The organism is uncultured Sphingomonas sp., from assembly GCF_913777625.1.
GTDB lineage: Bacteria > Pseudomonadota > Alphaproteobacteria > Sphingomonadales > Sphingomonadaceae > Sphingomonas.
Map to the genome: position 1 here is coordinate 1 of NZ_CAJYTI010000019.1, position 98,483 is coordinate 98,483.

Below are 98,483 nucleotides of genomic sequence, written 5' to 3' on the forward strand. Positions count from 1 at the left end.
GGAGCCCCCCGCCGTCGGCATGCGATGGCGCCGCGCCTTCGTGCGCACCCTCGTCCGCCGACACGACGGCGTCGTCGTCCTCCCCGACCTCCACGCCATCTTCGCCGATCAGATCGGCAGGGACGCCAAGGGAGGCACGGCATGACTCGACGACCCGGTCTGCAGCGTCACCGCCAGGCACATGCGCCGCCCGAAGCACTGCGCCCACCCAACCAGGCTTCACGAAAACACGGGATTCGCGCCGAAACAGGATGAAGCTTCGCAACCCGCATCTGACGCACACTTCACGATTACCTGGTCGGAGGACCTTTTATGAGCATCAATATTTTCGATTGTGCATCCAGCTCGGCGCTGATCGAGGAAATTTCGCGTCTCGAAGGCGCGTTCGGTCGCGGGGAGTTTGCCCAGCGCGCAGATCTTTCGCTCGCGAAGGGGCGGACACGCGCCGTCCTGTCGGCGATCAACGGCCTTCTCGACGCCGCCACCCGCCCCGCAGCCGCGTTGAACGATCGCATTGCGGAGATGCAGGAGGCGCACGACAAGGGGGACATCGACGCCGTGCTGCCGGTCACGGCGTCCGAGGGGCACTTCGCCACCATGAGCCGCCGCGTGAATGAACTGGTGGCCAGTCACATTCGGGTGAAGAAGCAGGCAATGGCCTGCATCGCCGCGTTCGCCGACGGCAATTTCGATGCGCCGCTCGAGCAGCTTCCCGGCAAGAAGGCGTTCATCAACGATACGATCGAGCGGCTGCGGACCAACTTCCAGGGCGTGCTGGTCGAGATGCGCCAGATGTATTCCGAGCACGAAAAGGGCGACATCGACGTGTTCCTCACGGTCGACAAGTTCCCCGGCGATTTCTCGATCATGGCTCGCGGGGTGAACGACATGGTCGGCGCCCATATCGCCGTGAAGAAGAAGGCGATGGCCTGCATCAAGCAATTCGGCGAGGGCAATTTCGACGCCCCGCTCGAACAATTCCCCGGCAAGAAGGCGTTCATCAACGATACGGTCGAAACGCTCCGGAAAAACCTTCGCGACATCATCGCGGAAGTGCAGCGCTTGATCACCGCATCGACGTCGGGGCAGCTCGGCGAACGCGGCGACGAGAAGCGCTTCGTCGGCGATTTCGCCGCGCTCGTCGCCGGAATCAACGGCATGCTCGATGCGATCCTGATACCGATTGCGGAAGGCAATCGCATCCTCGGCCTGGTCAGCTCGGGCGATCTGCGCGAACGGGTCGAGATAGCGTGCGAAGGCGATCACCGTCGCATGCGGGACGCGATCAACCTGCTCGTCGAGAACCTTCGCAGCACCGCCGACCTCGCCAACAAGATTGCCGACGGCAACCTCGCGCTCACGCACAAGCCGTTGTGCGAGAGCGACGTGCTGGGCACGGCGCTGGTGCGCATGATCGATCGCCTCCGCGTCATCATCGCCGATACCCGGACGTCTGCGGAACAGGTCGCCTCCGGCAGCCAGGAACTCTCGGCCAGCGCGGAGCAGCTGTCGCAGGGCGCGACCGAGCAGGCCGCCGCGACCGAGGAGGTGTCCGCCTCGATGGAAGAGATGGCGGCCAATATCCGTCAGAACACCGACAATGCCCTGCAGACCGAGAAGATGGCGCGCCAGTCGGCGCTCGCCGCCGAAAGCAGCGGCGAAGCGGTGGAACGCGCGGTAGGCGCGATGCGGACGATCGCCGAGAAGATCGGCATCGTCCAGGAAATCGCCCGCCAGACCGACCTGCTCGCCCTCAATGCGGCGGTGGAAGCCGCCCGCGCCGGCGAGCATGGCCGCGGTTTCGCCGTGGTCGCATCGGAAGTCCGCAAGCTTGCCGAGCGCAGCCAGGGCGCGGCGACCGAAATCAGCTCGGTCTCGTCCGAGACCGTCAAGGCCGCCGTCGAGGCGGGGGAAATGCTGCGCAAGCTGGTACCGGAGATCCGTCGTACCGCCGAACTGGTCAGCGAGATCAGCGCCGCCTGTCGCGAACAGGATATCGGCGCCGTCCAGATCAACAAGGCAATCCAGCAGCTCGATCAGGTGACGCAGCAGAACGCCAGTGCCTCCGAGGAGGTGTCCTCGACCTCCGAGGAACTTGCCGGCCAGGCGGAGGAACTGCAGGCCGGCATCGCCTATTTCCAGCTGCCGAACAGCCCGCGGGAGGCGGCCAAGCCCGTCCGCGGCCGCAACGCGCAGGCTCCGCGCGGGCGCATCGCTGCGAAAGCGGGCCGGGTGAGCCCGCGCGGCGCGACGGTTGCCGAGCAACAGGCGCGAGTCCATGGCTTCGCGCTCGACCTCAACAATGGTGGCCCGGACGAAGACGATGCCGCTTTCGGGGCGCAGGTGGCATGAGCGGCGCGGCCGAGCTGCAGATCGTCACCTTCGGCCTCGGCGCGGAAGTGTTCGCGGTGCCGGTCTCGCTCGTCCGCGAGATCCTCGACTATCGCGAGACCTTCCGCATTCCCAACGGCCCCGACTATCTGCTGGGCCTTACCGACATGCGGGGGCAGGGGGTGACGACGGTCGACTTGCGCGTCCGCCTCGGCCTGCCCGCGGCGGAACCCACCCCCACGACACGGATCCTCGTCGTCGACGTACCCGTTGCGGGGCGCGTGCTGATACTGGGGCTCGTGGTCGATCGCGTGCTCGACGTGTGCAGTATCACCGCCGATCAGCTCGAGGGGCCGCCCGATATCGGCGTGCGCTGGCCGTCCGACTATATCGGCGGCGTGTTCCGGCGCGCGGACGGCTTTGTCGTTCTGGTCGAGATGGGCAGGATCTTCTCGACCGGAGACGCCGGACTGCTCGACCCTCCCGCCGCAGCGGCCTGACCCCGCCGACGCCCCCGCCGCGATCAGCGCGGCCGAATGAGGATGCCGGCGACCACGGCCTCGCCGTCGACCGGCCTGAAGTCGAGGATCAGGTGTCCGCCGCTGCTTTGCACCGGGAAGCTTCGGAGCGCTGCCCGGTGCACGCCGTCTGCGGACTGCGCCGGCGCGAACCGCGCGATCGCGGGCTGGCCATTCGCGAGCACCGCGAAGCTGCGGTTGGCGCCCTGCGCTGCATCGGGTTCCAGGCTGGCGATCGTCACCGTCCAGTTCCCGTCGGGCAGCGGCACGTCATAGGTGAAAGCGCCCTCACGATAGCTGCCGAACAATGCCGGCATGTCCGTGCCCTCCACCTTGGGCGGCGGCGCCATCGGGTTGCGGCCGGACAGGACCTTGGCGGTGCCGCCGTGGAAGAAATTGTCCGAGCCGTAGCGGTCGCCGCCCATCGTGCTCCCGGCAATGGCGCCGACATCGATGAACACGCCCTTGCGGGGATCGGGCGCGTTCCAGTCGAGTGCGTCGCGGATCTGCTTGCCGCCGATCGTCGCGGTGGCGACGACATGGTTGGGACCCGGCGTCAGTGCCACGCCCGGCCAGGCGCAGATGCGATCGGGGCAGGCGACCTCGCCTACCGGCTTGCCGTTCACCGTCAGCGAAACCCGATCGGCATTGGAATAGGCGCGCACATCGGCCACCGCATAGGCGCGATCGACGTAGCGCCGGCCGTTCAGATGGAGCGTCGGCGTGTCCGTCCAGCTGGCCTTGAGGAAGTAGAAGGCGTCCTTGCGCGTCTTGCGGTCGTACGACACCAGTCCCTTGGTGTTGATGTCGGTCGCATCGCCTTCGTTGCGCATCGTCGTCGCGAAATCGAACAGGTTCCACAGCCAGCTCGCCGCCAGATAGGGCCGGGCACGGATCTGCTTCCAGTTCTCCTCGAGGACGAGGCTCTGATATTCCTCGGGCTGCGGGCGACCATACGCGGCGACCGGCCCGCCGAGCGGGTTGTCGCTGTGCTGGGTCAACGCGCCGCCGGCGCCATATTCGCTGAGCGCGACCGGCAGCCCCGGATGCTTGGCATGGAGCGCGTCGAGCGCCGGGCCGACCCCGTCCAGCGCGCCATAATACCAGCCGAAATAGCGGTTCACGCCCATCACCTGGGTGATGCCGTTGAGGCTGGGCGCGCCCTGCAGCGACAGGATCGAGGACGTGTCCTCGCAGCAATCCGCATAGACGGTAGGACGGCTCGGATCCTCGCTGCGGGCGAGCGTGTCGAGTTGCTTCAGCATCGCGCCGGACTGGGCCGGCCCGCCGCCGCCCTTGCGCGCGGCGTCGATCGCCGCGCCGATATCGACCTCGTTGCCGACCGACCAGAGCAGGATCGAGGGATGATTGTAGTTCTGCCGGATCAGTTCGCGCAGCTGCTCCTCGGCATTGGTGATCGTGGCGGCGGCCGGGGCCTCGCTCGGTGCGACATTGGCTTCGTGGACGAAGGGCAGCTCGGCCCACACCACCATGCCGGCCTTGTCGGCCGCGTCGGACCATTCCTGGGCATGCTGGTAATGGGCATGGCGGATGGTGTTCGCGCCGATCTCCAGCGCGAAGGCCATGTCGCGGGCATGTTCTTCGGGCGTCAGCGCCCAGCCCTTGCCCTGGACGTCCTGGTGCCGCGACACGCCGTGCAGCGGCGTGACCTTGCCGTTGAGCACGAGCCCGCGATTGGGATCAAAGGCGAAGCTGCGGATGCCGAGCGGCTGGACCTGCCGGTCGATCACGCGCGTGCCTTCGCGCAATTCGCTGACGACGCGGTAGAGATAGGGATCGGCGCGCCCCTGCCACAGATGCGGCTTGGGTACGGTGAGGCTGCGCTCCACCGCCGATGCCTGGCCGGCGACGAGCGAGACGGGTGCGCGATCGATGGCCACCGCCTTGCCGCCGGCGTCCTCGATCGTGGTGACCAAAGTCAGCGTGCGGCGCCGGGAGCCGAGGTTGCGCAGGAGGGTCTTCGCGGCGACCTCGGCGCTGTCTGCTGAAATGCGCGGCGTCTGCAGATACACGCCCGGCCCGCCATGATCGCCGAGGTCGATATGTGCCGAGTCGACCGCCAGGAGCCGCACGCCGCGATAGATGCCCCCCTGCACGAAGAAATCCCCGCCGAGCGGGATCACCTGTTCGGTACTGCTGCCGGGGGCGGAGGCGCTGTTGTCCGCGCGCACGGCGAGGCTGTTGGCCCCCGGTTTGACGAACGCGGTCACGTCAAAGCGGAACCGGCCGAACGCCCCGGCATGGCTGCCGACATGGCGGCCGTTCACCCAGATGTCGGCGATCTTGGAGACACCGTCGAACTCCAGGAACAGGCGGCGGCCATTGAGCGCAGGCGGCACGGCGAAGCTGCGGCGATACCAGCCCTTGCCCTGGCGCATGTCGGCATCGGCGGCGCGTGCGAGGGCGTAGGTGCCGACCTTGTTCCAGGTGTGCGGAACCGCCACCGGCTGCCATGCCGCATCGTCGAAGCCGGGGGCTGCGGGCGCGTCATCGGCGTCGCCGAAATGGAAGCGCCAGCCTTGGGAGAGATCGAGCACGGCGCGCGGGTCGCTGCTCGTGGCGATGCTTGCCGCAGTCGCACGGGCTTGCGCCCACGCCTGTGGCGCGAGCAGCGCCATTGCGGAACACAGCAGGGCAGATGCCAGAGCGGAACGCTTGACCATTTCGAACTCTCTCCCAATCCGGCCTGTCCCGGCCGTCATTCGTTTCTACTTGCGGGACGCACTGTCCCGCAGATGACGGCAGACCGCCACATGTCTTTTCCGGTTTCTTGGGGAACGGGTCACGCTCCCAGGGGGTGTGACGTCACCGGACCCTGCATCCCGAAAGCAGCCATCCCGACCCTGCGTCTCGCCTGCGCGTCCGGTCGCATGTCGCCCGGATCTCAGCCTGTCGCTGGCGCACCGATGCGCCCGGCCTCGCCCTGATGTGTGGCGATGATATTGACTCGCAATACCGATAACCGATAGCTGCACCCGCGTAACAAAGGGGGATCGCAATGCTACAGTATCGGCTTTTGCTCACATCGGCCTTGGCCTCGACGTGCTGGCTCTCCGCGGTGCATGCGCAAGAGGCGACGGCGCCGGGAACCGAGGAGATCATTGTCACCGGCGAGAAGAGCGACCGCACGCTCCAGCAGACGACCAGCTCGGTCGGGGTGACGACGGCGAAGCGGATCGCCCAGGAGAATCTGCAATCGATCCAGGAGGTCTACCAGCGGACCGCCAATCTTTCCGAGACCTATGGCGCCTCCGGCTTCTCGATCCGCGGGATCGATCAGCGCGGTGTCTCGGGCGGCTCGGGTGCCGCCACCGCGACGGTGTTCGTCGACGGCGCACCGGTGCCGCAGGACCTCCTTTCCAACGGCCCCACGGACCTGTGGGACGTGGCGCAGGTCGAGATCTTCCGCGGGCCGCAATCGACGCTGCAGGGCTTGAATGCACTGGCAGGTGCGGTGCACATCCGGACCGAGGAACCGAGTTTCGACTGGCGCCTCAAGGGGCAGGCGACGGTTGCGTCGTTCAACACCACCCAGTTCGCCGTCGCGGGCGGCGGGCCGCTGATCGCCGATCAACTGGCCTTCCGCGTCTCCGCCGAGAAGCGCGATTCCGACGGCTTCATCTACAACGTCACCCGCCGGGCGTCGGAAAATCCGGTCAATTCGCTGTCGCTGCGCGGCAAGCTGCTCTGGACGCCCTCGGCGCTGCCCGGCCTCGAGGCCCGGCTGAACTACCACCACTTCCACACCAAGGGCGGCTACCGCTTCACCTATGTCGATCGCAATCGCCCCGATTACCTCGACAACCCGACCAACAGCTCGAATTTCCCGAACGACAGCGACGTCGACTCCGACCAGGGGACGCTCGACCTCCGCTATCGGCTGGGAAAGGGCTTTTCGCTGACGGCGCTAAGCACCTACACGAACACCGGATTCATGCGCCATTACGATGGCGACGCCAGCGCCGCGGACCGCGCCTCCAGCGAGCTTACCGGCACGTCCAAGACCTTCACCCAGGAACTTCGCCTCAATTACGAGAGCGCACGGCTGAGCGGCCTGGTCGGCCTGTTCTATTACAATCGCGACGAGACGGCCAATTCGCAGCAGACCACGCTGGTGCCCACCCCGGCCGCGACCATCGCCAATCTGCTCAAGGGCTCGCTCGGCGCGACGGCGGCGGCGCAGGTGGCATCGACCTACACGCAGGCGCTGCCCTATATCACCGTCGCCTACACCTCGGACCTGCCGCAACGGGTGCAGACCTATGCGCTGTTCGCCGACGGGCGCTACCGCGTCACCGAGCGGCTGTCGCTGCTGGGCGGCTTCCGCGTCGATCGCGAGCGCAACGGCAAGTCGGGGATCACCCGCGCCACCTTTGCCGGCACGCTGCCGACGCCCGCCAGCTATGGAACGCTCGCGCCGGTGATCACCGCGATCAACCGGGCGGTGCTGGGGCTGGTGAGCGACGCCAACGGCACGGCCCCCTTCGGCGCGCGCACCTTCAACGCGTTCCTGCCCAAGGGCGGCATCGAAATGGCGTGGACGCCCGACCTGTCGACGGCGTTCGTCGCGCAGCGCGGCTATCGTTCCGGCGGCAGCAGCTTCAACACCGCACGCTCGACGCTGTTCGCCTATGATCCCGAACATACCTGGAACTACGAGCTTTCGCTCCGTTCCGCCTGGTTTGGCGGGAAGCTGACCGCGAACGCGAACATCTACTATATCGACTGGAAGAACCAGCAGACGACCGCCAATTTCGGCAACGGCAATTACGACACCAACACGGTCAATGCCGGCAAATCGCACCTTTATGGCTTCGAGGTCGAGCTGAGCCACCGCGTATCGCGCGCCTTCGACTGGTATGCGAGCGTCGGCCATACCCGCACGAAGTTCGATGCCTTCGTCACCAGCATCGGATCGATCACCGACCTTTCCGGCAACCAATTCACCTATGCGCCGCGCTGGACGCTGGCGGGCGGCGCCAATCTGCGCGTGGCGGGCGGGTTCGAGGCCAACCTCAACGTCAATTACCGCAGCAGCGTGTTCACCGACGTGTCGCGGCCGCAAAGCGCCTATCGGGTCGGCCCGCGAACGCTGGTGAACGGCCGGATCGGCTACCGGGTCGAGCGATGGGGCGCCTCGCTGTTCGTCAACAACCTGTTCGACAAGAAGTACGACCAGTATGTCAACCCGCTGACCAACCAGGCGATCGTCGGCACGCCGCGCACCGTGGGCGCGATGCTGGGCTTCGCGTTGTGAGCGACGCGCAGCTGCTGATGTGGGGCAGCGCCGCGATCCTGATCGCCGCCGCTGCCGCCGCCTGGCTGCTCCGAAAGGCGTGGCGATCGAAAAGCCTCAAGACGCCTTGGCGCGCTGCCGGGCTGGGACTGGCGGCGCTGGTCCTCCTCGTGCCCGCCGGGCTGCTGGGCCCGGCACGCGGGCCGTTCTCGGCGCTTGCCTTGTTCCCGGCCGCGGCGCTGGCGGTCGTCGCCTCGGGGCGAACGCGCCGAGTTGCCAGGGCAGGGCGGTCCGGTGGTGACCATGGCCCCGCGCCGGAGCCGGCAGAACGCGCATCGGCACCCTGGCGGGGGCTGCTGCGCTGGCTGCTCGCCGGGCCGATCGGCATGGTCGCGGCGATGGCGGTCGGCGTGTGCTACACCGTCTGGGGGGCAGGCGCGGTACAGACCCGGCTGGTCGTCGGGGGGCTGCTGGTGCCGATCGTCTGGGGCGGGGCGATGGCGTGGACGCTCGCCGACGACAAGCTGCTCCGCGCCGCCGCGGTGCTGATCGGGACGGCGCTGCTCGGCTTCGGCCTGGCGCGGCTGGGAGGGGTGGCATGAGCTGGGGGCGAGGGCGCGGCTCTGCCCTGGCGCCGGGCGTGGTGCGCGCGATACTGAAAGGGCATAGCAGCCTGGGACTGGCCTTTGCCGCGGTGCTCTACCTGGTGTGCCTGACCGGCGCGCTCGCGGTGTTCGTCGCCGAGTTCACCCGCTGGGAAAATCCCGCTGCGCCGCGCGTCGCGACGCTGTCGCCCGGCGCGGTGCCCCGGGCCTATGCCGAGGCGCTGGCGCGTGCCGGCGGGCCGGTGGACAGGATCCTGATCGTGCTGCCAGCGTCCGAGAACCCGCTGCTGCGCGTGCGCACCGAGGCGCACGGTGCGGGCGAGCGCGAATGGCTCGCCGACGCCGAGGGGCATCTCGCTGCGCCGCTGCGCGAAGGCTGGTCGGACCTGCTGGTTCGCCTGCATGTCAGCCTGCATCTGCCGCGGGCCTGGGGCGGGTTCCTCGTCGGGCTGGCGGGGGTGGCGCTGCTGTCCTCGCTGATCTCCGGTATCCTTGCGCATCCGCGCATCTTCCGCGACGCTTTCCATCTTCGCCTCGGCGGATCGCGGCGGCTGCAGGAAGCGGACCTGCACAACCGCATCGGGGTGTGGGCGCTGCCCTTCCACCTCATCGTCTCGCTGACCGGTGCCCTGCTGGGGCTGTCGACGGTGATCATCGCCGTGCTCGGCATGGTCGCCTTCCAGGGCAACACCGCCAAGGTCTATGCACTGTTCCGCACCCCGCGGCTGGCGGTGGACGCGCGGCCGGCGCCGCCGCTCGACCTGCGCCCGATGCTCGCGGACGCGGCACGGCGCGTGCCGGCAGGCCGGATCGACTATCTGCGGATCGAACATCCCATGCGCCGCGACTGCAGCGTCGAGCTGCAAGTGGAGGACGGGTCGCACCATATCGCGGGCACCGACGCCTATGGCTATGACCGGGACGGCCGGTTGTACCACGCCAAGCGCGCGGCGGAGAACAATCTGGGCGGGCAGATCCTCGGCGCGCTGGGGCCGCTGCATTTCGGCTGGTTCGCCGGGCCGATCGTCAAGGTGGCCTATGGGTTGCTGGGACTGGGGCTCGCGTATCTGGCGTCGGGCGGCGTGTTGCTCTGGATCGCCCGGCGGCGCGAGCGCGGCCGGGCGGTGCCCGGCTGGGAGCGCCTCTGGATCGCCTTTGCCTGGGGGCAGCCCCTTGCCCTTGCCGCCGCCGCCCTCGCCGCGGTCGCGGCCCCGGGGGCGGCATCAGCGCCGCTCCTCGCCTGGGCGGGCGCGAGCCTCGCGATGGGCGCGGGCGCGGCGTTGCTGGCTGCCCGGCCGCTGGCGCGGATCGGGCGCTGCGGCACGGGGGTGCTGCTGGTGCTGATCCCGCTGGTGCAGGGCGGATGGGGCGCAGCCGACGCGATGGTACCGGCCGTCAATCTCGTGCTGATCGGGATCGGGGTGGCGCTCTTGGTGCCTAGCCGGCGCGCGGCCGCTTGACGGCGGGACCGCGGTGGCATCGGAAACGCGCGATCCTCGTGTACGCGCGTAGCGATCCGGCCGGTGTAGCGGATCTGGAGCGCGGCGCGATCGGAGCGGGCATGGCCCAGCCCTGCGCCTTGCGTCACCGTGTCGCCCACCGTCGGCAGCCTCTCTACGCGGAACGGCGTTCCGCCCGCCGGCAGGGGCAGGGGGGCGGGCGTCGCAGCGATGCGCTAGGCCTCGTCTACCGTCGCCAACCGTACGGTCGCGCCGGCAAAGTCCTCGGCCAGCACTTGCGCGATCTGGCGTGCGATGCCGCGTGTGAGCGGTGGCGGTACGTCGACCGCGAAACCCCGCGCGACAAGGCCGTCGATCGCCCAGCGGACACAATAGTCGGCCGCAACGCCGATCACCGTAACCTGCGCGACCCCGGCGCTCGCCAGCCCGGCAAAGAACGCGTCGCGCGAGATTGCTGTGCCGCTTGCGATCGCCTCGATCACCACGTCCGGCTCGGCCCACATGTCGAACACGCCCTTCTCCAACCGGTAGGTCGGGATGCCCGCCGGGACGGCGTGCGCGTCGAGCACATTCTGCCACCCCGGCGTCCCGCGGATGCAGTGGATCGGGAACTGCTCGGCCTCCGCCGATCCGATGTAGTGATCGGCGACATGGGTGTCGAAGGTGAACAGCACGCCCGCCGTTTCCGCCGGGTTCAGCGCCGCGAGCCACGCCCGCATCGGCGCGATCAGCGCTTCGGCGCCGTTCACCGCGAGCGCACCATCGGCGTGCATGAAGTCGGCCTGGGTATCCACCACCACGATGAGGCGCTGCATCTTCGCTTTTCTTTCCCGTTCGAGGTTCGCCGCGCGCGCGACAGGCTCAGGCGTCGGCGCGCCGCATCAGCGCGGCAATCTGCCCCAGGCTCCGCTTGCCGCTGCCGGCAAGCTGGCTGGCGCGGAACACGCGACCCAGCAGCCAGACTTCGAGGGCGATGAATGCCGCCAGCGTGACGCCCGAGCCCAGCATCTCCCAGGTCGGGATCCCGCCGCCGAGTCATGCCAGCACCGCGTCTTGCCCGCCCCGTTGCCGCCGAGAAACCCGAAGACCTCCCCGGGCGCGACCGAAAAACTCAGATCCTCCACCGCGGTGAAGTCACCGAAGCGTTTGACCACGTTCTGCAGACGCAACGCATCCATTGCGGACCCTCTCGACCCCCGGGGAGATCTAGCGGGTGTGTCGATCGACTACAACAGCTGAAGGGTTGCGCGCACGACGTTTGCGGCCGCGACTGCGCAGGAAGCGCACGGCGGCGGGCGCAGGTAGCAGACCGACCTGTGGGACCGGATGCCGATGCGACGTCAGATCGCGACTTCGATGATGCGGCAGACGCGTTCGACATCCGTATCCGTCATGTCGACGAAATAGGGGAGGCCCAAGGTCTCCTGCGCCAGCATTTCGGTCACCGGCAACGGCAGGCGCGGCAGCCCGGCGAACGCCGTCTGGGCATGGACCCCGGTGCCCCACCAGGCACGGCTGCTGATCCCCACCGTCTCGAGCCGCGACATGATCCGCTTCTGGTCCGCTCCGAAGAACCGGGCGACGCAGACGCTTCCGCACCATTCGCTCCCGAAACCGGCCTGGAACCCCACGCGCTGCTGGCGGCCCAGGCGATCGCGATACGCCGCTGCGACCGCCCGGAAGCCGGCGATGTCGCGCGCATAGGCGTCCATCGACGCCAGGCCCACGGCGGCGTGATATTCGCTCATCTTGGCGTTGGCCCCAACCGTCTGGGCGTCGCGCGAACCGTAGAAGCCGAAGTTGCTGCGCTGCTTGATGCGGACGATGACTTCCGGCCGCCGGGAGACGACATAGCCGCCTTCGCCTGCACCGAGGATCTTGGTCGCGTGCAGGCTGACGACGGCCAGGGAGGTGCCGGCGCACACCGTATCGTGGCCGGCGGCGGCATCGATGACGACGGGCACGCCGGTCTGCTCGGTGAATCGGTCCCAGGCGTCGGTGTCCATCGGCGCGCCGAACGGCGCAACCGGCATCACTGCGGCAACCGGACCATCGATGCGGGTGAGGGCGTCGCGAGCGATGTCGGGCGTAAGCGCCCAGGATCCCTCGTCGACATCGACCAGGAACGGCGTGAGGCCGGCGGCGGTGACCGCATGCGCCGTGGCGACGAAGGTCCAGGACGGGATGAGGCAATAGCCCGTGGGCACCTCAACGACGGACTGCAAGGCAAGCGTCAGTCCGGCGGTGCCGTTGGCGACCGTCACCACACAGTCCGGATCGACGCCCAGCCGATGCGCCAGCCGCGCCTCCAGTTCGGTGACGAGCGGACCGAAGTTCGAATAGGCCCGGCGGTCGTCGATGCGCTGCAGATAGGGCAGCAGGGCATCGGTGCGCGGCATTCGGGGACGGGAGACCGGAATCGCGTCGCTGGTGACCGAGGCGAGAAAGGGGCCGCCGCCGATCGGGCTGCGTTGTACCGCTGCATTCGTCTGGATTGGCATCGGGCTGCCTTTCGATGGGGTAGGCATCTAGACTTTATAGGTCGTTGACCCTGTCCCGAAAAATGCACCGCAGGATAACGACCGATATCGGACACGATCGGATGGGTCGATCGGTGCGGGCGCACGACGGATCCGAAGGTTCGGGGATCGGCACGCGGCCTCGGAGCGCTCCGCAGGTCCCACACTAGTGTCCAGAACGAGTCAGAGCCGGCGTCCGAAGGGCATCTTTTGCACCGGCCCGCCGGTGAAGAATCCCTCGCGCGCCAGCAGCTTCAGCCCGCTCCAATAGCCGTGCTCGATATGGCGATGCCCACCCTGGCGCCGGAAGATCGCGTGGACTTCCCGCAGGTTGTAATGCGGGATCGCCGGGAATTGATGGTGCTCCAGATGGTATTGCATGTCCGCGTAGAAGAAGCCGGTGATCGGATCCAGAACCACGGTGCGGGTCGAGGCGTCGAAGCTTCCACGCCCCGCGTCCGGCGACAGGTTGAAGTGCTGGAGGGCGGCCAGCGTCCGGTTCGGAAAGGTCAGGCAGAACGGCGCCAGGCAGAGGGCGAGCGCGAGATAGGGCGAACCCCATGCGAGGCATGTCGCAAGGATCAGCGCCTGACCCGCAAGCACCGCGCGCGCACCGTTGCGCAGCTGGATCGCCTCGCGCGACCCTGGTGCGAACACGCGCGCGAAACGGCCGGCGGGGATCGTTCCTGCAGCGTTCAACGCGAGGACGCGAAGCCGCCGCCAGATTGCGGGGATGTCGATGGTCAGCAGCGCCAGCGTGCCCAGCCAGGTGAGGCGCTCCTGCGGCGAGGCCTCGAGGTCCTTTTCCCCGAGCGGGGTTCGGTGATGCTGCGGGTGCGTTACCTCGAAATAGCCATAGTTGCTCCAGGTCAGGATCGAGAACAGCCGGAACAGCAGCACGTTGGGCCAGCGCCGGGTGAAGACGGTGCGGTGGAAAAGTTCGTGGCCGATGCCTGCCCAGCCGAGGAACGACCAGGTCAGGAAATGCGGGATCAGCACCAGCAACGAAGCCAGGAGATGGCCCCGCGTGAACAGCAGCGTGCCCACCGCGAGCAACGACCCGTGGAACGCGATGCGGATCGCGATCAACAGCGCGGCGAGGCTATCCCGCTTGGTGGTCAAGCGGCGATACTCCTCTCTATCTAGAAGCCTGAGCCCGAGGTTCGCGCCATCGATGGTCGTCATCAGGCAGCTTCTCCGGCGCTGCTTTCGACGCCGATGCGCAGAAATTCGCGGCCGATGTCGCCGACGAGCAGCATCGCCATCATCGTGTGCTGGATGTGGAGAACCGGCTCGGCCGCGGCGAGCGCGTTGACGAAGGTCGTCACGTCGCCGTGGATCGCCGAGTTGAAGTCGTGCCAGACGATCACCCCGCTGTCGCCGAGCATCGTGCGGGCATTGGCGGTGTCGATCGCGACGGTGCCGATGTCATGCCCGCCATCGACGAACACGAGGTCGACGGTGCCGACCAGCCCGTGCGCTGCGGGGTCGAACTGGCGGCTGTCCTGCTTCAGCAGGGTCAGCCGCGCCGCGTCGGCATCGGCAAGGCCGCCGAGGTAGCGCGGGGTGCCTGCGCGCTGCACGTCACGCAGATAGGCGTCGTTGATCGTGGCGTCGCGCCGCAGGTCGGCATCGGCATAGGAATCGAGCGCCTTCCCGCCGGCATGGCTTTCCCCCAGGTCGAGCGAGTAGATGGCGCATGCAGCGTCTGAGTTTTCGACGAGCAGCGCGGTGGAATAGCCGAGAAAGGTGCCGAACTCGAAGATCCTGGCGGGCTGGATCAGCTTGACGATCGAGACGAGCGCCGTCGCCTCCAGCAGCGTCACGCTGCCGATCCCGCTGGAGGGCACGTTGATCTTCATCGGCACGGGGCCGGCATTGCCCGCCTCGATCTTCTGGAAAAGCACCTTCGGCTTGATCGTGATGATGCCGGCCGCCTGGTTCTCGTAATATTGGCGCAGCGCGACGGGATCGCTGATCGGCAGAAGGTCGGCGGCAGCTTGCTGAACGGTCATGGGCGAAATCCGATGTTGCGTCGACATGCGATGTGTTGATGGGCGCGGGGCGGGGCTAGACGAAGAACATCACCGTCTCGGACCAGCCCTGGGTGTAGTGTCGGAGGAAAATCCGGTAGTCCGGATGCAGCGCGCGCACCTGTCGCCAGACGTCGCGAAAGTCGCTCGCGCGGTGATACACGGCGATCGCCAGCTTGGGCCGGTCTCGGCGGATATGCTGCGCGCTTCCGGCCAGCGCCTTCAGCTCCCAGCCTTCGAGATCCATCTTGATGACGCTGACCGGGCCGGGGATCGCACGATCGAGCGTGGTCATCGCGACCACATCGCCGCCGCCGCTGGTGACGGCGGACGAGGATCCCGCGTCCGCGTCGAAGCGGATCTGCCCCACCCCATCGGACAGCGCCTGGGAATGGAACAGGATGTCGCGGTGCCCCGCCAGCCGAGCTTCGGCGGCGCGGAGGTTGCGGGCCGAGGGTTCGAACAGGTGGACCTGGCGATAATCGGGGCAGCGGCGGCAGAATTCCTCGGTTGTGTCGCCATCGAAGCCGCCGGCGTCGACGAACACTTCCGATCGCAGATCGAGAAAGGGCTCGAAATATTGCTCGTCGGTGCGCACGGTATACGCGCGCATGAACGCCGTGTTCGCGGTCAGTCGGTAGCGCAGGACATCGAGCAGCGTCTGACGCGAGCTGTCGTCCGCCAGCGTGTCGAACAGCTCGGCCCATTCGGGCGCGAAGCGCTGCCAGTCCTCACGCTGCTCGCGCACCATCGCGGCGTGCGGGATCGCGCCCTCCGAAGCTGCTGCCAGGTCCGCGATCGAGAGGACCGAACGGATGCCGGTCTCGGCAAGGCGCTGCTCGACGGCGACCGGACTGATCGACGTACTGCAGTTGATGACCACGGCATCGGCGGGCAGCTGCGCCATGCCGACCGCCGCAAGCCCGTGCCACGAGGTGCCGGGCGGGGCAAAATCGTCGACGATCCCGTCCAGACGTACCCGTCCGATCAGGCTCAACGTGTCGGTATTCCGCCCGACCGCGTAGCAGGGACGGTTCGATGCACCGGTCACAATCTCCCGTGCCAGCGGCTGGTTGGCCGCGGGGGCAGCGATCGCGGCATCCAGCGCCGAGGTGAAATCCTGCTTGCTCATGATCTCGCCCATCGATGCTAGCCCAGTACCGAATATAGATCGCCGGCCAGGGTTGTGCGCATCAACGCCTGGAGATCCTCGGTATCCCGTGCCCGTGCGAACAGGATGCCGATGCGCCCGAACGGGCTTTCCGCGATGGTATCGCCGGCAAGTGCGAGCGAGACGAACCGCTCGATCTCGACGGGCTGATGGAATTGCAGCCCCTCGAACACTTGCGGCGCGCGCAGCGCGACCGTGTGCCGCAGGATCGGACGATAGCTTTGGGGGTGCCCCTCGAACGCTTCGCCTAGGAACGGGCGGGCATAGTTTTCGGCATAATTGAAGCCGGTCGAGCTCGCGATCAGCTGGCTGTACAGGTCGCCGGGGCAGCGGCGGGTGATCTCGATGATCCAGAACCGGTCGCCATCGGCGATGAACTGGGTATGGATCAGGCCGGTGGTCAGCTGCAGGTCCTGCGCGATCTGCGCGATCGAGGCGCGTAGCTTGTCCCCCAGCACAGGATCGAAGTGCTGAACGACATAGCTCGTGTCGACTGCGAACGGGTTGATCGAGCCGTGCTCCTCGACGAAGAAATCGACGAGGATGCCGTTCGCGCCGAGAAAGGCGGAGTGGCTGTATAGCTGCCCCTCGACGAATTCCTCGACGAGGCAGGCGCCGCTGCGCGAGAATGCCTTTGCCCGCTCGATCGCCGCAGCGAGATCCTCTGCCGACGGTGCTTTCAGGGTCGTCATGCCACGCCCGCTAAAGGCGTCCGCGGGCTTGACGATCACCGCACCGGCCGACCCCGCATCCGCCTCGGCGATCCGGCGAGGCGCGGGGATCCCGGCGGCTTCCGCGTATCGGCGGAAATCCTGCTTGTTGCCGAGGGTGCGGACCGTGTCGACCGGGTCGATGCCGGGGAAGGGGCGTGTGGCCGCGATCGCGGCACAAGTCTCGTAGGAGAGGTCGTTGCACCCGGGCAGCAGGAAGTCCGCACCCAGCCGCTCGACCAGCGCCGTCACTGCCGCGACGTCCGAATAATCGAGCTGGACATAGTTGGCGGCGGACTTGGCGAGCGCATTGTCCGGCTTGTCTCCGACAACGTGCACGTCATGGCCGGCATCGACGAGATACCGGTAGATCGGCGCAGACGCGGCATTGGTGTCGAGGAGGACGGCAACGCCCATCAGACGGTCAGCCTTTCACGGATTGGTGCGGGGAGCATCAGGCGTCCAGCCCCACCAGCGACCCTGTCTGGGACGAGCGGTGGATCGCCTCTGCCACCCGTACATTCTGGGCGCCGTCGAACGCGGGCACGATCGGATCCGCGACGCCCCGGATCACCTCCAGGAAATTCTCAAGCTGGCGTGCGAGCGGATCCTCGCGGGTGACCGGCACGACCTCTTCCACCATCGGCACGTGCCAGGAGGCGGATTGCGGCGTCGGGTGCGCCCGCAGCCGCATGGTGGGAAACTCGAGCGAGCCCAGCGTGCCGGTGACGCTGTAGCAGTCCGCATCGGGATAGCTGGGATAGACCGGATTCTCGCGCGACGTCTGCTCCCAGCTATGCGCCGACGCGCCGGTGTCCGAGAGGAGGAAGGTGCCCAGCGCGCCGCTGCGGAACTGCAGGTTGATCGCCACGGTATCCTCGACCGCGAACCCGCGGACCCGGTTGGACGCGATCGCCTGCACCGCGGCGATTTCCCCGCACAGCGTGCGCATGATGCCGATCTCGTGGATCAGGTTGATCAGGATCGGGCCGCCGCCGGGCTGGGTGCGCCAGGGACCCGCTTCGAAATAGTCCGCCGGCTTGTAGAAGATCGCGCTGCCCTGAATCGCGACCAGCCGACCGAGCCGGCCGCTGTCGATCACCGCCTTTGCGGTGGTGAGCAGCGGCGAATGGACGCGGTGGTGGCCGACCAGGACCTTCGCCCCGTGCCGCTCGGCGAGTTCCACCAGATGCGCGGCTTCGTCATGCTGCGGGGTGATCGGCTTTTCGATCAGCACCGGGATTTGGCGTTCAATGCACAGTTTCGCCTGTTCATAATGGAATTCGTTGGGCGAGGAGATGATCACGCCATCGGGCGCGCCCGCGGCGAGACACGCCGCCAGGTCGTCGAAAATCGGCGTATCCGGATGGCGCTCGCCGATGTCGCGGCTGGTGGCGCACCTGGGCGTGACGATCCCGGCCAGCGCGCAGTGCGGATGGTCCTGGATCATCTGGATGTGCTTCCGGCCCATCAGGCCCGGGCCGATCACGACGATGGCCGACTTCGTCATCGCGACGTCTCGCTCCTGTGACTCATCTCGTACATGCTCGCCGCGCACACCGACCCCGCGGGGACGCGCGCGCTGCACCTCAGCAACCATTATAGGAGATGCGCCAGAACGGGACACAAATCCGCTGCAGCGGGATGTGGCGGTCTCATGGCGAAACCGTCGGTAGATCGATCGCGGCAACGCGCGGTCCGGCGCCACCCGACGCCCAACGGGAGGCAAGGGCGCTATAATGGGAGAGCCGCAGCGGCGGCGTTAAGGATGAAGTTGATGTCCGTTACCCTGGTCTTTCCCGTCTCCACCCCCGATGGCCGGGCCTATCTCAAGCAGGCGCTGGAGCGGGGCGAAGCGGTGGTGACGGCGTCGTGCGATGCCGGCGATCCGACTTGCGGGCGCGCGCCCTGGGTCAAGCTGCCGCTGGTCAGCGAGCCGGGCTTTGCCGAGGCATTTCTCGATCTGGTGCGTGCACACGGCATCACCCGCATCCATGCCTCGGCGCATGTCGTCCATGCCGCGTTGCGCGACCTGCTGCGCGAACGGGACCTGGGGGACGTGCGGATCATCAACCGCTCGGCGCTGGAAGTGGAATTCGAGCGGTGGGACGACATTTTCGCGCGCGCCGAGCAATGGGCGCGCTTCATTGCTGCCCTGATGCCGGAACAGCCGCAGCCGACCCTGCCCTTCCTCGCCGGGGTCATTCGGCTTGCCTTCGATCTGTTCGGCGAATCCTATGACGCGAAGCTGGCGGCGCTGCTGGCCTGCCTGCTCGATGCGCCGGACGGCGACATTGTCGAGATCGGGTCGCTGTTCGGCCGCTCCGCGAGCGTGCTGCTTGCCGGCCGTGCACTCGGCGCGGCCGAACGCCGGCTTTTCGTGTTCGATCCTTGGTGCTCGGATGCCGGTGCGCAGCAGGATCTGCCGGTCGCCCTGCAGAACTATACCCGTGCTGCCGGGCTGGAACGCGTCGCCCTTGCCTTCGAGGCGACGTTCGCGGCGCTGGCGCCGGCTGGCGCGATGACGGTGTACCGCACGCCGTCTGTCTCCGGCCATGCAATCTATCGGGGCGCGGCAGACGGCGAGCCGGTCCGCCTGCTGAAGCCGGCAAAGGCGCTGCAGCCGGCCGGCGGGATCGCGTTGCTGCACATCGACGGCAATCATGACCGGGCGGCGGCCGAAGAGGATGTGACGCTCTGGTCGTCGCTGGTCGTGCCGGGCGGATGGGTGGTGATCGACGACTATAACTGGCGATATGGGGACGGACCCAAGGAGGCGGGGAACGCACTGCTCGCGCGCTGGGGCGACAAGGTCGCGCGCGCCTTCGTCGCCGGGGATTGCCTGTTCCTGCAGCGCGCATGAGAGGGGGCGCGCAGGACGGGATGCCACCCCGTCCGTAACCGGTCCTTAAGCAGTTTCCTTTACCCTTCGGGCCATGATTGCCAGCAACGCTACGCGCATGTCGGAACGGCCGCTTCGCTTCGCATGGCTGCCGCAGGGGCTTCCTGGCGGCCCCTGGCCCGAGGAACTGCGCGCTGCGGTCTGCGCGGTGATGCAGCAGGTCGGGTGGCCCGCCGTGCAGCAGGGCGAGCGGACGATGCTCGAGGCGCTGTATCGCGATTTCACGATGCTCTTTCCACGCTTCCTCATCGATCGGAGCGACGTCGATCGGGCGGCGGACCTCTACACGCTCGTCCACATCCTGTTGTGGCGCGGCACCCAGAACCTGACCGAGCTGAAGCGGTTCAACACCGATGTGGTCGTGCCGTTCGCGCACTATCTGGCGCAACATTTCCCGAAGCAGCCGCCGCGTCCCGCCACCGAGGGTGTTCCGCGCATCGCCGTTCTGTCCGAGACAAGCGACCTGTTCAGCACGAATGCGGTGGCCAAGACGACCGTCTCGCTGATGCTCGGCCAGCACGAGATCCGTGATCCGGGCGACTGGCCATTCCTCTACTGCATCAAGCAGCCCGTCCAGAATCTGTGGGACTTCGCCGCGGAAACCGGCCTCCGGGTGCGAGACTTGAGCCGCCCGACACCGTCGCAGATGACCGAGGCGATCGTCGCCCAGCTCGAAGCGGACGCAATCGACATCCTGATCGCCGACAGCAATTGTGCGGTCGCGACGATGGTGCTCCAGCAACGCCCGTGCCGGGTCCAGGCGTTTCACGAGAACGGCTTCGCGCCCTGGGCGATTCCGGAGCTCGACCTGGCCTTTCTCGGCATCACCAAGCCGTCCGAGGGCCTGTTCGACGCGCGGGTGGCGATGCACGAGACGCCGCGCAACACCGCCGCCGTCTTCCACCGCGCGGCGCGGCCGCAGGAACAGGTCGATGCGCTGCGGGCGGTGCTGTGCGCCGGTTCCGGGGTCCCGCAGCCGAGCGTGATCTACGGCTTCTACGGCCGCATGGCCAAGATCACGCCCGACTATATGGCGATCGTCGAGGCGATCCTGGCGCGCGATCCGCAGGCGATCTTCTTCGCCGGCGGGACCGGCTCGATCGCGATGATCGTGGAGCGCAGATCGGCATCGCCGGTCGGCGATCGTATCATCCTCTACGACGAGTTCATCGACGGCCATCTCGTCAGCGAGGCGATCGACGTCTTCCTCGATACCTTCCCCTTCCCGGGCGGCAATGCCTGCCTGGAGGCGCAGGCGCACGGCGTGCCGGTGGTGTGGATGACGCCCGCGCCGGACAGCGAGATGCAGCTGGTGCTCACGCTGCGCGACGAACAGCTGAAAGCGCGCGACGCCGCGCAGTTCGTCGACCTGTCGCTGCAGCTGGTCGAGGCCGAGCGCCGCCGTGATCGGGGCCAGTTCGCCCAGGCACTCGCCGCCCGCTATGGCGACATGACGGCACAAGCCACCTTGGTGGAACAGCATCTGCGCGCGGCCTGGGCCGAAGCCCTCGACCAATAGCGGGCGAGGGGGCGGGGCGCTCCCTACGGCCCTAGGGGGCCTTCATGTCCATCCACTGATCGAAGAGCACGCCCCGCACCGCAACGATCGTCGGCGGGGTGTTCCAGCGGATCGCCAGCGGGGTGTGGCGGGCGCCCGGACCCGTGGAGCCGCTTTCCGCGAAGCGCGAGTCTTCCGGGCGGAACAGCGCGGTCTTGGTGCCGTCGCGGGCGGTGCCGGCCATGCTCGTCCAGTGGGCGGGATGGATATGCGCGTCCATCGTGCAGTCGAGGAAGACCGCCTGACCGACGGCGTTCGGATCCGCATAACGGCCGTCCGCGAAGCGTGTCGTCGGATGCCAGGGGCGGCCCAGCGCCACCGATCCGTCCGCCACGCCTGCCTCGCGGGTGAGGTGCGACCGGTAGAGCACGATGCCGAGCGGCTGCGTAATCGGCGTGGAGGGGGCGGTGACGAACGAGGCGAAGCCGTCCGGCGGCGTGGCGCCCGCGCGCCGGCGCGACCGGATCTCGCTCTCCTCGATCAGCAGCATTCCATCGCCGAAGATGAAATCGATGTTCCCCGCGATCAGCCCATCGCGGAACCAGGCCCGGCGCCCGCGGGTGAACAGCGTGTCCTGATAGCCGAGCACCGAGACGCGATCGAACCGCACGCGGTCGCTCTCGGTGTCGAGCAGCAGCGCGACCGCCTGCGGGGCACCCAGCTTGCGGGGATCGCCCTCGGGCAGCGCATCATTGGCGAGATAGTCGAAGTCATTCTCCACCGTCAGGTCGGAGACGTCGACGTCGCGCGCGCGGATCGTCAGCGTCGCGGATCCGGGCGTGCCCCAATTGGCGGGGTCATAGTGCCCGGCGGTCTGGGCGACGGCATTGAACACCACGCGGGTCTTGTCCGCGCCCGCACCGACGAGCCGCAGGCGATCGCGGCGGATCACGGGCTTCTCGCGATAGCTGCCGGGGCCGATGGCGATGATGATCCAGTCGCGCGAGCGATCTTCGGCGGCGGCATCGAGCGCGGCCTGCACGCTGGCGAAGCAGCGGGGTTTGCCGCCGCAATCCTGCGCCACGCGATAGAGCTGCTCCGCCTGCGCGGCGGTAGCGCCGCCGGCCAGCGCAAGCAGTGCGGCGGCCGCCAAAAGCCTGGTCGCCATTCTCGCCATCCTCCCCTGTTTCCGCCAGCCTAGCCGGGGTTGCGCGGAAGGGCCAGCGGGGCGGGGTCAGGCGGGGACGGGCTCGTCCGGCACCGGCTCTTCTGCCGGCAAGAGGCGGGCGCGCAACAGGCGGCGCACCTGGCGCTGCTCGATCCAGCGGCCCGCGAGATAAAGCGCCGCGAAGATGCCGGCGAAGCTATAGCCCTGGATCCGCATCGCCTGGACCGCGAAGGCCAGCGCGGCGAAGGGAATGGGGGCAAGGAAGCACCAGAGCAGCGGGTGGCTGGTCAGGTCGTAGCGCAGCACCGGGCCGTCGTCGCTGGGCTCGATCGACAGCGTGCCGTGCTCGAACGCGGCGAGCTTGTCCTGCGCATCGGGATTGTCCTTGTGGAACACCAGCTGGCCGGGCGCGCGCTCCAGCGTGGTGCCGCGCTGCTCGAACACCGGCGCCAGCGCCGCGAACGGGTCGTGCGCGAAGGGCGAGTCCGCCAACGGCAGCGATCCGCGGACATGCCAGATGCCGTCGATCCCGCGCAGCGGCGACCAGCCTCGCCTGCTCATTCGGCGGGCACCGCGTCGGCGAGGCGCGGCGCGCGCAGCCGCTTCGCCCAGCCGATCACCGGACGGAACGGATAGACCATCTGTTCGCGGATCCCCAGCCGGCGGCAGTCGTCGAGGCCGACCTGCTTCGATTCCGAATCGACGCAGGTGCCGAAGATCCGGTCGATGAAGATGAAGGTGTTGGCGTAATTGGTCCGGCTGCTGTCGTAATCGGGCGAGTGGTGCAGGCTGTGATGCTCGACCGTGTTGAACAGGAAGGACCACCAGCGCGGCGTGTTGAAGCGGATATTGGCATGGGTATAGGCGCCGACCGCCATGCCGATGGCGCCGGCGAGCAGGGCGGCGCGCGGCAGGAAGTCGAAAAAGCCGTCGAGGCTGAGGCCGATCAGGAACAGCTCGATCGGGTTGCCCACCGACCCCTTCAGTGCGTTGAGCTGGGTGATGTGGTGGTGCGGCGCATGGGTGAGCCACAGCGGCGTCCAGTTGTGCATGCCGCGATGCATCCAATATTGGCAGAAATCGAAGATCAGCAGGATCGCCAGCGCCTGCACCAGCAGCGGCAGATGGCCCGCCCAAGCGGTCTTGATGTGGAAATAATGCTTGATCGCATCGATGATCGGCTCGTCGCCGAAATGCTTTCCCGCATATTTGATCAGCGTGTAACCGAGCGCCACGTAGAACAGATCGCTGACCAGTTCCTTCCAGGTCAGCCGCCAATGCGCGTGGCGCTCGCTGATCCGCTCCATGCCGAGCAGGGTGAGCTTGAAGACGATGCCGATGCCGACCGCGACCGAGGCCTTGGCGATCGAATCCGGCGCCAGCGTCCAGAACAGCACCATCGCGAGCAGCACCGCGGGCTGGAACCAGGTGAAAACGAAGCGCTTGATCGGGCCGCCTTCCACGCCGGCCCCCTCGTTCGCGTACGCAGTGGCTGCATCCATGATCGCGCCCGGTCCTCGCAGTGATTCCGATGCTGGAAGGATGACCGAAAGGCTGGCGGTGCGCCGTAAGTCGTTTGACGTAGCGGGCGATTTGGCCGCTTGGCAGGGGCGGATCGGCAGGCCAGCATGGGCCCATGATCGGATTTCGACAGGCCTGCTCGCTCGCGCTCGGCGCCACCCTGCTGCTCGGCGCGGCGGACCCCAAACCGCTCGTGTTCGCGCCCTGGATCAACGGCACGGCGGCGCAGGAGCCGGAGACGCAGGTGCAGGCGATCGACGGCGATACCTATGTGATCCGCCAATCGGTGAAGACCAATTTCGAGGCGCCCTTCCTCTATCTGATCTTCGGCCGCGAGCGGGCGCTGCTGCTCGATACCGGCGCGGGCGGGCTGCAGGTTCGGCCCACGGTCGACCGGCTGATCGCGGACTGGCGGGCGAAGCATGGCGGCCGGCCGATCCGGCTGGTCGTCGCCCATTCGCACGGCCATGGCGACCATCATGCCGGCGACGACGAGTTCCGGGCGCGGCCGGAAACGGACGTGGTCGGCCTCAAGCCCGCCGAGGTGGCGGCGTTCTTCCATTTCGCCGATTGGCCGCGCGACGTGGCGCGCTTCGATCTGGGCGGGCGGATGCTCGACGTGCTGGCGACGCCGGGCCACCAGCCGGCCCACATCATGGTCTACGACGCGCGCACCCGGCTGCTCTTTTCGGGGGACATGCTCTATCCGGGGCGGCTCTATGTGCCGCTGAACCATTTCGACGATTTTCGCGCCAGTGCCGCGCGGCTGGCGGTGTTCGCGAAGACACATCCGATCCGGGCGCTGCTCGGCGCGCATATCGAGATGACGACGACGCCGGGGAAGGATTACGGGATGGAAGCACCCGCCCATCCGGACGAGCATCCGCTGCCGCTCGCGCCGTCCGCCATCGAGCAACTGCGTGCCGCCGTGGCGAAGGCGGGGCCGGTGCCGGTGGTCGACCGGCACGCGGATTTCATCGTCTATCCGGTACCGGCGCGGCCGAACGACTGACTCGTTCCCGTCACTCCAGCGAAAGCCGGGGTCTCCCGCCGCGAGCGAACGGCATTTGGGGAGAGATGCCGGCTTTCGCTGGCAGGACGGTCAAAGCTCACCCCCGCGCGATATACGCCCGCCAGCCGCCCAGCGCGGTGATGTCCTCGGCGCCGGTCATCGCGCGCGGCTCGGCGACGAAGCCCTTGACCATGCTGCCGTCCGCCAGCGTCACCGTGCCGATCGCGAGCGGCGGCGGCACTTCGGCCACGAAGCTGCCGAATGCGGCCATGTCGAGCTCGTACACTTCCAGCGCGATCGCGGCACCGTCCTCGCTGTGGACCAGCGCGGGCTTGGGCGGTACGCTCTCCGCCATGGCGTAGAGCTTGTAGGTCGGCGCGCTGGTCGTCGCCTCGACGAACGTCGCCTCGCGCGAGGTCAGCTGCCAATGGAGCGGCATGCCTTCGAGATGGGCGCCTACGACCGCGAGCTTCACCGTTTCCATCCGTCCCTCCAGGTCCAGCGGCGGCGGAGATGCCGGCGCGGGGAAAAGTGCATTGGCCGCCGCGAGCAGCGCACGATCGGTGCCCGCCGGGCCCATCAGCGTCACGCCGAAGCCGACGCCGCTGGCGTAGGTGCCGGTGGGTACGGCGATCGCCGCCATGTCGAGCAGGTTCACGAAATTGGTGTAGGCGCCGAGGCTCGCATTCAGCCTAATTGGCTCGGCGAGCATCTCCGCGACGCGGTAGCTGGTCGGCGCGGTGGGCAGGACGAGCAGGTCGACCTGGTCCCACATAGCCTCGGTCGTGCGGGCGAGTTCGGCGAGGCGATAGGCGCCGTTGAACGCGTCGACGGCGCTATAGCCGAAGCCGCCCTCGACGATCTCGCGCACCACGGGGTGGATCGCATCGGGGTTGTCGAGCAGAAGGCTCTGCAACGCCGCGGTGCGCTCGGCGACCCAGGGGCCGTCGTAGAGCAGGCGGGCGGCTTCATCGAGCGGGGCGAGGTCGATCTCGACCAGTTCGGCATCGAGCCCGTCCAGCGCCTGGCGGTAGAGAAATTCGGACTCGATGTCGCCGAACCAGCGGCATTGCTCGGAGCGGGGCACGCCGATGCGGCGACGGGCGCGGGGCACGTCCGCGAGCGCGCGGGAGAGCGAGTCCGTCGCGTCGAAGCCCGCCGCGATATCGTCCACCAGCGCCGCGTCCTCGGTGTTGCCCGCGAAGACGGTGATGCAGTCCAGCGTGCGGCAGGCGGGGACGAGGCCGGTGCTGCTCCAGCGGCCCTTGCTGGGCTTGAGGCCGACGAGATGGTTGAACGCGGCGGGTACGCGGCCAGAGCCGGCGGTATCGGTGCCGAGCGCGAAGGCCACCAGCCCGGCGGCGACCGCTACGGCCGAGCCGGAGCTCGAACCGCCGCTCACCCAGGCGCGGTTATAGGCATTGCGCGGGATGCCATAGGGGCTGCGCGTGCCGTTGAGGCCGGTGGCGAACTGGTCGAGATTGGCCTTGCCCAAGGGGATCGCGCCGGCAGCCACCAGCTTCGCCACCACCGTTGCCGATCGCTCCGGCTGATAGGCGAAGGCCGGGCAGGCGGCGGTGGTGGCGAGGCCCGCCAGGTCGATATTGTCCTTCACCGCGAACGGCACGCCCGCCAGCGGCAGCGTCTCGCCGGCAGCGACCCGCGCATCCACCGCAGCGGCGGCCGCACGGAGCGCGTCGGGCTCGAACCGCGATATCCACACCGCCGGCTGGATCGCATCATAGGCATCGAGCCGCGCCAGCACGTCCTCGATCACCGCGACCGCGCTGCGCCGCCCCGCCTGCACTTCGGCAGCGATGCGCGCCACGGAGAGCCGGTCGAGCGCCGTCATGCGCGCACCAGCGCCAGCACCGGCGAGCCCGGCGTGACCGTCTGCCGCTCGGCGACATAGAGTGCCGCGACCGTGCCCGCTGCCGGGCTGGTCACCGGAAACTCCATCTTCATCGCCTCCAGCACGGCGATGGTCTCGCCCGCGTCGATCGGGTCGCCGACCTCCTTGAGCAGCTTCCACACGCTGCCGCCGAACGGCGCCTCGACTAGCTCGGCACCCTCGGGCACCGTCACCGCTTCGTCGGCGCTGTCATCGGCGGTTTCGGTGAGGCTGGCGACGCGGTCGAACTCGCCCTTTCGTTCCCAATCGGCACGCTCCGCGGCGAAGGCGGCATTGCGCTGCTTCTCGAACGCGGCGATCGAGCGGGCGTTCTCCGCCAGGAACGCGCGATAGTCGGACAGCCGGAACTCGGTTTCCTCGATCTGGATCTCGCGCCGGCCCAGCGGGAAGTCGCGCCGCCATTCCGTCAGCTCTTCATGGCTGACCGGGAAGAAGCGGATCTGGTCGAAGAAGCGGAGCAGCCAGGGCTTGCCCTCGGCAAAGGCGCCGGTCTGGCGATAGGTGTTCCACACCTGGATGGTGCGGCCGAACAGCTGATAGCCGCCCGGACCCTCCATGCCATAGATGCACATATAGGCCCCGCCGATGCCGACGACGTTGGGCGGCGTCCAGGTGCGGGCCGGGTTGTACTTGGTGGTGACCAGCCGGTGGCGCGGGTCGATCGGGGTGGCGACCGGCGCGCCGAGATACACGTCACCCAGGCCATAGACGAGGTAGCTGGCGTCGAAGATGATCCGGTGGACCTCCTCGGCGCTGGCGAGCCCGTTGGCGCGGCGGATGAACTCGATATTGTCCGGGCACCAGGGCGCATCGTCGCGGACCACGCGCATGTAGCGCTGGATGGTCTCGTGGATCGCGGGGTCGTTCCAGCTGAGCGGCAAGTGGACGATGCGCGAGGGGATCACGAAATCCTCGAGGTCGCCGAGTGCGTCCTCGATCTGCACCAGCCGCTCGATCAGCGCCGCCTCCTTCAGGCGGATGCCGTCGATATGCACCTGGAAGGAGCGGATGCCGGGCACGATGTCGAGGATGCCCGGCAGCGCGAGTTCGGCGAGCGCGGTGGTCGCGGCATGGACGCGCAGACGCAGTTCGAGGTCGAGCGTGATCGGGCCATATTCGACCAGCAGGTTGCGGTCGCCCTGGCGGCGGAACAGCACGCGCGGGCGGCGGCCCTTGGCGGGCAGGTCGACCAGGATCGCGTCGCGCCCGCCGCCCTTGGCGGGATGGGTGGCGGTGGCGGCGCGGCCTTCGATCCAGGCCTCTTCGGCTTGGGCGGCGGCATCGGCCTCGTCGAGGCTGACCTGCTCGAACTGGATGCGGTCGCCGGGGGCGAGCTGACCGACTTTCCACAGGTCCGCCGCGATCACCACGAACGGGCAGACGAAGCCGCCAAGCGAGGGACCGTCGGGGCCGAGGATGATCGGCATGTCACCGGTGAAATCCAGCGCGCCGATGGCATAGGGATTGTCGTGGATGTTGGACGGGTGGAGCCCCGCCTCGCCGCCGTCCTTGCGTGCCCAGTGCGGCTTGGGGCCGACCAGCCGCACGCCGGTCCGGTTGCTGTTGTAATGGACCTTCCACTCGGCGGAGAGGATCGTGTCGACGTCCTCGGGTGCGAAGAAGTCGGGCGCGCCGTGCGGGCCGTAGAGGACGCGGATCGTCCAGTCGGGACCGAGTTGCTCCTGCGGAATCGCACGCGGGCCGGGAATGACCGCTGGCGCATGATCGGTGAGGTGCAGCGTGTCGCCGACGCGGAGCACACGCCCGCCATGGCCGCCGAACGCGCCGAGATCGAAGGTGCTGGCGCTGCCGAGATAGCTCGGCACGTCGAGCCCGCCGGCGAACAGGATATAGCCGCGCATGCCGCCGCCGGTGACGCGGCCCAGCGCCAGAATCTGGCCCTCGGCGATGGCGATCGGCTTGTTGCGCTCGATCGGCTTGCCGTCGAGTGTCGCGGCGAAGTCGGCACCGGTGAGGACGATGCGGGTCGCGGTGTTGAACTGGAGCGTCGGGCCGGTGGCGGTCACCTCCAGCCCGGGCGCGGTGCTGTCGTTGCCGAGCAGCATGTTGCCGAGGCGGAAGGCGCGGGCGTCCATCGGGCCCGAGGGCGGCACGCCGATGTCCCACAGGCCGACGCGGCCGGGATAATCCTGCACGCTGGTCGCGGTGCCGGCCGAGCGGACGACGATGCTCTGCGGGCGATGGACCACCGTCTCCAGCGAGCGCGTCGAGACGTCGCCGGTGACGAAATCCTTGGCTCGCGCCACGTCGCGCAGCCAGCGGACATTGGTCTCGATGCCGGCGAAGCGGGTGCGGTCGAGCGCCGCCTGCATCGCGGCGACGGCGGACTCGCGGTCCTCGCCGTGCACGATCAGCTTGGCGAGCATCGGGTCGTAGAAGGAAGAAACCGCGCTGCCCGATTCCACCCAGCTCTCGACGCGGACACCTTCGGGGAAGGCGACCTCGGTCAGCGTGCCCGAGGCGGGGCGGAAATCGACCGCGGGATCTTCGGCATAGAGCCGCGCCTGGATCGACCAGCCCTTGGGAGCGGGGACGGGGGTGTCGAGGAAGCTGTAGTCGCCGCCGGCGCCGCGGACCATCCATTCCACCAGGTCGACGCCGGTCACTTCCTCGGTGACGCCGTGCTCGACCTGGAGCCGCGTGTTCACTTCGAGGAAGAACCAGTCCTCGCGCGCCGGATCGTAGAGGAACTCGACCGTACCGGCGGAGCGGTAGTTGGCCGCCTGGCCCAGTCGCACCGCCGCCTCGATCAATGCCGCGCGGACGCGCTCGGGGAGGTGCGGAGCGGGGGCTTCTTCGACGACCTTCTGGTTGCGGCGCTGGAGCGAGCAGTCGCGTTCGCCGAGCGCCACGACGCGGCCCTGGCCGTCGCCGAAGATCTGCACTTCGACGTGGCGGGCGCGCGGCACGAAGCGTTCGAGGAACAGCCCGGCATCGCCGAAATTGCCCGCGCCCAGCCGCGCCACCGCGGCATAGCCGTCGCGCACCGCCTGGGCGTCGGCGCACACCCGCATGCCGATGCCGCCGCCGCCGGCGGTCGCCTTGAGCATCACCGGATAGCCGATGCGCGCGGCGGCTTCGAGTGCGGCCTCGACGCTGTCGAGCAGGCCGGTGCCGGGGGCGAGGGGGACGTTTTCCGCCTCGGCGAGCGCGCGGGCGCTGTGCTTGAGGCCGAAGGCGCGGATGCTGTCCGGGGTCGGTCCGATGAACGCGATGCCGGCGGCCTCGCAGGCCTCGGCAAAGCCAGCGTTCTCGGAGAGGAAGCCATAGCCGGGGTGGATCGCATCGGCGCCGGTCTCTTTGGCCGCCGCGAGGATGCGGGCGACGTCGAGATAGCTTTCCGCCGCCGGTCCCGGCCCGATGCGCACCGCGATATCGGCGAGCGCGACATGGCGCGAGGCCTCGTCGGCATCGGAGAAGACGGCGACCGAGCGGATGCCCATCTTCCTAAGCGTGCGGATGATCCGGCAGGCGATCGCCCCGCGATTGGCGATCAGGACGGTGCGCACGCCGCTCATGCGGTGACGATCATGCGGACGGGGGTGGGGTTGAAGCCGTTGCAGGGATTGTTGATTTGCGGGCAATTCGAAACGACCACGGTCACATCCATTTCTGCGCGCAAGTCCACGGTCAGGCCTGGCGCCGAAATGCCGTCGACGATGCCCAGCGCACCATCCGCCTCGACCGGCACGTTCATGAAGAAATTGACGTTCGACACGATGTCGCGCTTGCCGCGGCCGTCGCGGAGATTGGCTTCGAGGAAATTGTCGACACAGGCGTGCTGCGCCTTGGTGAAATGGCCGTAGCGCAGCGTGTTGGACTCGCAGGAGCAGGCGCCGCCGATCGTGTCGTGATACTCGACCGCGGTGGCGGTGATCGTCATCATCGGCCGGCCCTCGTTGGAGCGCAGCACGCTGCCGGTGCGCAGGAAGATGTTGGCCTGCGCCGCGATCGTGTCCTGCGCGCTGTAGCGCTCGGCATCGTCGTGGGTGGCGTAGAGGAGGAAATCGACCGCCTGGTTGCCTTCGAGGTCGACGACGCGGAGCGTTTCGCCCGCCTTCACCCGGTGCAGCCAGGGGGCGCGGGCGGGGACGATCTCGTCATGGATCACCCGGCCGGTGAGGCCGGCGAGCGCTACGTCCTGTTCCATCAGCGGCGGACCCAGTCTTCGGTGTTGAGGAAGGCGCGTTGCCGCTCGGGCGTCGCGTTGCGGATCGGATCGTCCTCCGCCGTCACCGGCCCGCGCCAGGCGGTGGCGCGCAAGGGGGTGACGGTCCAGGGACGCGGATCGAGAACGTGCGGGCAATTGGCCAGCACGACGATGAGGTCCATCTCGGCGCGCAGCACCAGCGTGCGGCCGGGTGCGAACGGCCCGAGCTGCGGCTCGGTGGTGCCGTCGGCGGCGATGCGGACGCCCTTGAAGAGGTTGACGCACGGGTGGACGTCGCGGCGGGTGAGGCCGTGCTTGGCGGCGCCGAGCAGCAGCCGGTCGCGGGCGTTTGGAGTCGGCCCGGAGTTGCTGCCGTCGCCATAGTGCCGTTCGTTCGACGCCGCGTTGGACGCGCCGCAGAACGCGTCGTGGGTGCCCGCGCCATCGTGCTCGATGCTGGCGAGCACGCGGCCCATGTCCGAGAGGAACAGGCTGCCCGTGCCGAGATAGGCGTTCCACTGCACCTTCACCGTATCGGCGACGTTGAGCCGTTCGGTCGGCATCGCGGCGTTGAACAGCTGGAGCGACGCACACGCATCGCCCTGCAGGTCGATCAGCCGCAGCCGGGTGCCGCGCGCCAGCACGCGGCTGGCATAGCCGCCGGCGGCGATCGTCTCTTCCCAGACCAGATCGTCGGCGCCGACGCCCGCAGGCAGGTCGTCCGCACGCGGCGGCAGGATCGGCATCGCCTCGACGACGGTGCCGGCCATCGCCCGCGCATGGTCGCGCGCGGCATTGGGGTCGGCGAGAATGCTCATGCCGCCTTGCTCCCGGTTGGGGCCGCCGCCTCGTCCTGCTCGTGGAGCGGGGGCAGCAGCGCGGTGGTGGTGAAGAGGCGCAATTGCTGCACGCCGCGCACCTTGCGCAGCGCGTCGCACAGGTCGCGCAGCCGGCGCGCCGGCCCCTGGACCAGCAGCACCTCGAGCGACTGGTCGTCCTCCAGGAACACGTGCTGCGAGGAGATGACCTCCTTCAGATACTCGCTCTGCGTCTGTGCCAGCTGGTGGCGCACCCGACCGAGATCGGCGCGGTAAACGAGCGTGATCGTGCCCGCGAGCATCTCCTCGGGCCGCGAGGCGGCGCTCTGCTCGGCGAGCTCGTCGCGGATCAGCTCGGCGATCAGCTGCGAGCGCGAGGGGAGCCCGCGGTCCTCCACCATTTCATCGAGCTGGCGGAAGAGTTCGGCGGGCAGGCTCATGCTGAGCCGGGCGAGGGAGGAGGACGGTTCCTTCACAATGATTCCCCTTTCCCGGTTATTACTGATTTTGTCAATCGTAATACTTCCTGCTGCGCCTCGACGATCGCCTCGCGCCGCTTGCGGGTGAGGTGGAGGTCGTAGACGGCGGTCGCGCCAAAACGGTGCGGGGCGTGCGGATCGACGCGGCGCTTGTCGAACGTCAGCACGCGGGTGCCGAGGTTGAACGCCTCGGAAATGTCGTGGGTGACCATCAGCACGGTGAGCGCATGCTCTTCCCACAGCTTGAGGATCAGCCGGTGCATGTCCTGGCGGATGCCGGGGTCGAGCGCGCCGAACGGCTCGTCGAGCAGCAGCACGCGGGGGCGGGCGATCAGCGCCTGGGCGATGGCGAGCCGTTGCTGCATGCCGCCGGAGAGCTGGGCGGGGTAGAGGTCGAGCGCGTCGCCCAGGCCCACTTCGGCGAGCATCGCGGCGGCTTCGTCGCGGGCGCGGCGGCGGGCGGCACCGAACAGCCGGGCGGTGAGCGGGGCGCCAACGCATTCGCGCTCGAACATCACGTTGCGCAGTGCGGTCAGGTGCGGGAACACCGAATAGCGCTGGAACACCACGCCGCGATCGGGCCCGCATTCGCCGGGGAGCGGCGTGCCGTCGAGCAGGATCTTGCCCCGGGTCGGGCGTTCCTGGCCGAGCGCCAGCCGCAGGAAGCTGCTCTTGCCCGCCCCAGAAGGGCCGACGATCGAGACGAAGCTGCGCTCGGCAATGTCGAGCTCGACGCGCTCCAGCACGACCTTGTCGCCATATTCGAGCCAGACATTCTGGAAGGAGAGAAGCGCGCTCATCTGCCGGCTCCGTGCGCCCAGGCGAAGGCGCGCTTGCTCAGCTGGGCGAGCGCCACGTCCATCAGGATGGCGAGGATCGAGATCCAGGCGACGTACGGGAGGATGATGTCCATCGAGAGATAGCGCCGCACCAGGAATATCCGGTAGCCGAGGCCGATGTCCGACGCGATCGCCTCGGCCGAGATCAGATACACCCAGGCGGGACCTAGCGAGAGGCGGATGCCGGCGATCAGCCGGGGCAGCGCCTGGGGGAGCGCGACGCGCAGCGCGAGCTGCCAGCTGCTCGCGCCGAGCGTCTGCGCCTTGATCAGCTGTTCCTGCGGAATCGCGGTGATGTGGTCGGCAAGGTCGCGGATCAGGAAGGGGGTGACGCCGATCACGATCAGCGCGACCTTGGCGGTGTCGCCCAGCCCGAAGACGATGAACAGGATCGGCAGCAGCGCGATCGGCGGGATCACCGCGATCGTGGTGACCAGCGCGCCGAAGGTGGCGCGGGCGGCGGGTAGCACGCCCAGCACCATGCCGACGAGCAGCGCGGAGAGCGCGCAGATGCCGAGCGCGAGCCCCAGCCGTTCCAGGCTGGCCAGCGTGTCCGCCCAGAAGAGCAGGCGGCCGCTCAGCGGATCGGCCTGGGCGAGCAGACCGTGCATCGCCTCGACCATCGCGCCGGGCGTCGGCAGCAGCTTGTCCGAGGGGTTCTCGGCATGCCGCGCCGCCGAGGCGAAGAGGTAGACGATCGCCGCGAGCAGCAGCGGCAGGCTCCCCAGCAGCCAGCCGGTACGGCGGCGGGGTCGGATGTTCACCCAGCGCATATGGGGTCCGGCCTCAGAGCTTGCCGGCCGCGGCCAGCTCCATATAGGTCGGGTCGAAGCGCAGCTTGACGTTGTTCGCGTCGCCGATCGTCTTGCCCGGCACCGAAATGCCGATCGCGTCGGCGGACTTGGCGCCCTGGCCGAACAGCCCCTTGGAGAAGCTGAAGTCGCGCACCTTCACCATGGTCGCGCCGATCGCCGGGGATTTCACCGCGGCGACCGCATCCTGCGGGGTGCCATAGAGGTGGGTGGTGACGAGCTGCGCGTCGAACGCCTGCGGGGTCGCGCCGGCCAGCTTGGCCATCGCCGCGCGGGCGGCGGCGCCGGCGGCGTCCTTCTTCTGCATCAGCTGGATCGTCTCGTACCAGATGCCCGCTAGGGCCTTGCCGAGGTTGGGGTTCGCCTTGAGCGTCGCGGTGTCGACGGCGAGCAGGTCGAGGATCTCGGCGGGCACCTGGCTCGAATCGAATACCTTGGTGGCGCCGGGCAGCTTGGCGACTTCGGTCAGCTGCGGGTTCCAGGTGACGACAGCAGTGGCGGCCGGGTTGGCGAAGGCGCCGACAATGTCTGCGTCCGAGGTGTTGACCGTCTTCACGTCCGACAGCTGGAGGCCGACGGTGGAGAGCCCGCGCGCGAGGAGGTAGTGCGAGACCGACAGCTCGACGAGATAGACGGTGCGGCCCTTGATGTCCGCCAGGTTCTTGGCGTTCTTGAGGACGATGCCATCGTTGCCGTTGGAATAGTCGCCGAGGATGATCGCGCTGGTATCCTTGCCGCCCGCGGCCGGAATGGTGAGCGCGTCCATGTTGGTGACGGTGACGCCGTCGAGCTTGCCGGCGTTGAACTGGTTCACCGACTCGACGTAATCGTTGACCTGGGTGAAGTGGATCTTGAGCCCGTATTTGTCGGCCCATTTCTTCACGATGCCGGCCTGTTCGGCATAGGGCCAGGGCATCCAGCCGGCATAGATCGACCAGCCGATGTTGAACTCGGTCCGCGCCTTTGGTGCACTGCCGCTACCGCCGCACGACGCCGTCGCCAGCATCGTTGCCGCCGCCACTGCGATCCGCGCCTTCGATACCCATTTTGCCATGATCGACCCCCATCTTCGCAGCGCGAGAAAGCGCGAATTTCAGCCGTCGGACGGTCGCAACCGATATTACGTTTGCTCAATCCAGTAATACGACTTATAGGCATGTCCCATGGCATGTGTCACCTCAAATCGTGATGCTGCAATGCGTCATTCAGGCACTGGCGGGCCCCGGTTCGAGGGCTGGTCGGGGTGCCTTTCTCTCTCGCTCCCCTTCCGCTTGGGGGAGGGGCTGGGGGAGGGAATGACGTGGAAGAAGCGGCGTGCCGATCCAGCCCCTCCCCCGACCCCTCCCGCAAGCGGAAGCGGAGCGCAGATGGACGCCGCCGCCTTTTCACGGCGAGGCGGCTGATCCATGACCATGGCGCGCATCCTCGGAACGATCTGCCTGGGGCTCGCGCTCGCCGTTGCCGCGACCTTTGGCCGGCTGTTCCTGAAGGCGCGTGAGGGGCGCCGCGCCGCCGATGCCGCGAATCGCGCACAGACCGAGCGGCTCTGCGCCGAGATCGCCGCGCACCGCGAAACCGAGGCGGCGCTGGAGCGCGCAAGGGATGCCGCCGAAGCGGCCAACGCCGCCAAGACGCGCTATCTCGTCGCGGTCAGCCACGAGATCCGCTCGCCGCTCAACGCCATCTATGGCTATGCGCAGCTGCTGGAGCGCGGGGACTCGATCCCGCCTGCCGAGGCCGGCGGGGTGATCCGCCGCTCGGCCGAGCATCTCACCAACCTCGTCGAGGGCCTGCTCGATATCTCGCGCGTCGAAAGCGGCGTGCTGCAGGTTCGCCAGGAGCTGGTCCGGCTGCCCGCGCTGCTGGAGCAGGTGGTGGAGATGTTCCGCGTCCAGGCCGCGGCCAAGGGACTGTCGCTCGACTATGTCGTCGACGGCCGGCTCCCCGCCTATGTCCGCACCGACGAGAAGCGGCTGCGCCAGATCCTGATCAACCTGCTGTCCAACGCGATCAAATATACCGATGCCGGCGGCGCGACGCTCACCGTGCGCTACCGCAGCCAGAGCGCCGCGATCGAGGTGCGCGATACCGGCCGCGGCATCCCGCCCGAGGATCTGGAGCGCATCTTCGAACCGTTCGAGCGGGGCCGCGCGCCCGATACGGTGATGCAGCCGGGCATCGGGCTGGGGCTCGCCATCACCCGCGTGCTGGCCCGTATTCTGGGCGGCGACATCACCGTGACCAGCGAGGTGGGCAAGGGCAGCGCCTTCCTGCTGCGGCTGATGTTGCCGGAGCCGATCGAGGCCCCGGCGGGTGCTGCCGCCTATCGCCGCGTCATCGGCTATGAGGGGCCGCGCAAGACGATTCTCGTCATTGACGACAGCCCGGCACAGACCACGGTAGTCAACCACCTGCTCCGGCCGCTGGGCTTCGCGGTGTTCGAGGCGGGCGGCGGCGCGGCGGGGCTGGCGCTCGCCGATCACTGTGCGCCCGATCTGGTGCTGCTCGACATCCAGATGCCCGGATGCAGCGGCTGGGACATTGCCGACGCGCTGCGTGCGCGCTTCGGCGCGGGGCTGCGGATCGTGATGGTCTCGGCCAACGCGCATGAATTCCACGCCGGGCGCGACGGCCGCCGGACGCACGACGCGTTCCTCACCAAGCCGGTGGACCTGGACGCATTGCTCGACATGATCGCCCGGCAGCTGCGGCTCGACTGGATCGTGGAAGCGGCGGAAGCGGCCCCGGCCGCCGCGCCGCTGCCGGTCGCCCTGCCCGAAGGCGCGAAGCCCTATCTCGACGAGCTTCGCCGCTTTATGAAGCTCGGGCATGTTCGTGGAATCGAAACCACCCTGGTGACCCTGGAGAGGAACGTACCCGAAAGCGCCGAGCTCGTCGCGCGGCTGCGGCCGCAGCTGGCGGCGTTCGACCTGCGCGGGCTGGCAAGGACGCTCGACGATGTCGGCTGACCCGGGCGCCACGATCCTGGTGGTGGACGACACCCCCGAATCGCTCCGCTTCCTCACCGCTACGCTGGAGCAGGCGGGGATGACCGTGCTGATCGCGGTCGACGGGCTCGCCGCCCTCGAGCTGCTGGAGCATGGCACGCCGGACCTGATCCTGATGGACGCGGTGATGCCGGGGCTCGACGGGTTCAGCACCACGCGGCGGATCAAGGGAGACGGCCGTTTCCGCCATGTGCCGGTGATCTTCATGACCGGGCTTACCGAAAGCGAGCATGTCGTGCGCGGGCTCGATGCCGGCGCGGTCGATTATGTCCACAAGCCGATCGTCGTCGACGAATTGCTCGCGCGCGTTTCGGTGCATCTCGCCAATGCGCGAATCGCGCAGAGCAGCCAGATCGCGCTCGACACCGCCGGGCGCCCCTCCTTCGCGGTGGACGAGGGCGGGCGCACGCGCTGGCTGACCCCGCTCGCCGCCGACGTGATCGAGCGGCTGTTCCCGGCCTGGTCGCCCCGCGCGCTGGACCTGCCCGAGGAACTGGCCGCGATCGTGCGGCGGCTGCAGGATCCGGCGGTGCCGCCGGGCGCGCACGCCGGCCTGCAGATCGGCGACAGCGCGCTCCAGTGCAGCTTCCTGCGCCAGACCAGCGCGAACGAATGGCTGTTCCGGCTGACCGAGAAGCGCGAGGGCGACGCCGAGCGCATCCTTGCCGAGCGCCACGGCCTCACCTCGCGCGAGGCCGAGGTGCTGGTGTGGCTCAGCCGCGGCAAGCAGAATCGCGAGATCAGCGAGATCCTCGAGATCAGCCCGCGCACCGTAAACAAGCATCTCGAACAGATTTTCCAGAAGATGGGCGTCGAGAACCGCGCCTCGGCCACCGCGATCGCCGTGGCGACGCTGGCGGGATGAGCGCGGCGGCGGCGCGGGCGGCGCTGGAGCGGGGCGATCTCGATACGGCGGCGCGGTTCGCATCGGCTGTGCTTCCGTCGGCCGAGGGCGCTTTCCTGTTGGGCGTGATCGCGGCGGAGCAGGGGCGTATCGGCGAGGCGCTTCGGCAGATCGAGGCAGCGGTGGCGGAAGACCCGCGCGGCGAATATCGTGCGCAGCTCGCGCGGCTCTACACGCTGGTGCGGCGCGACGCGGACGCGGTGGCGCAGCTGGCCGCCGCCGAAGCCGACTTGCCCGCCGATGCGCTGTCGCGCGACACGATCGGCTGCGTCTATGCCCGGCTCGGCGACCATCAGGCGGCGCTCCCGCACTTTGATGCGGCGGTGGCGCTGGCACCGGACAACGATGCCTTTCTCTACAATCAGGCGGCGACGCTGAGCTTTCTGGGCCAGACGGACGCAGCCGAGGCGGCGCTGGAGACGCTGCTCGCGCGCAGCCCCGACGATGCCCGGGCGCACCATCTGCTGGCGGGATTGCGCAAGCAGAGCGCGGGCGACAACCATGTCGAGCGGCTCCGCGCGGCCAAGGCGCGGGCGCGGGGGCCCGATCGGCTGCTCACCGGCTATGCGTTGGCGAAGGAGCTGGAAGATATCGGCGAGGGCGACGCGGCGCTGGCCTGCCTGATCGAGGTCAATGCCGCGCACCGCGCGACGCTCGGCTATGACCCGGCGCGCGATGTGGCGATCGTCGATGCGATGGGGGCAAGCTGGCCCGCCTTCGCCGCCGCGCCGGTGACGGATGCGCCCGTTGCGGCACCGATCCTGATCCTCGGCATGCCGCGCACCGGCACGACGCTGGTCGATCGCATCCTTGCCGCGCATCCGGCGGTGGAGAGCGTCGGCGAGCTGCAGGCGCTGCCGCTGGCGGTGAAGGCCGCCTCGGGTACGCGCAGCCGCACGGTGCTCGATCCCGAGACGCTGCACGCCGCCGCGCGTGCTGATCTGGGAGCGATCGGCCGCGACTATCTGGCGCGCGCGGCCCCGCACCGGCGGATGCCGGAGCGGCGCTTCGTCGACAAATTCCCCGGCAATTTCCATTATGCCGGCATCGCCGCGCGCGCGCTGCCCAATGCCGCGATCGTCTGCCTGCGGCGCAACCCGATGGACACGGTGCTCGCCAATTTCCGCAACCTGTTCGCGATCAGCTCGCGCTATTACGACTATAGCTACGACCTGCTCGACATCGCCGCCTATGTCGCGGGCTTCGAACGGCTGATGGCGCTGTGGCGTACCGCGCTGCCCGGCCGCATCCTCGAGCTGCGCTACGAGGATATCGTCGCCGATCAGGAAGGCGCGACGCGGCGGCTGCTCGGCCATTGCGGGCTGGACTGGTCGGACCGCTGCCTGGAATTCCACGCGCAGGGCGGGGCCGTCTCCACCCCCAGCGCCGCGCAGGTCCGCCGCCCGATCTACCGCGACTCGGTGGCGCGCTGGCGGCGTCACGAAGCGGTGCTGGCGCCGGTCGCCGTCTATTTCGCCGAGCGCGGCATCGCCATCGACCAATAGATTCCTACGTCAAACGGCGCATGGCGTGGTGCGGTGCACCCCGGCAGCATCGCCGTTATGCTGCGCCTTTCCTGCCTTGCCCTGCTTGCTGCGCTGATGGCGGCCCCCGCCGCACAGGCCGGCACGCTGCCCACCGCCAAGCTCGTCCGCTGCGGCGAGGGCGACTGCCTGCTGCTCCGCGGTGGGCGCAGCTCCGCAGGGGCGATCGTCACGGTCAATGGCAGGGCGGTGGCGGTGGAGGGCGGGCGCGGCTGGAAGCTGCGGGTGCCGGTGGCGACGGTGCGCGACTGGGCCTCCCCCTACGCCCGGTCGCTTGCGGTCGCCGTGGTCGATGCGGACGGGCAGGTGGAGCAGCGCGAAACCGTGCGCCTGCCGGTCGGGCTCCTGGGCCACAACACCGAGCTCGCCGCGCTGGTAGTACGCGCACGCTGATTCGTAATAAGGGTGGAGTCGATCTACTGGGTGTGAAGAAACGTTCAACAAGTAATAAAGTCTGCTGCGCTGCAAAACTTGGCGGGAAGTGGTTCCTGACAAGTTGATCGGTGTCGGTGCTGCTTTTATACTTGCTGTTGCGTTCTCCCGCGACTAGAGGCGCCGCAACCGCTCGGTTGAGGCGGCACTTGGTTGCAGGAGATTCCCATGAAGATGCTCGTCGCGGCCGCTGCCGCGCTCTCGATCAGCACCGCCGCCTTCGCCGGCACCACCGATACCGGCTTCGGCAAGCCCTCGGCGACGCTGTCGCTCGCCGGCCTCGACCTGGCGACGGCGGACGGCCAGCAGCGCCTGGCGACCCGCGTCGATCAGGCGGCCCGCGCGGTGTGCGGCGAAAGCCTCGCCACCATCCATCCGGACCTCGAAGCCCGCGCCCGCGCCTGCCGCGCCGACGTGGCCGAGCAGGTTCGCGCGCAGATCGAAGCCCGCGTCGCCCAGATGAACCGCGGCAAGGGCGTGCAGGTCGCGTCGCTGCGCTGATCCTCGCCCTCGGGCGGTACTCGCGGCCGTGCGGACCCCGATCGGGTGTGCGCCGCCGTGTCGTTTTGGCGCGCTACGTCATTCGGACACCTGCGCGGACGAGGGCGGGCGCATAGGCTTTCGGGCAAGCCAGGGTGGTGCCGCAGGGGCGCCACGAACGCAACGCTCGGGACCAAGCGCGCATGACCAAGGGCCTCGTCAACCTGATACCGCCGGCCTGCGTGGCCGCGATCGTCTGCTTCTGGGCGTTCGCGCCCAGGGCGGTGCTCGATTATGGCTGGACGCTGGTGATCACCTCGTCGCTGATCACCCTGTTCGTCCAGGGGCTGGAGTTCCTGTTCGAGCGCCATAGCGGCTGGCGGATGAACTGGCGCGAATTCTGGACCGACCTGTTCTATGTCGTGCTCGGTGCCACCGCGATCTCCTGGGTCTCGGAGGCGCTGGCCGAGGCGCCGCTGCTCGCGCTGAAGCACAAGCTGGGCATCGCGACGCCCTGGGCGATGCACTGGCCGTTCCTGGCGCAGGTGGCGCTGGTCATCTTCCTGATCGAGTTCGGCCAATATTGGATGCACCGGCTGATGCACAATGTGACGCCGTTCTGGCTCACCCATGCGCCGCACCACCACATCACCCAGCTGAATGCCGCCAAGGGCTATGTCGGCAACCCGATCGAGCTGTTCCTGATCAGCCTCAGCGTCGTCGCGCTGTTCGACTTGCCGCTGCCGGCGATCTTCTGCGCGGTGAACGTGCTGGGCGTCGTCTCCACCTTCGCCCACGCCAATGTTCGCTCCGATCCGCCGATCTGGTACAGCTTCGTGTTCACCACGATCCGCCACCACAGCCTGCACCATTCGGTGCCCTATGAGGATACGCGCTGCAATTACGGCAACTCGCTGATCCTGCTCGATCGCATCTTCGGCACCTACAAGGAGGGCGAGGCATCGGTGGTCGGCCAGGACGAGCGCCGCCGCCTGTCGATCCGCGAGCAATGGCTGTTCCCGTTCCAGCCGATCCTCGCCCGGCTGAAGCAGCGCCCGGCCCCCACCGCCGACGTCGCGGCGGGCTGAGCGCGATGGTCTGGATGCCGATGCTGGCCGCATTTCTCGCCGCCGCGCCCATGCCCGCCGACGCGCAGCCGCGCGAGGAGCAGGTGCTCACCGTCCCCGGCTTCGCCGACTTTCTTGCGGTTGACGGCGACAGCGTATGGGCGACCAACAAGGGCAGGGTCGAGCGCTGGTCGCGCGCCGGCAAGCTCGCCGAAGTGGCGATGGGGCATCCCTGCGGCGCGATGGCGATCGCGGAGGGCGCCTTGTGGGTCGCCGATTGCAAGGAGGGCACGCTCAACCGCATCGACCTGAAGACGGCCAGGCTGGTGGCGTCGATCCCCACCGGCATCGCCAATCCGCTCGGCGAGCTCAACGTCGTCGCCGGCGCCGGATCGATCTGGGTGGCGAGCGACAATGCCGGCAGGATCGCCCGCGTCGACCCCGCCGACAACCGCGTCGTCGCCACGGTCGCGGTCGATCCGGGGACGCATTACCTTGCCTTCGGGCTCGGCGCCTTGTGGGCGGTGAGCAGCGGCAAGCAATCGCTCCAGCGGATCGATCCCACCACCAATGCGGTGACGGGCCGCACCACGCTCGGCAAGCAGCCCGGCTTCCTTGCCGCCGGCGAAGGCGCGGTGTGGGTGCAGGAGCAGGGCGACGGCACGCTGGCGCGGATCGATCCGGCCAGCGTGCAGGTCACCGGCCGGGTGAAGGTGGGCACCGACCTGCTCTACGGCGACATCGATACCGGCGGCGGCTTGGTGTGGCTGCGCACCACCGCCGACCAGAATTTCGTGATGGTCGATCCGACGTCGCTCGCCATTACGGGGCGGCTGGGCAAGGCCAGCGGCAGCGGCGCGCTGCGCTATGCCGGCGGCGGCCTATGGACCAGCGCGCACGACGTCCACACCCTGTCCTGGTGGAGCCTCGCGCCCGCATCGCCGGTCAGCGTAACAAATTGACGCTTCCTGTCCTCCCCCGCCAAGGCAGGGCAATCGCATTTGGCCAAAATACGTCGTCATCCCCGCGAAGGCGGGGATTCATTGGCGCTGACGCCGAGATTCTTTCCCCCGGCGCTCAGGGCAATGGATTCCCGCCTTCGCGGGAATGACGATCGCTTTTCGAAACCCGCCGGCCCCTGGCTTCATATGCGATCCCCCTGCCCAGGCGGGGGAGGATTTCTCGTACTGCCGATCGATTTCCGTTCGCGTCCCGGCGCGGGATTGCTGCGATGCGGTACGTCAAACGCCCCATGGCGGGCCGCCCGATTTCCCCAAACTCTACAGGCACAAACACGCCCCGACAGCAGGGCGACCGGGGTTTCAACAACGAAAAGGGGGCAAGGGTGGCACGATCCATTTCACGCGCAGCGCTGCTCGGCGCGACGGTTCTGGCGAGCTTCGCTGCGACCCGTGCGGCGGCGCAGACCGAAGGTGCCGGCGTCGCCGCGGCGCAGACGGCCGACCAGACCGGCGGCAGTGCCAACGAGATCGTCGTTACCGGCAGCCGCCGCAGCGTCACGCTGCAGGACGCGCCGATCAACATCAGCGCGGTCTCGGCCGAGACGCTCACCCGCATGCGCGTCGACGATGTGCGCGGGCTGGCCGCCTTCACCCCCGGCGTGACCATCGTCGATACCGGCCCCGCCAGCACCGGCAACATCATCCTGCGCGGCATCGAGTCGGGCGATACCAGCGTCAACGGCGCCAACGGCAACGATGCCGTGGGCGTCTATCTGGGCGAAGTGCCGCTCTATCTCGACTTCAAGCTGATCGACATCGCCCGCGTCGAAACGCTGCTCGGTCCGCAGGGCACGCTGTATGGCCTCGGCACGCTGGCCGGCGCGGTGCGCTACATTCCCAACCGGCCGACCACCGATCGCGTATCGGTGGATATCCACGGGCGCGGCTATGCCCAGTCGCACAGCGGCGATTTCGGCCGGATCGGCGACGTGACGGTCAACGTGCCGATCATCGCCGACCATGTCGCGCTGCGCTCGGTGGTCGGCTATTACGACAATCCGGGCTTCATCGATTACAATTACCTGCTGCAGAAGCCGGGCATCTCCGATCCCCAGCCGGTGCGCGGCACCAGTGCGGCACAGGGCTCGCTCGGCACGCTCAAGGACTATGCGGCCAACTACAAGCGCGCGGCCGACGTCAATTTCGAGCACACCTTCACCACCCGCAACACGCTGCTGCTCGAATATAACCCGAACGTGAAGGCGTTCCTCACCTACGCGCACCAGGATACCAAGACCAACGGCCGCCAGGCGAACGGCGCGGGCGTGCTCGGCACCGGCGATTATGTGGGGCCGTGGCGCTATCTCGAGCCGTTCCACCGCTCGGCCGACCTGTTCTCCGCCGAGTTCAACATCAACCTGTTCAACGTCGTGCAGCTGGTCAGCACCACCGCCTATACCGAGGAGCGGATCAACAACACCGAAGACAATACCGATCTGCTGCTCGATCTGAACTATGGCTATGAGGCGTTCCCGGCCTTCTCGTCCTACGCCAACAACCACCGCAAGACGAAGCAGCTGAACCAGGAGGTCCGCCTCGTCTCCTCGCATGGCGGGCCGGTCAACTGGGTGATCGGCGGCTTCTACAACCGCACGAAATACGGCGCCGACCGCCAGGAATATACACCGGGCTTCGCCGCCTTTGCCGGCATCAACCGGCCGGACGATCTCGAATATATCTCCTTCGTGAAGACCAGGACGGTCGAGAAGGCGGCCTATGGCGAGGCGACGCTGCACGTCACCTCGGCGTGGCAGGTGACCGGCGGCCTGCGCTATTTCAAATATGACGCGACCGCCACCGGCGGCACCGACACCCCGCTGTTCGGCGGCGGCCTCACCCGTACGCCCTATCCGCTGATCCAGTTCGCGCCCAGCCGGGTGCGCTCGGGCGGCACCGGCGACGACGGGTTCGTGTGGAAGGCCAACACCTCGTACAAGTTCAGCCCGGACCTGCTTGCCTATGCGACCTACAGCACCGGCTATCGCATCGGCGGCGTGAACCGGGTTGCGCCGTGCGTGCTGCCGCTGCCGGCGGGGCAGAATGTCTGCGCGCTGCCCAACGAGCTTTCCTATGGGCCGGACAAGACCCGCAACATGGAAGTCGGCATCCGCGCCTCGCTGTTCGACAAGCGGCTGCAGTTCACCCTCGATGCCTTCCGGGTGAAGTGGAACGACGTGCAGGTGCCCAGCCAGACGGTGAACGGTGCCGTCGGCATCACCACCAATGCCGGTGCGGCGGTGTCGAAGGGCATCGAATTCTCCGGCTCGTTCAAGGTGCTGCCGCACCTCACCGTACAGGGCACCTATTCCTATATCGACGCGCATCTGAGCGAGGATTTCCCGAACCTCGTCGTCAGCCAGGGCGTGCGCTACGATGCCAAGGCCGGCGACCGGCTGCCGGGATCGGCCAAGCATTCGGGGAGCGCGCAGCTGATCTACACCCAGCCGCTGCCGCATGGCGGCGAGATCGAGGCGACCTGGGCGGCGACCTACACCGGCGACATCTATTCGCGCGTCGGCCTGCGCGGCTTCGGCGAGGCGATCCCCGATTACATGACGCATCGCGCCTCGATCACCTATCGCGACAAGACCTATGAGGTGGGGCTGTTCGCCGACAACATCTTCGACAAATACGCCTATACCTCGATCAGCAACGACATCAGCTCGTACAACCAGGCGCGTACCGGTGTGGTCGAGCGTTATTATGCGCGCTCGGTGCTGACCCCGCGGCGCGTCGGCATCGACTTCCGCATCCATTATTGATCCGGGCGCGCACCGCGTCCCTTCCCTTGGCGGGAGGTGCCGCGGCGCCTCCCGCTTCTCTGCAAGGTACCCCTATGCTGAAGCTTTTGGTGACCCCGCCGGCCGGTGCGCCGACCGCTGTCGACGCCCGCACGGGCATGAGCGTGATGGAACTGATCCGCGACGCCGGGTTCGAATCGCTGCCCGCTTTCTGCGGCGGCTGCTGTTCCTGCGCGACCTGCCATGTCTATGTCGATCCGGCCTTTGCCGATCGCCTGCCGCCGATCGGCGAGGACGAGGATGCGCTGCTGGACGGCGCGGACAACCGCCGGCCGGGCTCGCGCCTGTCCTGCCAGATCCCGTTCACCGCGGATCTCGACGGACTGGCCGTCGAGATCGCGCCCGATTTGGGCTAGCCGCGCGTCAGATAGAGGTCGCGCAGCCGGGTGAGGTCGGCCCTGGTCAGGCCGAGCTTGTCCTGCAGATAGCCCTCGGCGCCGCCCGCATGGCCATCGATCACCGCAAAGGCGGCCTCGATATAGCTGCGGTCGGCGGCGAGCAGCGGCTGCACCACCGCCGGCGGCAGCGCCGAAAGCGGGCTGGGGCTGGCGCCGCTGCCGAGCAGCTTGGCCGGGTCCAGATAGGTGTTGGTCAGCAGATAATCGTCGATCACCGTCTGGCGCGGCACGCCGAGCGCAGTGAGCAGCAGCGCGGCGGCGATGCCGGTGCGGTCCTTGCCCGCCGAGCAGTTGAACGCGAGCGGCGCATGGCCTGCGAGCAGCTCGGCGAACATGCGGCGATACTGGCCGTTGAACTGTTCGAGCATGCGCGGATAGGAGGCCGCCATGGCGGCGCGGACCTTCTCGGCGGTCCAGTCCTTGGGCGATCCCGCGGGCAGGAAGCCGAGGTCGAGAGTATAGTCGTCGCTGAGCACGCGGGGCATCTCCGCATCGGGCCAGCGCACCGGTTCGGCGGCGCGTTCGCGGCGGTCGCGCAGGTCGCAGACGACCTGGATGCCGAGCGTGTGGAGCGTCCGGAAATCGGCATCGGTCAGCCCGTGCATCGATCCCGAGCGATAGAGCATCCCCCATTTCACGGTCCGGCCGTCGGCGGTACGATAGCCGCCGAGATCGCGGAAGTTGCGGCCGCCTTCCAGCGGCACGAGCCGCTGGCGGTCGGCGGATGCGGCGACGGCGCGTTGCTGCGCGGTCGCCGCCGGGCCATGCGCCGCGCCCAGGGCGAGCAGCGCGCTGGTGGCGAGCACCGTTAGGGTCGGGCGACGCATGGCGTTTCTCCTCTTGGCCAGGATCAGAAGCGGACGTTGACTTCGCCGCCCCAGGTGCGCGGCTCGTTGAAGAAACCCTGCAGGCCGGAGGTCACGCTCAGCGACTTGTAGAAAAGATGCTGTTCGTTGAACAGGTTGCGTGCCCAGAGCGAGACGCCGACCTTGGCATGGTCGGATACCTCGATGTCGGCGATGCCGATGCGGCCGTTGAAGATCAGGGCCTTGTCGCCCTTGGGCTGGGCGACCGTGACGGTGCCGCTCTTCGCGTCGAACAGCGGGTCGTTATAGTTGACGTAGAAGCCGTTGTCGTAATTGCCGTCGAGATGCGCGACGATCTTGTAGCCGTTCATCGGCTTCTCGTAATCGATCGCGCCGCTGGCCGACTGGGTGGGTGTGTAGACCGGGTAGATCGGGATCGGGAAGGCGATGATCGTGCCGTCGCTCTGGCGGAACGGGTTCCTGGTCGCCGGGATCTTCACGCTGTTATAGGCGTAGCTGGCGTTCAGCGTCAGGCCGGTTACCGGGGTGACGGTGAAGTCGGCCTCCACGCCCTTCACGCGGCCAGTGCCCGGCGCGTTATAGGTCTCGGTGGTGGTGCGCAGCGTGGTGAGCAGGTTCCCCTTGGCGTCGAACTGCTGGTACTGCGCGCTGAAGTCGAGCTGGATGTTCTTGTAGGCGGCGGTGTAGGCGGCGACGTTCAGGCGGGCGCGGTGGTCCCAGAACTCGGTCTTGGCGCCGACTTCGAACATCGACAGCGTTTCCGGGTTGAACGGCGCGTAGAAGAGCGAGCGCGAATTGGCGCCGCCCGACTTGTAGCCGGTGCTCCACTTGCCATAGACATGCACGTCCTTGGTGACGTCGACTGCCAGGTTGACCAGCGGATCGACGCGCGACCAGGAGGAGTTGAGGTCCAGCGGCGCGGTCACCCCGTTCACCACCGGCACGGCGCCGTTGATGGTGAAGAGCTGGCCCTTCTTCTTGTCCTTGGTCCAGCGTGCGCCCAGCGTGAGGTGCAGGATGTCGTTGGCGACCGGTGGGGTATAGGTCGCCTGGCCGAACACGCCGACGCTGGTGGTCTTCACCCGGCTGGCGCGGTCGATGCGCTGCGCGGCATAATCGAGCGACAGGATCGTGTAGGCGCTGCCGGCGGCGTTGGTGAACTGGTTGGTGGCGAACGCCTGGGCGTTGTCGGTCACATTTTCCTGATAATAGAGCGCGCCGGCGACATATTGCACGCGCGGCAGCTCGCCGATCGCCTGGAATTCCTGGCTGAACTGGTCCTGGTCGAACATCGCCAGGCTGTAGCGGCTGAAGTTGAAGCCGGTGAAATTGCCGGTGGCGTTGATCATCGTCGTCGAGGCCGAGCCATTGTCGTACTGGCTCTGGTTGAGCTGGCGGTACGCGGTGATCGACTTGAGTTCGAGATGATCGAGCGCCTGATAGTCGAGCGTCAGGCGGTGGCCATGCGTCTTGCCGACGCTCGGCTGCTCCGGTACGCCGACATTGGCGAGGGTGGCGCGGCTGGTCTGGAGCGTGGCGGCAGCGGCGGTCTTCAGCGAGCCCGGCGCGAGCAGCTGCAGGTACAGCGGAGTCGAGGCGTCGTACGAGATGTCGAACGAATAGTCGGCGCTGAACCCGACGAACGGCTTCCACAGCGCCTCGGCGTGCAGGCCGCGCTTGTCGAAATAGTTGAAGCCATAGGCGCCGGCGAGCGGGTTCTTCACGATTGGCTGGCGATAGGTGATCAGGCCGTCCAGCTTCACCGCGACATTGGCGATCGCCGGCAGGTCGAGATGCACCTCGCCCTTGTAGGCGCCGTAATTGCCCACGCCGGCGGTGGCGTTCAGATGATATTCGCCGCTCGGCTTCTTGGTGACGATGTTGACCGCGCCGCCTTCGGTGTTGCGGCCGAACAACGTGCCCTGCGGGCCCTTGAGCACTTCGATGCTCTGCACGTCGTAGAGCGCCGTGCCGAGGCCCTGGGCACGGCCCAGATAGACGCCGTCGACATAGACGCCCACGCCCTGGTCGCGTGCCGGCTGGTTGCTGTCCGACAGCACGCCCACGCCGCGGATGTTCACGATCAGCGCCGAGTTGCGCGAATAGAAGGGGGCGACCTTCAGCGACGGGATGGCGCCGTCGCCCAGATCGTTGAGCGACTGGACGTGGCGATTGACGATCGCGTCCGAGGTCAGCACCGAAATCGCGATCGGCGTCTTCTGCAGGTTCTCGGGGCGCTTCTGCGCGGTGACGACGATCTCGGCGAGCTGCTGGTTGTCGTCCGCGCTGGCGGTCTTGTCGGTGTCGGATGCGGCAGCGGCATGGGCCGGCAGCGCCAGCGACATCGACAGCGCGGTCGCCGCAAGCAGCAGACGCGGCGACGGACGGTGCGAATCGTTCATGTTGGTTTCCCCCGAGCTAAGGATTTCGGGGCGCGATGGCGGTGCGATGTGAAACTGCGGTGGCAGTTCGGCAACGATTTGGAAACAGTCGGGACGGGGGGCGCGGAGGCGACACCACTACAAATTCATGTACGCGCCATGTTCGCCAAGTCCGGTGTGGCATTGCAACACGTTACGGAACGGCGACCGTCGCTCCACCATGACAGTCCATACCGAGGGCGAGAGGGCCGCGTTGACGCCGCACCTCAATGCCCGCGATGCAGGGCGTGTTCCATATCCTCCAGCTGTACGCCCTTGGTCTCGGGGAAGAAGCGCCACACCACGATCAGCTGCACCAGCGTCGCACCGGCGAAGAACCAGAAGGGCAGGCTGCGATCGAAATTCTCCGCGACGATCGGGAAGCCGAAGCTGAGCAGCGCCGCCCAGATCCAGTGCGTCGCGCTGCCCAGTGCCTGGCCGCGGGCGCGCACCCGGGTGGGGAAGATCTCCGAGAGATACACCCAGATCACCGCGCCCTGCGACACGGCGAAGAAGGCGATGAACAGCACCAGCAGCGGCAGCAGCAGCGCCTGGTGCCCGTGGCTGGAATAGACGCCGGCGACGCCCGCCAGCATCACGGTCGCGCCCACGGCGCCGACCAGCAGCAGCGTGCGGCGGCCGATGCGGTCGATCAGCGTCATCGCCAGGAGCGTCGCCAGCAGGTTGGCGCCGCCGATCGAGACTGCCTGCACGTCCGCCGAGACCGCGCTGAACCCTGCAGCGGCGAAGATGTCGTTGAGATAATAGAGGATCGCGTTGATGCCGGTCAGCTGGTTGAAGCTGGCGACGGCGATGGCGAGCAGGATCGGCTTGCGGTGGCGTTTCCAGGAGAGCCGCTCGCTGTCGTCGCCATGCGGCGCCCGCAGCGTCCAGTCGGTCAGCCCGATCCGGGCGGCGACGTCCAGTGCCTCGCTCTCGCGGCCGCGCGCCGCCAGCCAGCGCGGGCTCTGCGGGATGGTGAACATCGCGGCGAGGAAGATCAGGCCCGGCACGATCATCACGCCCAGCTTCCAGCGCCAGCCATCGTCGCCCAGCGGCAGCGCGGCGACCACGGCGTTGCTGCAATAGGCGGCGAGGATGCCGCTGACGATCGACAGCTGGAACAGCCCGACCAGCGCGCCGCGCCGGGCGCTGGGACTGATCTCGGCGATGAAGACCGGGGCCAGCACCGACGCGCCGCCGATCGCGAGTCCGCCGATGAAGCGGAACAGCACGAAGCTGGTCAGGCCGCCCGAAAAGGCGCAGCCGAGCGCGGAGAGGATGAAGGCAATGCCCACCCAGCGCAGGACGGCGCGGGCGCCATAGCGGTCGCCGGGAATGCCGGCTGCCAGTGCTGCGATCAGCGTCCCGACCAGAGCAGCGGAAACCGCGATTCCGGTGCCGGTGGGGCTCAGCCCAAAGGCATGGGTGATCGGCGTGGTGACGCCTGACACGACGGCGGTATCGAAGCCGAACAACAGGCCCGCCAGCGCGGCGGTAACGGCGATCCTGCTCTGCGTGGCTGCGGCCATGGTGTCGATCCTCTCCTGTTCCTGTTCGTCCCTGCCGGTCGGCAGGCGACGATAGTGGCGTCGCGGCGGCGCGCAACGCGCAGCCTCGCCTTGGTGGCGGGTAGCCGCCGAAACGTACGGGCATCGGGCCCAAGGAGCCAGTTGAATTCGAACATTTGGTGAATAAAATCCCCGGACGTGCCAGGGTGCGGGTTTCAGAAGAAGCAGAGCCGCAATCTTTGCGCGGCACGGAGGAGAGGACGCGATGCGCATGTTCGTTCGAGCGCTGGGCCTGAGCAGTGTCGCGCTGTTGCTGGTCGCCGCCGCCCCAGCACCGCGCGTCCGCGTGACCGGCGGCACGCTGGAAGGCCGGGTCGCCGAGGACGGCGCGCGCGTCTTCCGTGGCATTCCCTATGCCGCGGCGCCGCTCGGGGCGCTGCGTTGGCGCGCGCCGCGCCCGGTGCGCCCTTGGCACGGTATCCGGCCCGCGGCGGATGCGGCGCCGGCGTGCCTGCAGAACGACTATGGCTGGAACGCGGGCGATGCTGCTCACGCCAGCGAGGATTGCCTGACGCTCGACGTGCGCACCTCCAGCCTGCGCGGCAAGCGGCCGGTGATGGTGTGGATCCATGGCGGTTCCAACCGGGCGGGGTCGGCGCGCGGCACGGTCGACTCGCGGATCACGGCGCAGGGCGTGGTGCTGGTCGCCATCCAGTATCGCCTGGGGATCTTCGGCTTCCTCGCGCATCGCGGCGCCGCGGCAGAGGCGGGTGGCCATGCCGGCAATTACGGGATGATGGACCAGATCGCCGCGCTGCGCTGGGTACGGGCCAATATCGCCGCGTTCGGCGGAGATCCGGCCAAGGTCACCATCTTCGGCGAGAGCGCGGGATCGCAGGACGTATCGCTGCTGCTGGCCGCCCCCGCCGCGCGTGGGCTGTTCGGCAAGGCGGTCCTTCAAAGTGGCACGCCCGGCTTCGGCATGCCCTTCCGAACGCTTGGCGATGCACTGGTGCTGGGCGACCAGGCCCAGCGGCTGCTCGGCACGCGCGGCATCGCGGGGCTGCGCCACGCCCCCGCCGCCGCGCTGCTCGTCGCCGATCGCAAGCTGCACGATCCGGCGATCGCCGCGCCGGGATCGGTATGGAACGACGACATGGTCTGGCTGCGGACCCAGATCGACGGCGCGGTGTTGCCGCGCTCGCCCGCAGCGCTACTGCGGCAGGCACCCCCGCGCCCGGTGATTCTCGGCACGAGCGTCGCCGAGTTCGGCCCCGCCGAAGGCTCGATCGACCTCGCCGCGGCGCTCCGCTTCGGCTTCGGGGCGCGTGCCGACGCGGTGGCCGACGCCTATCGCGCGCCGGACTCGCGGCGTGGCGGTCCGCTGCTTGCCTTGTCGACCGACCTGATCTTCACCTGCCCCGTGGACAGGCTGGCGAACCAGCTGGCCGGGCAGGGCTGGCCGGTATGGCGCTATCGCTTCGATCTGGCGCGGGACGGCGGCCGCAGCAGCCATGGCTCCGAACTGCCCTATCTGTTCGACGGCCTCGCGATCGGGAACCAACCCGCCTTGCTGCAGCGGCTATGGGCCCGCTTTGCGACGGCCGGCGTGCCAGGGTCGGACTGGCCGCGTTTCACCCCGGCCGCGCCGCGCGGCGTGGAATTCGATGCCGGGGGTATGCACCCAATCCCCATGCCCACACCCGATCGCTGTCGGTACCGCAACGAAATATAATGTTGCAGTTGCGAATGCTTACGGACGTGCGGGATCAAAAAGAAAAGTTGAAATATTTAAGTTGACCGCGCTCCGGCTTTGATCTTTACATCCCGCTCGACGGCAAAAGCCGCAGATCTGGGAGAGGAAGGGGGCGCGCCCGCAGGTGCGCGCCACGGCATCTCCCACCGACTTGGGAGTTTAGACATGGCCACTTCGTTCCACCGGAGCCGCAGCACGCTGCTGTGCGCCGCTTCGCTGCTTTGCCTCGCCACCGGCGGGGTCGCCTTCGCGCAGGACAGCGCGCCCGCCGCCGACAGCGCTGCCGGACAGGATGGTGCGGTCGACATCGTCGTCACCGGCATCCGCGCCTCGCAGGCCCGCGCGATCGAAGTGAAGCGCGATGCCGCCTCGGTGGTCGACGCGATCTCGGCCGAAGACATCGGCAAGCTGCCGGACGTGACCATCTCGGACTCGCTCCAGCGCATCACCGGCGTGCAGATCCGCCGCGATGCGGGCGAGGGTGCCGCGATCAACATCCGCGGCCTGCCGCAGGTGACCACGCTGCTCAACGGCGAGGCCTATCTCGGCGCCAACTCGATCACCACGATCCAGCCGAACTTCAACGACATCCCGTCGCAGCTCTTCTCGGGCGCGGACGTGATCAAGTCGACCACGGCGGACCTGCTCAACGCCGGCATCACCGGCACGGTCAACCTGCGCACCCGCCGCCCGTTCGACCTGAAGCGCGGCCTGACCCTCGCCGCGACCGCCGAGGGTTCGTACGGCGACAAGACCAAGAGCTGGGACCCCAACGTCAACGGCCTGATCGGCTGGCAGAACGAGCGCGTCGGCTTCATCGTCTCGGCCGCCTATTCGGATCTCAACCTCTCCAACTCGCACAACGGCATCCAGGAAGGCTATGGCGCCGCGCTCCATAACGAGGGGCTTGCCGACGCCACCAGCTGCGGCGGTTTCTCGCCCCAGGCGCCGGGCTGCACCAGCGTCACCCGTCCGCGCGGTACGCCGGTGGCCGGCGGCATCGACGTCAATGGCGACGGCGATGCCAAGGATGCGTTCATCGTGCCGCAGGGCTTCACTGCGTGGAACCGCATCACCCAGCGCCAGCGCCTCGGCGTGAACGGCTCGTTCCAGGCCAAGCTCAACGACGCGCTGACCTTCACCGCCGACGGCTTCTACACCAAGCAGACCCAGTATAATCGCACCGCCGGCATCCAGATGCAGGACGTGAACTGGCAGGCGGCCGAATTCGTACCGACCAAGACGCGCGACACCGGCGCCACCTCGGGCGGCTTCAACGTCAACACGGTCCAGGCCTATCAGTACGATCTCGGCAATTTCGACTCCTATTCGGAGACCTATCGCTGGAAGTCCGAATCGCAGAACTACAATGCCGAACTGCACTTCGATAACGGCGGCAAGTTCCGCGCGACGGTGCGCGGCATCTACGGCAAGGCCAAGCAGGACCAGGACCAGAGCTACCTCCAGTTCAGCCTGAGCAACGGCACCCAGTGGCAGCCGGGCGGCATCGGCCATTATCCTGCATCGCTGGGCGGCGACCGCGCGTTCAACCCCGCTGGCTACACCGTCAACACGCTCGCCGGCCTGAACTCGCTCCGGGCGACGGTCGACTATTCGGGCGACCAGCCGACGTTCAGCCTGCCGACCCAGTTCACCTCGCTGCTCGGCAACGCCGCCAACTATGCGCTCAAGACCATGTCCTCGGAGGACAATTACCGTCGTACTGCCGATTTGAAGGTCGCGCGCTTCGACGCCGAATATGATGTGAGCGACCGGTTCAACATCACCGCCGGCGCCCGCTACAGCGACCGCTCGGTCGACAACTATCAGTTCGAACGCGTTGCCCCGGTCTACGCCGGCCAAGGTGCCAGCAACGCGGCGGGCTGCCTCGTCAAGTGGAAGGCGTTCGACGTCTCCGTCAACGACAAGACCTGCTCGGCGGGCAATGCCGCCGGCTTCTATACCGCCGGTCTCACCCGCAAGGCGACCGACGCGGCGTTCAACGGCCAGGTGAAGCAGTACAACCTGCCCGGCAGCGGCCTGCCCGCCATCTACGTGCTCGATCCGCACGCGATGGACAATGCGCTGGCCTTCCAGAACCAGTTCTATCCGGGCGAGCAGGAGCATATGAACCCGGGTGCGTCCTATGACGTCGGGATCAAGCAGTGGTCCGGCTATTTCCAGCTCAACTTCAAGGAGCTGGAGCTCGGCGGCATCACCGTGCGCGGCAATGGCGGCGTGCGGGTGATCAACACCAAGCTGGACATCCGCCAGAACGTGGTCGGCGGCCCGCTGCCCTATGGGCTGTCGAACCAGGATGGCGGCGATCTGCGCACCCAGCGCAACTTCACCGACATCCTGCCGGCCTTCAACCTGGCGTTCGACTTCACGCCCAAGCTGCGCCTGCGCCTCGCCTATGCGCGGACGATGACGCTGCTCAACCTCGACCAATGGGGTGGCGGCCTGACGCCGAACTACGCGATCCAGACCGATCCGACGACCGGCCAGCCGATCTTCCGCGTCACCGGCGGCAGCCAGGCGGGCAATCCGCAGCTGGATCCGTGGCGCGCGGACAACCTCGATGCCTCGCTCGAATTCTATATCGGCAAGGCCTCGATGGTCAGCCTCGCCGCCTTCTACATCGACGTGCAGAGCTTCATCCAGAACGGCATCATCTACCGCAGCGATCTGCCGGACAATGACGGCGTGGTGCGCAACCGCACCGTGCCGATCAACACGCTGGTCCAGGGCGCCGGCGGTACGCTGAAGGGCGTCGAGGCGTCGTGGAAACAATCGTTCGGCGATATCGGCTTCCTGCCGGGCTTCGTCCGCGACTTCGGCTACGACCTGAACTTCACCTATTCGCCGTCGACCACCGGCGACAAGGATCTGGCGGGCAAGGACATCCCGTTCCAGGATAATTCGAAGTACCAGGCCAACGCTGCGCTCTATTACCAGGCGCACGGGCTGCAGGCGCGCGTCGCGTGGAACTATCGCTCGAAGCGTGCGGTGCAGTCGAACTTCGTCAATGGCCTTACGGGCTCGGAACTGTACCAGGCGCCGACCAACTATGTCGACGCATCGATCAGCTACGACATCACGCCGAACGTGACGATCTATGGCCAGGGGCAAAACCTGACCGGCGAATATGAGAAATACTACATCGTCTATCCGGACGAGCGTGCCTATAACAACATCTACGAGCGCCGCTTCATGTTCGGGGCCCGCGTCAAGTTCTAACCGTTCACCCCCTCCTGCGCCCGGGTTCCCGATGAGCCTGGGCGCACCTTTTTGCGGGGTACTTCTTCCCTCCACCGGTTGGGCGTAGGACCAGCACCATGCGTGCAGCAGGACAACCGATCCGTTCCATCCTGATCGTCGGCGGCGGTACCGCCGGGTGGATGGCCGCCGCCTTACTCGAGCGGCTGCTCGATCGCCAGCCCGTCACCATCACGCTGCTCGAAAGCCCCGATATCCGCACCGTCGGCGTCGGCGAGGCGACGGTGCCGGCGATCCGCGACTATTTCCGGGCGATCGGCGTTACCGAAGCGGACGTGCTGCGGGAGGCCAAGGGCACCGCCAAGCTGGGCATCGAATTCTGCGACTGGGCGCGGCCCGGGCACCGTTTCTTCCACCCCTTCGGCCTGTACGGCATCGCCTCGCGCGGGGTGGGCTTCCATCATTACTGGCTGAAGCGGCGCATGGCCGGCGACACCACGCCGCTCGCCGATTTCTGCCTCGCCACCCAGATGGCGATGCGCGACCTGATGATGCCGCTGGCGGAGAATCCGCCCAACGATCTCGGCGTGTTCGACTGGGCGGTGCAGTTCGATGCGGGGCTGTTCGCGCGCTTCCTGGCGCGCGTCGCCACGGCGCGCGGCGTGCGCCATGTCGAGGGCACCGTCGCCAGCGTCCAGCAGGAGGGCGAGAGCGGCTTCCTCACCGGCGTGACGCTGGCCGACGGCAGCCGCATCGAGGCCGACCTGTTCCTCGACTGCACCGGCTTTCGCAGCCTGCTCCTCGGCCAGACGCTGGGCGTGCCCACTGTCGACTGGACCCATTTGCTGCCCTGCGACCGCGCGGTGGCGATGCCGTGCACGCATGGCGACGCCTTCACCCCCTATACCCGCAGCACCGCGCTCGCCGCCGGATGGCAGTGGCGGATCCCGCTGCAGCACCGCGTCGGCAACGGCTATGTCTATGCCAGCGCCCATATTTCCGACGACGAGGCGCAGGCGGTGCTGCGCGGGCGGCTGGAGGGCGAGGCGCTGGCCGAGCCCAATTTCCTGCGCTTCACCACCGGCCACCGCGCGCGGCTGTGGGAGAAGAACGTCGTCGCGATCGGCCTGTCGGCGGGGTTCCTCGAACCGCTCGAATCGACCAGCCTCACGCTGATCCAGTCCGGCGTCGAACGGCTGGGTACCCTGATGCCGGATCGCGGTTTCGCGCCCGAGCTGGCGGAGGAATTCAACCGGATCACGGCGCTCGAATATGCGCGGATCCGCGATTTCCTGCTGCTTCATTACTGGGCCAATGACCGGGTGGGCGAGCCGATGTGGGATGCGGCCCGCGCGCTGACCTTGCCGGAGGAACTGGCCCACAAGGTCTCGCTGTTCCGCAGCCGCGGCGTGTTCGCGCGCTACGAGTGGGAGTCGTTCCGCGATCCCAGCTGGCTGTCGATGTATGCCGGCTTCGACCTGCTGCCGGCGCGCCACGATCCGCTCGCCGACCATTTCACCGACGCCGAGCTCGAAGGCGCCTTCGCCCGGATGCGTGAGGCGATCGGCCGCGCGATGGCGCTTGCCAGGCCGCACCAGGAGTATCTTCAGGCGATCGGCGGATGGGCAGGCTGAGGTTCGACAAAGCCGCGAGCCGGCGCTAACCGGTTCCGTGTGACTGCCCTGCGCCGCCTTCTGTTCGAGCATCGCCTGCTGTGCGGCTGGGTGATCGCGGCTGCGCTGCTGATGAAGGCGCTGGTGCCGGCGGGGTTCATGCCGGTCGCCTCCGGCAACACGCTCGTGCTCGGCTTCTGCTCGGGCTACGGCCCCCAGACGATGGTCGTGACGATCCCCGGCAAGGCGGATCGCTCCGGCTCCGAAGAGCAGGCCCAGAAGCATGCGATGCCCTGCGTCTTCTCCGGCCTGTCGATGCCCGGCCTGTCCGGCGTCGATCCCGTGCTGCTGGTGCTGGCGGTCGCCTTTGTGGCGGCGCTGGCGATCCGAACCGCGACGGCGATCCCGGTGGTGGCGCGCGTCTATCTGCGACCGCCGTTGCGAGGCCCTCCGCTTCCCGCCTGACTCCGTCGTTCAATGTTCGTGCGCGCGGGCGTCCGTTGCCGCGCGCACCCGGATCAGGAAGCATGCATGTCCAAATACCTGTTTTCGGCGGCCGTTTCGGCCGTCCTCGTCGCATCTGCAGCGCACGCCCAGACCGCCACCGACGATCGCCGCGCCGCGCTGCTGCGCCAGCGCGCCGCGATCGACGCCGAATTGGCGAAGCTCGATGCCCCCCCCACCGCGCGGCAGACCGCGCCCGCTGCGCCTGCGGTGACCGACGAGATCTTCGTCACCAGCAAGGCGCTGTCGCTGACCACCCGGGTCAGCGGCCAGACGGTGACCACCGTCGACGCCGCTGCGTTCCGCAACACGCCCGCGACGACTATCGCCGATATCGTCCGCCTGTCGCCCGGCATCGCCGTCACCCAGGGCAACGGCCCGCGCGACGTGAGCGTCTCGGTACGCGGCTCCAACGCCCGCAATTCCTTCGGCGCGCGCAACCTGCAGGTGTTCGAGGACGATTTCCCCGTCACCCAGCCCGACGGACTCGCCCGCTTCGACCTGACCGACCCGCATGCGTACGGTGCGGTGGACGTGGTGCGCGGGCCTTCCTCGGCGCGCTATGGCAACTATGCGCTGGGCGGCGCGGTCAATTTCCGCACCCGTGCAGGGCGCGACATCAACGGCATCGAGGCCGGGTTCGACGTCGGCGGGGACGGCTTCGCCAATCTCTATGCGACGATCGGCGACGGCAACGCCGCGCACGACATCGCGGCGTTCGGCAGCTATGTTCGCGGCGACGGCGCGACGGGCCATACCGGCTACGAGACGGGCACGCTCAACGCGCTCGCCCGGTTCGAGCTGGGCGACCAGGACCGGGTGGCGGTGAAACTGATCTACAACGAGGGCGATTTCCGCCTCTCGACCCGGCTGTCGTACAACCAGTATCTCGCCAACCCCTATCAGCAGGGCTGCAAGGCTGCGGCCACCGCGGCGCCGGGCTGCGGCACCATCTCGGTGCTGGTCAACGGCGTCAACGGTGCCCGTATCGCGCAGACCGCCGACGAGGGCGACCTTGCCCGCAACGATCGCAGGACGATCGTCGGCACCCGCTACGAGCATGATCTGGGCCCGAATACGACGTGGCGGACTCAGGCGACCTTCGACAGCCGGGTGGTCAACCAGCCGACCAGCGCGACGCCGTTCAAGGGCACGCTGGACAGCTACAATCTCACGTCGGACATAACCAACCACGGCACCATCGCGGGCATGGCGGCGACCAGCTTTGTGGGCGTGTTCTACAATTACCTCGACAACCAGAGCTACAGCTTCAACAAGACGCCCGCCGGCCGCAACGGCTTCGGCGCGCTGACCCAGACCGTGTTCGGCGACGTCCGCAACCTGGGGGTGCGCGCCCGAGAGGAACTGCAGCTGACGCGCACGCTGCAGCTGATCGCCGGCATCGGCGCCGAGCGCTCGATCCTCGACGTCCGCCAGACCGCGTACAGCTATCCGGTCGCCGCGAGCCCGGTCCTCCTCTACATTCCCTCGAACCGGCATTTCACCAATGTCGCGCCCGAAGCGGCGTTGTTCTGGCAGGCGGCCGAGGCGGTGCGGCTGCACGCGCGCGTCGGCACCGGCTATGGCATTCCGCAGGCCGGCAACCTGTTCGTCACCAGCGCAGGGGTGGCGGGCAACAACACCAGCCTCAAGGCGCAGCGCAACACCGGTATCGACCTGGGCGCCGAGGTCGCGCTGGGCAGCAACTTCAGGGCCGAGCTGACCGGCTATTACGAGTGGTTCAGCAACGAACTGGTCAGCCAGTCGGCGGGGGTGAACCTGCTCGCCTATACCTCGAACGTGCCGCGCTCGGTGCATCGCGGGGTCGAACTTGGCTTCAGCTGGCGGCCGCTGCCGGCGGTGCTGCCGGGCGCGAAGCTCGATGCGAGCTACAGCTACAACGACCAATATTATACCGATTTCCGCGAACGACTGACCGCGGGCAGCGTTTCCACGGTGCTCAACCGCAACGGCAAGGCGATCCCCGGCGTGGTGCCGAACTTCCTCAACGTGCGTGGCGGCTATGACCAGCCTGCCGGGCCGTTGCGCGGGCTGGGCGGGTTCGCCGAACTCACCTGGCGGGACCGGTTCTTCGCCGACAACAGCAACCTGCTGGCGATGCCCGGCGCGACGCTGGTCAACGTCAACCTCCATTATGATCCGCCGCGCGGTGCCGGGCGGCTTAGCTTCTACGCCTCGGTGCAGAATCTGTTCGACGTGACGTACGTCGGCTCGGCCTCGATCATCGCCAACAGCCTGAATGCGGCCACCGGCGCGGAGAACCCGGCATCGGTGCTCGCCAATACCACCGGGTCGGTCTACGCGGGCCAGCCCCGCACGGTCTATGCCGGCGTCAAGGCGCGGTTCTGATGGGGGAGAAGATCATGGAGCACACGCGCCGCCGCTGGCCGAGCTATGCCGCCGTCTGGCGCTGGCATTTCTATGCCGGGCTGTTCTGCGTGCCGTTCGTGCTGTGGCTGGCGGTCACCGGCTCGATCTACCTGTTCCGCCCGCAGGTGGAGGCGCTGATCGACGCGCCCTACGCGCATCTTGCGATCCCCGGACCGCGCGCCTCTGCGGCGGACCAGGCGGCGGCGGCGGTGCGGGCGGTGCCGGGATCGGTGCTCCACCGCTACCAGCTGCCGGAAACCGATACCGAGGCGGTGCAGGTCATCGTCGGCAAGGGGCAGGCGGAGACCCGCGTCTATGTCCACCCGCAAACGCTGGCGATCCTCAAGACGGTGGACGAGGATTCGCGGCTGATGCGGGTGATCTTCCGGCTGCACGGCGAGCTGCTCGCGGGCACCCCCGGCTCCTATCTGGTCGAGCTGGCCGCTTCCTGGACGATCGTGATGCTGCTTTCCGGCCTGTTCCTCTGGTGGCCGCGCGGCGGTGGATTGGCGGGCGTGCTCTACCCCCGGCTGACCGGCGGGGGGCGCCGCTTCTGGCGCGACCTGCACGGGGTCACCGGCTTCTGGGTCTCGGCCTTCGCGCTGTTCCTGCTCGTCTCGGGACTGCCCTGGGCGAAGAGCTGGGGCGGGTATCTCAAGACGGTGCGGCAGGTGGTGGAGGGCCATCCGGTCAAGCAGGACTGGACCACCGGCTCGGCGGAGGAACTCCGCCGCCGCGCCGCGATGGACGCGGGCACCCGCGCGATGATGGGCGAACATGCCGAGCATCGCGGGATGGCGATGGCGCATCCGGCCGTCTCGCTGGTGCCGCTCGACCGGCTGATCGCGACGCTCGGGCCGCTGCGGCTGGCGACACCGGTGCTGGTGTCGCCGCCCACCGGCCCCGGCCAGCCCTGGACCGCCAAGTCCGATGCCGCCAATCGTCCGCTGCGCACCGACCTGACGCTGGACGGTGAAACCGGCAAAATTCTCACCCGCAAGGATTTCGCCCAGCGGCGGCTGGTCGATCGGCTCGTCGGCTGGGGCGTGGCGATCCATGAGGGGCAGGCGTTCGGCTGGCTCAACCAGCTGCTCAACCTGCTGACCGCGCTCGGCCTGATCCTGCTTGCGGTCAGCAGCGTGGTGCTGTGGTGGCGGCGGCGGCCCGAGGGCGTGCTCGGCGCCCCGCGCGCAGGCGCACCGGCGCCGGCGGCGATCGCCTTCTTCGCGCTGGTCGTGCTGCTCGGGCTGTTCCTGCCGCTGATGGGGGTGAGCCTGGTGGCGGTGCTGCTCGTCGAGCGACTGGTGCTGGCGCATTTGCCCGGCACGCGGCGCTGGCTGGGGCTCGCCTGAGCCTCAGCGCCGCCAGTCGATCGCCAGGCCGATCAGCCGCCCGGTGGAGACGGTCTGCGGCACCGTGTCGCTGTGGCGGCCGATGGTGCTGCGATAGGCGGCATCGGCCAGCAGGTTGCGGGCGAACAGCCGCAGGTTCGCGTGGCCGCCGATCGCATGGGCAAGGCTCGCGTCGACCTGTCGGGCGGGGCGCACCCATGGATCGAGCGCACTGCTCGCCAGCACCGAATAGCCGGAAGACGAGGTGCCGAGCAGGCCATATTGCTGCACATAGGCGCCGGTCCAGCGGCCGAGCAGCGTCGCCTCCCACCCCCTGCGACGGTAGCGAAGCTCGGCCGAGACATTATAATCCGGCGCATATTGCAGATGCTCGATCGGCGCGAGGTCCGGATGGTGCAGCCGCACCCGGCCGCGCAGCAGCGTCGCCTGCGCGGCGAGCGTGAGGCCCGGCGCCAGCGGCAGCACGCCGCTCGCTTCCAGTCCTAGTATGTGCGCGGCGCCGCCGTTGCGGGGCTGGATCATGGTGATGCCGGCATCGCCGACGATGCCTTGCGCGTTCGCATAATCGCCGCCCGCGTCGTAGAGATAGTGGGTCAGCCGCTTGGCGAAGGCGGTCAGGCTGAGCGTCGCTCCGCCCCGCCCAAACCATTCCCGCCCGACGTCGAGATTGATCGCTTGCACCGCGCGCAGATCGGGGTTGCCGCGGGTGATGCGCAGCGCCCCGGTATCGGTGGTCTCGACGGTCGCGCTGCCGGCAAGCTGGGCGGGCGAGGGGCGGGCGTAGCTGGTCCACAGCGTGGCATGGAGCCCGCTGCGCCAGCGCAGATCGAGGCTGGGCAGCAGTGCCATGAAGCGGCTGCGGCTGCGATTCCAGCCATAGCCGATACCGTTCGCGGGCACGCCGTTGTTGCCAGAGAGCCAATAGTCGGTCTGCAGGAGCGTGTGTTCGCCGCGCAGCCCCGCGGTGATCGTCACCGGGCCGGCAACCGCTACGAGCCGGGCATAGCCGGTGGCGATCGTCTCGGTCGTGTCGAGGCTCGCGCCGTTCAGGACGTCGGGCGTCATCGGCGGCGGGGTCGCCGCGCGGATGCGGGCGCGCAGGCGGCTGCCGTCGATCAGCGGCAGGCGATAGTCATAGACCCCCGGCAGGATCGCCGCGATGTCGCCTTGCACCAGACCGCTGGCCGCCAGCGTCTCGCCGTCCTTGCCCAGGCCGTAGTCGACGTCCACCTGCCGGTTGGAGCGGCGGGACCGATCGATGCTGAGGCCCAGGTCGAGCCGTTCGAGCGGCGTTGCGCCGAAACGATGGGTCAGCGCGAGCGCCGCGCCGAGCCGGCGATCGTCGCTGCGCTGGTCGCGTTTCTGGCCGAAGCGATGCACCGGATAGTCCAGCACCTGGGCGGCGCGCGCGGCGTCGGTGGGGCTCAGCTGCGGCACGGGATAGCCGCCGCGGTCCGCCAGCTGCACACCGCCGGTCAGCGCGGTGCCGACCGGATCCCAGAAAGAGGTCTCGATATGATCGGGGCGGCTGACCACGCCCATCCCCCAATGCGCGCGTGCTCGCACCTCCGAGGTGCCGATCTGGGCGACGGTACCGACTTGGGCGAGCGCGAAACGGGTGCGTTCCGGGTTGGTCTGGTACCAGTAATGCAGTGCGCCGCGGGCGCTGGCGAGGCGATAGGTACCGTCGCCAAGGGCCGTGCGCGTGACATCCGCCGAGCTGCCGCCGCCCTGAAAGCCGAGTTGGTAGATGTCCTGATCGGTCGCACTCTCGGCGGCGCTCAGCCGGGCGTAGAGGTGCAGCGCCGGGCCCGGCTTGAAGTCCAGCGCCGCCATGCCACTGGCGCTGCGGCTTTCGCCGCGGGTGAACTGGGCGTTGACACTGGTGAGCAGCAGGTTGGCGGCAGGATCCAGCCCCGGGGGGGTGCGGCCGGTGGCGGTCACTTGGCGAAATTCGATCGAACCCTGCTGATAGGTTTGCTGACTGTTGGCGAAGGCGCGGCGGCCGGCCTGCACCCCGATCGCCATGCCCCAGCGATCGTCATCGAAGCGCTGCGCGACGCGCAGCCCGATCTGCCCATAGCCGGCACGCTGGTGATAGCCGAGCGCGCTGCCATCGAGCCCGCTGATCGCCACCAGCTTCAGTGCCGGCGCGCCCGGATCGAAGGCAGAGGGAGTCTGGACGTCGATCACTGCGCCGGTGGCGTCGCCCGCGCGTTCAGGGCCGGGCGTCTTGATCAGCCGCACCCCGCCAAAGCCGAAGGCGGGCAGCAGGCCCATCTGCGCGTCGCGGCCATAGGGCAGCGCCTGCGGCATCGCGACGCCGTCGATGGTGACCAGGCTGTAGGCGCCCGAAAGCCCCCGGATCGCGGTGAACTGGCCGTCCGCCCGCGCCGCGCGGTCGATCCCACCCAGGTCGCCCTGCAGGTTGGTGGTGCGGGTCAGCACGCCGGGCATCCGCGCCAGCGCCTCCGCCAGGTTGCGATCGACCGGCAGGGGGCGGTCGCCGGTCAGCACGTCCGCATCCGGCACGGTGGCGCGCGGCAGGCCGGGCTCGGGCGCCTGGAGCGGGCGCGCGCCCGTCACATAGATCGTCGCCTCTGCGGGGGCGGTGACGGCGGGCGGCGCCGCAGCCCGTCGTCGGGGGCGAGGACGGAAGACCGGGCGCCGCATCGTGCGCGCGATCGACACGCCGGCGGTCTGGCGCACCACCCGCACCGACAGGCCGGCGAGCATCTGGGCGAGAGCAGTGTCGAAATCCGGCGCGTCCACCGGTCGTGCGACCATGCCGGTCACGCTCTCCGGCGCGAACAGGATGTTGCGTCCCGACTGGCGGGCGAGCGCCAGCAGCGCGCGGTCCAGCGGCTGCGCCGCGACGACGATCCGGCGCTGGGCCCATGCCGGGGCGGGCGCGAGCAGCGTCGCGGCGGTGAGCAGCGCGGCGGGCAGAGACGGGGAGCGGAAGGCGCGGTGCATGGCCCGCCGCACGGCTCAGCGTCGTTCGATCGCGTAGCCGCCCGCGACGCGCGTCCAGCGCACCGGGTGGATGCTCGCCAGCGCGCTCAGGAAGGATTCGACGTCGCCGATGGCATAGGCGCCGCTGATCCGCAGCGTGCCGAGCGACGGGTCGGCGAGGCGAATGGCCTGGCCCTGCTCGCGGAAGGCGGCGAGCGCGTCGCGGAGCGGTGTGTCGGCAAAGGTCAGCCGCCCGTCGCGCCACGACAGCAGCGCCTCGGCATCGACCGCCTGGGTGACGGCGCGGGTGCCGGCCAGCTCGACCGCCTCGCCGGGTGCGGGCTCGGCCAGCAGCGCGTTGGTCGCGCGGTCGTGCACCGCGATCGCGCCGCGGGCGAGCACCACGCGCGGCGCCGCGCCCTCCCGAACGCGCACGGCGAACAGCGTGCCGCGATCGACGACCGTCATCGGCCCTGCCTCGACGCTGAAGTCGCGCAGCTGGTGCACCACGTCGAAGGCGGCCTCGCCCGCCTCGATCGTGCTGTGGCGGCTGAACCAGCCGATCCGCGCGGTCAGCCGGGTGCCGGGGGCGAGCCAGACCTGCGAGCCATCGGCCAGTGCGATCTGGCGACGCTCGCCGGCACCGGTGGCATAGCGGGTCGTCACCGGCTGGACTGCCCAGAACAGCGCCAAGGCGGCGAGCGCGGCCCCCGCCAGCCCGCCGCCCCAGGCGAGCGGGCGCAGCGGCAGGGTACGGGCGGGGCGGGACGCGGGTGCTGGCCTGGTCGAGGCGGGGGCCGTGAAGCCGCCCAGCGCCGCAGCCGCCGGGGCTGCTTCCCAGGCGCGCGCGACCATGTCGGCGGCGGCGGCATGTTCGGGGCGCTCGGCCAGCCAGCGGCGGAACTCGGTCCGTTCCTGCGCGGTCAGCCCGGCGCGGGCGCGCGCCAGCCAGCGGGCAGCGAGCTCCAGCGTCGCGTCGTCGGTCACCGTGCCGGCTCCGCGAGCATCGCGCCCAGCCGGGCAAGGCTGCGCTCGATATGGCGCGATACCGCCTTGGTCTCGATGCCCAGCCGCGCGGCGGCGTCGCGGTGGCTCAGCCCTTCGACGCGCACCAGCAGGAACGCGTCGCGCGCCACCGGCGACAGCGTCTTCAGCGCCTCCGACAGCGCATGGAGTTCGTCCCGGCCGATCAGCACGCGCTCGGGGTCGTTGGTACCCTGGTCGAGCAGATCCTCGGCCACGGCGACATGGTTCTTCTCCATCCGCGCCTCGCTCCGCCGATGTTTGTCGATCAGCAGGTTAGACGCAGCCTGAAGCAGAAATCCCCGCCAGCTGCGAACTTTCTCCGCCTCCGGCCCCATCGCGAGCACGCGTAAGTACACGTCCTGCACGAAATCCTCGGCATCCTCCGGGCGCTCGACCCGGCGACGGAAATAGCTGCGCAGCGCCGAGCGGTGCGTCTCCAGCGGCTCGGGATCGCCCGGCGCATAGGCGAGCGATCCGGACGCGCGCTCCCGCCCGGCAAGTCCCCTGCGCTTGTTCATCCGCGACGCTCCAGCAGCCATGGCGAGGGTCCTTAGAACGGGGGGATTGCAGTTCCGCGACGGGCCCGAAAGGCGCCGATTCGCGGGGGCGAAGCGAGCGCATTTGACGCCGTTCGATGATGGTTTCGTGACGGAAGAAAAATGATTTTTCCGCCGGGGAATCTCGAAAATCGCTGCGTCTGACCTCGCAGGAGCGGGCCACCCGGCCCGCCACCCAGGGAGGGAATCGAATGACGTTCAGGAACCAGAGGCTGGCGCTGCTCGCCGGCGTATCGCTCGCCATCCTGCTGCCCGCCGCGGCGCAGGCGCAGAGCACGCCCCCTACCGACGGCGCCGCCGACATCGTGGTGGTGGGCACCCGCGCCCAGGCGAGCGACGTGCAGCTCGCCTCGGACAAGCCGATCGCGGTGCTGTCGAACGAGGATCTGCAGCACACCGCCGTCCACAATGTCGCCGAAGCGCTGGGGCTGATGCCCAGCGTCAACGTGATGAACACCGGTTCGTCCTTCTTCGGCGGGATCGACGGCGCCTCGCGCGGCGAGGGCATGTTCGTCTCGATCCGCGGCCTCAACGCCGAATATAACGTCAACCTGGTCAACGGTGTGAACGTCGCGCAGGGCATGCCCTATAGCCGCCAGGTGCAGCTGAGCCTGTTGCCGCCGTCGGGCCTCAACACCATCGTGCTCAACAAGGTGTCGACCGCCGACATGGACGGCGACGCGATCGGCGGCACCGTCGATTTCCGCACGCCCACCGCGTACGATTCGAGCAAGGCGACGCACTTCGCCGTCACCGCCTCGGGCCGGATCGAGACCCGCGCCCGCGACTATGGCGACAGCGGCCTGGGCGGCGGCGCCTCGGCCGAATTCTCCAAGCGCTTCGGCCAGAACGAAAGCTTCGGCATCTACGCCAGCGCCTATTATGACGTGCGCCACTTCGCCAACAGCGAGATGGCCGGCGTGATGGCCGCGCAGAATGACGGCGGCTGGGCCTATCTGGTCGCGACCGACGCCAAGGGTACGCCCGATCCGACGCTCGATCCGCAGAAGAACATCACCCAGACCGGCGTGAACATCGGCGTTTCGCAGGGCGATACCACGCGCTGGGGCGGCAACGCCTCGCTCGACTGGCACCCGGACGACACGACCCAGATCTATCTGCGCGGCACCTATGGCTATGCGAAGACGGCGCAGAACTCGACGTTGAGCCAGTATGTCTCGGCGTCCAAGTCGTACAACCAGCTGGTCGCCAACACCGGGCGCTACGGCCTGAGCGTCGACCAGATCTCGACCCGCGTCTGGTACGAGACCAACCCGGAAATCGCCAAGCTCGCCACCGCGGCGTTCGGCGGTTCGAAGCAGTTCGGCGGCTGGAAGGTCTCGCCGCAGCTCTTCTACAGCGAAGGCCATAACGATCGCCCCGATCACATCGAGGCATCGGCGCGCATCAACCAGTCGGACAAGTATAACAGCGGCAAGAACCGCCCGCTCGGCGGCCTGTCGATGAGCTATCAGGACGGCTTCCCCCAGCCGCTGCTGACCACCGACATCTACAACGACCTGAACGATGCCGGCACCCGCCTGCTCGCCCGCCGTGCGGGCCAGCTGACCAAGCAATATTCCGGCCAGCGCAAGTGGGGCGGCCGCCTCGATGTCGAGCGGGAATTTGATGGTTCGGCGCTGCGCTCGATCAAGTTCGGCGGCAAGTTCTCCGATTCCACCCGCGACGTGACCAATCGCGACTGGACCAACGATCACCTCGCCAACCTGATCGGCCAGGGCGGCCTTACCTGGGACGGGCTGGGCATCAGCAATGGCGAATATGCCGAGGCGTTCCCGGGCAAGTATAGCTGGAACCTGCCCAAGGTGAACCAGGACAAGCTGAAGCAGTATTTCTACCAGTATCAGACGGCGAAGAGCTTCGACAGCTGCGACAGCAGCTACAGCTTCACCGACAACCAGAACTGCAACACCCTGCACGGTACCGAGGCGGTCGCCTCCGCCTATGCGATGGCGCATGTGCAGACCGGCGACGCCGAGATCATCCCGGGGCTGCGCTACGAGCACACGGTGATCCACAACCGCTTCTGGCTGCTGCCCACCGACACCAGCAAGACCGGCAGCTGGTCGAGCAACCGCACCGAATATAACGAGGTGCTGCCCAGCCTGCTGGTCAACTACCGCCCGACCAGCAACGCGGTCTATCGTGGTTCGCTGTTCTGGTCCTACACGCGGCCGGCCTTCGTCCAGCTGGGCGGCGGCGCGCGCTACAGCGTGAGCGACGACGGCAAGGTGACGATCACCCAGGGCAACCCGAACCTGAAGCCGATCCAGGCGATCAACGCCGATCTTTCGGGCGAATGGAAGATCGCGCCGGGCGGCTATGTGATGCTGGGCGGCTTCTACAAGAAGCTGCGCAACTACATCTACGACAATGGCAGCGGCTATGTGAACGGGCTGACCACCCCGGTGGGCACGACGATCACGATCATGCCGCAGAACGGCGGGTCGGGCGACGTCTATGGCCTCGAAGCGCAGTTCCGGAAGAAGTTCGTCGAGGCGCCGGGCCTGCTGAGCGGCCTGGGCATCGGCGGCAGCATCACCCGCCAGTGGACCAAGGTCGATATCGGCGGCGGCGTCGAGAAGCGGATCCAGAACGCGCCGGAGATCATGGGCGACGCGCAGGTCTTCTGGGAGAAGGGCCCGCTCAGCATCGACGTGATGTACCACTATACCGGCGAGTATATCGCCACCTACAGTGCGCTGGGGCTGAAGAAGTGGGACGATCTGTGGGTGCGCCCGATCCAGACGGTGGACCTGCATGCCGGCTATGACTTCGGTCGTGGCGTCCGGACCGATGTGTCGGTGGCGAACCTGTTCGGCGCCTATACCTATTGGTCGCACATCGGCCGCGACACGCTGGCGCTGTCCGATGTCGTCAATTCCGGCACCACGGTGCTCGCAACGGTGAAGTTCGGCTTCTGAGCCGGGGAGGGGCGCGGCCTTTGGTCGCGCCCCCATCGCGGCAACGTCAGCCGCGTACGTCTTCCTGCACCATGTCGAACTCGCGCACGCCGCGCAGGCGGCGGGCGTTGCTGACCAGTTCGCGCAGCTTCTCGCGGCGTTCCTTGGCATATTCGACATCGCGGATCACCAGCGGGCCGCCGCGCGTGGTCTCGTCGGACGCGGTGATGGTGAGCGTGCCGATGCCCGAGATCTGGTTGACGATCGAATAGTCGAGCCGGACGTCCTTCACTCGGTACAGCTCGATCTCGTCGATCGATTTGCGCACGATGCCGCGATAGAGGATCATCCGGTCCTCGGTGACCTCGTAGAGCGTCGACTTGTTGGCGATCCAGCGGACCGCCAGGATCACGAAGCCGATGCCGACGAGGCAGAGCGCCACCGTCGCCCATCCTGCGAACGAGCCCTTGACCCACCCGGCGGTGGAGGATTGGAAGCGATCGATCAGCTGCGCCATGCCGCCATCATAGCCGGGCGGCGGCGGCCCGCAACGGGGAAGTCAGCCCGCGACCGGGGTGAGGAACCGGGCCCATTCCGCGCGGCTGATCTTCTGGTCGCGATTGGCATCGGTGGCGGTGAAGCTGTCCTGCACCCAGGCGCGCGCCTCCGGCTTTTCGCGATCGAAATTCGCCTCCTTGGCGGTCCGCAGCGCCACCAGCCAGTCGCCGAATTCGGCCAGGTCGAGGCTGCCGTCGCCGTTCACGTCGTAGCGGGCGAACTGGGCGTCGACCGGCAGCCTGGCGGGGTCGGGGCGGGGCGTGGGCTGGGCGGTCTCGGCCGCGCTGTCGGTGCCGCCGGCGGTGGCGGGCTTCGCCTCCCCGCTGCCCTGCGTACCCGGCATGGCAGGGTCGGCGGCTGGCTTCGGCGTCTGGCCGGCCCTGGCCGGTTGCGCGGGCATTTCTTGCGGCGCAGGCGTGAGCTGCAGCGCGGCGGCGAGCAACAGGGGTGTCAGCATCGATCGGTCTCCTTAGGAGACCAACGGCCGGGCCTCCCTTCGGTTGCCGCTGAGGCCGCTTCTTGCTAGTCGCCGGCGCGACCCGCCCGGGGCTGCCGGGCTCCCCTTTTTCGCACACGAAGGAACGCCATGGTCCCCCGTTATGCCCGCGCCGCGATGACCGACATCTGGTCGCCCGAGACGCGCCTCGCCATCTGGTTCGAGATCGAGGCGCACGCCACGCAGGCGCTCGCCGACCTCGGCGTGGTGCCGCAGAGCGCGGCCAAGGCGCTGTGGGACTGGTGGGCGACGAAGCCGGCGATCGACGTCGCCGCGATCGACGCGATCGAGGCGGTGACCAAGCACGACGTGATCGCCTTCCTCACCTGGGTGGCCGAGCAGGTCGGCGAGGAAGCCCGCTTCATGCACCAGGGCATGACCAGCTCCGACGTGCTCGACACCTGCCTCGCGGTACAGCTCGCCCGCGCCAGCGACCTGCTGCTGGCCGATATCGACGCGCTGCTGGACGTGCTGGAGCGCCGCGCCCGCGAGCACAAGATGACCCCGACGATCGGCCGCAGCCACGGCATCCATGCCGAGCCGGTGACCTTCGGCCTCAAGCTCGCCGAGGCCCATGCCGAGTTCCAGCGCAACAAGGCACGCCTGCTCGCCGCCCGCGCCGACATCGCCACCTGCGCGATCTCGGGTGCCGTCGGCACCTTCGCCAATATCGATCCGCGCGTCGAAGCGCATGTCGCCGAGAAGCTCGGCCTGTCGGTGGAGCCGGTCTCGACCCAGGTGATCCCGCGCGATCGTCACGCGATGTTCTTCGCCACGCTGGGCGTGATCGCTTCGTCGATCGAGCGCCTCGCGGTGGAAATCCGTCACCTCCAGCGCACCGAAGTGCTGGAGGCGGAAGAGTATTTCTCGCCGGGCCAGAAGGGCTCGTCGGCCATGCCGCACAAGCGCAACCCGGTGCTGACCGAGAACCTGACCGGTCTCGCCCGCATGGTGCGCGGCTATGTCACCCCGGCGCTCGAGAATGTGGCGCTGTGGCACGAGCGCGACATCAGCCACTCCTCGGTCGAGCGCTATATCGGCCCGGACGCGACGATCACCCTCGACTTCGCACTGGCCCGCCTCACCGGCGTGGTCGACAAGCTGCTGGTCTATCCGGTGCGCATGCAGAAGAATCTCGATCGCATGGGCGGCCTGGTCCATTCCCAGCGCGTGCTGCTGGCGCTGACCCAGGCGGGCGTGAGCCGCGAGGACGCGTATCGCCTCGTCCAGCGCAACGCGATGAAGGTGTGGGAATCGGACGGCGAACTGTCGCTGATGGAGCTGCTCAAGGCCGATCCCGAAGTCACCGCGGCGCTCAGCCCGGAAGTCATCGAAGAAAAGTTCGACCTCGGCTATCACTATCGCCATGTCGACACGATCTTCGCGCGGGTATTCGGCGCCGCGTAACTGAGGCCGGTTCGGTCCTATTGGAACAGATCCACGGCGGGTGATTTCTGCTTGCCGTGGATCGCCGCCTTTTCAACAATACACCCGTATGAACGCCGCACATCTCCGATTGCGGGAGGCGACGGGTGCCGCCCATGCGCGGGTCGATGCGCTGTTCAGCCGGTTCGATCTGGCGCGTCGCGACGACTATGCCGGCTTGCTTGCCGCGCATGCCGAGGCGCTGTTGCCGGTGGAGGCAATGCTCAACCGCAGTGGCGCGGAGTCCATCACCGACGACTGGTCGCAGCGCCGTCGCGCCGGCGTGATCCAGGTGGATCTAGACGCGTTGGGCATCGAGGTGCCGGCAATGGACGCCTCAGCCGAGCTTGCCCCGGCAGCCGCCATGGCAGGCATGCTCTACGTCCTCGAAGGGTCGCGTCTTGGCGGGCGCTTCCTTGCGCGCAACATTCCCGAAAGCTGGCCGCGCGCCTATTTGGGTAGTCAGCAACCACCGCATATGTGGCGGGAATTGCTGGCGAAACTGGATTCGATCCTGTACGAGCCCGAGGCATTGGAAATTGCCGTAACCGCCGCCAACCAGACCTTCGGGCGGTTCGAGGCTGCCGGCACGAAATGGCTGGCGAAAGTAGTCTGAGTGAGTGACGGCGTTTTTCAGGTCGACCTGACCAATTGCGATCGCGAACCCATCCACCAGTTGGGCGCGATTCAGCCCTTCGGCTTCCTGATCGCCTTTTCCAGCGACTGGCTGATCAAGCGCGCCTCCGCGAACGTCGACCAGCATTTCGACATGCCTGCCGAAGAGATGCTCGGAAGCCATGTCAGCGACTATCTGGAAGACGATGCGATCCACGCGCTGCGCAACCGGCTGACGCTGCTGCGCGGCGACGATGCGCTGGAGCGCATCTTCCACGTCAAGGCGCTGCGGACGCGCGCGCGGACCTATGACCTCGCGCTCCACATGGTCGGCGACACCATCGTGGTGGAGGGGGAACCCTGCACCACGGACGTCGCAGGCGACGCGGGCAGCACGCTGCGGGCGATGATGGGGCGGCTGGACGAGAAGGAAACGTTGGCCGACTTCTTCCGCGAAGGCGCCCGGCAGGTCCGCGCGCTGACCGGGTTCGACCGCGTGATGGTCTATCGCTTCGAACGCGACGGATCGGGCGTGGTGGTGGCCGAGGCTGCACGCAGCGGCATCGGCAGCTTCCTCGACCTGCGTTATCCGGCCAGCGACATCCCGCAACAGGCGCGCAAGCTCTATCTGCGCACGCCGTTCCGGATCATCGCCGATGTCCATGCGGCGCCGGTGCCGATCGTGCCGGCGCGCGACGAATTCGGCGCGCCGCTCGACCTGTCACTGTCGGTGTTGCGCTCCGTCTCGCCGATCCACATCGAGTATCTGAAGAACATGGGGGTGCGCGCCTCCATGTCGATCTCGATCATCGTCGAGGGCAAGCTCTGGGGCCTGTTTGCCTGCCACCATTATGGCGGCCCTCGCTGCCCCGGTTTCGAGCGACGCTCGATGGCCGAGCTGTTCGGCCAAATGTTCGCGCTCAAGCTAGAGAGCCGCGAGCGCAAGGCGCTGTCCGCCTATGAGGCGGCGGCGCGCGCGACCAGCGACCGGCTGCTGGCAGCCGTGGCGGGCGATCACGGCCTGCTCGACGATCCCGAATGGCTGGGCAGCAAGCTGCGCGAGGTGGTGCCGTGCGACGGCATCGCCATCTGGATCGGCGGCAAGGTGGCGTTCAGCGGCATCACGCCGCCGCCCTCTTCCTTCGCCTCGATCACGCGCCGGTTGAACGCGATGGCGGCCGGCCGCGTCTTCGCGACGGACCATCTCGCGGAAGTGCTGCCGCAGGCGGCGGAGTACGCCGATGTCGGCGCCGGGTTGCTTGCCATCCCGATCAGTCGTTCCCCCCGCGACTATGTGATGCTGTTCCGCCAGGAACTGGTGCGCACGGTCAACTGGGGCGGCGATCCGCACAAGCCGGTGGAACTGGGGCCGCACGGCGCGCGCCTCACCCCTCGGCAGAGTTTCGAGACGTGGAGCCAGGAAGTCCGTGGCCGCTCGCTGCCCTTCACCGAAGTGGAACTGCGCGTGGCGGAGGTGCTGCGTGCCTCGCTGATCGAGGTGGTGCTGCGCCTGTCCGACGATGCCCAGGAGGAGCGGCAGCGCGCCTCCGAGCGGCAGGAACTGCTGATCGCCGAACTCAACCACCGGGTGCGCAACATCCTGGGGCTGATTCGCGGCCTCGTCCGCCAGTCGCGCGCGCCGGGCGCGGATACCAGCACCTATATCCGCATGCTCGAAGGGCGGATCGAGGCGCTCGCCCGCGCGCACGACCAGATCACCGAGGACAATTGGAGCCCGGCCCCCCTCGGTCGGCTGCTGCGCACCGAGGCGGCGGCCTATCTCGGCGGGCGCTCGGGCCGGCTGGAACAGGACGGGCCGATGGTGCTGCTCCGCCCTGCGGCCTTCTCGACGCTGGCGCTGGTGTTCCACGAGCTGATGACCAACTCCGCCAAATATGGCGCGCTGTCGGACAGCGGCACGGTGTCGGTGCGCTGGTGGCTCGATCCGGAGGGCGATTGCCGGATCGAATGGCGCGAGCGCGGCGGTCCCGCCGTGCAGCCGCCGACCCGCCAGGGCTTCGGCACCACCATCATCCAGCGCTCGGTGCCCTATGACCTGGGCGGCAAGGCGACGGTGCGCTACCCGCTCACCGGCTTGGAGGCGGAGTTCTGCATCCCGGCCCGGCACGTGGTGCTGGACGGCGACGCGGCGGCCAAGCACGCGCGGGACATCGAGGAGCCGATTTCGGTGCCGAGCGCGGGCGAGATGCGACAGGTGCTGAACGGTGCCGTCCTGCTGGTCGAGGACAGCCTGATCATTGCGATGGATGCCGAGGATATCCTGCTGCGTCTTGGCGCCGAACGCGTCGTGACCGCGTCGTCGGTGGATGGCGCGCTGGAGGAGCTGGCGGTCGAGCGCTTCGGCGTGGCGATCCTCGACGTCAACCTCGGTGCCGAGACCAGCCTGCCGATTGCCGATCGTCTGCGCGCGGAGGGCATCCCCTACGCGTTCGCGACCGGCTATGGCGAGCAGCTGCAGCTGGATGCCGCGCATGCCGGGGTGCCGGTGCTGCAGAAGCCCTACACCGCCGTGAACATGGCCCGGATGCTGGAGGGGTTGCTGGAGGGGTAGGGCCTGGCAGCGGACCTCATCCTCCCCCCAGGGCAAGACTATCGCCTCTGCACAAGGTACTTCGTCATCCCGGCGAAAGCCGGGATGACAATCGCGTTGAACCGCCGCCCCTTCGCTTTCTGTGCGAATGCCCTCGCGGCCAGGAAGGGCTCGGGTCTGTGCTCACTGCCCCTTGGGCAGCTTGATCCCCAGCAACACCAGCCGTTCGCCGGTGATCCCGAACCAGTGCGGTACGCCGGCCGGCACCAAGATGACGTCGCCGGGGCCAAGCGTCCGCGTCGTGCCGCCCTCGATCCGGCTGCCTTCCACCAGCGTGGGGTTGCGCGTCTCGCGATCGGGCATCGTGCCGCCGGACACCAGCGTGCCTCTGCCTTCCAGCACGATCGCATATTCGGCCTGGTCGGGGTGGACGGCCGGCTTGCCGGGCTTTTTCCAGATCTCGATCGCCGCCACGTTGCTGCCGTCGCGTACCACCGGCTTCCAGGCGAAGCCCTGGCCGGGCTTCATCTCCGTCAGCATCGCCTGGAGCTGGGCCTGCACGTCCTTCCCGCCGACAAAGGCCGTAGGATACGCGACGGTCTGCGCGACGGCGGCGACGGCGATGGCGAGCAGCGGGGCGGCCGCGAGGGCGCTGAGCAGGATCTTCACGGCAACTCTCCCTGTAGTTGATTGAGAACGCTGGGCGTTCGCCGCGAACCAGCTTGCCACAGCCGGGTCAGCCCCGCCAGCGCAGCCGCTCGACCAGCAGCGCAAAGGCGGGTGTCGGCTGGCGGCGGCTGGGGTAATAGAGATGGTAGCCGGCGAAGGGCGGCGAGAAGCGGGTCAGCACCGCCTCCAGCGCGCCGCTGTCGAGATGCGACCGTACCACCGCGTCGGGCAGGCAGGCGATGCCGAAGCCGTCGATCGCCGCGCGCAGGATCGGAAAGACCGAGGAGAAGGTGAGCGGCCCCTCCACCCGCACCTTGCGCTCGCGGCCGCCTTCCTCGAACTCCCAGGCGTAGAGGCCGCCATAGGTGGGCAGGCGCAGGTTGATGCACGCATGGCTGGTGAGGTCCTCCACCCGTTGCGGGCGGCCGGCGCGATCGAAATAGGCAGGGGAGGCGACCGCGAGCATGCGCGCATCCGGGCCGATCGGCACCGCCACCATGTCCTTGGCGATGATGTCGCCGAAGCGCACACCTGCGTCGAAGCGTTCGGCGACGATGTCGGTCAGGCGATAGTCGCTGTCGATCTCGACCCGGATGTCCGGAAATTCGCGCAGGATCGGCGCGAGGCGTGGCCATAGCAGGGTCTTCAGCGAATGTTCGTCCGCACTGATCCGCACCAGCCCCGCCGGCTTCTCGCGCAGCGCGCTGAGCGCCGCCACCTCGGCTTCGATCTCGTCCAGTCGCGGGGCCAGCGTCGCGAACAGTCGTTCGCCCGCTTCGGTGAGGCTCACGCTCCGCGTCGTGCGGTGGAGCAGCCGCACGCCCAGCCGCTCCTCCAGCCCGCGCATCGCATGGCTGAGCGCCGAGGGCGTGACGCCACTCTGCGCGGCGGCACGCGTGAAGCTGCGCTGCCGGGCAACCGCCAGGAAGGCGGCGAGTTCGGAAAGGTGCTGGCGGTTCATTGCTGAACCATATTCAACACTGCATGCAGCGGCCAGCGTCTAATCCACAGAGTGTGGCGGGCTTATCTCCTGTCGAGCGCGAGTCCCGCGCCGGCAGGAGAATTCATGGAACTGAAGCGCAACGGCAGCCAGCCCTCCCAGCTCGGCCCGGCCGACTGGTTCACCGGCCGTGTCCGGATCGACCCGCTGCACACTGCGCCCGCACCGGCGCGCCACGGCGTCGCCAGCGTCACCTTCGAGCCCGGCGCCCGCACCTTCTGGCATACCCATCCGCTCGGCCAGACGCTGGTCGTCCTCTCCGGCACCGGCTGGACCCAGTGCGAAGGCGAGGACATTGTCGAGATCCGCGCCGGCGACGTGGTCTGGTGCCCGCCCGGCCATCGCCACTGGCACGGCGCCAGCGCCACCACCGCGATGACCCACATCGCCATCCAGGAAGCGCTGGACGGCAAGATGGTCGAGTGGCTGGAGCCGGTGGACGAGGCAACCTATCGCGCCGGCCCGCGCTGAACCCCTTCGAACCCTATAACCAGGAGATCCTCCCCAATGGCTACCAAAGCCTATGGCGCCTATGCCGCCGACAAGCCGCTTGAAGCGATGACCATCGAGCGCCGCGAACCCGGCGCGCACGACGTGCAGATCGACATCGCCTATTGCGGTGTCTGCCATTCGGACCTGCACCAGGTCCGCTCCGAATGGGACGGCACGCTCTATCCGTGCGTGCCCGGCCACGAGATCGTCGGGCGGGTCAGCGCGGTCGGCGCGCATGTCGCGAAGTTCGCGGTCGGCGATCTGGTTGGCGTCGGCTGCATGGTCGACAGCTGCCAGCATTGCGCCTCGTGCGACGAGGGGCTGGAACAATATTGCGAAAACGGCTTTGTCGGCACCTATAACGGCCCGACGCCGGACGCCCCCGGCCACACGCTGGGCGGCTATTCGCAGCGCATCGTGGTCAGCGACAAGTTCGTGCTGAAGGTGGGCCATAGCGAGGAACAGCTCGCCGCCGTCGCGCCTTTGCTCTGCGCCGGCATCACCACCTGGTCGCCGCTGCGCCACTGGCAGGTCGGCCCGGGCAAGAAGGTGGGCATCGTCGGGATCGGCGGGCTCGGCCATATGGGCGTGAAGCTCGCCCACGCGCTGGGCGCGCATGTCGTCGCCTTCACCACCTCGGAGAGCAAGCGCGCCGATGCGCTGGCGCTGGGCGCCGACGATGTCGTGGTCTCGCGCGATCCGGACGCGATGGCGGCGCATGCGAACAGCTTCGACTTCATCCTCGACACGGTCGCGGCCAGCCACGACCTGGACGCCTTTACCACCCTGCTGAAGCGCGACGGCACGCTGACGCTGGTGGGCGTGCCCGAGCATGCGCACCCGTCGCCCAACGTCGCCGCGCTGATCTTCAAGCGCCGCTCGATCGCCGGCTCGCTGATCGGCGGCATCGCCGAGACGCAGGAGATGCTCGATTTCTGCGCCGAGCACGGCATCGTCGCGGATATCGAGATGATCCGTGCCGAGGAGATCAACACGGCCTATGAGCGCATGCTCAAGAGCGACGTGAAGTACCGCTTCGTTATCGACATCGCGTCGATGGGCTGAGGCCGCGTGCAGGGGCGGCGTCCGCGTCGCCCCCGCATTTCCCTTTCCGCCGCGCACCCCCTACATCGCGGCGATGCATCTTCGCGCCGACGCCATTCTGCTCAGCGTTCGCAATCATGGCGAGCATGGCGCGATCGTGCGGGCGCTGACCGAAAGCGACGGCGTACAGCCCGGCTATGTCCGTGGCGGCCGATCGCGCGCACTGCGCCCGGTGCTCCAGCCCGCCAACCTGATCCTCGGCGAATGGCGCGCGCGGACCGAGGAGCAGCTGGCAGGCCTCACCGTCGAACTGCTCCACAGCCGCGCGCCGCTGTTCGGCGAACCGCTGCCTGCCGCCGCGCTTGCCTGGGTGACCGCGCTCACCGCCGCGACCCTCCCCGAAGGCCTGCCCTATCCGCGACTCCATGCGGCGCTCGGCGGCGTGCTCGATGCGATCGAGGCGGCGCCCGCCGCGCGGGGCTGGGCGGTGGCGCTCGTGCGGTACGAGCTGCTGCTGCTCGCCGAGCTCGGTTTTGGTCTTGATCTGGAACGCTGCGCGGCGACCGGGGGGACCGAGGAGCTTGCCTTTGTCAGCCCCAAGAGCGGCATCGCGGTGAGCCGGATCGGTGCCACGGGCTATGAGAATCGCCTGCTCGCCTTGCCGCCCTTCCTCACCGAGGGCGGCGCGGCGGACTGGGAGGATATTCTGGCAGGGCTCCGCCTGACCGGCCATTTCCTGGCGCGCGATCTGCTGATCGGCCGGGGCGCCGATCTGTTGGCGGCGCGTGTCCGGCTGGTGGACCGCTTGTTGCGGGCGGTTGCATAAACCCGCCCCGGGCGGCTAAGCGGCGCGCAGTCTAGGTGCTGCGTGAGGGTTCGGATGTCGCTGATTGCTGTGTTGCCGGGGGATGGGATCGGCCCTGAAGTCACGCGCGAAGCCCGCCGCGTCCTCGAAGCGCTCAACCTCGATCTCCAGTTCGAGGAAGCGCCGGTCGGTGGCGCCGCCTATCTCGCCGCGGGCCATCCGCTGCCGGAAGCCACGCTGAACCTCGTCAAGCGCGCCGATGCGGTGCTGTTCGGCGCGATCGGCGATCCGCGCTTCGAGAAGCTGGAACGTCACCTGCGTCCCGAAGCGGCGCTGCTCGGCATCCGCAAGGCGCTGGGGCTGTTCGCCAATCTCCGCCCGGCCACGCTGTTCCCCGGCCTGGAGGACGCCTCGCCGCTCAAGCCCGAGGTGGTGAACGGCCTCGACGTGGTGATCGTCCGCGAACTGATCGGCGACGTCTATTTCGGCGAGAAGGGCCTGCGCACCACGCCCGAAGGCCTGCGCCAGGGCTATGACGTAATGAGCTACAACGAGGAAGAAGTGACGCGCATCGCCCGCGTCGGCTTCGAGATGGCCAAGCGCCGCCGCAGGAAGCTCTGCTCGGTCGACAAGGCCAATGTGCTCGAGACCTCGCAGCTGTGGCGCGACGTCGTCACCGCGATGGCGACCGAGTATCCGGACGTCGAGCTGACCCATATGTATGTCGACAATGCCGCGATGCAGCTGGTGCGCGCGCCGGCCAGCTTCGACGTGATCGTCACCGGCAATTTGTTCGGCGACATCCTCAGCGATCAGGCGAGCATGTGCGCCGGATCGATCGGCATGCTGCCCTCGGCCTCGCTCGCCGCCTGGTCGGGCGCGAACGGCATGTACGAGCCGATCCACGGCAGCGCGCCGGACATTGCCGGGCAGGGCAAGGCGAACCCTTGCGCCGCCATCCTTTCCGCGGCCATGCTGCTGCGGCACTCGCTGGCCGACGAAGCATCGGCGCAGCGCATAGAAAAAGCGGTTGCCGCAGCGCTCGCCAAGGGCGCGCGGACGGCCGATCTCGGGGGTACCCTCTCAACCGCCGCCATGGGGGACGCGGTGCTGCTGGAGCTTCAGTGAGCGATACCCTGCTCGAACTCGCGATCGTTATCCCCACGTTCAACGAACGCGCCAATGTTCCCCTGCTGATCGCCAAGCTGGACGCGGCCCTTGCCGGCCGCGCCTGGGAGGCGATCTTCGTCGACGACGACAGTCCCGACGGTACCTCGGATGCCGCGCGGGCGATCGCGCGGACGGACCCGCGCGTGCGCGTGATCCAGCGGTTCGGACGGCGCGGGCTGTCGACTGCCTGTATTGAGGGGATGTGCGCGACCGCCGCGCCGTGCGTCGCGGTGATCGACGGCGATCTCCAGCATGACGAGACGCTGCTGCCGAAGATGCTGGATGCGCTGCAGGCCGATGCGAACCTCGACGTGGTGATCGGCTCGCGCTTCTGCGAAGGCGGCTGCACCGGCGAATGGGACCGCGAGCGCGTCGCCAAATCCGCCTTCGCGACCAGGCTCTCCCGCCAGGTGCTCAAGGCCGACCTGACCGATCCGATGAGCGGCTTCTTCATGATCCGCAGCGAGATCGCGCGCGATCTGGTGCCGAAGCTCTCCGGCATCGGCTTCAAGATCCTGCTCGACATCATGACCGCGAGCCCGCGTCCGCTCGCCTTCCGCGAACTGCCCTACACCTTCCGGGTCCGCGTCGAGGGGGAGAGCAAGCTCGATTATGTCGTGGCGATGGAATATCTGATCGCGCTGTACGACCGGATGTTCGGCAAGGTCGTGCCGGTGCGCTTCGCGATGTTCTCGGCGATCGGCGCGCTGGGCGCGGCGGTGCATCTCTCGGTGCTGTTCGTGCTGTTCCGCCTCGCCGGGCTGCCGTTCGTGACCGGGACCATCGTCGCGACGATCGTGGCGATGACCTTCAACTTCCTGCTCAACAACGCGCTGACCTATCGCGAGCGACGGCTGAAGGGCGCGGGTGCGCTGCTCGCGGGCTGGGTGAGCTTCTGCCTGGTATGCGCCGTGGGTGCGGCGGCCAATGTCGGCGTGGCGGCCTTCCTGCACAATGTCGAGCATGGCGACTGGCGATTGTCCGCGCTGGCGGGGATCGCGGTGGCGGCGGTGTGGAATTTCGCGCTGTCGTCGCGGTTCGTCTGGGGGCGGTATTGAAACCGGACTAAGCCCCTCCTCCTTGGAGGAGGGGTTGGGGTGGAGGGATTCCAGAACGCCGGTTGGTCTCTGCGAGACACCGCCCCACCCCAAACCCTCCCCTGAAGGGGAGGGGCTTAGGCAGCTCGTTACACCAGCTCCGCCAGCGCCGCCGGGCTGAAGCCCTTCAACTCCTGACCCGCACCGGTCTGGACCTTCTGTACCCAGTCCGGATTGCTGATCAGCGCGCGGCCGACCGCGATCAGGTCGAACTCGTCGCGCTCCATCCGCTCGACCAGCTTGTCGAGATCGCTATGCTCGGAGGTCTCGCCGCCGAACGCCGCGATGAACTCGCCCGACAGGCCGACCGAGCCGACGCTGATCGTCGCAGCGCCGGTGAGCTTCTTCGCCCAGCCGGCGAAGTTGAGGCCGTTCTCGCCGTCGATCTCGGGGAATTCCGGCTCCCAGAAGCGACGCTGCGAGCAGTGCAGCACGTCCGCGCCGGCATCGACCAGCGGCTGCAGCCACGATGCCATCTCGTCGGGCGTCGTGGCGAGGCGGGCGCTGTAATCCTGCTGCTTCCACTGGCTGAGGCGCAGGATCACCGGGAAGTCCGGACCCACCGCCGTGCGCACGGCCTTGACCACCTCGACCGCGAAGCGCGAGCGCTCGGCGATGGTGCTGCCGCCATAGACGTCCTCGCGGGTGTTGGTGCCGGCCCAGAAGAACTGGTCGATCAGATAGCCATGCGCGCCGTGGAGTTCGACCGTGTCGAAGCCGAGGCGCTTGGCATCTGCGGCGGCCTTGGCAAAGGCGGCGATGGTCGCCTCGATGTCCTGTTCGGTCATCGCCACGCCGCGCGGCTTGCCCGGCGCGACGACGCCCGAGGGGCTTTCCACCGGCGCGTCCGGCTGCCAATTGCGGTCGGGTCCGACGGTCGAGCCGGTGTGCCAGATCTGCGGCGCCATCTTGCCGCCGGCGGCATGGACCTCGTCGATCACGGTCTTCCAGCCCGCCAGCGCGGCATCGCCGTGGAAGAAGGGGATGTTCGGGTGGTTGCGCGAGGCTGGACGGTCGATCACCGTGCCCTCGGAGAGGATCAGTCCCACGCCGCCTTCGGCACGACGGCGATAATAGGCGGCGTTGGCCGCGCCGGGGATGCCTTCGGGCGCGAAGGTCCGCGTCATCGGCGCCATCACGATCCGGTTGGGCAGATCGAGCGACTTGATGCGGAACGGACGGAAGAGGACGTCGGTCGACGCGGTCATGGGAACTCCGTTGCGGTTTGAAACCGAAGCGAAGCTAGCGACTGTCGGCCACCGTTCAAGATGGCCGCCGGCCCGCAACGAAATTTAGCGCCAGCTCGGGAACCACATCCAGTGGGCGAAGGCCTGGCCGTCGCTCAGCGGCGAGGCGGCGAGGATCGGGTAGAAATAGCCGAAGCACAGCAGGGCGAGGGCGACATACCATTCCTCCCAGCCCTTGGCGCGCAGGCGGTCGAACTGGTGGAAGGTCACCGGCAGCACCAGGCACAGGAAGATCGCCGAGAGGTGGTAATAATAATAGAAGCCGAGCGACTTGGGGATGATCGCATAGATCCCCACCGAGAAGGTCCACAAGAGCGCGAGTGCCAGCGGCCGCCAGGCATGGGTGCGGAACCACAGGACATAGCTGGCGAGCACCGCGACCAGCCCGCCCCACATGATCACCGGATTGCCGATCAGCAGCACGCCGCGCTGGGCACCGTGATCCCATTCGTAGAAGAACCAGATCGGCCGCAGCAGGATGGGCCAGCTCCACCAGTCCGACTGGTAATTGTGGTGCGGCAGCACCTGGGTCTGCGCGGCATACATGTCGCGCTGCAGGGAGAGCAGGCCGGGGAGGCCGTCGGTTGCGCCGGTCAGGTAGAAGAAGGTGGGCGCGAAGGTCGCGAAATAGACGGGGATGCTGATCAGGCCGAGCAGCAGCACGGCGGCGACGGTGGAAAGACCCGGCCAATGCGGCTGGTCGCCGGAGAACAGCGCCGTGGCCAGCGGCTGCTTGGCGCGGCGGGCGTCGCGCACGCGCGCGACGAGCAGCGCAATCGCAATCGCGGCGATATAGGGCGCGGCCGACCATTTCACCGCCGTCGCCAGCCCCATCAGCACCGCGCCCGCGCACCAGCGCCCGCGCACCTGCGTGCGCGTGCCGCGCATCGCCCAGAGCAGGAACACCAGCCCCCACAGCAGGAAGGCGCCGAGGAACACGTCGAGCATCGCGGTGCGCGCCTGGACGAACAGGCTCTGGTTGAGCATCGCCAGCACCGCGCCGGTCACCGCCACCCGCATCCGCCCACGCATCAGGATCCACAGGAAAGCGAACACGCCTAGCACCGTCGCGGTGCCGGCGATCGTCGGCAGGATTCGCCAGCCGAATGGATTGTCGCCGAGCATCTCTATGCCCGCGCCAATCAGCTCCTTGCCGAGCAGCGGATGCTCGATGTTGCGCGGGCCGGAGAGTTCGATCAGCGCGTTGGCGGCGGGGACGTAATGCACCTCGTCGAACATGATCCCGCCCGGCCGATCGAGGTGAAAGGTGAACAGCAGCTGCGCGGCGAGGCCGATAAGCAGGGCGACGAGCCAGGGGCGGGTGGCAAGGGCCGAAAGGCGGAAACGCATGGGGTACGCGTAGCGGAGGCGGGGGGCGAGCGGAATAGGGGCCGATCCAGTAAAGATCCTCCCCGGCACGGGGAGGGGGACCGCCGCCGGAGGCGGTGGTGGAGGGGGGCTGCCACACCGGAATCGCTCGCTGCGATCCCCCTCCACCGAGCCGCTTCGCGCCTTGGTCCCCCTCCCCGTACCGGGGAGGATCTTTAGCCAAAGGTTGACGCGCCGCCCCCAAGCGCCGCAAAGCAGCGCGCATGAAGCGTCGTACCGGACAGGATCCCAGCGTCACCCGTAACTGGAAGCCCGCGACTCAGGCTGTGCGCGGCGGCACCGCGCGCTCGGAGTTCGGCGAGACCAGCGAGGCGCTGTTCCTCACCTCGGGCTACGCCTATGATTGCGCGGGCGACGCCGCCGCGCGCTTCGCCGGCGAACAGGCGGGCATGACCTATTCGCGCCTCCAGAACCCGACGGTGGAGATGCTGGAACAGCGCATCGCCCTGCTCGAAGGCGCCGAGGCGTGCCGCACCATGGCGACGGGCATGGCGGCGATGACCGCCGCGCTCCTCTGCCAGGTGAGCCAGGGCGACCATATCGTCCAGGGCCGCGCCGCCTTCGGCTCGTGCCGCTGGCTGACCGACAGCCTGTTGCCGCGCTTCGGCGTCACCACGACGACGATCGATGCGCGCGATCCGCAGCAGTTCGAGGACGCGATCCGGCCGAACACCAAGCTCTTCTTCTTCGAGACCCCCGCCAATCCGACCATGGACGTGGTGGACCTGGAAGCGGTCTGCGCCATCGCGAAGAAGCATGGCATCGTGACGGTGGTCGACAATGCCTTCGCCACGCCCGCGCTCCAGCGCCCGATGGACTTCGGCGCGGACGTCGTCGCCTATTCCGCCACCAAGATGATGGACGGGCAGGGCCGCGTGCTGGCGGGCGCGGTGTGCGGCTCCGAGGATTTCGTCACCAACACGCTGCTCCCCTTCACCCGTAACACCGGGCCGACGCTCAGCGCGTTCAATGCCTGGGTGGTGCTGAAGGGCCTGGAAACGCTCGACCTGCGCATCCGCCGTCAGAGCGAGAATGCGCTGAAGGTCGGGACCTTCCTCGAACAGCGCGTACCCCGGGTGAACTTCCCCGCGCTTCCCGCCCACCCGCAGCACGCCCTGTTCACGCGCCAGATGGCCGCCGCCGGCCCGATCTTCAGCTTCGAAGTCGATGGCGGGCGGAGCCAGGCCCATGCGCTGCTCGACGGGCTGGAGCTGATCGACATCTCGAACAACATCGGCGATTCGCGCTCGCTGATGACGCACCCGTCCTCGACCACCCATTCGGGCCTCGCCGAGGAGAAGCGGCTGGAGATGGGCATCACCGAGGGCATGATCCGGATCAATGTCGGCCTCGAAGACGCCGACGACCTGATCGCCGATCTCGACCAGGCGCTGCGAGGCGCCGGGCTGTGAAGGCGCTCTTCACCGACGAGGCGACGACGCGTGGCGTGGTCGTTCGCGTGTCGGTGTCGTATCTGCCCGAGCAATCCGAACCGCATCGCGGCCGCTGGTTCTGGGCCTATCACATCCGCATCGAGAACGAAGGCCCGGTGACGGTGCAGCTGCTCACCCGCCACTGGATCATCACCGACGGGCGCGGGCTGCGCCACACGGTGGAGGGCGAAGGCGTGGTCGGCGAACAGCCGATGATCATGCCGGGCGGCAGCTTCGACTATGTCTCGGGCTGCCCGCTCTCGACGCCGAGCGGATCGATGCAGGGCACCTACCACATGATCGCCGAGGACGGCTCGGCGTTCGACGTCACCATCCCGCGCTTCGCCCTGATCGCCCCCGCCGTGGCAGGCGAGCAGTGAGGGGCGGCTACCTGCACGTTCCCCTCCCGCTTGCGGGAGGGGCCAGGGGAGGGGCTGGAACGATGCCGCGCTTCTTCCACGTCGATCCCTCCCCCGCCCCCTCCCGCAAGCGGGAGGGGAGCGCAGCTTATGCGGTTCGTCCGCAGGGGAGGATCTGACCGATGAAGCGTACCCATCTCCCCCTCAACGGCATGCGCGTGCTCGATGCGGCCGCGCGCCACCTGTCCTTCACCCGCGCGGCGGACGAGCTGGCGGTGACCCCCGCCGCGGTCGGCCAGCAGATCCGCGCGCTCGAGGATACGCTCGGCGTCGTGCTGTTCCGCCGCACCACCAAGGGGCTGGAACTCACCCCCGAGGCGGAAAGCGGGCTCACCGCGCTGCGCAACGGCTTCCTCCAGTTCGAGGAAGCGGTACGGGCGATGCAGGCGGGGCAATCCTCCAAGTCGCTGACCATCGCCGCGCCGCGCGACCTCACCGCCAAATGGCTGATGCCGCGCCTGTCGGACATCGCCCGCGCCGATCCGGACCTGCGCTTCGTGCTGGTGCCGGCCGATGACGCGCTCGATTTCACCGAGGCCAATCTCGACCTCGCCATCCGCTGGGGCGAGGGCCCCGGCGAGCATGAGGGCGAGGCACTGGAAAGCGACGGCATGGTCACCGTCGAGCGGCCCGGTGGCGGCAGCATCGACGTGCGAATCTCCTGGCCCGGCTGCATGGCCGAGGATGCCGGGTCGCTGGTCCGCGTGGCGGATGCAGGTCTCGCGATCGACGCGGCGGCGCAAGGCCTTGGCCGGGCGACCGTGCCCGAGTTGCTGGCGCGCGCCGATATCGAGGGGGGACGCGTCGCCGTGGTCGGCGAGCCCAAGGCCTCGCGACTCGGCTATTGGCTGGTCGCGCCGCTGCCGCAGTGGCGGCAGAAGAAGGTACAGACACTGGTGGAAGTGCTGGGGAGCTGATCGGCTTCCCAGCGGTCGGAAGGGGAAGGGCATGCGGACGGCGGCGTTGATGTTGGGCGCGATGCTGCTGGGGGCCGCGGCACCCGATCCGGTCACGGTCCCCGTGACGGTCGCGCCGGCGCTCGGTGCGCATTTCTCCGGCCGGCTGATCGTGTTCGTCGAAAAGGCGGGGGATCCCGACAAGCCGGCCGGCCCGATCGACTTCTCGCCCTTCGCACCGAGCAGCGCCTCGATCGCCGCACGCGAGGTGATCGACCTCCAGCCCGGTCGTGTCGCCGGCGTCGACGGCGAGACCGATGTCTTCCCCGCGCCGCTCTCCGCCCTGCCTGCCGGCACGTACCGGGTGCAGGCGGTGCTCGATCGCAACCACGATTACAATTATGGCGGCCGCGGTCCCGGCGACCTCGTCTCGAAGACAGTGACCTTCACGCTGCCCGGCAAGGTGCCCGTGGTGACGCTCGACGAGGAACTGCCCGCCGCAAAGGAAGAAGGCCCGGCGCTGGAGCATGTCCCCCCGGCGATGCGGGCCAAGCTCGAGGCGGTACTGGCCCGAGTCCAGCCGGTGGACGTTCGCAGCGCATCGCTTTCCACCTTCCGCGGCACGCCGACCTCGGTCCGCGGCTGGGTGGCGCTGCCGCCGGGCTATGACGGCAAGACGCGGTTCCCCACGGTCTACAGCGATGGCGGCTTCGGCAGCACGCTCGCCTATGCGCGGATCAACGCACTGATGGCCGCGGCGGACATGGCGGAGGGGAAGTCGCCGCCGATGCTCTGGGTGTTCCTCGACCATAGCGGCCCGACCGGCACCAACGAATTCGCCGACTCGGCCAATAACGGCCCATGGGGCAAGGCACTGACCGAAGAGGTCATCCCGGCGCTTGAGTCGCGCTATGCGATGGATGCCAAGCCCAGCGGGCGCTTCCTCACCGGGCACAGCTCGGGCGGTTGGTCGACGCTGTGGCTGCAGGTCCGCTACCCCACGCTGTTCGGCGGCAGCTGGCCGACCTCGCCCGACCCGGCTGATTTCCACGACTTCACCAATGTCGACCTCTACCGCGCCGACGCCAATTTCTACCATGACGCGGCCGGCAAGCCGCTGCCGATCGTCCGGATGAACGGAAAGGTGGTCGCCACCACCGAGCAGTTTGCCCGCGCCGAGGCGGTGCTGGGGCCGGCGGGCGGCCAGATCGCGTCGTTCGAATGGGTGTTCAGCCCCCGCGGCGCCGACGGCAAGCCGGTGCCGCTGTTCGATCGCGCGACGGGGAAGGTCGACCCGGTGGTGGCTGCCTACTGGCGCGACCATTTCGACGTGGCGCACATCATCACCCGGGACGCGGCGCAGCTCAAGCCGGACCTGGCGGGCAAGCTGCACCTGACGGTGGGCACGGCGGACACCTTCTACCTCGATGGCCCTGCCCACCGGCTGGAAGCGGCGATGCAGGCGGCGGGCATTCCGGCGACCTTCACCTATGTGCCCGGCAAGACGCACTTCGACCTGTTCGCCCGCGACGGCGATCGCTCGGCCCTGCTCAAGGACATCGCGTGGGCGATGTACGCGGTTGCGCGGCCGGGATCGGGGCGGCCTGCCCCGAAGCCCTAGGCCCACCCTATCGCGCGCGGATGCTGATCGTCTTGCTGCCGCGCTCGACCGAGGAGACGGGCTGGGTCTGCGCGATCGCCTGCATCACCTTTTCCGGATCGGGCAGGCGATCGAAGGCGGGGAAGGAATAGGCGCGATCGAGCGTGTTCAGGGTCACGGCGAAGCCCGGCTTCTTCTTCGGGTCGAGCGCGAGTTCCCGATAGACGAAGACGGTACGGCCCGCATCGGCGATCGCGATGGTGTAGCTGTCGGGCTCTTGCGATTCGACCCGGTAGACGCCCTGCTCCTGGCGGGACGCGGGATCCCGGCAGAACGGCGGGCGTGCCTCGGCGGTCTCCCCCGCCTTGGCGGTCTCCTTGCTCTTGTCGGCTGCGACCACCGCGAGCAGGCTGCCGAACAGGCCGGCGGTCATGTCGGGCTTCTGCATCTTCGCCTTCTTGTCGAAGGCCAGCGCGGCGGCGCAGGGCTGGACCGGCACCGCCGCCGGCGCTTCCGCGACAGTCGCCGCGCGGGCCGGCCAGCCGAGCCCGGCGATCAGTGCTGAGAGCGTCGCATCGAGCTGGGCAGGATCCTGTTCCACCGAACTGATCCGCACCACCACCAGCCATTCGCCCAGCGGCAGCACCGCGGCGCCGGTGGCGGCATAGGGCGGCTTGGAGGGTTTGTAGAAGCGGCGCAATGCGCTCGGGGCGGTGCCGCCGGGCGGGGCGAAGCCGGTGGGCGCCGTGGCGGGGGTCGGGTTGCCATAGGCGCCGCGCTGGAGGATCTGCGTCTCCACACGATCGAACCACACCGGCACGCTCATCAGCGCCGGACGGAACAGGTAGAGCGTGGCCTGCGTCTTGTTGACGTCGCCGAACTGCACGGCGATGTCGAGTTCGCCCTGGCCCAGCGTCAGGATCTCGGTGCGGGGCAGGCCGGCCGGCGCCTGCGGGACGATCAGCCCGGTCCGGGCATGCTGCCACTTCTTGGTCGCGGGCACGTCCAGCACCGCCTTCTGCGCATGGGCGCTCGGCGCCAGCGCGCTGCACGCGAGCAGGGCGAACCCTGCCACGATCGATCGACGGCCCATCTTCCACTCCCCCCAATTTCTCCGCGGGATGGTAGCGGCAGTTGTGACGTTCCGCCACACCCGAAGCGGAAGGCTCGCTAGGCTTTCACGCGCCCGATCGGCACCGGCAGCAGCCGGCCATGGTCGTCGACGATCAACATCACCTCCACGCCAAAGGCATCGCGCAGCGGGGCACGGGCGAGCGTCGCGGCCGCCGGGCCGAAGGCCACCGGACGACCGTCGCGAAGGAGCAGCACGTCGTCGGCGGCACGGGCGGCCTGGACGAGATCGTGGAGCACGATCACCACCCCCATGCCGCCGGCGGCGAGCGCGCGGAGGCGATCGAGCAGGTCGAGCTGGTGGACCGGATCGAGGCTTGCCAGCGGCTCGTCGGCGAGCAGCCATTGCGGTTGGCCGGCCAGCACGCGGGCGAGCAGCACCCGCGCGCGCTCGCCGCCCGAAAGCTGGGTGACGAGGCGATCGGCCAGCGGGCGAATGCCAGTCGTCGCGATCGCGTCATCGATGGCGGCGTGGTCCTCGGCGGACAGTCCGGCGAACGGCGCGCGGTGGGGAAGGCGGCCGAGCGCGACCAGGTCCGCGACGCGCAGGTCCCAGTGCACCGTCGCTTCCTGCGGCAGATAGCCGATACGCCGGGCGCGCTCGCGCGGGGGCAGCCGATCGAGGGCGATGCCGTCCAGCGTTACGCTGCCCGCGTCGGCACCGAGCAGGCCGGCGAGGGTGCGCACCAGCGTGGATTTGCCCGAGCCGTTGGGGCCGAGGATCGCGGTCACGCGGCCGGGCTGCAGCACCGCGTCGATGCCGTGGAGCACCCCGCGCTTCCCCAAGCTGACGGAGAGTTGGGAGACGCTCAGTTCCATGTCGACCGCCGAAGCTTGAGGAGCAGCACGAAGAAGAAGGGGGTACCGAGCAGCGCCATCGCCACGCCCAGCCGGATCTCGCCGGCGCCGGGCGAGAGCCGGACGAGGCTGTCGGCGGCCAGCAGCAGCGCCGCGCCGCCCAGCGCGCTGGGCAGCAGCAGGGCTGAGGGCCGCGCGCCGGTGAGCGGACGGAGGAGATGGGGCACGATCAAGCCGACAAAACCGACGATCCCGGTCACGGCGACGCTGGCGCCCACCGCGAGGCCGGTGCCGAGCACCACCAGCAGCTGCGTCCGCCCCAGCCGCAGGCCCATCGAGCGGGCGGCGGCTTCGCCCAGCGTCAGGCCGTCCAGCGCGCGGCCGGTGGCGAAGAGGACGATGCACCCGACCGTGATGAACGGCACCGCCAGCTGCACCTCGGCAAAGCTGCGATCGGTGAGCGCGCCCATGATCCAGTCGAGGATCTCGGCGGTGGCATAGGGATTGGGCGAGATGGAGATCAGGAAGCTGGTCAGCGCTGCGCCGAGGCTGGCGAGCACCGATCCTGCGAGGATGAAGGCGACCGCGCTTTCTGCCCGCCATGCCAGTCCCGCGAGCAGCAGCATCGATCCGCATGCCGCCGCCATCGCGCAGCCGAACAGGACGAGCGGGGCGCTGCTGCCCAGCAGCACGATCGAGGCGACGGCACCCAGCGCGGCGCTGGACGAGACGCCGACCACCGCGGGGTCCGCCAGCGGGTTGCGCAGGAAGCCCTGCAGTACCGCGCCGGACAAGCCCAGCGCCGCGCCGATGGCCAGCCCGAGGATCGCGCGGGGCAGGCGCAGCTCGGCGATGATCCACCAGCGCGGATCGTGGCTGAACCAGGCCGAGACGGGCACCCAGAACTTGCCCGCCATCAGCGAGCCGGCAAACAGCAGCACGACCAGCAGCGCGAGGCCGAGGTTGAGGAGGAGGCGGTTCATGGGTGGTGCTCCGTCGAACCTGCTCCACCTCCGTCTAGCGTCATCCCGGCGAAAGCCGGGATCCATTGCGGTCTGCGCTGCAGCTCTTGCGGATACCGAGCGGCGAATGGATCCCGGCTTTCGCCGGGATGACGGTAGGGATGGGCGGTCATCGAACACTCCGGCGAATGGCGGCGAGACGGGCGAGCGCGGCGGGGATTACCGGGCCGCCGCAATTGACAAGCTGGCGCGGGAACGCGGCCTGGGTGACGCGCATGCCCGTCTCGGCGATGGCACGCTTGCGCAAGGTCGCCACGCGCGAATCGCTGTCGCGACCGGCTCCTTCGGGCGCCAGCATCACGCGCGGCGGGTCGGCGATCACCTGTTCCATCGGCAGGTGGGCGGTGTGGGTGAGGCCGTAATGCGCGGCGTGGTTGGAGAAGCCGGCATGGGTCATCAGGTCGTCGAGCAGCGTCTTGCCGCCGGTGACGAGATTGCCGCCGATCCATAGCAGCGCGGGGGCGGTGGGGCCATCCCACCGTGCCGCCGCCACCGACGCATCGATCCGGGCATTGAGTGCGGCGCCCTTGGCAGCTTCGCCCACCGCGGCCGCGAGCTCGGTCACCTGCGCCTTGCTCTCCGCGATGGAGGGCGGGATGCCGACATAGAGCACCTTGAGCCCGGCGCGGGTGAAGGCCTCCCGGGTCGAGGGGGCCGTGAAGCTGCTGGCGATCACCAGGTCGGGCTTCATCCCGATCACTTCCTCGGCGGTCCCGTTGTTGCTGCGAAAGCGGTGCGCGACCTCGAGCGGAATCGACGTGGAGTCGGCCCGCATCGAATAATGGCTGATCGCCGCGATCCGCGAGGGCGGCACCAGCTCGACCAGCACCGCATCGGCGCAAGGGTTCAGCGAGACGATGCCCCCGCCGCCGGCCGGCGGGGGCGCCGCGCAGCCCGCGAGCCCCAGGCAGGCGAGCAGCGCGGCGCCGCGCATCACTGGAAGCGGATCCGCACGCCGCCATAGGCAGCGCGGCCATAGGTGCCGTAGCCGGTGATCTGCTGGTAGCGCACGTCGCCGACATTATCGACGCGACCATAGACGGACAGACGGTTCGTCACCGGCATCTCCGCCCGCACCCCGGCCAGCGCATAGCCGTCGATCGGCGTGGTGTTGCCGGCATCGTTGAAGCTGTCGCCCACCATCGTCACCGTGCCGCCGATCGAAAGGCCGAAGGGGAAGCGATAGTCGGCGGAGACGTTGGCCGTGTCGCGCGGGCGGCGCGGCAGGTCCTTGCCGAGCGCGCCGGCGCTGCGGTTCTCGGCGGTGACGTGCGTGAAGTTGGCGCGCACGGTCAGCGCCTTGACCGGCTGCAGCACGCCCTCCAGCTCCACGCCCTCGGCGCGGGTCTTGGTGAGGTTGTAATAGGTCGAGGTCGCGAAGTTATAGTCGATCTGGTTGTCCGCATCGCGGTGGAACCAGGTGACGCCCAGCGCGACCTTGCCGCCCGCCAGCGTCTGCCGCGCGCCGGCCTCGTAGCTCTTGGCCGTCTCGGGCTGGAGGCCGGCAAAGCCATAGGCGCTGTAGAGCTGGTAGAGCGTCGGCGCCTTGAAACCCTCGCCATAGCTGGCGTGGAGCAGCGTATTCGCGGTCGCGCGCACCGCGAGATCGGCGTTCCACGTCCAATGCCCGCCGAACTGGTCGTGGTCGTCGTGGCGCACGCCGCCGGTCACCGTCACCGGATCGAGCGGGGTGACGATCGCCTGGCCATAGACGCTGGTGATGCCGACCGACCGGCGCCCGACGCTGCCAAAGCCCTCGTCATAGCGGATGCGGCTCTGCTCATGCTCGGCGCCGAAGACGAGGCGCAGCTGCTTCGCCAGCGTCGCATCGCCCTGATAGCTGTAGCGCTCGGCGCGGCCGCGATAGCGGTAGGAAATGCTGCTGTCGGCATTGTAGCCGTCGCGGGTGATGTCGGAGAGTGTGAAGCCAAGCCGGCTGCGCAGCGCGCCGCCCAGCGCTTCGTTCTTCAGGCCTGCATAGCCATAGATTTCCTGTGTCTTGGCGTATTCGCCGGTGTCGCCGAAGGCGTAGGTCGGCGGGGCATAGCCGTCGAGGTCGACCTTGCTGTCGGCGAAATAGCCGCGCAGGTCGAGCGCCAGCCCCTCGGCGAGCTTCACCTGCACATTGCCGGTGGCGCCCAGCTGGCGATAGCCATCGGCTTCCTTGCCGTTCGCCGCCGCCGAGATGCCGTCGGTCGCGAGATAGCCCGCGGTCAGGCCCGCGGAGATGCGGTCGTTGCCGCCGGCGATGGAGGCGTTGCCGTCGAAGGTGCCGAACGAGCCGCCCTCGGCATTGGCGCGGACGTGGAGGCCCGGCGTGCCCTGCTGCGTGGTGACGTTGACCACGCCGCCGATCGCCTGGCTGCCCCAGATCACCGAGTTGGGCCCGCGCAGCACCTCGACGCGTTCCACCGAGCCGGCGAGCAGGCTGGCGAAGTTGTACGCGCCGCCGGTGGCTGACGGGTCGTTCACCCGGATGCCGTCGATCAGCACCAGCGTCTGGTCGCTCTGCGCGCCGCGGATGCTGAGCGCGGTCGCGGTGCCGAGCCCGCCATTGCGGACGACGGTGAGGCCCGGCGTGGTGGCGAGCAAGTCGGACAGCGCGACGGTCTGGCGTTGCTCGATCTCGGCGCGGTCGATGATCGTCACCGACCGACCGACCGTATCGGCACGCTGCGCCACGCCGCTGGCGACCACGACGATCTGGTCGTCTTCGCTCTGGGCATGGGCGGCCAGCGGCGCAAGCGCGGCGGAGGCAATGAGGGAAAGCTTGTAGAAACGCATCTGGATCAGACACCCGAAGATGGGAGAGCGCTTCGGCTCCCCGCATGGTTTGGTGTCGCTCGCACGGGGATTTCAGCCCCGATCACCCGGTGCACCCCGCCCGCGTGAAGGAATCGACCGTAGCGGGCAGGTCTCCTGGCTCCCGGGTCGTCGCAGGCATGCCGCCTTCCCGGAAGCGCGATGCTCCAGTGGCAGATTGGCATGCCGGCTCACCGGCTACAGTTGCGGGGGCAGCCTCGGACTTCACACCGAGTTCCCTTTTCACCCTCCCGTGCGGGAAGGCACCCGTTACGCGGCTGCCTTTAGCGGGAAGCGGCGGGCGGCCGCAACCCGTCGCGCACTCACCACAGGACGCCGTATTTGTCGGGCGTCGCCGGTTCGGGGGCGGAGTCGCCGATCGACTGGAGCAGGTCGATCTCGATCGTACGGCACATCGCGTTCAGCGGCAGGTCGTGCACGGTATTGGCGAAGGGATCGACCAGATCGTCGCCGATCGCGAGGGCTGCGAGGAACATCAGGCCGGCCACCGTCGAGCCGAGCGGTGTCGCCACGCCCAGCGTCTCGACCAGCCCGATCGGGAGCAGCACGCAGAAGATATGGGTGAACAGCGTCGGCACCAGCCGGTACTGGACGGGCAGGGGGGTGTTCTTCAGCCGCTCCATGCCGCCCTGAGCGTTGGCGATGTCGATCAGCACGCGCTCCATCGAGCTTTGCTGGATCGAGTCGATCCAGCCCTTGGCGCGGGCGATCTCGATACGGCGGCCGGTGCCGTCGACGATGCCGTTGGCGATGTTGGTGCGGGCCAGCGCGAAATCGGCCTCGCCCTTGGAAAGGAAGCGCAACACCTCCTGGTCCACCGGCTGGCGGCGGAGCTGGCAGCGCAGCGCGTTCACATAGGCGATATGGCGGAGCACGAGGGTGCGCTTCATGTCCACCGCCTCGCCGTCGGGCAGATAGTTACGCGCCATGCGGGCGAGATTACGGCTGGCGTTGATCATCAGCCCCCACAGCCCGCGCCCTTCCCACCAGCGCTGATAGGCGGAATTGCTGCGAAAGCCGAGGAACAGCGCCAGCACCGATCCGAACAGCGTCAGCGGCAACGACGGCGCGCGGAACGGCAGCACGAAATAGACGATGGTGACGAGCACGTCCCAGACGAACAGGGCGGTGAGCGGGCGCCAGACCTCACGGAGAATCTGGCGGGCGCGGGGCGCGGTGGTGACGATCATGGCGGGCCTATACGCGTAAAGCGCTCTCGGGGTCCGTTATCCGTTCGTTCGTTCGGCCGGCACAGGCGCGGCGGCGTGCGACATCGCCTCGGCCGCGGCGCTCGCCGGTCGCACCTGGAACCATTCCGGGCGATCGATCGCGATCAGGAAGGCGAGGGTGCCCAGCCCGAACAGCAACAGGGCGATCGAACTTCGCAGACGCTCGCGGCGACGCGATCGGGACTCTCGGGACATCGGCAACCTCCTCTTGCGGGTGAGGCGCGCAGCTAGCGAGCGGATTGCAAACCGCGCATGGACGGGGTGTAACGGAGTCTTTCGCGGTGCAGCATTTACGACGCGCTGCGCCATCTCAGCGATGAACCGCCGATAGTTTCACCATCGCATTCAACTAGATAAGGATCATTTATCGGAACGGGGGCAGTACCGGGACGTTCGTCGGTTCCAGGAACTGAGGAGGTTCAGATGATGAAGAAGCACCTGTTGGTCCTGGGGGGTGCACCGATGCTTGCCCTCGGCGCTTGTGGTACTACCAGCAACGACAGCACTGCGGTGGTCGACAACGGCGCCAGCGTCACCAACGCGCCGGCTGGCGATGCAATGGCCGACAATATGAGCGCGATGAACGGCATGGGCGACAATGCCATGGCCGCCGCCCCGATGTCCGGCCAGGATTTCGCCAACACGCTCGCCGCGAGCGACGCCTATGAGATCGCCGGCGGCAAGCTCGCACAGCAAAAGGCGACCACCAAGGCCTTGAAGGACTTCGGCAAGGAGATGGTGGACGACCACACCAAGTCGACCGCCAAGCTGAAGGCCGCCGCCGCCAAGGCCGGCCCGGCGATTACCCCCGCTCCGGCACTGACCGACGAGCAGCAGGCCAACCTGAAGACGCTGCAGACCGCCACCGGCACCGATTTCGATGCCGCCTACAAGAGCCAGCAGGTCGCGGCGCACGAAAAGGCGCTCGCCACGTTGCGTGCCTATGCGGGAAGCGGCGACGTGCCGTCGCTACGCGACTTTTCGCGAGACGCCCAGGACATGGTCTCCAACCACTACGACAAGATCAAGGGCATGTGAGCACGGGGGCGCGTGGCCTCAGCCCGCGTCTCCGCTTGCCTCGATCAGCACTGAGGCGGCCGCCTGGCCGGTCGCCCCGCCGAGGTGCTTGAGCCGGCCGTCGATATGGCCGCCCTGCTCGACCATGATGGTTTCATATTCGACGTCGCCGGTGATCCGTGCGGTGCGTTCGACCGTGAGCTGGCGGACGCGCACCGAGCCTTCGATTGCGCCGGCCAGCCGTGCGTCATCGGCTTCGACTCGACCGAAGATCTGGCTATCGGCGCCCTGGACCAGACTGCCGCAGCGCACATCCCCTTCGATCCGGCCATCGATATGGAGGTCGGAAGTGGCGGTGAGGTTGCCGGTGATCACGATGTCCGCGCCGAGCACGGAGAACTGGCCGCGGCGGCCGTTCGAGGCGCTGGCGCCCGGAGTCGCGGATCCGCGCTCCTCGCGATTGCGGTTGCCGTTGAACATGCCCGTTACCCCCCAAGCGTTGCGAATCCGGAAGGGTGCGCTAGCACAGCTTAGGCGCGGCGGCAGCCCTGCCGACGTAGGTCCCGGGGGTTGCGGCCGGCCCCCGGGCGGCGCTGTTGACCGGATCGCCCCGCATCGGTATAGGCCGCCCGGTTCCGGGTAGGGCGATTCCTGCCTTGGGTACAAAGAGCTGAACGTTGCTGGAGACGCAATCGCCCGGGGGGCTGAGGCCTTCGGGGCTTTTTCGTATTCTGTCCAACAGGGCTCCAGCAAAGTAACCATCTGAAAGGTGAAGGGCTTCATGCCGACGATTAACCAGCTGGTCCGCAAGGGCCGCGAACCGCAGAAGGCCAAGTCCAAGGTCCCTGCGATGGAACAGAACCCGCAGAAGCGCGGTGTCTGCACCCGCGTGTACACGACGACCCCGAAGAAGCCGAACTCGGCACTTCGCAAGGTGGCCAAGGTTCGCCTGACCAACCAGCGCGAAGTCATTTCGTACATCCCGGGCGAAGGCCACAACCTGCAGGAGCACTCGGTGGTGCTCATCCGCGGCGGCCGTGTGCGCGACCTTCCCGGCGTGCGCTACCACGTGCTGCGCGGCGTCCTCGACACGCAGGGCGTGAAGGATCGCAAGCAGTCCCGCTCGAAGTACGGCGCGAAGCGTCCGAAGTAAGCCGGTCGGGCCTCTCCCGAGGCTCCTCGACCATCCAAGGCTGAAGTTTTGTAAGGAAATACGAGAATGGCTCGTCGTCGTCGTCCCGAAAAGCGGGAAATTCTGCCGGACCCCAAGTTCGGAGATGAGGTCCTGTCGAAGTTCATGAATTCGGTCATGCTGGACGGTAAGAAGTCCGTGGCCGAAGCCATCGTTTACGGTGCTCTGGAAACCGTCGAGACTCGCGCCAAGCGCGATCCGATCGGCGTGTTCCACGATGCGCTGAACAACATCAAGCCGGGCATCGAAGTCCGTTCGCGCCGCGTCGGCGGTGCGACCTACCAGGTTCCGGTCGAAGTCCGTCCGGAGCGTGCCCAGGCTCTGGCCATCCGTTGGCTGATCGGCGCGTCGCGCGCCCGTTCGGAGAACACGATGGCCGCCCGTCTGTCGGGTGAACTGATGGACGCTGCGAACAACCGCGGCAACGCGGTCAAGAAGCGCGAAGATACGCACCGCATGGCGGAAGCGAATCGCGCCTTCTCGCACTACCGCTGGTAAGGGTCTTGCGGCGGACCGGATATATTTCCGGTCTGCCGCAACCTTTTCAGGGTGCGGTGCCGGCGGTCTTCCGCTGGTCACGCAAACAGCCTATATAAGGGGGAGCCGGGCCAACCGGCTCCCCCCTACGCTTGAGGAAGATCGATCATGGCCCGCAGCCATCCGCTCGAGAAGTATCGCAACATCGGCATCATGGCGCACATCGATGCCGGCAAGACGACCACGACCGAGCGCATTCTTTATTACACCGGCAAGTCCTACAAGATCGGCGAAGTGCACGAAGGCACCGCCACCATGGACTGGATGGAGCAGGAGCAGGAGCGCGGCATCACGATCACGTCGGCCGCGACGACCTGTTTCTGGAACGACAACCGCATCAACATCATCGACACCCCCGGGCACGTCGACTTCACCATCGAGGTGGAGCGTTCGCTCCGCGTGCTCGACGGCGCGGTCGCCTGCTTCGACGGCGTGGCGGGTGTTGAGCCGCAGTCGGAAACCGTGTGGCGTCAGGCCGACAAGTACGGCGTGCCGCGCATGTGCTTCGTCAACAAGCTCGACCGCACCGGTGCCGATTTTTATTTCTGCGTGAACTCGATCATCGAGCGCCTGGGTGCGCGTCCGGCGGTCCTGTATCTGCCGATCGGCATCGAGGGTGGCTTCAAGGGGCTCGTCGACCTGGTCGAGAACCGCGCGATCATCTGGCTCGAAGAGTCGCTGGGCGCGAAGTTTGAATATCAGGACATCCCGGCCGACATGGCCGAGAAGGCCGCGAAGTATCGCAGCGACCTGATCGAAATGGCCGTCGAGCAGGACGACGCCGCGATGGAAGCGTATCTGGAAGGCAATGAGCCGACCGTCGCCGAACTCAAGGCGCTGATCCGCAAGGGCACGCTCGAAATGGCGTTCGTCCCCGTGGTCTGCGGCTCGGCGTTCAAGAACAAGGGCGTGCAGCCCCTGCTCGACGCGGTCATCGACTATCTGCCGTCGCCGCTCGACGTTCCGGCCATCAAGGGCGTGAAGCTCGACGGCGAGACGCCGGACGAGCGTCCTTCGTCGGACACCGAGCCCTTCTCGGCGCTGGCGTTCAAGATCATGAACGACCCGTTCGTCGGTTCGCTGACCTTCGCCCGCATTTATTCGGGCAAGCTCGAGACCTCGTCGCAGGTCCTGAACTCGGTCAAGGACAAGAAGGAAAAGATCGGCCGCATGCTGCTGATGCATGCGAATAGCCGTGAGGACATCCAGGAAGCCTATGCGGGTGACATCGTCGCTCTCGCTGGCCTCAAGGATACCACGACCGGTGACACGCTCTGCGCGCAGAACGCCCCGATCATCCTGGAGCGCATGGAATTCCCCGAGCCCGTGATCGAGCTGTCGGTGGAGCCGAAGACCAAGGCCGACCAGGAGAAGATGGGCG

80 protein-coding genes and 1 riboswitch are annotated in these 98,483 nt (G+C 68.2%); of the genes, 40 read left to right on the plus strand and 40 right to left on the minus strand.

Annotation, left to right across the window (positions count from 1 at the left end; translation table 11 throughout):
• Positions 1–312 precede the first annotated feature (312 nt).
• The gene (locus QZ814_RS09690; protein WP_294331414.1) at positions 313–2,352 is read left to right on the plus strand and encodes a methyl-accepting chemotaxis protein; all 2,040 of its coding nucleotides are present in this window, start codon (positions 313–315) and stop codon (positions 2,350–2,352) included.
• Positions 2,349–2,831, plus strand: a complete 483-nt coding sequence (locus QZ814_RS09695) for a chemotaxis protein CheW (protein WP_294331417.1) — start codon at positions 2,349–2,351, stop codon at positions 2,829–2,831. Before QZ814_RS09690 ends, QZ814_RS09695 begins: the two co-directional genes overlap by 4 nt.
• Positions 2,832–2,854: 23 nt before the next feature.
• Here QZ814_RS09695 and QZ814_RS09700 read toward each other — a convergent pair whose 3' ends face one another.
• Positions 2,855–5,533, minus strand: coding sequence for a glycoside hydrolase family 2 TIM barrel-domain containing protein (locus QZ814_RS09700; RefSeq protein WP_294331420.1), 2,679 nt, complete (start codon positions 5,531–5,533; stop codon positions 2,855–2,857).
• A 335-nt stretch (positions 5,534–5,868) separates the two neighbouring features.
• Here QZ814_RS09700 and QZ814_RS09705 point away from each other — a divergent pair, with 335 nt between their 5' ends.
• The 3 genes from QZ814_RS09705 to QZ814_RS09715 are packed head-to-tail and all read left to right on the plus strand — an operon-like array spanning position 5,869 to position 10,171.
• Positions 5,869–8,127 (plus strand): TonB-dependent receptor, encoded by a 2,259-nt coding sequence (locus tag QZ814_RS09705; protein WP_294331422.1) that lies wholly within the window; start codon positions 5,869–5,871, stop codon positions 8,125–8,127.
• Positions 8,124–8,708 (plus strand): hypothetical protein, encoded by a 585-nt coding sequence (locus QZ814_RS09710; protein ID WP_365898452.1) that lies wholly within the window; start codon positions 8,124–8,126, stop codon positions 8,706–8,708. The genes QZ814_RS09705 and QZ814_RS09710 overlap by 4 nt, the downstream gene beginning before the upstream one ends.
• Positions 8,705–10,171: a PepSY-associated TM helix domain-containing protein gene (locus tag QZ814_RS09715; RefSeq protein ID WP_294331427.1), complete on the plus strand. Its 1,467-nt coding sequence runs from the start codon at positions 8,705–8,707 to the stop codon at positions 10,169–10,171. The genes QZ814_RS09710 and QZ814_RS09715 overlap by 4 nt, the downstream gene beginning before the upstream one ends.
• Before the next feature lie 215 nt (positions 10,172–10,386).
• Here QZ814_RS09715 and QZ814_RS09720 read toward each other — a convergent pair whose 3' ends face one another.
• The 8 genes from QZ814_RS09720 to QZ814_RS09755 form a co-directional block, all read right to left on the minus strand.
• Positions 10,387–10,986: an isochorismatase family protein gene (locus QZ814_RS09720; RefSeq protein WP_294331429.1), complete on the minus strand. Its 600-nt coding sequence runs from the start codon at positions 10,984–10,986 to the stop codon at positions 10,387–10,389.
• 46 nt (positions 10,987–11,032) lie between these two features.
• A complete protein-coding gene (locus tag QZ814_RS09725; RefSeq protein ID WP_294331431.1) occupies positions 11,033–11,179 on the minus strand; it encodes a hypothetical protein in 147 nt (48 codons plus the stop codon).
• Positions 11,180–11,511: 332 nt separating this feature from the next.
• Positions 11,512–12,672 (minus strand): DegT/DnrJ/EryC1/StrS family aminotransferase, encoded by a 1,161-nt coding sequence (locus QZ814_RS09730; protein ID WP_294331434.1) that lies wholly within the window; start codon positions 12,670–12,672, stop codon positions 11,512–11,514.
• A gap of 201 nt (positions 12,673–12,873) precedes the next feature.
• Positions 12,874–13,812, minus strand: coding sequence for a fatty acid desaturase (locus QZ814_RS09735; protein WP_294331437.1), 939 nt, complete (start codon positions 13,810–13,812; stop codon positions 12,874–12,876).
• A gap of 62 nt (positions 13,813–13,874) precedes the next feature.
• Entirely contained in the window at positions 13,875–14,705 is an 831-nt protein-coding gene (locus tag QZ814_RS09740; RefSeq protein WP_294331438.1) for a class I SAM-dependent methyltransferase, read from the minus strand.
• Positions 14,706–14,760: 55 nt separating this feature from the next.
• Positions 14,761–15,855 carry an FkbM family methyltransferase gene (locus tag QZ814_RS09745; protein WP_294331440.1) on the minus strand — a complete coding sequence of 365 codons (1,095 nt, stop codon included), beginning with the start codon at positions 15,853–15,855 and terminating at the stop codon, positions 14,761–14,763.
• A gap of 17 nt (positions 15,856–15,872) precedes the next feature.
• A complete protein-coding gene (locus QZ814_RS09750; RefSeq protein WP_294331441.1) occupies positions 15,873–17,021 on the minus strand; it encodes a hypothetical protein in 1,149 nt (382 codons plus the stop codon).
• Positions 17,022–17,058: 37 nt separating this feature from the next.
• Positions 17,059–18,114 carry a Gfo/Idh/MocA family oxidoreductase gene (locus tag QZ814_RS09755; protein WP_294331444.1) on the minus strand — a complete coding sequence of 352 codons (1,056 nt, stop codon included), beginning with the start codon at positions 18,112–18,114 and terminating at the stop codon, positions 17,059–17,061.
• A 267-nt stretch (positions 18,115–18,381) separates the two neighbouring features.
• On the opposite strand from QZ814_RS09755, the gene QZ814_RS09760 reads away from it, so the two are divergent.
• Both QZ814_RS09760 and QZ814_RS09765 read left to right on the plus strand, forming a co-directional pair.
• Positions 18,382–19,467 (plus strand): class I SAM-dependent methyltransferase, encoded by a 1,086-nt coding sequence (locus tag QZ814_RS09760; protein WP_294331446.1) that lies wholly within the window; start codon positions 18,382–18,384, stop codon positions 19,465–19,467.
• A gap of 97 nt (positions 19,468–19,564) precedes the next feature.
• Positions 19,565–21,025: a hypothetical protein gene (locus QZ814_RS09765; protein ID WP_294331448.1), complete on the plus strand. Its 1,461-nt coding sequence runs from the start codon at positions 19,565–19,567 to the stop codon at positions 21,023–21,025.
• Positions 21,026–21,056: 31 nt separating this feature from the next.
• Here the strand turns inward: QZ814_RS09765 and QZ814_RS09770 are convergent, their stop codons facing one another.
• The 3 genes from QZ814_RS09770 to QZ814_RS09780 form a co-directional block, all read right to left on the minus strand.
• Positions 21,057–22,172: a pectinesterase family protein gene (locus QZ814_RS09770; protein WP_294331451.1), complete on the minus strand. Its 1,116-nt coding sequence runs from the start codon at positions 22,170–22,172 to the stop codon at positions 21,057–21,059.
• 66 nt (positions 22,173–22,238) lie between these two features.
• Entirely contained in the window at positions 22,239–22,733 is a 495-nt protein-coding gene (locus QZ814_RS09775) for a hypothetical protein (protein WP_294331452.1), read from the minus strand.
• Complete coding sequence (locus QZ814_RS09780; protein WP_294331454.1) at positions 22,730–23,674, minus strand: sterol desaturase family protein; 945 nt, start codon at positions 23,672–23,674, stop codon at positions 22,730–22,732. The genes QZ814_RS09775 and QZ814_RS09780 overlap by 4 nt, the downstream gene beginning before the upstream one ends.
• A gap of 134 nt (positions 23,675–23,808) precedes the next feature.
• Here QZ814_RS09780 and QZ814_RS09785 point away from each other — a divergent pair, with 134 nt between their 5' ends.
• The gene (locus QZ814_RS09785; protein ID WP_294331457.1) at positions 23,809–24,705 is read left to right on the plus strand and encodes an MBL fold metallo-hydrolase; all 897 of its coding nucleotides are present in this window, start codon (positions 23,809–23,811) and stop codon (positions 24,703–24,705) included.
• Between the two features lie 97 nt (positions 24,706–24,802).
• Here QZ814_RS09785 and atzF read toward each other — a convergent pair whose 3' ends face one another.
• From atzF to QZ814_RS09825, 8 genes are read right to left on the minus strand one after another with little or no spacing between them, the layout of a single operon-like run.
• Entirely contained in the window at positions 24,803–26,557 is a 1,755-nt protein-coding gene (gene atzF, locus QZ814_RS09790; RefSeq protein WP_294331460.1) for an allophanate hydrolase, read from the minus strand.
• The gene (gene uca / locus QZ814_RS09795) at positions 26,554–30,156 is read right to left on the minus strand and encodes an urea carboxylase (protein WP_294331462.1); all 3,603 of its coding nucleotides are present in this window, start codon (positions 30,154–30,156) and stop codon (positions 26,554–26,556) included. The genes atzF and uca overlap by 4 nt, the downstream gene beginning before the upstream one ends.
• Complete coding sequence (locus tag QZ814_RS09800) at positions 30,153–30,788, minus strand: urea amidolyase associated protein UAAP2 (protein WP_010543571.1); 636 nt, start codon at positions 30,786–30,788, stop codon at positions 30,153–30,155. The genes uca and QZ814_RS09800 overlap by 4 nt, the downstream gene beginning before the upstream one ends.
• Positions 30,788–31,606 carry an urea amidolyase associated protein UAAP1 gene (locus tag QZ814_RS09805; protein ID WP_294331465.1) on the minus strand — a complete coding sequence of 273 codons (819 nt, stop codon included), beginning with the start codon at positions 31,604–31,606 and terminating at the stop codon, positions 30,788–30,790. The genes QZ814_RS09800 and QZ814_RS09805 overlap by 1 nt, the downstream gene beginning before the upstream one ends.
• Positions 31,603–32,082, minus strand: coding sequence for a CopG family ribbon-helix-helix protein (locus tag QZ814_RS09810; protein ID WP_294255855.1), 480 nt, complete (start codon positions 32,080–32,082; stop codon positions 31,603–31,605). The genes QZ814_RS09805 and QZ814_RS09810 overlap by 4 nt, the downstream gene beginning before the upstream one ends.
• Positions 32,079–32,885, minus strand: a complete 807-nt coding sequence (locus QZ814_RS09815) for an ATP-binding cassette domain-containing protein (RefSeq protein ID WP_294331468.1) — start codon at positions 32,883–32,885, stop codon at positions 32,079–32,081. The genes QZ814_RS09810 and QZ814_RS09815 overlap by 4 nt, the downstream gene beginning before the upstream one ends.
• Positions 32,882–33,697, minus strand: a complete 816-nt coding sequence (locus QZ814_RS09820; protein WP_294331470.1) for an ABC transporter permease — start codon at positions 33,695–33,697, stop codon at positions 32,882–32,884. Before QZ814_RS09820 ends, QZ814_RS09815 begins: the two co-directional genes overlap by 4 nt.
• 13 nt (positions 33,698–33,710) lie before the next feature.
• Positions 33,711–34,790, minus strand: a complete 1,080-nt coding sequence (locus tag QZ814_RS09825) for a putative urea ABC transporter substrate-binding protein (RefSeq protein WP_294331472.1) — start codon at positions 34,788–34,790, stop codon at positions 33,711–33,713.
• 352 nt (positions 34,791–35,142) lie between these two features.
• Between QZ814_RS09825 and QZ814_RS09830 the strand changes: the two genes are divergently transcribed.
• The 9 genes from QZ814_RS09830 to QZ814_RS09870 all read left to right on the plus strand — a co-directional run bounded on the left by QZ814_RS09830 (position 35,143) and on the right by QZ814_RS09870 (position 45,350).
• Positions 35,143–36,705, plus strand: coding sequence for an ATP-binding protein (locus tag QZ814_RS09830; RefSeq protein ID WP_294331475.1), 1,563 nt, complete (start codon positions 35,143–35,145; stop codon positions 36,703–36,705).
• Entirely contained in the window at positions 36,695–37,609 is a 915-nt protein-coding gene (locus QZ814_RS09835) for a DNA-binding response regulator (protein ID WP_294331477.1), read from the plus strand. The genes QZ814_RS09830 and QZ814_RS09835 overlap by 11 nt, the downstream gene beginning before the upstream one ends.
• Complete coding sequence (locus QZ814_RS09840) at positions 37,606–39,153, plus strand: sulfotransferase (protein ID WP_294331479.1); 1,548 nt, start codon at positions 37,606–37,608, stop codon at positions 39,151–39,153. Before QZ814_RS09835 ends, QZ814_RS09840 begins: the two co-directional genes overlap by 4 nt.
• Positions 39,154–39,210: 57 nt before the next feature.
• Positions 39,211–39,585, plus strand: a complete 375-nt coding sequence (locus tag QZ814_RS09845; protein ID WP_294331481.1) for a hypothetical protein — start codon at positions 39,211–39,213, stop codon at positions 39,583–39,585.
• Positions 39,586–39,792: 207 nt separating this feature from the next.
• The gene (locus QZ814_RS09850; protein ID WP_294331483.1) at positions 39,793–40,125 is read left to right on the plus strand and encodes a UrcA family protein; all 333 of its coding nucleotides are present in this window, start codon (positions 39,793–39,795) and stop codon (positions 40,123–40,125) included.
• A 182-nt stretch (positions 40,126–40,307) separates the two neighbouring features.
• A complete protein-coding gene (locus QZ814_RS09855) occupies positions 40,308–41,192 on the plus strand; it encodes a sterol desaturase family protein (protein ID WP_294331485.1) in 885 nt (294 codons plus the stop codon).
• A gap of 20 nt (positions 41,193–41,212) precedes the next feature.
• Positions 41,213–42,133 carry a YncE family protein gene (locus tag QZ814_RS09860; protein ID WP_294331487.1) on the plus strand — a complete coding sequence of 307 codons (921 nt, stop codon included), beginning with the start codon at positions 41,213–41,215 and terminating at the stop codon, positions 42,131–42,133.
• Positions 42,134–42,516: 383 nt separating this feature from the next.
• A complete protein-coding gene (locus QZ814_RS09865; RefSeq protein ID WP_294331489.1) occupies positions 42,517–44,955 on the plus strand; it encodes a TonB-dependent receptor in 2,439 nt (812 codons plus the stop codon).
• Positions 44,956–45,029: 74 nt separating this feature from the next.
• Positions 45,030–45,350, plus strand: a complete 321-nt coding sequence (locus tag QZ814_RS09870) for a 2Fe-2S iron-sulfur cluster-binding protein (RefSeq protein WP_294331491.1) — start codon at positions 45,030–45,032, stop codon at positions 45,348–45,350.
• On the opposite strand, the gene QZ814_RS09875 is transcribed toward QZ814_RS09870, so the two are convergent.
• The 3 genes from QZ814_RS09875 to QZ814_RS09885 form a co-directional block, all read right to left on the minus strand.
• Positions 45,347–46,219 carry a tyrosine-protein phosphatase gene (locus QZ814_RS09875; protein WP_294331492.1) on the minus strand — a complete coding sequence of 291 codons (873 nt, stop codon included), beginning with the start codon at positions 46,217–46,219 and terminating at the stop codon, positions 45,347–45,349. The genes QZ814_RS09870 and QZ814_RS09875 overlap by 4 nt on opposite strands.
• Before the next feature lie 23 nt (positions 46,220–46,242).
• Positions 46,243–48,621, minus strand: coding sequence for a TonB-dependent receptor (locus tag QZ814_RS09880; RefSeq protein WP_294331494.1), 2,379 nt, complete (start codon positions 48,619–48,621; stop codon positions 46,243–46,245).
• Between the two features lie 245 nt (positions 48,622–48,866).
• Complete coding sequence (locus tag QZ814_RS09885) at positions 48,867–50,171, minus strand: sugar porter family MFS transporter (protein ID WP_294331495.1); 1,305 nt, start codon at positions 50,169–50,171, stop codon at positions 48,867–48,869.
• A 244-nt stretch (positions 50,172–50,415) separates the two neighbouring features.
• Between QZ814_RS09885 and QZ814_RS09890 the strand changes: the two genes are divergently transcribed.
• The 6 genes from QZ814_RS09890 (at position 50,416) to QZ814_RS09915 (ending at position 60,985) form a co-directional block, all read left to right on the plus strand.
• Positions 50,416–51,885, plus strand: coding sequence for a carboxylesterase family protein (locus QZ814_RS09890; RefSeq protein WP_294331496.1), 1,470 nt, complete (start codon positions 50,416–50,418; stop codon positions 51,883–51,885).
• Between the two features lie 186 nt (positions 51,886–52,071).
• A complete protein-coding gene (locus QZ814_RS09895) occupies positions 52,072–55,146 on the plus strand; it encodes a TonB-dependent receptor (RefSeq protein ID WP_294331498.1) in 3,075 nt (1,024 codons plus the stop codon).
• A gap of 98 nt (positions 55,147–55,244) precedes the next feature.
• Positions 55,245–56,759, plus strand: coding sequence for a tryptophan halogenase family protein (locus QZ814_RS09900; RefSeq protein WP_294331500.1), 1,515 nt, complete (start codon positions 55,245–55,247; stop codon positions 56,757–56,759).
• A 39-nt stretch (positions 56,760–56,798) separates the two neighbouring features.
• Positions 56,799–57,203 carry a DUF2946 family protein gene (locus tag QZ814_RS09905; protein WP_294331502.1) on the plus strand — a complete coding sequence of 135 codons (405 nt, stop codon included), beginning with the start codon at positions 56,799–56,801 and terminating at the stop codon, positions 57,201–57,203.
• Between the two features lie 66 nt (positions 57,204–57,269).
• Positions 57,270–59,612, plus strand: a complete 2,343-nt coding sequence (locus tag QZ814_RS09910; protein WP_294331504.1) for a TonB-dependent receptor — start codon at positions 57,270–57,272, stop codon at positions 59,610–59,612.
• Positions 59,612–60,985 carry a PepSY domain-containing protein gene (locus QZ814_RS09915; protein WP_294331506.1) on the plus strand — a complete coding sequence of 458 codons (1,374 nt, stop codon included), beginning with the start codon at positions 59,612–59,614 and terminating at the stop codon, positions 60,983–60,985. Before QZ814_RS09910 ends, QZ814_RS09915 begins: the two co-directional genes overlap by 1 nt.
• 3 nt (positions 60,986–60,988) lie before the next feature.
• Here the strand turns inward: QZ814_RS09915 and QZ814_RS09920 are convergent, their stop codons facing one another.
• Genes QZ814_RS09920 through QZ814_RS09930 form a run of 3 tightly spaced genes read right to left on the minus strand, consistent with a single transcriptional unit; the run spans position 60,989 to position 65,505 of the window.
• On the minus strand, positions 60,989–63,961 hold the full coding sequence (locus tag QZ814_RS09920; RefSeq protein WP_294331508.1) for a TonB-dependent receptor: 2,973 nt from the start codon (positions 63,959–63,961) through the stop codon (positions 60,989–60,991).
• A 15-nt stretch (positions 63,962–63,976) separates the two neighbouring features.
• Complete coding sequence (locus QZ814_RS09925; protein WP_294331510.1) at positions 63,977–64,927, minus strand: FecR domain-containing protein; 951 nt, start codon at positions 64,925–64,927, stop codon at positions 63,977–63,979.
• Complete coding sequence (locus QZ814_RS09930) at positions 64,924–65,505, minus strand: RNA polymerase sigma factor (RefSeq protein WP_294331512.1); 582 nt, start codon at positions 65,503–65,505, stop codon at positions 64,924–64,926. The genes QZ814_RS09925 and QZ814_RS09930 overlap by 4 nt, the downstream gene beginning before the upstream one ends.
• Positions 65,506–65,714: 209 nt before the next feature.
• On the opposite strand from QZ814_RS09930, the gene QZ814_RS09935 reads away from it, so the two are divergent.
• Positions 65,715–68,468, plus strand: a complete 2,754-nt coding sequence (locus QZ814_RS09935) for a TonB-dependent receptor (RefSeq protein ID WP_294331513.1) — start codon at positions 65,715–65,717, stop codon at positions 68,466–68,468.
• Positions 68,469–68,514: 46 nt separating this feature from the next.
• Here the strand turns inward: QZ814_RS09935 and QZ814_RS09940 are convergent, their stop codons facing one another.
• Positions 68,515–68,964: a PH domain-containing protein gene (locus QZ814_RS09940; protein WP_294331515.1), complete on the minus strand. Its 450-nt coding sequence runs from the start codon at positions 68,962–68,964 to the stop codon at positions 68,515–68,517.
• A gap of 42 nt (positions 68,965–69,006) precedes the next feature.
• A complete protein-coding gene (locus QZ814_RS09945) occupies positions 69,007–69,462 on the minus strand; it encodes an EF-hand domain-containing protein (RefSeq protein ID WP_294331517.1) in 456 nt (151 codons plus the stop codon).
• Between the two features lie 129 nt (positions 69,463–69,591).
• Between QZ814_RS09945 and purB the strand changes: the two genes are divergently transcribed.
• The 3 genes from purB (at position 69,592) to QZ814_RS09960 (ending at position 74,113) form a co-directional block, all read left to right on the plus strand.
• The gene (purB, locus tag QZ814_RS09950) at positions 69,592–70,908 is read left to right on the plus strand and encodes an adenylosuccinate lyase (protein WP_294331519.1); all 1,317 of its coding nucleotides are present in this window, start codon (positions 69,592–69,594) and stop codon (positions 70,906–70,908) included.
• Between the two features lie 88 nt (positions 70,909–70,996).
• Positions 70,997–71,542, plus strand: a complete 546-nt coding sequence (locus QZ814_RS09955) for a biliverdin-producing heme oxygenase (protein ID WP_294331520.1) — start codon at positions 70,997–70,999, stop codon at positions 71,540–71,542.
• Complete coding sequence (locus QZ814_RS09960) at positions 71,543–74,113, plus strand: HWE histidine kinase domain-containing protein (RefSeq protein ID WP_294331522.1); 2,571 nt, start codon at positions 71,543–71,545, stop codon at positions 74,111–74,113.
• Between the two features lie 162 nt (positions 74,114–74,275).
• On the opposite strand, the gene QZ814_RS09965 is transcribed toward QZ814_RS09960, so the two are convergent.
• Together QZ814_RS09965 and QZ814_RS09970 are read right to left on the minus strand one after the other, a co-directional pair.
• Entirely contained in the window at positions 74,276–74,761 is a 486-nt protein-coding gene (locus QZ814_RS09965; protein WP_294331524.1) for a cupin domain-containing protein, read from the minus strand.
• Positions 74,762–74,828: 67 nt separating this feature from the next.
• Positions 74,829–75,722, minus strand: a complete 894-nt coding sequence (locus QZ814_RS09970) for a LysR family transcriptional regulator (protein ID WP_294331525.1) — start codon at positions 75,720–75,722, stop codon at positions 74,829–74,831.
• A gap of 105 nt (positions 75,723–75,827) precedes the next feature.
• Between QZ814_RS09970 and QZ814_RS09975 the strand changes: the two genes are divergently transcribed.
• From QZ814_RS09975 to QZ814_RS09995, 5 genes are all read left to right on the plus strand, one after another.
• The gene (locus QZ814_RS09975) at positions 75,828–76,232 is read left to right on the plus strand and encodes a cupin domain-containing protein (RefSeq protein WP_294331528.1); all 405 of its coding nucleotides are present in this window, start codon (positions 75,828–75,830) and stop codon (positions 76,230–76,232) included.
• A gap of 36 nt (positions 76,233–76,268) precedes the next feature.
• Positions 76,269–77,318 carry an NAD(P)-dependent alcohol dehydrogenase gene (locus QZ814_RS09980; RefSeq protein ID WP_294331531.1) on the plus strand — a complete coding sequence of 350 codons (1,050 nt, stop codon included), beginning with the start codon at positions 76,269–76,271 and terminating at the stop codon, positions 77,316–77,318.
• 73 nt (positions 77,319–77,391) lie between these two features.
• Positions 77,392–78,123 carry a DNA repair protein RecO gene (gene recO / locus QZ814_RS09985; RefSeq protein ID WP_294331533.1) on the plus strand — a complete coding sequence of 244 codons (732 nt, stop codon included), beginning with the start codon at positions 77,392–77,394 and terminating at the stop codon, positions 78,121–78,123.
• Between the two features lie 54 nt (positions 78,124–78,177).
• Complete coding sequence (gene leuB / locus QZ814_RS09990) at positions 78,178–79,230, plus strand: 3-isopropylmalate dehydrogenase (RefSeq protein ID WP_294331535.1); 1,053 nt, start codon at positions 78,178–78,180, stop codon at positions 79,228–79,230.
• The gene (locus QZ814_RS09995; RefSeq protein WP_294331537.1) at positions 79,227–80,330 is read left to right on the plus strand and encodes a glycosyltransferase family 2 protein; all 1,104 of its coding nucleotides are present in this window, start codon (positions 79,227–79,229) and stop codon (positions 80,328–80,330) included. Before leuB ends, QZ814_RS09995 begins: the two co-directional genes overlap by 4 nt.
• 128 nt (positions 80,331–80,458) lie before the next feature.
• On the opposite strand, the gene QZ814_RS10000 is transcribed toward QZ814_RS09995, so the two are convergent.
• Positions 80,459–81,577, minus strand: a complete 1,119-nt coding sequence (locus tag QZ814_RS10000; protein ID WP_294331540.1) for an NADH:flavin oxidoreductase — start codon at positions 81,575–81,577, stop codon at positions 80,459–80,461.
• Positions 81,578–81,661: 84 nt separating this feature from the next.
• Positions 81,662–82,966, minus strand: a complete 1,305-nt coding sequence (locus QZ814_RS10005; protein WP_294331542.1) for a phospholipid carrier-dependent glycosyltransferase — start codon at positions 82,964–82,966, stop codon at positions 81,662–81,664.
• Between the two features lie 242 nt (positions 82,967–83,208).
• Between QZ814_RS10005 and QZ814_RS10010 the strand changes: the two genes are divergently transcribed.
• The 4 genes from QZ814_RS10010 to QZ814_RS10025 all read left to right on the plus strand — a co-directional run bounded on the left by QZ814_RS10010 (position 83,209) and on the right by QZ814_RS10025 (position 87,374).
• Positions 83,209–84,417 (plus strand): aminotransferase class I/II-fold pyridoxal phosphate-dependent enzyme, encoded by a 1,209-nt coding sequence (locus tag QZ814_RS10010; protein ID WP_294331544.1) that lies wholly within the window; start codon positions 83,209–83,211, stop codon positions 84,415–84,417.
• Positions 84,414–84,818, plus strand: a complete 405-nt coding sequence (apaG, locus tag QZ814_RS10015; RefSeq protein ID WP_010545705.1) for a Co2+/Mg2+ efflux protein ApaG — start codon at positions 84,414–84,416, stop codon at positions 84,816–84,818. The genes QZ814_RS10010 and apaG overlap by 4 nt, the downstream gene beginning before the upstream one ends.
• Before the next feature lie 161 nt (positions 84,819–84,979).
• The gene (locus tag QZ814_RS10020; RefSeq protein WP_294331548.1) at positions 84,980–85,774 is read left to right on the plus strand and encodes a LysR family transcriptional regulator; all 795 of its coding nucleotides are present in this window, start codon (positions 84,980–84,982) and stop codon (positions 85,772–85,774) included.
• Between the two features lie 31 nt (positions 85,775–85,805).
• On the plus strand, positions 85,806–87,374 hold the full coding sequence (locus QZ814_RS10025) for an alpha/beta hydrolase-fold protein (protein ID WP_294331551.1): 1,569 nt from the start codon (positions 85,806–85,808) through the stop codon (positions 87,372–87,374).
• Between the two features lie 7 nt (positions 87,375–87,381).
• Here the strand turns inward: QZ814_RS10025 and QZ814_RS10030 are convergent, their stop codons facing one another.
• The 7 genes from QZ814_RS10030 to QZ814_RS10060 all read right to left on the minus strand — a co-directional run bounded on the left by QZ814_RS10030 (position 87,382) and on the right by QZ814_RS10060 (position 94,551).
• Positions 87,382–88,446 carry a hypothetical protein gene (locus QZ814_RS10030; RefSeq protein ID WP_294331553.1) on the minus strand — a complete coding sequence of 355 codons (1,065 nt, stop codon included), beginning with the start codon at positions 88,444–88,446 and terminating at the stop codon, positions 87,382–87,384.
• A 77-nt stretch (positions 88,447–88,523) separates the two neighbouring features.
• On the minus strand, positions 88,524–89,303 hold the full coding sequence (locus QZ814_RS10035; protein WP_294331555.1) for an ABC transporter ATP-binding protein: 780 nt from the start codon (positions 89,301–89,303) through the stop codon (positions 88,524–88,526).
• Positions 89,294–90,265, minus strand: a complete 972-nt coding sequence (locus QZ814_RS10040) for an iron ABC transporter permease (RefSeq protein WP_294331557.1) — start codon at positions 90,263–90,265, stop codon at positions 89,294–89,296. The genes QZ814_RS10035 and QZ814_RS10040 overlap by 10 nt, the downstream gene beginning before the upstream one ends.
• A gap of 148 nt (positions 90,266–90,413) precedes the next feature.
• Positions 90,414–91,238, minus strand: a complete 825-nt coding sequence (locus QZ814_RS10045) for an ABC transporter substrate-binding protein (protein WP_294331572.1) — start codon at positions 91,236–91,238, stop codon at positions 90,414–90,416.
• Positions 91,238–93,088, minus strand: coding sequence for a TonB-dependent receptor (locus QZ814_RS10050; protein WP_294331559.1), 1,851 nt, complete (start codon positions 93,086–93,088; stop codon positions 91,238–91,240). Before QZ814_RS10050 ends, QZ814_RS10045 begins: the two co-directional genes overlap by 1 nt.
• Before the next feature lie 107 nt (positions 93,089–93,195).
• A riboswitch (cobalamin riboswitch) is annotated at positions 93,196–93,392 on the minus strand.
• Between the two features lie 37 nt (positions 93,393–93,429).
• Positions 93,430–94,317 (minus strand): bestrophin family ion channel, encoded by an 888-nt coding sequence (locus QZ814_RS10055; protein WP_294331561.1) that lies wholly within the window; start codon positions 94,315–94,317, stop codon positions 93,430–93,432.
• Between the two features lie 36 nt (positions 94,318–94,353).
• Entirely contained in the window at positions 94,354–94,551 is a 198-nt protein-coding gene (locus QZ814_RS10060) for a hypothetical protein (protein ID WP_294331563.1), read from the minus strand.
• A 228-nt stretch (positions 94,552–94,779) separates the two neighbouring features.
• Between QZ814_RS10060 and QZ814_RS10065 the strand changes: the two genes are divergently transcribed.
• Positions 94,780–95,394 (plus strand): DUF4142 domain-containing protein, encoded by a 615-nt coding sequence (locus tag QZ814_RS10065; RefSeq protein ID WP_294331565.1) that lies wholly within the window; start codon positions 94,780–94,782, stop codon positions 95,392–95,394.
• 18 nt (positions 95,395–95,412) lie between these two features.
• On the opposite strand, the gene QZ814_RS10070 is transcribed toward QZ814_RS10065, so the two are convergent.
• The gene (locus QZ814_RS10070; RefSeq protein ID WP_294331567.1) at positions 95,413–95,853 is read right to left on the minus strand and encodes a polymer-forming cytoskeletal protein; all 441 of its coding nucleotides are present in this window, start codon (positions 95,851–95,853) and stop codon (positions 95,413–95,415) included.
• 301 nt (positions 95,854–96,154) lie between these two features.
• On the opposite strand from QZ814_RS10070, the gene rpsL reads away from it, so the two are divergent.
• The 3 genes from rpsL to fusA form a co-directional block, all read left to right on the plus strand.
• The gene (gene rpsL / locus QZ814_RS10075; RefSeq protein WP_019831557.1) at positions 96,155–96,526 is read left to right on the plus strand and encodes a 30S ribosomal protein S12; all 372 of its coding nucleotides are present in this window, start codon (positions 96,155–96,157) and stop codon (positions 96,524–96,526) included.
• A gap of 66 nt (positions 96,527–96,592) precedes the next feature.
• Positions 96,593–97,063, plus strand: a complete 471-nt coding sequence (rpsG, locus tag QZ814_RS10080) for a 30S ribosomal protein S7 (RefSeq protein WP_042491196.1) — start codon at positions 96,593–96,595, stop codon at positions 97,061–97,063.
• Positions 97,064–97,210: 147 nt separating this feature from the next.
• Positions 97,211–98,483: elongation factor G (gene fusA / locus QZ814_RS10085; protein WP_294331569.1), on the plus strand; the 1,273-nt coding region annotated here is incomplete at its 3' end.

Bases quoted from the DNA above. Each gene is read 5' to 3' on its own strand.
- QZ814_RS09690 (WP_294331414.1), top strand. From the start codon at position 313: ATGAGCATCAATATTTTCGATTGTGCATCCAGCTCGGCGCTGATCGAG.
- QZ814_RS09695 (WP_294331417.1), top strand. From the start codon at position 2,349: ATGAGCGGCGCGGCCGAGCTGCAGATCGTCACCTTCGGCCTCGGCGCG.
- QZ814_RS09700 (WP_294331420.1), bottom strand. From the start codon at position 5,533: ATGGTCAAGCGTTCCGCTCTGGCATCTGCCCTGCTGTGTTCCGCAATG.
- QZ814_RS09705 (WP_294331422.1), top strand. From the start codon at position 5,869: ATGCTACAGTATCGGCTTTTGCTCACATCGGCCTTGGCCTCGACGTGC.
- QZ814_RS09715 (WP_294331427.1), top strand. From the start codon at position 8,705: ATGAGCTGGGGGCGAGGGCGCGGCTCTGCCCTGGCGCCGGGCGTGGTG.
- QZ814_RS09720 (WP_294331429.1), bottom strand. From the start codon at position 10,986: ATGCAGCGCCTCATCGTGGTGGTGGATACCCAGGCCGACTTCATGCAC.
- QZ814_RS09725 (WP_294331431.1), bottom strand. From the start codon at position 11,179: ATGCTGGGCTCGGGCGTCACGCTGGCGGCATTCATCGCCCTCGAAGTC.
- QZ814_RS09730 (WP_294331434.1), bottom strand. From the start codon at position 12,672: ATGCCAATCCAGACGAATGCAGCGGTACAACGCAGCCCGATCGGCGGC.
- QZ814_RS09740 (WP_294331438.1), bottom strand. From the start codon at position 14,705: ATGACCGTTCAGCAAGCTGCCGCCGACCTTCTGCCGATCAGCGATCCC.
- QZ814_RS09745 (WP_294331440.1), bottom strand. From the start codon at position 15,855: ATGAGCAAGCAGGATTTCACCTCGGCGCTGGATGCCGCGATCGCTGCC.
- QZ814_RS09750 (WP_294331441.1), bottom strand. From the start codon at position 17,021: ATGGGCGTTGCCGTCCTCCTCGACACCAATGCCGCGTCTGCGCCGATC.
- QZ814_RS09755 (WP_294331444.1), bottom strand. From the start codon at position 18,114: ATGACGAAGTCGGCCATCGTCGTGATCGGCCCGGGCCTGATGGGCCGG.
- QZ814_RS09760 (WP_294331446.1), top strand. From the start codon at position 18,382: ATGTCCGTTACCCTGGTCTTTCCCGTCTCCACCCCCGATGGCCGGGCC.
- QZ814_RS09765 (WP_294331448.1), top strand. From the start codon at position 19,565: ATGTCGGAACGGCCGCTTCGCTTCGCATGGCTGCCGCAGGGGCTTCCT.
- QZ814_RS09770 (WP_294331451.1), bottom strand. From the start codon at position 22,172: ATGGCGACCAGGCTTTTGGCGGCCGCCGCACTGCTTGCGCTGGCCGGC.
- QZ814_RS09775 (WP_294331452.1), bottom strand. From the start codon at position 22,733: ATGAGCAGGCGAGGCTGGTCGCCGCTGCGCGGGATCGACGGCATCTGG.
- QZ814_RS09780 (WP_294331454.1), bottom strand. From the start codon at position 23,674: ATGGATGCAGCCACTGCGTACGCGAACGAGGGGGCCGGCGTGGAAGGC.
- QZ814_RS09785 (WP_294331457.1), top strand. From the start codon at position 23,809: ATGATCGGATTTCGACAGGCCTGCTCGCTCGCGCTCGGCGCCACCCTG.
- atzF (WP_294331460.1), bottom strand. From the start codon at position 26,557: ATGACGGCGCTCGACCGGCTCTCCGTGGCGCGCATCGCTGCCGAAGTG.
- uca (WP_294331462.1), bottom strand. From the start codon at position 30,156: ATGAGCGGCGTGCGCACCGTCCTGATCGCCAATCGCGGGGCGATCGCC.
- QZ814_RS09800 (WP_010543571.1), bottom strand. From the start codon at position 30,788: ATGGAACAGGACGTAGCGCTCGCCGGCCTCACCGGCCGGGTGATCCAT.
- QZ814_RS09805 (WP_294331465.1), bottom strand. From the start codon at position 31,606: ATGAGCATTCTCGCCGACCCCAATGCCGCGCGCGACCATGCGCGGGCG.
- QZ814_RS09815 (WP_294331468.1), bottom strand. From the start codon at position 32,885: ATGAGCGCGCTTCTCTCCTTCCAGAATGTCTGGCTCGAATATGGCGAC.
- QZ814_RS09820 (WP_294331470.1), bottom strand. From the start codon at position 33,697: ATGCGCTGGGTGAACATCCGACCCCGCCGCCGTACCGGCTGGCTGCTG.
- QZ814_RS09825 (WP_294331472.1), bottom strand. From the start codon at position 34,790: ATGGCAAAATGGGTATCGAAGGCGCGGATCGCAGTGGCGGCGGCAACG.
- QZ814_RS09830 (WP_294331475.1), top strand. From the start codon at position 35,143: ATGACCATGGCGCGCATCCTCGGAACGATCTGCCTGGGGCTCGCGCTC.
- QZ814_RS09835 (WP_294331477.1), top strand. From the start codon at position 36,695: ATGTCGGCTGACCCGGGCGCCACGATCCTGGTGGTGGACGACACCCCC.
- QZ814_RS09840 (WP_294331479.1), top strand. From the start codon at position 37,606: ATGAGCGCGGCGGCGGCGCGGGCGGCGCTGGAGCGGGGCGATCTCGAT.
- QZ814_RS09845 (WP_294331481.1), top strand. From the start codon at position 39,211: ATGCTGCGCCTTTCCTGCCTTGCCCTGCTTGCTGCGCTGATGGCGGCC.
- QZ814_RS09850 (WP_294331483.1), top strand. From the start codon at position 39,793: ATGAAGATGCTCGTCGCGGCCGCTGCCGCGCTCTCGATCAGCACCGCC.
- QZ814_RS09855 (WP_294331485.1), top strand. From the start codon at position 40,308: ATGACCAAGGGCCTCGTCAACCTGATACCGCCGGCCTGCGTGGCCGCG.
- QZ814_RS09860 (WP_294331487.1), top strand. From the start codon at position 41,213: ATGCTGGCCGCATTTCTCGCCGCCGCGCCCATGCCCGCCGACGCGCAG.
- QZ814_RS09870 (WP_294331491.1), top strand. From the start codon at position 45,030: ATGCTGAAGCTTTTGGTGACCCCGCCGGCCGGTGCGCCGACCGCTGTC.
- QZ814_RS09875 (WP_294331492.1), bottom strand. From the start codon at position 46,219: ATGCGTCGCCCGACCCTAACGGTGCTCGCCACCAGCGCGCTGCTCGCC.
- QZ814_RS09880 (WP_294331494.1), bottom strand. From the start codon at position 48,621: ATGAACGATTCGCACCGTCCGTCGCCGCGTCTGCTGCTTGCGGCGACC.
- QZ814_RS09885 (WP_294331495.1), bottom strand. From the start codon at position 50,171: ATGGCCGCAGCCACGCAGAGCAGGATCGCCGTTACCGCCGCGCTGGCG.
- QZ814_RS09890 (WP_294331496.1), top strand. From the start codon at position 50,416: ATGCGCATGTTCGTTCGAGCGCTGGGCCTGAGCAGTGTCGCGCTGTTG.
- QZ814_RS09895 (WP_294331498.1), top strand. From the start codon at position 52,072: ATGGCCACTTCGTTCCACCGGAGCCGCAGCACGCTGCTGTGCGCCGCT.
- QZ814_RS09900 (WP_294331500.1), top strand. From the start codon at position 55,245: ATGCGTGCAGCAGGACAACCGATCCGTTCCATCCTGATCGTCGGCGGC.
- QZ814_RS09910 (WP_294331504.1), top strand. From the start codon at position 57,270: ATGTCCAAATACCTGTTTTCGGCGGCCGTTTCGGCCGTCCTCGTCGCA.
- QZ814_RS09915 (WP_294331506.1), top strand. From the start codon at position 59,612: ATGGGGGAGAAGATCATGGAGCACACGCGCCGCCGCTGGCCGAGCTAT.
- QZ814_RS09920 (WP_294331508.1), bottom strand. From the start codon at position 63,961: ATGCACCGCGCCTTCCGCTCCCCGTCTCTGCCCGCCGCGCTGCTCACC.
- QZ814_RS09930 (WP_294331512.1), bottom strand. From the start codon at position 65,505: ATGGCTGCTGGAGCGTCGCGGATGAACAAGCGCAGGGGACTTGCCGGG.
- QZ814_RS09935 (WP_294331513.1), top strand. From the start codon at position 65,715: ATGACGTTCAGGAACCAGAGGCTGGCGCTGCTCGCCGGCGTATCGCTC.
- QZ814_RS09940 (WP_294331515.1), bottom strand. From the start codon at position 68,964: ATGGCGCAGCTGATCGATCGCTTCCAATCCTCCACCGCCGGGTGGGTC.
- QZ814_RS09945 (WP_294331517.1), bottom strand. From the start codon at position 69,462: ATGCTGACACCCCTGTTGCTCGCCGCCGCGCTGCAGCTCACGCCTGCG.
- purB (WP_294331519.1), top strand. From the start codon at position 69,592: ATGGTCCCCCGTTATGCCCGCGCCGCGATGACCGACATCTGGTCGCCC.
- QZ814_RS09955 (WP_294331520.1), top strand. From the start codon at position 70,997: ATGAACGCCGCACATCTCCGATTGCGGGAGGCGACGGGTGCCGCCCAT.
- QZ814_RS09970 (WP_294331525.1), bottom strand. From the start codon at position 75,722: ATGAACCGCCAGCACCTTTCCGAACTCGCCGCCTTCCTGGCGGTTGCC.
- QZ814_RS09975 (WP_294331528.1), top strand. From the start codon at position 75,828: ATGGAACTGAAGCGCAACGGCAGCCAGCCCTCCCAGCTCGGCCCGGCC.
- QZ814_RS09980 (WP_294331531.1), top strand. From the start codon at position 76,269: ATGGCTACCAAAGCCTATGGCGCCTATGCCGCCGACAAGCCGCTTGAA.
- recO (WP_294331533.1), top strand. From the start codon at position 77,392: ATGCATCTTCGCGCCGACGCCATTCTGCTCAGCGTTCGCAATCATGGC.
- leuB (WP_294331535.1), top strand. From the start codon at position 78,178: ATGTCGCTGATTGCTGTGTTGCCGGGGGATGGGATCGGCCCTGAAGTC.
- QZ814_RS10000 (WP_294331540.1), bottom strand. From the start codon at position 81,577: ATGACCGCGTCGACCGACGTCCTCTTCCGTCCGTTCCGCATCAAGTCG.
- QZ814_RS10005 (WP_294331542.1), bottom strand. From the start codon at position 82,966: ATGCGTTTCCGCCTTTCGGCCCTTGCCACCCGCCCCTGGCTCGTCGCC.
- QZ814_RS10010 (WP_294331544.1), top strand. From the start codon at position 83,209: ATGAAGCGTCGTACCGGACAGGATCCCAGCGTCACCCGTAACTGGAAG.
- QZ814_RS10020 (WP_294331548.1), top strand. From the start codon at position 84,980: ATGAAGCGTACCCATCTCCCCCTCAACGGCATGCGCGTGCTCGATGCG.
- QZ814_RS10025 (WP_294331551.1), top strand. From the start codon at position 85,806: ATGCGGACGGCGGCGTTGATGTTGGGCGCGATGCTGCTGGGGGCCGCG.
- QZ814_RS10030 (WP_294331553.1), bottom strand. From the start codon at position 88,446: ATGGGCCGTCGATCGATCGTGGCAGGGTTCGCCCTGCTCGCGTGCAGC.
- QZ814_RS10035 (WP_294331555.1), bottom strand. From the start codon at position 89,303: ATGGAACTGAGCGTCTCCCAACTCTCCGTCAGCTTGGGGAAGCGCGGG.
- QZ814_RS10040 (WP_294331557.1), bottom strand. From the start codon at position 90,265: ATGAACCGCCTCCTCCTCAACCTCGGCCTCGCGCTGCTGGTCGTGCTG.
- QZ814_RS10045 (WP_294331572.1), bottom strand. From the start codon at position 91,238: ATGCGCGGCGCCGCGCTGCTCGCCTGCCTGGGGCTCGCGGGCTGCGCG.
- QZ814_RS10050 (WP_294331559.1), bottom strand. From the start codon at position 93,088: ATGCGTTTCTACAAGCTTTCCCTCATTGCCTCCGCCGCGCTTGCGCCG.
- QZ814_RS10055 (WP_294331561.1), bottom strand. From the start codon at position 94,317: ATGATCGTCACCACCGCGCCCCGCGCCCGCCAGATTCTCCGTGAGGTC.
- QZ814_RS10060 (WP_294331563.1), bottom strand. From the start codon at position 94,551: ATGTCCCGAGAGTCCCGATCGCGTCGCCGCGAGCGTCTGCGAAGTTCG.
- QZ814_RS10065 (WP_294331565.1), top strand. From the start codon at position 94,780: ATGATGAAGAAGCACCTGTTGGTCCTGGGGGGTGCACCGATGCTTGCC.
- QZ814_RS10070 (WP_294331567.1), bottom strand. From the start codon at position 95,853: ATGTTCAACGGCAACCGCAATCGCGAGGAGCGCGGATCCGCGACTCCG.
- rpsL (WP_019831557.1), top strand. From the start codon at position 96,155: ATGCCGACGATTAACCAGCTGGTCCGCAAGGGCCGCGAACCGCAGAAG.
- rpsG (WP_042491196.1), top strand. From the start codon at position 96,593: ATGGCTCGTCGTCGTCGTCCCGAAAAGCGGGAAATTCTGCCGGACCCC.